Source organism: Flavobacterium sp. 1355 (assembly GCF_017833415.1).
In the GTDB taxonomy this organism is placed as follows: Bacteria; Bacteroidota; Bacteroidia; order Flavobacteriales; family Flavobacteriaceae; genus Flavobacterium.
The window spans coordinates 1-106,765 of the sequence record NZ_JAFICC010000019.1 but is presented as its reverse complement, the minus strand read 5'-3'; the positions used below and the strand labels follow the sequence as shown (position 1 = coordinate 106,765).

Here is a 106,765-nt window from a genome sequence, read left to right as displayed (position 1 = left end):
TGAGAAGGTCAATAAAAGAATCCTGCATTTCTATGTGTTTTTAAAATACAAATATCTAGATTTTAATATTTCCCCACAACAATATGTATTGATCCGAATTTACTTTGAAAATAGAGAGGAAGGAACAATTCCAAACTTCTTTTTGAAAGAAAAAGAAAAATGAGATAAATCTTCAAAACCGACACTTAAATAAACTTCTGACGGTGCTTTCCCTTTTTCTTTAATAAGATAATAAGCTTCCTGAAGCCTTTTGTTTAAAAGCCAATGTCCGGGTGTTTCCTGAAATACCTTCTGGAAATCTCTTTTAAAAGTGGCTAAACTTCTTCCTGTCAGGTAGGCAAAACGGGTTAAGTGTACATTAAAGTGAAAATTCTTATTCATAAAAGCTTCAAGGTCAATTTTTCCAGGCTCATTAAAATCAAACAAAACATCTTTAAGTTCGGGATTTACTTTTAATAAAAGATGAACAGCTTCCTTGATTTTTAAATTAAATAAAACCTCATTATTTTCCTGTTCGACTTCTAAATAAGAAATCAGTGAAGTCATGAAAGATTGGTATAAAGGGTGAGGGTTTAACTGAATTATAATTCCGTCCTGAGGTTTTTTGTCAATTGTCAATTTGTATTCCTGATAAATTTCACGTAGAATTTCCTGATCCAAAAACAAAGATATAACTTTAAATTCACCTCCCTCTGGTGGAATTTTTACAAATTTGGCCAAATGATTTCTTCTGCTAATGCGGAAATCACCGGGCTTTGAATGATAATTTTTTTTCCAGTCAGAAGCAATCATTTCACCCGAAATCTGATAGCTAAACACGTGTTCTGGTATAAAGTGTTCCCCTTCGCGGCTGCGCGTATAATAACAAGAATATACTATTTTTGGTTTTGCGTCTGTTTTGATCATTGTCATAATGTAAAATTACGAAAAAAAATAGAGGAAGCTTTTGATCTCAAACTTCCTCTATTTTTAAAATTTATTTATCTAATTAGGGTTCTTGGTTCAAGATAAGCTTCAAGACCTATTGTTCCAAATTCTCTTCCGATTCCTGATTGTTTAAATCCTCCAAACGGCGCCATCGGATCATGCCCAATTTTATTTATCTGAACGCGCCCTGCCTGTAGTTGTGACGCAACTTTGTATGCTCGGTCTTTATTTGAAGAACTTACATAGGCTTGTAATCCGTAAGTTGTGTCATTGGCGATTTCAACAGCTTCTACTTCAGTTTTGTAAGTAATAATAGACAGAACTGGTCCGAAAATTTCTTCTCGTGCAATTCGCATTTGATTGTTTACATTTACAAATACAGTAGGTTTTACAAAGTTTCCGTCTTCTAATCCTTCGGGTTTTCCTAAACCACCAATGAGAATTTCTGCACCTTCGTTAATTCCGGTTTGAATATAATTTTGTACTCGCTCATATTGCTTTTTACTTACCATTGGGCCAACAGCTGTTATTTGATTTTTAGGATCACCAACGATAGTTTTTGATACTATCTCTGAAACCAAAGTTTTTACTTCTTCCAATTTGTTTTCAGGAACCAAAAGACGCGTCCCTGCAATGCAGGCTTGTCCGCTGTTCATGAAGGCGGCTGCAATTGCCATCGGAATAGCTTTTGATAAATTGGCATCATCAAGGATAACATTTGGTGATTTTCCTCCAAGCTCCAATGTTACACGTTTCATAGTATCAACGGCTTGTTTTGCAATCATCTTTCCGACCATTGTTGATCCTGTAAATGAAATTTTTGAAATATCCGGATTTCGACTGATTTCTGCTCCAACCACTTCGCCTAATCCATTTACTACGTTGTAAACTCCTTTTGGTAATCCTGCTTCATGAAAGCATTCTAAAATTAACTGAGTTTGCTGTGCGCTCATTTCGCTGGGTTTAATTACAACAGTGCATCCTGCAGCAATAGCGGTTGCTAATTTTCCGCAAATAAACCCATTGCTTGAGTTCCACGGAATAATAATTCCCACTACTCCAATTGGTTCCATTTGAACTTCTGATTCGCCCATTATTTTTTTAAAAGAATAAGTATTTAATAGTGTTATGGCTGAGTTGAAACTACCTATCATGTAATCGAAACTGACTGATGCAAATTGAAAGGTTCCGCCATATTCCTCAACCATTACATTAACAAAATCCTGTTTTCTATTCTCGATAGAGGCTTTTAATTTTTGTAAATATTCAATTCGTTCTTCAATTGTTGTTTTTGAGAAAGTTTTAAATGCTTTTTTAGCCACGGCAATTGCGTCGATTGCATCTTCTTTATTTCCTAAAATTACCTCGCCTAATTTTTTATTTGTAGTAGGACTGATAAGTTCAAAACGTTCATTTCCTCTTGGGCTCACAAACGCTCCATTAATATAAATTTTGTCAATTGTTTTCATGTTGTTTTATTAATGATTTATTTGACAAAGTTCAGGAAGAATATTAATTTCTACTTTGTTCAAAAGCTCAAGTTGACTTTGTTTAAAAGCTCAGTTTTTTTACGCTTTTTATAAATAAAAAAGCTTCCCGTCTGAGAAGCTTTTAATTTTGTAAAGTGTAATTTTTCAACATAAATTAAATTTTAAACATAATAACAGGTTTTATAGCATGATTTACAAGTCCTTCACTTATACTTCCGTTAAAAAAGTGAGCAAAACCAGTTCTGCCATGGGTACACATTCCTATGATGTCTGCATTAATTGCATTTGAAAAATTTAGAATACCTTTTTCAATATTGGTATCGTTGTAAATGTGAGTCGAATAATTTGTAAGATCAAATTCAGCAATAAACTCATTCATAGCTTTTTCGATTACATGGGTCGGTTTAAAGCTGTTTGGTGTGCAAATTGTAACCAAGTGTAATTTTGAGTCAAAAACTTTTATAAATTTCAAAAGTTTTTCAAACGGTTTTTTGCTTTCGTAAGTAAAATCTGAGGCAAATACAATATTAGCAGGATTGAAATTTGAAATATCTTTTTTGATGACCAAAACCGGGATATCAGATTTTCTGACAACTTTTTCAGTAGTAGAACCTATTAATAATTCGTCAACTCCTGAGGTTCCATGTGATCCCATTACAATTAAATCAATTTCATAATCTTTGCTTACTTGTGTAATACCATGAATAGGTTTGTCCATTTTTACAATTTCAGTTACGGTAATTCCATCGAGAAAAGGTCTTGTAGAAACTTCGTCAAGCATTTCGTTGGCTTTTCTCATAAAGAGCATGGTTTCCGGTATGCTTGCGCTTCCTGTAATGGCGTCATTCATGTCGTGAGGCAGCTCGAGCATATGTAGGACAATGATTTCAGAATCGTTTTTTTTAGCGATTTGTGCTGCAGCTTTCAAAGCATCTTCCGCATGTTTTGAGAAGTCAGTAGGTACTAGAATTCGTTTCATATCTTTAGGTGTTAAATAATGTGAAAATTCTTTTCTTTTTATGCTACTATAAAGATAAGAAATATTTTAGGGTAATCTATTTATTTTGATTTATAAAAAAATCACTATATTTGCACCGTTATTTATTAAAATCTAAATAATGAGGGGACTAAGTGTCCCCTCTTTTTATAAAATTATGACATTTAAAGAAAAAGTAAACACATTAATCTCAGAAGCACTTCTGGAAAAACCGTCAGTCTTTTTGATTGACCTTTCTATTTCGGATTCTTTTAAAATTAGTGTCGGTTTAGACGGAGATAACGGAGTGGCGCTGCAGGATTGTATCGATATAAGCCGTGCAATCGAGAATAACCTGGATCGTGAAGAACAGGATTTTTCTCTCGAAGTAGCATCAGTTGGAGTAGGATCGCCTTTGAAATTAATAAGACAATACAAGAAAAATATTGGTAGAACGTTGATTGTTACTACAAATACTGAAAAAATTGAAGCAGAATTAGTGGAAGCTAACGATGTTTTTATAATTTTGTCTTGGGAAGCAAGAGAACCGAAAAAAGTAGGAAAAGGAAAAGAAACAGTTCAAAAAGAGCAACAAATACCTTATACAGAAATTAAAGAGGCAATTGTTACAGTAACATTTTAATTAAAGAATTCGCATGGAAAATTTAGCATTAATCGATTCATTCTCAGAGTTTAAAGATAATAAACTTATTGATCGTGTAACGCTTATGGCAATTTTAGAGGACGTGTTTAGAAATGCATTGAAGAAAAAATACGGTTCTGATGACAACTTCGATATTATCATTAATCCTGACAAAGGAGATATGGAGATTTGGAGAAGAAGAGTAATTGTTGCTGACGAAGATCTTGATTTTGAAAATGAAGAAATTACTTTGACTGAAGCAAGAATGATCGAAGCCGATTTTGAAATTGGTGAAGAAGTTTCTGAAGAAGTAAAATTGATTGATTTAGGAAGAAGAGCTATTTTGGCTTTGCGTCAAAATTTAATATCAAAAATACACGAACACGATAATACTAATCTTTATAAGCAATTTAAAGATATTATTGGCGATATTTACACCGCAGAAGTACATCATGTGCGTCCAAGAGTTGTAATTTTGGTTGATGATGAAGGAAATGAAATTGTACTGCCAAAAGAAAAACAAATTCCATCTGACTTTTTCCGTAAAGGAGATAATGTTCGCGGAATTATTGAAAGCGTTGAATTAAAAGGAAATAAACCTCAAATTATTATGTCCAGAACTTCTGAGAAGTTTTTGGAAAAATTATTTGAACAAGAAATTCCGGAAGTTTTCGACGGTTTGATTACGGTTAAAAACGTAGTTCGTATTCCTGGTGAAAAAGCAAAAGTTGCGGTAGATTCTTATGATGACAGAATTGATCCGGTTGGAGCTTGTGTAGGAATGAAAGGATCTCGTATTCATGGAATTGTTCGTGAATTAGGAAATGAAAATATTGATGTAATTAACTATACAAATAATATTCAGTTGTTTATTACAAGAGCACTAAGTCCTGCAAAAGTTTCTTCAATTAAAATTGATGAAGAAAATAAAAGAGCTGAAGTTTTCTTGAAATTAGAAGAAGTTTCTAAAGCAATTGGTAGAGGAGGTCATAACATTAAATTAGCAGGTCAGTTAACCGGTTATGAATTAGATGTAATTCGTGAAGGGGATGTTGCGGGTGCAACTGCAGACGAAGATGATGTTGAATTAACAGAGTTTTCAGATGAAATCGAAGGCTGGGTAATAGAAGAGTTTGCTAAAATAGGTTTAGATACTGCAAAAAGTATTTTAAAACAAGAAGTAGAAGATTTAGTAAGAAGAACAGATTTAGAAGAGGAAACAATTCTTGATGTTATGAAGATACTAAAAGAAGAGTTTGATAGTTAGTAAATAACTAAGGTCTGCTCTAACAACACAAGAAAAAAGGTAATAATAAAAAGGTTATATGTCTGAAGAGAGAGTAATAAGAATAAACAAGGTTTTAAGGGAATTAAATATTTCGTTAGAAAGAGCTGTTGATTATCTAAAAGATAAGGGAATTGCCATTGATGCAAATCCAAATGCAAAAATTTCTGATAGCGAATTTAATATCCTACAAAGCCAATTTGCGGGCGATAAGGGGAATAAGGAAGCTTCTAAAGAGGTTGGAGAAGAGAAAAGAAAAGAAAAAGAAGCGCTGCGTGTAGAACGTGAGAAAGAAATTGAAGACAAACGCAGACAAGATGAGGAGCGCCAAAAACAACAGGAAGTTATAAAAGCAAGAGCTGTTGTAACAGGGCCTGTTCAGGTTGGTAAAATTGATTTAAATCCAAAGAAACCTGCTGCTGTTTCTACACCAGAAGAGCCTGCTAAAGTTGAAGAACCAAAAGCTGTCGTTACTCCTCCTGTTCAAACAGAAAAACCAGTTCAGAAAGAAATTGTGCAGCCAGCAGACTCAGTTGTTGCTCCTGTAGTTTCTGAAGAAAAAAAGGTAGAAAAACCTATTATTACTGAGAAAAAAGAGGTGAAAGCTGAAAATACTAAAGTAGCTCAGGAGCCGGTTGTTTCAACTGATCCTGCAACTGCCGAAGAGACAATCACGACACAATATCAAAAGTTATCAGGAACTACTCTTACGGGTCAGACAATTGATTTATCTCAATTTAATAAACCTAAGAAAAAGAAAGAAGATCCAAAAATAACTCCAAATAAGCCGGGAGCTCCGGGAGCCGGAAACAACGCTAATAAAAATAAGCGTAAAAGAATTGCTCCTAAGCCAGGTACTCCGGGTGCTCCAAAACCTGCAACAGGTAACGCACCAGGAACTCCAAATCCTAATAAAATTACACCAAATACTGGTGGCGGAGGCTTTAATGCTAACAGAAGTGCAAGACCTGGTTTTGTAAAAGGAAACCGTCCTGCAATTGTGGCAAAAGTTGAGCCTACAGAAGAGGAAGTAAAAAACCAAATTAGAGAAACCCTTGAAAAACTTCAGGGTAAAGGAGGAAAATCTAAAGCGGCTAAATACAGAAGAGATAAAAGAGAAACACACCGTCAGAAATCTGATGATGAGCAAAGAGCACTTGACGAAGGAAGTAAAACTATTAAAGTTACAGAATTTGTTACAGTTGGTGAAATTGCAATCATGATGGATGTGCCAATTACCAAAGTGATTGGAACTTGTATGTCTCTTGGAATCATGGTTACCATGAACCAGCGTTTAGATGCTGAAACTTTAACTATTGTAGCCGATGAATTTGGTTACGAAGTTGAATTTATCACAGTTGATATCGAAGAAGCTATTGAAGTAGTTGAAGATAGAGAAGAAGATTTAGTAGTTAGAGCACCTATTGTTACTGTAATGGGTCACGTCGATCACGGTAAGACATCTTTGCTGGATTATATCCGTAAAGAAAATGTTATTGCAGGTGAATCAGGAGGTATTACACAGCACATCGGAGCTTATGGAGTAACATTAGATAATGGTCAGAAAATTGCATTTCTGGATACACCAGGTCACGAGGCGTTTACCGCGATGCGTGCACGTGGAGCTCAGGTTACCGATATCGCTATTATTGTAGTAGCTGCAGATGATGATATCATGCCACAAACAAAAGAAGCAATATCTCACGCACAAGCTGCAGGAGTGCCAATTATATTTGCAATCAATAAGATTGATAAGCCAAATGCCAATGTTGAAAAAATTAAAGAGCGTTTAGCTGGTATGAATTTACTTGTAGAAGATTGGGGTGGAAAAATTCAGTCACATGATATTTCTGCAAAAGTCGGAACAGGAGTTAAGGAATTATTAGAAAAAGTTTTATTAGAAGCAGAGATATTAGATTTAAAATCAAATCCAAATAAAGCTGCTCAGGGAACAGTAGTTGAAGCTTTCTTAGATAAAGGAAAAGGATATGTTTCTACAATTTTAGTTCAGCATGGAACTTTAAAGATTGGAGATTATATGTTGGCAGGAAAGCATCATGGAAAAATTAAAGCAATGCATGATGAAAGAGGACACGCTGTATTACAAGCAGGTCCTTCGACTCCAGTTTCTGTTTTAGGTTTGGACGGAGCTGCTACTGCAGGTGATAAGTTTAATGTATTTGAAGATGAAAAAGAAGCAAAACAAATTGCATCTAAACGTTCTCAATTAATGCGTGAACAATCTGTACGTACACAAAGACATATTACACTTGATGAAATTGGACGTCGTATTGCTCTTGGCCAGTTTAAAGAATTAAACGTTATCCTTAAAGGAGACGTTGATGGATCTGTTGAAGCATTATCAGATTCGTTCTCTAAATTGTCTACTGAGGAAGTTCAAATTAATATCATTCATAAAGGTGTTGGTGCGATTACTGAAACTGACGTTAATTTAGCTTCTGCATCAGATGCTATTATTATCGGATTTAACGTTCGTCCAGCAGGTAATGCCAGACAACTTGCAGATAAAGAAGAAATCGATATCCGTTATTATTCTATTATCTATGCTGCTATCGACGACTTGAAAGATGCGATGGAAGGAATGTTAGCGCCAGAGATGAAAGAAGAAATTTTAGGAACTGCTGAAATCCGTGAGATTTTCAAAATCTCTAAAGTTGGTTCTATTGCAGGATGTATGGTTACAGATGGTAAGATTTTAAGAACTTCTAAAATAAGAGTAATCAGGGATGGAGTAGTAGTGCATACGGGTGAGCTTGTTGCCTTGAAACGTTTCAAAGATGATGTTAAAGAAGTGACTAAAGGATATGATTGTGGTATTCAAATAAAAGGATTCAATGATATCGAAGAAAGAGATGTTATTGAAGCATACCATGAAGTTGCTATTAAAAAGAAATTAAAATAATATTTAATATTTAGAAAAATCCTCAATGAAAATTGAGGATTTTTTTTGGACTAGTTTGGTTGTAAATGGCTATTATTTAATCTTAATATTTGATGTGTGTTTTATTTTTAATGAGGCTTGTAATTGAAAATGCGAACGCCCCTAATTTGAAATAAAAACATTGATTGATAGGTAAAGGCAGTTAAAATAGAATAAAAAAACCACTTAAAAAGTGGTTTTAAAAACGTGTTCATGTTGTCTTATCTGCCTGGTTTTATTAAAAAGACACTTTTGTATCTTTTTTTAATTTCGACCAAATTTCGCTCCGCTTCAATTCTTGTTTTAAAATTTCCAACCATCACTTTATAATTAGGTGTGTTGAAAATTATGGTGCCATCAATGTTGGTGTACTCTCTTCTAAAATCAGTCAATGTTTTTTTGGCCTCTTCGCTTTTCCCGCTAAAAATTTGAATTCTATAGGTGTCGTTTGTACTTATTGATGTGTTAATTTTACGTTTGTCATTAAGCAATTGTTCAAATTTAGGGTCTTGATTGAGTGTTAAATTTTGATCCTGAGCATGAATATTATATGCTAAAACTAGCATAGGGAATGTTAAGAAAACTCTTTTGGACGGGGTTAAAATTCTCATAATGTGATGGTTTTTATGCAAAAATAGTATTTAAAGTTTATATTGAAAATTTCAATATTATTTAGAATTGATATAAATTGATATTTAAGAGTATTTTAAGGTTTTGAGAATAGTTCATAAGTCGTATTTTTGTGCAAGTTTTAAAAGAAGGTGTCGATTTTTTATTGTTTTTAGTACAGAAAAAATCATACCAAAAATTAGTAGATAATTTTATACTATATGAAAAAGGTGGGTAACCATAATTCGATCTCAAGAAAATTGATGCTTAGCTTGTCGCTAACGCTGATTTTCTCCCTAACTTCATTTGCTCAAGATCCTGCTGCTGCTGCTCCGGCCGCTACAGAAGCTGCTGCTGCTCCGGCTGCAACTGCTGGAGGTGATCCAGTAAAAGGGAAAGAACTTTTTAATGCAAATTGCGCTGCATGTCACAAATTAGATGCTAAGTCAACTGGTCCTGCTCTACGAGGAGTAGCTGCTAAGCATGATAAAGAGTGGCTTTATAAATGGGTGCACAACAGCTCTGATATGATTAAATCAGGCGATGCTGTTGCAGTTAAACTTTTTGAAGAAAACAATAAGGCTGTAATGACCTCTTTTCCTCAATTATCAGAAGGTGATATTGATAATATTATCGCTTACACATCTGAAGTAAAAGCTGAACCGGCTGCTGGTGCGTCGGGAACTGATAAGCTGCCTACAGGTGGTTCTCAGGAGGGAAGCGGAATTTCTAATAATATTATTTTAGGAGCTCTTGCTCTTGTGATGGCTATTTTAGTTGTTATGTTGTTTATGGTAAACAAAGTATTAACTAAAGTTGCTAGTAATAATGGTATTGTAGTTGCTCCTAGAGAAGCAAGAACGCCAATCTGGAAAGCTTTTGCTAAAAATCAATTTTTAGTACTGGTTACTTCTATATTTTTGCTTTTAGCAAGTGGTTATTTTGTTTATGGATACTTAATGCAAGTTGGTGTAGATCAAAATTACGAGCCAATTCAGCCAATACACTATTCTCATAAAATTCACGCAGGAGACAACGAGATCAATTGTAAATATTGTCACTCTGCTTCACGTGTGAGTAAAACTGCAGGTATTCCATCTTTGAATGTTTGTATGAACTGTCATAAAAATATTTCTGAAGTTGCTGAAACTACAGCTACAGCTGAGTATAGCAAAGCATTTTATGATGGAGAAATTCAAAAGTTATATGATGCAGTTGGATGGGATAAAACTAAACAAGCTTATACAGGGAAAACTAAGCCTGTAAAATGGGTTCGCATTCATAATTTACCTGATTTCGTATATTTCAATCACTCACAGCACGTTTCTGTTGCTGGAATTGAATGTCAGACTTGTCATGGGCCAGTTCAGGAATTTGAGATCATGAAGCAATATTCTAAATTAACAATGGGATGGTGTGTAGATTGCCATAGAAAAACTGATGTTAAAATGGAAGGAAATGCATATTATGATAAAATTCATGCTGAACTTTCTAAAAAATACGGTGTAGAAAAATTGACTGCAGCGCAAATGGGAGGTTTAGAATGCGGTAAATGCCACTATTAATCGAATTATTAAGATTTTAATATTTATATACAATGTCATCAAACAAAAAATACTGGAAAAGTGTTGAAGAACTAGAAAATGGTTCTATTGTTGAGGCGCTTAGAAATAACGAATTTGTTGAAGAAATTCCTACTGATGAATTCTTAGGAAATGCAGATGCTTTAGCAACATCTGGAACTTCACGTCGTGACTTTTTAAAGTACGTAGGGTTTAGTACTGCAGCGGTAACGCTTGCTGCCTGCGAAGGTCCTGTTCACAAGTCTATCCCTTATGTGTTACAACCAGAACAAATCATTCCTGGAGTTGCAGATTACTACGCAACAACTGTTTTTGATGGTTTTGATTTTGCAAACCTTTTAGTGAAAACTCGTGAAGGTCGTCCAATTAAAATTGAAAACAATACTATCGCCGGGGCTAAGTTTTCGGCTAATGCAAGAATTCATGCGTCTATTTTGTCATTGTATGACAGTATGCGTCTGAAAGAGCCTAAAGATGCCGGTAAAAATACTAGCTGGTCTGCTGTAGATTTAAAAATTAAATCTAGTATAGCGGAGGCAAAAGCAAAAGGTAGTCAGGTGGTTTTGCTAACAAATACTTTGGCGAGCCCATCTACTGAAAAATTAATTGCTGAATTTATTGCTAAAAACCCAAATGCTAAGCATGTTGTATATGATGCAGTTTCATCATCTGAGGCATTAGATGCATTTCAAACGGTTTACGGTGAAAGAGCTTTAGTTGATTATGATTTTTCAAAAGCTTCATTAATTGTTTCTGTTGGTGCAGATTTCTTAGGAGACTGGCAAGGTGGTGGATACGATTCTGGATATGCAAAAGGGCGTATTCCTCAAAACGGAAAAATGTCTCGTCATTTCCAATTCGAATCAAACATGACATTATCTGGAGCTGCTGCTGATAAGCGTATTCCAATGAGTACAGCTGATCAAAAACAAGCTTTAGTTCAAATATATAATATAGTTGCAGGTGCTTCTGTTCCAGTTTCATTAGAAGCTAAATTTAAAACAGAAGTTGTTAAGGCTGCTCAGCAATTAAAAGCTGCTGGTTCAAAAGGAGTTTTAGTATCTGGAATTGAAGATAAAAATGCTCAACTGTTAGTTTTGGCTATCAATCAGGCATTAGCCAGCGAATCTTTTAGTACTGCTGGTGCAAGACAAATTAGAAAAGGTTCTAATGCTGCTATTGCTCAATTGATAAAAGATATGAATGCAGGAAGCGTTCATACTTTAATTATGAGTGGTGTTAACCCTGTTTATACATTAGCTGATTCTGCTGCTTTTGAAGCAGGATTGAAAAAAGTAAAAACATCAGTTGCTTTTTCTTTAAAAGAAGACGAAACTGCATCTGTTAGTACTATTGCTGCTCCAGTTACTCACTACTTAGAAGCATGGGGTGATGTTGAAATAACAAAAGGAACTTATAGTTTGACTCAGCCAACTATTCGTCCTATTTTTAATACAAAACAATTTCAAGACGTTTTATTATCACTAAACGGAATTCCTGGAACTTTCTACGATTATATTAAAGCTAATTCAGTTAGTATTATTGTTGGTTCTTCTTGGAATAAAGTTTTGCATGATGGTGTTTTTGTAGTTGGTTCTGCTGCCTTATCCGGAGGTGCTGTTGATTATGCAGCTGCTGCAAATGCAGTTTCAAAATCAAAACCAGCCGGAGAATTTGAGTTAGTATTATATACTAAAACAGGAATGGGTGACGGACAACAGGCTAATAACCCTTGGTTACAAGAGTTCCCGGATCCAATCACAAGAGTTTCCTGGGATAACTATGTTACAGTTTCAAATGCAGATGCAAAAAAGCTTGGTTTAACAAATGAAATTGTTGCTAACGGTGGTTTGAATGGTAGCTATGCTACAATTACAACAGCTGATGGCGTTAAGTTAGAAAACGTTCCGGTAATTGTTCAACCAGGTCAGGCTGTTGGTACAGTTGGTATGGCTGTAGGTTACGGACGTAAAGCAGCTTTGAAAGAAGAAATGCAAGTAGGTTTAAATGCTTACGCTTTATATAAAAACTTTAATAGTGTTCAGGCTATTTCAATTGCGAAAGCAAATGGAGAACATGAGTTTGCTTGTGTTCAGGGTCAGAAAACATTAATGGGTAGAGGTGATATTATTAAAGAAACTACCCTTGAAATATTTAACTCTAAAGATGCAGAACATTGGAACGAACAACCAATGGTATCTTTAGATCACCAGGAAGTTGAAGCTACAACTGTAGATTTGTGGGAGTCATTTGATCGTTCGACAGGACATCACTTTAATCTTTCAATCGACTTAAATGCTTGTACAGGATGTGGAGCATGTGTTATTGCTTGTCACGCTGAAAACAATGTACCTGTTGTAGGTAAGGCAGAAGTTAGAAGAAGTCGTGATATGCACTGGTTGCGTATTGACAGATACTATTCTTCTGAAAGTACTTTTGAAGGTGATAATGAAAGAAAAGAGAATATTGCTGGTTTATCAAGTTCATTGTCTACATTTAATGAAATGGAAAAAGCTGGGGATAACCCGCAAGTTGCTTTCCAGCCAGTTATGTGTCAACACTGTAATCACGCACCTTGTGAAACAGTTTGTCCGGTAGCTGCAACATCTCATGGACGTCAAGGTCAAAACCATATGGCATATAACAGATGTGTAGGAACTCGTTACTGTGCAAACAACTGTCCATATAAAGTTCGTCGTTTTAACTGGTTCTTGTATAACAAAAACAGTGAATTCGATTATCATATGAATGATGATTTAGGTCGTATGGTATTGAATCCAGACGTAAACGTTCGTTCTCGTGGAGTTATGGAAAAATGTTCTTTCTGTATTCAAAGTACTCAGGCTGTTATTCTTCAGGCAAAACGTGAAGGCAGAGTAGTAGCTAAAGATGAATTTAATAATGCTTGTGCATGTTCAGCTGCTTGTTCTTCCGGAGCAATGGTATTTGGAGATGTTAATGATAAAGAAAGTGAAGTTGCTAAACTTGCTGAAAGTGAAAGAATGTATCACTTATTAGAGCATGTTGGTACAAAACCAAACGTTTTCTATCATGTTAAAGTTAGAAACGTTTAGTAAAAATAATTATTAATTAGAAACAATATAAAGGATTATGTCGTCTCATTACGAAGCACCCATTAGAAAACCTTTAGTTATAGGTGATAAATCTTATCACGACGTAACAGTAGATGTAGCTGCTCCTGTAGAAGGACCTGCAAATAAGCAATGGTGGATTGTATTTTCTATCGCATTAATAGCCTTCCTTTGGGGTCTAGGCTGTATTATTTACACTGTATCTACCGGTATCGGAACATGGGGATTAAATAAAACAGTTGGCTGGGCTTGGGATATTACCAATTTCGTTTGGTGGGTAGGTATCGGTCACGCAGGAACCTTGATTTCTGCAGTATTATTACTTTTCCGTCAGCGTTGGAGAATGGCAATTAACCGTTCTGCAGAGGCAATGACTATTTTCTCAGTAGTTCAGGCAGGTTTATTTCCAATTATCCACATGGGTCGTCCATGGTTGGCATACTGGGTTTTACCTATTCCAAATCAATTTGGATCTTTATGGGTAAACTTTAACTCGCCATTACTTTGGGACGTATTTGCAATTTCAACGTATCTTTCGGTATCATTAGTTTTCTGGTGGACTGGTTTATTACCTGATTTCGCAATGCTACGTGATAGAGCCATAACACCTTTCAATAGAAGAGTATATTCTATCTTAAGTTTTGGATGGAGTGGAAGAGCTAAAGACTGGCAGCGTTTTGAAGAAGTATCCTTAGTATTAGCTGGTTTAGCTACTCCTCTTGTACTTTCTGTACACACGATTGTATCTATGGACTTTGCTACTTCTGTAATTCCGGGATGGCATACTACAATTTTCCCTCCATACTTCGTTGCTGGAGCGGTATTCTCAGGATTTGCAATGGTAAATACATTGTTGATCGTTATGAGAAAAGTTTCTAACCTTGAAGCGTACATTACATTACAACATATTGAATTAATGAATATCATTATTATGATCACTGGTTCTATTGTTGGTGTTGCTTACATCACTGAGTTATTTGTAGCTTGGTATTCAGGTGTAGAATATGAACAATATGCTTTCTTAAACAGAGCTACCGGACCTTACTGGTGGGCATATTGGTCAATGATGACTTGTAACGTTTTCTCTCCGCAGTTCATGTGGTTCAAAAAATTAAGAACAAGTATCATGTTTTCATTTATTATTTCGATTGTGGTAAACATCGGAATGTGGTTTGAAAGATTTGTAATTATTGTTACTTCTTTACATAGAGATTACCTTCCATCTTCTTGGACAATGTTCTCACCAACATTTGTTGATATTGGAATTTTCATTGGAACAATTGGTTTCTTCTTTGTATTGTTTTTATTATACTCTAGAACATTCCCTGTAATTGCTCAGGCGGAGGTAAAAACAATTTTGAAAGGAACAGGAGATAATTACATTAGAGAAAGAGCAAATAAAGATTCACATCATGAGTAATAAAGTAATATACGCCATTTATAATGACGATGATATTTTGATGGATGCAGTAAAGAAAACCAGAGCTGCTCATCATCATATTGAAGAGGTTTTTACTCCATTCCCAGTTCACGGATTGGATAAGGCTATGGGTTTAGCACCAACAAGATTAGCAATTTGTGCTTTCCTTTATGGATGTGTTGGTATTTCTGTTGCAACAACAATGATGAGTTATATCATGATTCATGACTGGCCACAGGATATCGGTGGAAAACCAAGTTTTAGTTTCATTCAAAATATGCCTTCTTTTGTGCCAATTATGTTTGAAATGACTGTGTTTTTTGCAGCACACTTAATGGTAATCACTTTTTACATGAGAAGTAGATTATGGCCATTTAAGCAAGCTGAAAATCCTGATGTAAGAACAACAGATGACCATTTTTTAATGGAAGTTGCTGTAAATGATAACGAAGCAGAACTTGTTTCTTTTTTCGAAGGTACAGGAGCTGTTGAAGTTAAAGTAATAGATAAGAATTAATTGTAGCTATGAAAAGGATATATAAAATAACACTTTTAGTTGGTATAACTATTTTAGTTTCATCTTGCCACAATAATTCGGCACCAAACTATCAGTATTTCCCAAACATGTATGAGTCTGTTGCTTACGAGCCTTACACAGAAGCAAATATATTTAAGGGAGGAAAAGAAGGACAGCTTCCTGTTGCAGGAACTATTAATAGAGGTTTTGAGCCTTATGAATATGAAAACTCAACTGCTGGTTACGAATTAGCTAAGGCTAATTTGAAATCTCCTTTGAGTGAAGAAGACAGAAATTCTGGAAAAGGAAAAGAACTTTTCGAAATTTATTGTATCAGTTGCCATGGTGCAACTGGAAACGGTAAAGGTAAATTGGTGGAGAGAGAGAAATTTCTTGGAGTGCCTAGCTATAAAGACAGAGTAATTACTGAAGGAAGTATCTTTCACGTTGAGACTTATGGTTTAAACGCAATGGGTTCACATGCAAATCAATTAAGTGCCCACGAACGTTGGTTAGTTGCTGACTATGTTCTAAAACTAAAAAGCCAATTATAATTGTTGAACAAACTGATCGTAATAGATATGTATACATTTTCAAGTAAATTAAAAACTTTTTCTATCATCCTAATGGCCCTTGGTATATTAGGAATTGGATATGGTTTTTTAACTGCTCCCAAAAACATTCAAGAGGTAGAAACTCTTCTAGCAAAAGAAGCATCAGAGCATGGTGGACATGGCGAAGCTGCTGCGGCACATCATGAGGAAAAAGCTGAAGCAGCAACAAACCACGCGGAAAAAATTGAAGCAGTTCATCATGAAGAAGCAAAAGAAGTGACTGCTACAGACACTGTAAGTAAAGATTCAGTTGTTGCAAATGGAGAAGTTACTCATGAAGTAAAATCTGAAGAAGCACATGAAACTGAAACTTCGGTTGCACATGATGTTAAAGAGAATAAACATGCTGAAGTTTCACATGAACATGACCCTAAAGAACATGCAGAACACGTTTTACATCAATTGCAAAACAAACCATGGTCTGCATTATATGTTGCTTGTATTTTCTTTTTACTTCTTTCTATGGGTGTTTTAGCATTTTATGCTATTCAACAAGTTGCTCAGGCAGGTTGGTCTCCGGTTTTGTTTAGAGTTATGCAGGGAATTACAGCTTATTTACCAGCTGGTTCGATAATCTTTTTTATTATTTTAGTTTTATGCGGACTTCATTTTAATCATATTTTTGTATGGTTAGGTGAAGGAGTAACTGATCCTAAAAGCCCTAATTATGATGCAATAATTGCAGGGAAATCAGGTTATTTGAATTTTCCTTTCTGGATTATTAGAGCAGCTGTGTTTTTAATAGGATGGAATTTATACCGTCATTTTTCAAGAAAAAATTGTTTGGCTCAAGATGAAGCTAATGATGATTTCTATTACAAAAAGAACTTTAAATTATCTGCAGGATTCTTAGTATTCTTCATTGTATCTGAATCTATTATGTCTTGGGATTGGATTATGTCATTTGATCCGCACTGGTTCAGTACTTTATTCGGATGGTATGTGTTTGCTTCGTTCTTCGTAAGTGGAATTACTGCAATTGCATTAGTAACAATTTATCTAAAATCTAAAGGATATTTAGAATATGTTAATACTAGCCACATTCACGATTTAGCTAAATTTATGTTTGGTATTAGTGTTTTCTGGACATATTTATGGTTTTCTCAATTCATGTTGATTTGGTATGCTAACATTCCAGAAGAGGTAACTTATTTTGTAACAAGAATTCAATTATATAATCTGCCTTTCTTTGGAGCTGTTGTTATGAACTTTGTTTTCCCATTGTTGATATTAATCAATACAGATTTCAAACGTCTTAGCTGGGTTATCGTTATGGCTGGTACTGTTATCTTATTAGGTCACTATGTTGATTTCTTTAATATGATTATGCCTGGAACAGTTGGAGATAAATGGTTTATTGGAGTTCCTGAAATTGCATCTATTCTTTTCTTCTTAGGTTTATTTATTTTTATTGTATTTACTGCATTAACTAAATCTCCTTTGCTTGCAAAAAGAAATCCTTTCATTGAAGAAAGTAAACATTTTCATTATTAATATTTAAAGAAGTAAACAGATGACAAGTTTGTTGGTAATTATAGTTTTAGTTTTATTAGCAGTTGCATTATGGCAATTGACCAGGATATTTGATCTTACTCAAGTAGGATCTTCTTCGGACGATTCTCAAATTGCATCAGATAATGATAATAATATCCAAGGATATATTATGTTTGGCTTCTTGGCTTTCATTTATATATTTACAATTTACGGTCTACTAAAATGGGGTAATTTAGCACTTCATACTCCTGCTTCTGAGCATGGAATTTTAGTAGATAGTTTAATGAATATTACCTGGGTTTTAATTTTTACAGTTCAGGTTATTACTCAAGGTTTACTATATTGGTTTTCTTTTAAAAATAGAGGACATAAAGATAGAAAAGCTTTATTCTTTGCAGATAGTAATAAATTAGAAGCAATCTGGAGTATTATTCCTTCTGTAGTTTTAGCTTGTTTAATTCTTTATGGATTATATGCTTGGAACAACATTATGTTTGTTGATAAAGATGAAGATGTTATTGAAATAGAGTTATATGCTCAACAATTTAAATGGACTGCAAGATATGCAGGAAATGATAATACTTTAGGAAAAGCAAACGTACGTTTAATCGAAGGTGTTAATACTTTAGGAGTTGATATGTCAGATAAAAACTCTGAGGATGATATCGTAGTAAGCGAATTGCATATTCCTAAAGGGAAAAAAGTACATTTTAAAATGCGTTCTCAAGACGTATTACACTCTGCTTATATGCCTCACTTTAGAGCGCAAATGAACTGTGTTCCGGGAATGGTAACTGAATTTGCCTTTGTACCTACATATACAACTGCTGAGTACAGAGAATTACCTTTTATGGTAGAAAAAGTAGCACACATTAATAAACTTAGGGCAGAGAAAAGTGCTGAGCTAGTTGCTAAAGGTGGTACTGCTTTGGATCCTTATACATTTGATTATTTATTATTATGTAATAAAATCTGTGGAGCTTCACATTACAACATGCAAATGAAAGTAGTTGTTGATACACCGGAAGATTATAAAAAATGGTTAAGCGAAAAAACTACTTTAGCTCAGGATATTAAAGCGGCTGCCGCGGCAGAGAAACCAGCTGCAGTTGAAGGAGCTAAAACATCTACAGACAGCACTGTTAAGGATACTGTTAAAGCAGTTATTGATACTGTTAAAGCTGCTGTAGCTAAAGTTGCTATGAAATAATATTATTAAGAAAATTTAAAGTACACATATATGTCAGCAGAAGCGCACGATCACGATCACGGACACGATCACGAGCACGAACATCATCATAAAGAAACGTTCATTACTAAATACATATTTAGTATTGATCACAAAATGATTGCAAAGCAATATTTGATTACCGGTATTATTATGGGTGTCATTGGTGTTGCAATGTCCTTGCTTTTCAGAATGCAGTTAGCATGGCCAGAAGAGTCTTTCAAAATATTTAATGTTTTATTAGGAGATAAATTTGCACCAGACGGTGTAATGGCTAATGATATTTATCTGGCTTTAGTAACAATCCATGGTACCATAATGGTATTCTTTGTACTGACAGCTGGTTTAAGTGGAACTTTTAGCAATTTACTTATTCCACTTCAGATTGGAGCAAGAGATATGGCTTCTGGATTTATGAACATGATTTCATACTGGTTGTTCTTCTTATCTGCTGTAATTATGTTGTCTTCTTTATTCGTTGAAGCTGGACCAGCTTCTGCAGGTTGGACAATTTATCCGCCATTAAGTGCTTTACCACAAGCAATTCCAGGATCTGGAACAGGTATGACTTTATGGTTAGTTTCGATGGCTATCTTTATTGCATCTTCATTAATGGGATCTTTAAATTATATCGTAACTGTTATCAATTTAAGAACAAAAGGAATGTCTATGACCAGACTTCCACTTACTATCTGGACATTTTTCGTAACAGCTATTATTGGTGTAATATCATTCCCGGTATTATTATCAGCTGCATTATTATTAATTTTTGATAGAAGTTTTGGTACTTCATTCTTCTTATCGGATATTTATATTGCTGGTGAAGTTTTACATTATCAAGGAGGATCTCCAGTATTGTTTGAACACTTATTTTGGTTCTTAGGACACCCGGAGGTTTATATTGTAATTTTACCTGCAATGGGTCTTGTTTCTGAAATTATGGCTACGAATTCTCGTAAACCAATTTTCGGATACAGAGCGATGATTATGTCAGTTCTTGCAATTGCATTCTTATCTACTATTGTATGGGGACACCATATGTTTATTTCAGGTATGAATCCTTTCTTAGGATCTGTATTTACTTTTACTACTTTATTGATTGCAATTCCATCTGCTGTAAAAGCGTTTAACTGGATTACAACTTTATGGAAAGGTAACTTACAATTCAACCCTGCAATGTTGTTCTCTATCGGAATGGTTTCAACTTTCATTACCGGAGGTTTAACAGGAATCATTTTAGGAGATAGTACCTTAGATATTAACGTTCACGATACTTACTTTGTAATTGCTCACTTTCACTTAGTAATGGGTATTTCTGCACTTTACGGAATGTTTGCTGGTATTTACCACTGGTTCCCTAAAATGTACGGAAGAATGTTGAATAAGAACTTAGGTTACATTCACTTTTGGGTAACAGCGGTTTGTGCTTACGGAGTATTCTTCCCGATGCACTTTATTGGATTAGCTGGTTTACCAAGACGTTATTATACAAACACCAACTTTCCGTTATTTGATGATTTACAAAATGTGAATGTTTTAATTACAACATTTGCTCTTGTGGGAGGTGCTTTCCAGTTAGTATTCTTATACAATTTCTTTAGTAGTATTTTCTACGGTAAGAAAGCAGTTCAGAATCCATGGAAATCTACAACATTAGAGTGGACAACTCCGGTTGAACATATCCACGGTAACTGGCCGGGTGAAATTCCTCACGTTTATCGTTGGCCGTATGACTACAGTAACCCAAATCATGATGTAGATTTTGTTCCTCAAAATGTACCAATGAAAGAAGGTGAAGAAGTTTTACACCATTAAAATATTAAAAGGCTATCCATTTGGATAGCCTTTTTTGCATTCGTTAAAAATTAATCTCTCTGTTAATACTGTTTTTCAAACTGATTAGTTTGCATATCTTTGTAAAATGAATGAAAACTTAGATCCTACTACAAAAGGATACAACTCAGAAGAATTAGATCTTGAAAAAAGACTGCGTCCTCTGTCATTTGATGATTTTGCCGGTCAGGACCAGGTCTTAGAAAACTTAAAAGTCTTTGTCGCAGCAGCTAATCAGCGTGGCGAGGCACTTGATCATACACTTTTTCATGGACCTCCCGGATTGGGTAAAACAACTTTGGCGAATATTTTGGCGAATGAACTTGAAGTAGGAATCAAAATCACTTCAGGACCAGTTCTGGATAAGCCCGGAGATTTAGCCGGACTACTAACCAATTTGGATGAAAGAGATGTTTTGTTCATTGATGAAATTCATCGTTTAAGCCCTATTGTAGAAGAATATTTATATTCAGCAATGGAAGATTTCAAAATTGATATTATGATTGAATCCGGACCTAATGCCAGAACGGTTCAAATCAATTTAAATCCTTTTACATTAATTGGTGCAACAACCCGTTCAGGTTTGTTAACAGCTCCTATGCGTGCACGTTTTGGGATTTCATCAAGATTACAATATTACACAACTGAACTTTTGACAACTATTGTTGAAAGAAGTTCATCAATATTAAAAATGCCTATTGATATTGCTGCCGCAATAGAAATTGCCGGTCGAAGCCGCGGCACACCTCGTATTGCAAATGCTTTATTACGCAGGGTTCGCGATTTTGCACAAATAAAAGGAAATGGCACTATTGATATTGAAATAGCTAAGTATGCATTAAATGCTCTTAATGTTGATGCACATGGACTTGATGAGATGGATAATAAAATTTTATTAACGATCATTAATAAGTTTAAAGGTGGACCGGTTGGTCTTTCTACTTTAGCGACAGCTGTTTCTGAAAGCAGTGAAACTATTGAAGAAGTTTATGAGCCTTTCTTGATTCAGGAAGGTTTTATCATGCGTACACCTCGCGGTCGTGAAGTTACTGATAAGGCTTACAAACATTTGGGCAAGATAAATATTAATATTCAAGGTGGATTATTTTAAAATATACTATGAAGTATTTCATTTTATTTTTACTGTTTACTTGCTTCAGTTCTTTTGGCAAACAAAGTATTTTGCCTCATCTTGCTTATGGAAGTCATCTCAATAGGCAGATACTGAAATTCAGAATATAAAAGATATTAGAATGGGATCCATACAGCATAATAAATAAATTAGATTAATAAGAAAAAATAAACACCATAGTATGGGTGGATTGTTTTAATTCTATTCAAAATGTCTGAAAATAGAAAATATAATTATCCAAAAAGGCTTTCAATATTGAGATTTTTTCTGGATGCTGAAGGTATTCGTAGAAACCCAATTCCGTTTCATAAAAGATATTTTGATGAGTTTGGTGATTCTTTCTCCATTAAAATTGGAAAATCAAGAAACATCATCTTATCGAGAGATAATGACATTGCACAATACATACTACAGAAGCATCATAAAAATTATCATAAATCTAAGTTTCAATCTGTCTATCTGTCAAAATATTTAGGTAAAGGACTTTTAACTGTTGATGGCGAATTTTGGTTAAAACAAAGAAGACTTATTCAGCCAGCTTTTCATAAACAAAAAATGAATCAGTTAGTTGAAAATATGAGGGAGATTATTATCTATGAGTTAGAAGATTTAGCAGAAGATAAGCAGGTTGATCTTTTTCCGATTATGAGTGAATTAGCATTTAATGTTGTGGCTAAATCATTGTTTCAGTTTTCGATTTCTGATCAAAAATTAAATCGGATTAAATTTATTATCGAAGAAGTTCAAAACTTTCTGATAAAAGAAATTCGACTTCCGCATAAAGCTTGGTGGTTTTCAATAAGTGGGCAGGTAAAAAAGCATCTTGCACTGGCAGAGGAAAATAATAAGATTATTAAGCAGATTATTGAAGAAAGATCTTCTTCTGAAAATGAAGTTAACGATCTGCTTAATATGCTTCTTGAAACGCGATATGAAGACAGTGGAGAAGGGATGACAATAAATCAATTAATAGATGAAATTAAAATTTTGTTTATTGCCGGGCACGAAACAACAGCAAATGCATTGACTTTTACCCTTTTCCTTTTGGGTAACAATCCAGCAGTACAACAGCAGGTATTTGATGAAGTTACCAAAATCCAGTCAGAAACTGAAGATGTTGTCGAACAACTTCAAAAAATGGTTTATACTAATGCTGTCCTAAATGAGTCTATGCGCTTGTATCCGCCTGCCTGGATTACGGACCGACAAAATGTAGAAGATGATACTTTAGGTCAATTTAATATAAAAAAAGGAACTTTAATTGGGGTTTCTTTTTATGAATTGCATCGAAATCCCAAATATTGGAATAATCCGGATGAGTTCAATCCGGAACGTTTTCTTGGTGATCAAAAGAAACATTCCATGCAATATTTTTACCCTTTTGGTGCTGGTCCCAGAATGTGTATTGGAGCAGGATTTGCTATTTATGAGATGTGTTTGACGATATCTCACATTGTTAAAAATTACAGCATTATTTCAGTAAAAAATACTGTAGATTTTAATCCATTAATTACATTAAAACCAGTTGATGTAAAAGTTGTTTTTTCAAATAGAAATGATTAATTCTAAAGAAACATATTCAAAGTTTATAAAAGCTGAGGCAAAAAGACTTGGCTTTATGTCTTGTGGAATATCTAAAGCAGGCTTTCTGGAAGAAGAAGCCCCAAGGCTGGAAAATTGGCTAAATAAAAATCATAATGGACAAATGGCATATATGGCAAACCATTTTGATAAACGTCTGGATCCAACTTTATTGGTTGACGATGCCAAAAGCGTAGTCTCACTTTTACTTAATTATTATCCGGACTCCTCTCAAAACAGCGAAAGTTTTAAGATTTCCAAGTATGCTTATGGGCAGGATTATCATTTGGTCATTAAAGAAAAATTAAAGGAATTTCTGCATTCTATACAAGAAAATATTGGCGAAGTGTCAGGGCGCGCTTTTGTAGATTCGGCTCCTGTTTTAGACAAAGCATGGGCGGCAAAAAGTGGTTTGGGATGGATTGGTAAAAATAGCAATTTGTTAACGCAAAAAATTGGCTCTTTTTATTTTATTGCTGAGCTTATTTTAGATTTAGATTTAGAATATGACCATGCCACAACCGATCATTGTGGTTCTTGTACTGCATGTATTGATGCGTGCCCGACTCAGGCAATTGTTGCGCCATATGTGGTAGATGGCAGTAAATGCATTTCTTATTATACAATAGAGTTAAAAGAAAATATTCCTTTTGAAATGAAAGGAAAATTTGATGAGTGGATGTTTGGCTGTGATACATGTCAGGATGTTTGTCCTTGGAACCGATTTTCTAAACCTCATTCGGAACCATTATTTAATCCGAATCCTGATTTACTTTCTTTTTCAAAAAAAGACTGGATCGAAATTACTGAAGAAACTTTCAGTATTGTCTTTAAAGATTCACCAATTAAAAGAACAAAATTTAGTGGCTTAAAGCGTAATATTAATTTTTTGGAATAATATTTTTTTCTTCTGATTTTTTTATAAGGTTCTTTTTTGGGTTTGTATAAAAATGTTATTTTTTTATTTCTGTAAGAAGATTTTGTAAAATTTATAAATTTTTCATAAAAAAATATCCAAAATGTATCTTTCCTTTACGGGATAATTCTTAAAACTTAAATTATGTTGTATTATGTTTAAAATGAATGTGTTATGTTCCTAAAAAATAATATTGCTTGCTGTTTATGTTCATTTTTTTTTAACTTTATAGGAATAAAATTTTTCAGATATGACTGTAGCACAAATACTTAACGCAAAAGGAAAAAATGTTTACTCAGTGCTTTCTACAACCACCGTTTACGAAGCACTAAAAGTAATGGGAGAGAAAAACATAGGAGCAATTCTGGTTATAGATGATTCCGATTTAAAAGGAATATTGTCTGAAAGGGATTATGCCAGAAAAATTATTCTGAAAGACAGATCCTCAAAAGAAACTTTTGTACATGAAATCATGGAAAGTAATATTTTTTCGGTACAGCTTTCAAATAACATTGAAGATTGCATGGAGCTTATGAGCAGTAAACGTATCAGACATTTACCTGTAATAGAAGATGGTATTGTAGTCGGAATAATTTCTATCAGTGATGTTGTAAAGGCAATTATAGAGATTCAGAAAGATACAATTCAACATTTAAATTCTTATATTTCGCAGTAATTACAATCTAAAAAAGATACTTAAAAAAATAGTCCGGATATTGTCGGACTATTTTTTTTTGACCCCCATAATTGTTATTTTAACAAAAGAAAGCTACAAAAACATGCCATTTTAATCGAAGACTTATATCTTTGTAAGCTAGAATAAAAGCTAAAACAATGAGTAAAGACAATAAAAGAGAAGAGGCATTATTATATCATTCTAAGCCAACTCCAGGGAAAATTCAGGTAGTACCAACAAAAAAATATGCAACTCAGAGAGATTTGTCTCTTGCATATTCACCAGGTGTTGCAGAGCCATGTTTAGAAATTGAAAAAAATATTGAGGACGTATATAAATATACAGCAAAAGGAAACTTAGTAGCTGTAATCTCAAACGGAACAGCTGTTCTGGGGCTTGGAGATATTGGTCCGGAAGCTTCTAAGCCTGTTATGGAAGGAAAAGGTTTGTTGTTTAAAATATTTTCTGATATTGATGTCTTTGATATTGAAATTGGAACAAAAGATATTGAAGAATTTATTCAGACTGTAAAAAATATTGCTCCAACTTTTGGAGGAATTAACCTGGAAGATATTAAAGCTCCCGAATCTTTTGAAATTGAAAGAAGACTGGTTGCAGAATTGGACATCCCGGTAATGCACGACGATCAGCATGGTACGGCAATTATTTCTTCTGCAGCTTTAATTAATGCACTTGAAATAGCGGGAAAAAAAGCAGAAGACGTAAAAATGGTAGTTTCAGGAGCAGGTTCTGCCGCGATAGCCTGTACTGATCTATATGTCTTATTAGGAGTAAAAGTTGAAAATATTTTAATGTTCAATAGCAAAGGACTTCTAACAAAAGATAATCCTTCATTATCAGAATTACAATTAAAATATGCCATAAACGGACCTTCAGTAGATTTAGCAGAAGCCATAAAAGGTGCCGATGTTTTCATAGGATTATCTTCAGGAAATATTTTGTCTCCGGAAATGTTGCTGTCAATGGCAGCCAATCCAATTGTTTTTGCAATGGCCAATCCAAATCCGGAAATCGATTATAATTTAGCTGTTGAGACAAGAAAAGATGTTATTATGGCCACAGGTCGTTCTGATTTTCCTAATCAGGTAAATAACGTTCTTGGTTTTCCATATATTTTTAGAGGAGCACTTGATGTAAGAGCTACAAAAATTAATGAGGCAATGAAAATGGCTGCTGTAAAAGCTTTAGCTATTTTAGCAAAAGAGCCAGTACCGGAGCAGGTAAACGTAGCTTACGGAGCAACAAAATTAGGATTTGGCCAGGAATATATTATTCCGAAACCATTTGACCCAAGATTGATTACAATTGTAGCACCTGCAGTTGCAAGAGCAGCTATGGAATCAGGAGTTGCAAAAAATCCTATTACAGACTGGGCAGCTTATGAAGATACACTTCGTGAGCGTATGGGCAATGATAACAAAATGGTTCGTTTGATGACTAACCGTGCCAAATTAGATCCTAAAAGAGTTGTTTTTGCTGAAGCAGATCAGTTGAATGTTCTAAAAGCAGCACAAATTGTTCATGAAGACGGAATTGGTTTTCCAATTTTATTAGGCGATAAGGGAACCATTTTAGAACTAAAAAAAGAACTAGGTTTTGATGCCGAAGTAAAAATTATAGATCCTAAAACGACAGAAGAAGAGGCAAGACGAAATAAATTTGCCAATTCTTTTTGGTCAACAAGAGAAAGAAGAGGTGTTTCTTTACTTGACGCACAAAAATTCATGCGCGAAAGAAACTATTTTGCAGCCATGATGGTTAACGAAGGCGAAGCAGATGCTTTAGTAACAGGATACTCAAGAAGTTACCCAAGTGTTGTAAAACCAATGCTGCAATTAATTGAGAAAGCACATGGTGCTTCTCTGGTTGCTACAGCCAATATGATGCTTACTTCTCGCGGACCAATGTTTTTGTCAGATACGGCAATAAATATTAATCCAACCTCTGAAGACTTAGTAAATATTGCGGTCATGACTGCAAAAACTGCAAAAATGTTTGGAGTTGAGCCTGTTATAGCAATGGTTTCATTTTCAAACTTTGGATCATCAACAAGTCCTGGTGCATCAAAAGTAAGAGATGCTGTAGCTTATTTGCACAAAAACCATCCGGACATGATTGTTGACGGAGAAATTCAGGCCGATTTTGCGTTGAATCCGGAGATGCTGCAGGAAAAATTCCCGTTCTCAAAATTAGCAGGAAAAAAAGTAAACACATTGATTTTTCCTAACTTAGAATCAGCCAATATTACTTACAAATTACTAAAAGAATTATATAAAGTAAATTCTATCGGGCCAATTATGATGGGTATGGGTAAACCAGTCCATATTTTCCAATTGGGTGCAAGTGTTGAGGAGATGGTGAATATGGCAGCTATAGCTGTTATTGACGCACAGGAAAAAGAAAACAAAAAAAATAAATTAGCTAAATAGTATTAAAATTAAGATCGGATAAATTGTCTTATTTTTATTATATTTGATTCAATAAATTATACTATGATAGCACATTTGCAGGGGAAATTAGTAGAAAAAAATCCCACAGAAGTTGTGATTGATTGTGGCGGAGTAGGATATCATGTTAATATCTCTTTACACACATTTTCTCTTCTTCCCAATGCTGATTTTATAAAATTGTATACGCATCTTCTGATAAAAGAAGATGCGCATACTTTATTCGGGTTTGTAGAAAAGTCAGAGAGAGAAATATTTAGAATGTTATTGTCTGTTTCAGGAATTGGCGCTAACATAGCCAGAACCATGTTGTCTTCAATAGAACCCAGACAAATTATTAATGCCATTGCCTCTGGAGATGTCGGTGTAATACAATCAATAAAAGGGATTGGAAACAAAACGGCGCAGAGAGTTATACTTGATTTGAAGGAAAAAGTGTTAAAATTGTACGATTTGGATGAAGTTTCGGTAGTCCAGAACAATACAAATAGAGATGAAGCGTTATCTGCTTTGGAAGTTTTAGGTTTTATCCGTAAAACATCTGAAAAAGTAGTCGAAAAGATCGTTAAAGAAGATCCGGAAGCAACGGCAGAAACGATCATTAAAAAAGCATTAAAAAGCTTATAAACTCATTTTATATAAACGAATTGTATGCGTAAAATTGGTATTTTTTTACTGGTTTTATTTTGCGGTAATGTTTTGCGTTCGCAAGTAAATCCAGCAGTTCAAGATACAACAAAAACTCAGTTCTCTGTTGGGAAATTTGAGTTAGAAAATCCTCCGAGCATACTTTCGGCTTATAAATACGACCCTATTACAGACAGGTATATCTACACAAGTACCGTTGATGGTTTTTCCATTGATTATCCAATTGTTCTGACTCCGAAAGAGTATGAAGATTTAGTTCTGAAAGAATCCAGAAGAGAATATTTCAGAAAAAAAATGGATGCAATTGATGGTAAAAAAGAAGGAAGCGAAGCTGCTAAAAAAGATTTACTTCCAAGATATTATATTAATTCAAGCCTTTTCGAAAGTGTTTTTGGCAGCAATACAATTGATGTAAAGCCCACAGGATCAGTAGAAATGGACTTGGGAATACGTTATACAAAACAAGACAACCCTTCTTTTTCTCCAAGAAACCGATCAAGTCTCACTTTTGATTTTGATCAGAGAATCAGCATGAGCTTAATGGGGAAAGTTGGTACGAGGTTAGAAGTAAATGCCAACTATGATACCCAATCAACATTTGCATTTCAAAATTTATTTAAGCTTGCTTACACACCTTCAGAGGATGATATTGTTCAAAAAGTAGAAGTCGGTAACGTTAGCATGCCGCTGAACAGTACCCTGATTCGGGGTGCACAAAGTTTGTTTGGAGTAAAAGCACAGCTGCAATTTGGTAAGACAACAGTAACCGGAGTTTTTTCAGAACAAAAGTCTCAGACAAAAAGTATAGTTGCAGAAGGTGGCGGTACAGTACAGAACTTTGATTTATATGCTTTAGACTACGATAATGACAGGCACTTCTTCTTATCGCAATATTTTAGAAACAGATACGATGCTTCTCTAAAGAAATATCCTTTTATAGATAGCCGTGTTCAGATCACAAGACTCGAAGTTTGGGTTACAAACAAACAAAACCGAGTAAGCACCACCAATAATAACCTAAGAAATGTTATTGCACTTCAGGATTTAGGAGAAGCGCAAATACCTGGTATTCCCGATAATGAAGTTGTAGTAATTGGTTCTACAGCTGGTTTTTTTAATCCGGCTAAACCCATTGGGTCACCAACAGACAATGAAAATAATATGTATGACCCGAAATCGATTGGTAGACCAGGGTACTTTTTAAATCAGAATATTAGAGAAATTGTTACCGCAAAATCGGGATTCAATAATCCAAATACAAGTGAAGGAACAGATTATTCTGTACTGGAAAATGCAAGAAAGTTAACCACAAACGAATATACTTTTAATGCGCAATTAGGGTACATCTCTTTACAACAGCGTTTAGCAAATGACGAAATTCTGGCAGTTGCTTTTGAATACACTGTTGGTGGTGAGGTATATCAGGTTGGTGAATTTGGTAGTGATGGAGTTGATGGTACAGTGGTTACCGGAGACAACAGTTCTAACCAGACCATTATTACTCAAAGTTTGATTTTAAAAATGCTGAAAAGCAGTTTGACAAACGTAAACAATCCTGTTTGGGATTTGATGATGAAAAACGTTTACCAGATTCCTCAGGCTTATCAAATTAAACAAGACGATTTTAGATTAAACATTCTTTATACAGATCCATCACCTATAAATTATATTTCACCTGTTTCAGGAAGTAGTTTCCCAGCTAATCCTGCTCCGGAAGATAAGGTAGAGCAAACCCCATTATTAAATGTTTTTAACGTAGATCAGTTAAATTATAATAATGATCCTCAAACAGGGGGAGATGGTTTCTTTGATTATATCCCGGGTATTACGGTAGATGCTCAAAACGGTCGAATAATTTTTACCACAAAAGAGCCTTTCGGAGAGCTTTTATTCAGAAAATTGCAAACTACACCGGGAGAAGATTATAATAACACAACCACTTATAACGTAAACCAGCAGAAATATGTGTACAGGAAGATGTATAAAAGTACACAATCTGATGCTTTGCAGGAAAGCGATAAAAACAAATTTTTATTACGCGGTAAATATAAATCATCAGGAAGTAATGGTATTCCAATCGGAGCATTTAATGTTCCGCAAGGGTCGGTTGTGGTTACAGCGGCCGGAAGAGTTTTGGTAGAAGGTGTCGATTATAGTGTCGATTATCAATTAGGAAGAGTTCAGATTTTAGATCCATCACTTCAGGCATCGAATACACCAATTGAAGTTTCTTTAGAAAACAATTCAATTTTCGGACAGCAGACCCGAAGATTTGTAGGGTTCAATATCGAACATAAAATTTCTGATAATTTTGTTGTTGGAGGTACTTTCTTAAAAATGACAGAAAGACCATTTACCCAAAAATCAAGTTATGGACAAGAATCTGTAAATAATACAATTTATGGAGTTAATGGAAACTTTTCAACAGAAGTCCCTTTCTTTACCAGATTAGTAAACAAACTTCCGAATATTGACACAGATGTTCCTTCAAATCTTTCGATTCGTGGAGAAGTTGCTTTTTTAAAGCCTGATGCACCAAAAGCAAGTGATTTTGAAGGAGAGGCAACGATTTATATAGATGACTTCGAAGGTTCACAATCAACAATCGATATGCGTTCAGCATATGCATGGAGTTTAGCTTCAACTCCATTTATAACCAAGGAAGGCGATCCTACTTTTAATGCAAATTTTGATGATTTAAAATATGGTTATAAAAGATCAAAATTAGCGTGGTATACTATAGATCCAGTTTTTTATTCGTCTAAGCCATCCGGAATTTCAAACGATGATTTATCATTAAATACAACAAGGAGAGTTTATAGTAAAGAATTATATCCAAATACAGATATTGCCCAGGGACAAATTCAGGTTATTAATACGCTCGACTTAACTTATTATCCATCAGAAAGAGGACCATATAATAACAGCCCGACTTTCAGTTCAGATCCCGTAACGTCTAATTATGGAGGGATTATGCGAGCCTTAAATTCAACCAATTTTGAACAGGGGAATGTAGAATATGTTCAGTTTTGGGTACTTGATCCATATGTTGGAAACGGACAGGCACAGCCTACTAATACGGGAAAAATCTATTTTAACTTAGGTGAAATCTCTGAAGATGTATTAAAAGATAATAGAAAACAATACGAAAACGGCTTAGGCCCTGATCAGGTAATGGTAAAACCGCAGCCATTGTGGGGTGATGTTCCTGCGTCTCAGTCTTTGATTTATGCTTTTGATACTAATGCAGATAATCGTAAAAATCAGGACGTTGGTTTAGATGGTTTGCCCGATGCCAGAGAAGCTTCGATTTATACTAATTACGCTTCTGAGCCCGATCCTGCAGGAGATAATTACAAATACTATCTAAATACAGATGGGGGCGTTCAGGATCGTTATAAAAATTATAATGGTATTGAGGGCAACTCTCCTGTAAGTATAGATGATCCCAATCGTGGATCTACAACCCTGCCTGATGTGGAAGATATTAATCGTGACAATACAATGAACACGATCAATGCTTATTATGAATATAGTATTGAAATGAGGCCTAATATGCAAGTAGGAGAAAACTACATTACAGATATTCGTGAGCCTGAGACAGTAGGTGATGTCGAATTGCCAAACGGTACAACAACAAAAGCGAGATGGATTCAGTTTAAAATTCCTGTTTCTCAGCCTCAAAATACTATAGGGAACATTACAGATTTTAGATCTATCCGATTCATGCGTATGTTTATGACCGGTTTCAACGATCAGATGACAATGCGTTTTGGAGCTCTCGATTTAGTAAGAGGAGAGTGGAGAAGATATACAGGAACATTGGATGCAAACGATGTAACTCCTGATGATGATGGTACTGACTTTGATGTTCAGGCAGTGAATGTGCAGGAGAATGATACAAAATGTCCTGTAAACTATGTTATACCTCCAGGAGTACAAAGAGAGCAATTATATAACAATAATACAGTTATCAATCAAAACGAACAATCATTAGCGTTACGTATTTCTGGTGGAGGATTACAATATAAGGATTCAAGAGCAGTTTTTAAAAATGTTAGTGTTGATATGCGTCAGTATAAAAAACTTAAAATGTTTTTACACGCAGAATCTTTACCAAGTCAGGAAGAATTAGCTGATGACGAAATGGTCGGATTTCTTCGTTTTGGAAATGATTTTACACAAAATTACTATCAGGTAGAAATCCCTCTAAAAGTAACAAGACCGGCAGGATCTTGTGCTGTAAGTGCAGACCAGGTCTGGATGGAACAAAATGATATTGATCTGGCCCTGGAATTACTGACCAGAATGAAAATCAAGGGAATGAAAATTGATATTAATTCTGCCAAAAGAGATATCAACGGTGTTTATTACCCTGATGATGATGTCGACTTAATTGAAGAAGGTGGTGACGGCGATAGCAAACTGAAATTAGGAATCAAAGGAAATCCTAACTTTGGTTTGGTAAGAAACTTAATGGTCGGAGTAAAAAGTACAGCAGAGCATAAGAACCTACAAGGAGAAGTATGGTTTAATGAACTTCGTATGTCGGATCTGGAGAATAAGGGCGGAATGGCGGCAATATTGAGTGTAGATACTAACATGGCAGATTTTGCTACTCTTTCTGCAACCGGCCGTAAAAGTACAATCGGTTTTGGAGCACTTGAAGAAGGAGCTAATGAAAGAGATCGTGAAGATGTTCAGCAATATAATATTGTAACGAATCTAAACTTAGGACAATTATTGCCACATAAGTGGGGAATCAATTTGCCTTTTAATTATGCTATTGGTGAAGAAGTCATTACGCCGGAATATGATCCTTTTAATCAGGATATTAAACTAGATCAGTTGCTAAGAGAAACGACTGACGCAGCCGAAAGAGATAACATCAGAACCCGTGCGGTTGATTATACAAAAAGAAAAAGCATCAACTTTATAGGAGTAAGAAAAGACAGAGCTCCTGAGCAAAAGCCACATATTTATGATGTTGAGAATTTTACGTTCTCACAATCTTACAATCAGGTAGAGCGTCACGATTATGAAGTAGAAGATTATGAGGATGAGCAGTCAAATACAGCTGTAAATTATGCTTATACTTTTCAGCCAAAAGAGATAGTTCCTTTTAAGAAGACACAGTTCATGAAAAAAAGTGATTACTGGAAATTGTTAAGTGATTTTAATTTTAATTATTTGCCATCAAACATTACTTTCAATACTAATATTTTAAGACAAAGTAACCGTCAGCAATACAGAGAAGTTGAAGTTGAAGGAATTGGGCTTGATCCGCTTTACAGAAGAAATTTTGCATTTAATTATCAATATGGTTTTGGTTATAACTTAACAAAATCATTAAAATTAAATTATACGGCCGCATCTAATAATATAGTTCGGAACTTCTTAAATGATGATAATTCACCTAAAGAAGATTTTAATATCTGGGATGACTATTGGGATATTGGAACGCCAAATCAGCATTTGCAGCAATTAGTATTAAATTATGAAATTCCGATAAACAAAATTCCGGTTTTCAGCTTTATAAAAGCGAGTTATTCTTATACTGCCGATTACAGCTGGCAACGATCATCGACTGCTTTTTCTCAATATGAAGAAGAAAATCCAGATGGTACAACAACGATGTACGATTTAGGAAATACGATTCAGAACGCCAACTCAAATACTTTGACAGCAACATTTAACATGAATATGTTGTATAAATATTTGGGTCTGACTCCAGGTGGAAAAAAACCTGCTAAACCTAAAACTGCTGCGCCGCCAAAACCAGGTGAGAAAATTGTAAATACAGCAAAACCGGCGACAAGCAGCAATCCATTTTATGATGGTTTGATTGGTGTCCTGACAAGTGTAAAAAATATTCAGGTTAATTATACTAAAAACAGTGGAACTGTTTTGCCGGGTTATACACCTGGTGTTGGTTTCTTCGGAACTTCAAAACCTTCGTTGGGATTTGTTTTTGGAAGTCAGGATGATGTACGATACGAAGCAGCTAAAAATGGATGGTTAACAGATTACCAGGATTTCAATCAGAATTTTACACAGGTAACAAACAAAACTTTGAAAGTTACTACAAACATTGATTTATTTCCTGATTTAAAAATTGATCTGACAATGGACAGATCCTATTCTGAAAATAATTCTGAGCAATATTCTGTTAGGGAATCAGACAATCTGTATATGCCTTTGTCACGTTATACTTATGGTATGTTTTCAATATCAACAGTGTTAATTAAAACATCTTTTTCTACGAGCAATGAATTTGAATCCGCAGCATTTGATGATTTTAGAAACAATCGTTTGATTATTGCTAATCGTTTAGCAGAAGGTTATTACGGAGCAGGAAACCCAATACCGAGATATGATGTTAATCAAATTCCTGCACCGCCAACAAATCCTAACGATGAGGATCCGTTTAAGAAGCAAAGAGAAATATATGCGGCCAATCAAGGGTATCCAATAGGGTATGGAAAAGGTAATCAGGCTGTATTATTGCCTGCTTTCTTAGCTGCCTATTCGGGAGGTGATGCAGAAAAGTCATCAACAGGAATTTTTAGAAATTTCCCGATTCCAAACTGGAGTATAAAATACAATGGGTTAATGCGTTATAAATTCTTTAAAGATAAGTTTAAGCGTTTCTCATTGCAGCATAATTATAGAGCATCTTATACAATTAATCAGTTCAGATCTAATTTTGATTATGAGAAAGCGATATCAAATCCTGCCGAGAATCCAATGCTGGATCCGAATACTTACAATTTCTACAACAAGACAATCATGTCAAATGTGAATTTGGTAGAACAGTTTAGCCCGCTTATGAGAGTAGATTTTGAATTGAAAAGTTCATTAAGAGTGCTTACCGAAATTAAAAAAGACAGAGCTTTGTCAATGAGTTTTGATAATAACTTACTTACTGAGGTAAAAGGAATTGAATATGTTGTAGGACTAGGATATCGTTTTAAAGATGTTATCTTCTCGTCTAGACTTGCTGACAGTCCAACGGGAATTATTAAAAGTGACATCAATATAAAGGCAGATTTCTCTTTAAGAAAGAATGAAACATTAGTACGTTATCTGGATTACGAAAATAATCAACTGGCTGCCGGACAAAACATCTGGTCATTAAAGCTTACGGCAGATTATTCGTTTAGTAAAAATCTAACGGCTATATTTTATTACGATCACTCGTTCTCAAAAGCAGTAATTTCGACATCATTTCCATTAACTAATATTAGATCAGGCTTTACACTTCGTTATAATTTCGGAAATTAATTTTTGAATTTCTAAAGTAGATTTCATTAGAAGATTATTACATTTGTGGCTTAAATATTCAATTATCAATTTTCAAACATAACTATTATGAGCATACCAGCAAATTTAAAGTACACAAAAGATCACGAATGGGTTAGCATCGAAGGAGATGTTGCAACAGTAGGAATTACTCATTTTGCTCAAAAAGAGTTAGGTGATATCGTGTATGTTGAAGTAGAAACTTTAGATCAGACACTTGATAAAGATGAGGTTTTTGGAACCGTTGAAGCTGTAAAAACAGTTTCTGATTTGTTCTTGCCTTTAACAGGAGAAATAATTGCTTTTAATGACAGTTTAGAAAGTGCTCCGGAAACAGTAAATTCTGATCCTTACGGAGCTGGATGGATGATTAAAATAAAAATTTCTGATGCATCAGAAATAGATTCTTTATTATCTGACGCAGCTTATAAAGAACTTATCGGTGCCTAAACAATTATTACTTTGTTGGGCAATTATTTGTTCAGGAATTATATCCTATTTCTGTTTAACAGATTCAAGTAATATTCCTTCGGTAAATTTTCCGAGCATTGACAAAATTGTTCACTTTTGTTTTCATTTTGGATTTACAATTTCCTGGATTTTGTTTTTCAAAAAAGAGCTCAAAGGAAAAGGTGCTGACGATTACAAAGCATATCTTATTTCGTTTATATTTTCTGTTTTTTTTGGTATAACAATCGAAATTCTGCAAGGTGTATTTACGATGACAAGAGCAGCTGATGTAACAGATATTTTGGCCAATACGATTGGGGGCACAACCGGAATTTTTACCGCTATAGCTTTTAAAAAAACAATCGATAGAATATAAAATATAATTCCCACTTCGGTGGGTTTTTTTATTGCCAAAAAATCAAGGCAGCAAAGAGTATTTTTTTTCAGAATTTTAAATGTATTTTTGTCACCATTTCTGAGTAATCTCAAAATCATGAACATAAAGCAATATCTAGACTCTACCTATTTAAAATCTGCCTCGCAAGCCGGACTTTCTGAAGCAGATAATCTTATTGTTGTCAAAAATGCGATTACAGAAGCTATTGAAGAAGGTTTTAAGCTGATTATGATTCGGCCTGAACATGTTTCAATTGCAAAAGAAATGATTTTAAAAGCAAATTCGCCCTTACTTGTTGGAACCGTTATTGATTTTCCCGAAGGTAAATCAGATATCGAAACAAAATTGAAAGAAGCAAATGCAGCAATCGAAAATGGAGCTGATGATTTTTAATTTTGTTTGCAATTATGAGGCTTTTAAAAATGGAAATCCTGCTTTAGTAAAACAAGAAATTCTTATTGGGACACAAATCGGTTTGGCAAACAACAAAACAGTAAAATGGATTATTGAGGTTGCTGCCTTGACTGATAAAGATATTATTCAGCTCTCGGCCCTGATAAAAAATGTTGTGATCTCCAACTTCAAAGAAGAAAACTATAATTCTGTTTTTGTAAAATCATCGACAGGTTTTTTTAAAACTGAAAATGATTTTCCAAACGGAGCCACAATTCCAACAATTATAATGATGTTAGAAAACGCATCCCCTCTGCCGGTTAAAGCAGCAGGAGGTGTTCGTTCATATGATGAAGCAATAGAGATGATTCGTTTAGGAGTTAAACGTATCGGAACTTCGGCGGCAAAAATAATTGCCAACGGAGAAAATACCACAAATCAATATTAAATGAAAACCCAAACCTACGCAAGAAAGATTTTTTTATCTTTTGTTTTTACATTATCAGCCTTCTCAGGTTATTCTCAGGAAAACAATAACTCATCCATTACCCCTGGTTTTATATCAGAACAATTTCCTGTTTTTACAAATTGCGAAAACCTGCAGTCAAAAGAACTTGAAAACTGTTTTTATAAAGAAGTTCAGGATTTTGTATTTCATAATTTTGAGGTGCCTCAAAAACTAAAAGAATCAAATTATAAAGGAGAGGTAAAAGTTCTTTTTGAAGTTGATGAAAAAGGCGAGTTTAAAGTGATTTATGTAAATGCAGCAAATGATGAATTAGTGCAGGAATCAAAACGCGTTTTTGGTGCATTTCATAAAATAAAACCATCAACTTATAATGGAAAACCAACTTATTCAAAATATACAATTACAATAAATATTCCGTTAAAAAGCGCTAATCAGATTGCAGAAGAAGCTCTTGCGGCATCTCAAATTCTAAAGCCAAAAGAAAAGCCAATGACAGAATTGGATAGTATTGTCTATAAAAAATACAATAATCCAGAATTTGACAGTCATTTAAATATACCGTTTTCTCATAGTTACTATGCACAATTTGATGATGCAATGAACAAAGTTGGAAGTAATAATCATACCGCTTCTAAACCATACACGTATGCTGAGGTTTCAAAATATTATAATTTGAAAGCAGTAAACCAGTCATTGCAAAAAAATACCTCGTCATGGTTGGGAAGAAAATTGTGGAACGAAAATATGGTGCAGATCCAGGGAGAAGATTATTGGCTGGCATTGAACCCTATTGTTGATTTGCAAATGGGAAAAGCCTCAGATATTGATGCATCATATACTTATGTAAATACACGCGCATTAAATTTTAGAGGAGGTTTAGGAAAGCAGATAAATTTTACCACTACTTTTTTTGAAAGTCAGGGACGATTTGCAGGTTATTTTAATAATTATGCAGAATCCATAAAACCATCGGGAGGTAATCCTGCTATTATTCCCGGAATTGGAATTGCAAAAAGGTTTAAAAGTGATGCTTATGATTTTCCATTAGCAGAAGCAAATATTACATTTGCGCCAAGCAAAATTTTTGATTTTCAATTGGGTTATGGAAGGAATTTTATAGGAGATGGATATCGTTCTTTGCTGGAGGGAGATGGAGCAAGCCCGTATCCGTATTTTAAAATTAATACAACATTCTGGAAAATAAAATATACGAACACCTATATGTGGCTTAAAGATGTTCGTCCGGAAGTGACAGAAGAAAAAACATATGCTTCAAAATTTATGGCGAACCATTATTTAAGCTGGAACGTCTCTAATAAATTAAACTTAGGATTCTTTGAATCTGTAGTTTGGACAGATAGTAATAACAGGGGTTTTGATATTAATTTTGTGAATCCGATTATATTCTACCGTGCTGTAGAATTTGGTTCTTCTTCTAAAAGCGGTAATGCATTGTTGGGACTTACAGGAAAGTATAAATGGAATAATAATATCAATTTATACGGGCAATTCTTAATCGATGAATTTTCTGTATCTGATGTAAAAGCTGCAGATAAGAGTTGGAAAAACAAATTCGGGTTTCAGGTTGGAGCTAAATACTTTAATGCTTTTAATATAAAAGATTTATTGTTCCAGTTAGAATATAATCACGTTCGTCCTTATGTATATTCGCATAGTGCTGTAATTACAAACTACGGACACAATAACCAAAGTGTCGGGCATCAATGGGGAGGAAACTTTAAAGAGTTAGTGGCAATAGCACGTTACCATAAAGGGCGTTATTATACCGATGCAAAATTTACAGTTGGTACAAGAGGCTTGGATTTTGATACTCCTGAAGATAGTTTTAATTATGGAGGAAATATTTATAAAAGCTACGATGAAGACAGGCCTTATAATACCGGAGTAAAGGTAGGGCAGGGTAACAAAACCAATATTTTTATTGCAGACATACAAGCAGGTTATTTGGTTAACCCAATTACAAATCTTAAATTTTTTGGAAGTTTTATTTATAGAAATTTTGATCCGACACAAGAAACAGCAGCAACTTTTAAACAAAGTACAACCTGGTTTACTATCGGATTACGTTCTGATATTTTCAATTGGTATTTTGATTACTAGAATATTTAATAAGATTTTTCAAAATAATTGTGTTAAAAATCTGCAAGTCCTTATTTTGTAAAGGTTTTATTTAAAAAAATATAATTTTATCGGTCTTGATTCTATAATCAATTTGTACATTTGCACCACTCAAAAAAAATATTCAAACAATCATAGAATTGAGCACTACTAAAAATACAATTTCATTAAAATCAATATTCCTGGATTTCAAAGAAATCACTAAAGCCGGTTTGGCAATTAGTGTTTTGTTTTCATCTATTGCAGGATACTTGCTTGGTGTAAACGATGAGCATCCCTTTAAATGGAGCGTTTTGTTGATTTTATCCATTGGGGGATATTGTATGGTTGGAGCTTCAAATGCTTTTAATCAGGTGATTGAGAAAGATATAGACTCTTTGATGGACCGAACTAAAAACCGCCCGGTTCCATCAGGCCGCATGTCACCAAAAATGGCTTTGTTTGTAGCAAGTCTGCTTACTATTATTGGTATAGCTTTATTGTATACGATCAATGCAAAGTCGGCGATGTTTGCAGCAATATCTATTTTTCTTTATACCAGCATTTATACACCATTAAAAACCGTGACTTCGTTATCTGTTTTTGTAGGTGCTTTTCCGGGAGCAATTCCCTTTATGTTAGGATGGGTTGCTGCAACCGGAGAATTTGGTATAGAAGCCGGTACATTATTTTTGATTCAGTTTTTTTGGCAATTTCCTCATTTTTGGGCAATTGGGTGGTTTTTATACGAAGATTATGAAAAAGCAGGTATCTTTATGCTTCCTACAGGGAAAAAAGATAAAGGAACTGCTTTGCAGATTATGTTATATACAATTTGGTTGATAATAGCTTCTCTATTGCCGGTTTTAGGTTATACAGGACAATTGTTTATTTCGCCAATTGCCGCAGTCCTGGTTTTTTTATTAGGATTATGGATGTTGTTTTATGCTGTTCGTTTGTATCAGTTGAGAACCGCAAAAGCAGCCAGAACTTTAATGCTGGTTAGTGTTTCGTATATATCATTATTGCAAATTGTATATATTGTAGATAAATTTTTAAGATAGTTATGGAAATGACAATGAAAATAAGTGAAGAACAAGCAAGGAAATCAAAATCGGCAAAGTTGATTTTATTGTTTGCAATGGTAAGTATGACAATGATGTTTGCCGGACTAACAAGTGCTTTTGTAGTAAGTAAATCAAGAGCAGACTGGTTGAAGAATTTTGAATTGCCATCGGCATTTTATTATAGTACAGCAGTAATCATTGCGTGCAGTGTTACTTTTTATCTGGCAAAAAAAGCAATTCAGAAAGACAACAGAGCTGCGACTACCGGATTGCTTTTGGGAACATTGGCTTTGGGAATTTTATTTGTGGTTTTGCAATTTGAAGGTTTTGGACAAATAGTTCAGAGCGGTTATTATTTTACAGGAGCAGGTAGTTCAATTACTACAACTTTTCTATATGTGGTAACGGTTACCCACTTATTGCACCTTGCAGGGGGATTAATTTCACTTTTAATTATAATTTATAATCATTTTAAACAAAAATACAATTCGACCCAAACTCTTGGAATAGAACTAGGTGCGATGTATTGGCACTTTTTGGATTTATTATGGGTGTATTTATTTTTATTTTTATATTTCTTTAAATAAGAAAAAAACGTAAATTTGGGAACTTTTTAACGAATAACTTTTATGGGAGCGACAGTTACAACTGCAAACAACGACGAAAAAACTTGGGGAGGCGGTCATGAAATCCAGCCATTAGGAGCAAGTTATGGTAAAATGATGATGTGGTTTTTTATCGTATCAGATGCCTTAACATTCTCAGGATTTCTTGGGGCTTATGGTTTTTCCAGATTTAAATTTATAGAAACTTGGCCATTGGCTGATGAAGTGTTTACTCACTTTCCTTTTATGCATGGCGTTTCGGCTCCAATGTATTATGTAGCCTTAATGACTTTTATTTTGATTTTCTCATCTGTAACTATGGTTTTGGCAGTTGATGCAGGACATCAATTGAAAAAAACAAAAGTGGCAATCTATATGTTCTTAACCATTATTGGAGGTTTTATTTTCGTTGGTTCACAGGCCTGGGAATGGAAAAATTTCATTAAAGGTGAATATGGAGCAGTAGAAACTAAAGGCGGAAGTTTATTGCAGTTTGTGGATAAAGAGGGTAATAGAGTTGCTCTGGAAAAGTTTGCTGCAAAATTACCGGAACAAAGAGAAGCTTTGACAAGAAGTAAAACGTCATGGTTTTTGGAAGATGCAGAAAGTTTACCAACTTATTCAGTTGCTGAAGTTCAGGCTGGATTTAAAGCACATCCTGAATTATTAATCAGAACTGAAAAGCTTACAGCTGAAAAAAAGAAAACAGTTTTGTCAAGAGCAGAATCTGAGGCTCATTTAGCGCAGGCTAAATATGTTGTAGAAGGAGCAAACTTAACAAGAAACGAATACGGTAGTAAGTTATTTGCAGATTTCTTTTTCTTTATTACAGGATTCCACGGATTCCACGTATTTTCAGGAGTAATCATTAATATCATTATTTTCTTTAATGTGTTATTAGGAACTTACGAAAAAAGAAGAAGCTACGAAATGGTAGAGAAAGTTGGTTTATACTGGCACTTTGTCGACTTAGTTTGGGTATTTGTATTTACAGTTTTCTACTTAGTTTAATTTTAGATCTTAATTATTATGTCACACGATCACGTATCAAATACAAAAAGAATCTGGTTTGTTTTTGGATTACTTTCATTAGTAACTACAGTAGAAGTTATTCTTGGTATTTTAAAACCAGCATCATTAGAATTTAATCATTTTATCGGTTTGAATTTATTGAACTGGATATTCTATATCTTAACAATATTCAAAGCATATTATATTGTATGGGCATTCATGCACATGGAAGGTGAAAAAAGCAGCCTTAGATGGTCTGTTGTATCACCAGTTATTTTCCTGGTATTATATTTATTGTTTATTCTTTTGACAGAAGGACATTATATTTATGGGGTTTTTAAAGATTCTACTATTAAATGGAATTTTTAACATGATATTAATTCGAAAAGAAGCTCCGTTTTGCGGAGCTTTTTTTATTTTTGTACCTCAATAACTTCCGCTGTAATAATGAAAAAAAATATAGTTCTCTTTGTACTTTTTGTTTTGCCAATTGTAGCCTATCTGTTTTTTGCTTCTGGCGTAAATAGTTTTACCAAACTTCCTGTTATAACACCAAAAATTGCAGATTTCGGAAATTGGAAATCCTTAGACGGCAAAAAAGTTTCTCTTGATAAAAAAATAACAGTTTTGGGTTTCTCCGGCTCTCAGATTTTAAATAACCGTGGGAATTATTTCAATTTAAATGAAAAAATTTATAAACGTTATAATGGCTTTGAAGATCTTCAGTTTGTGGTTGTTTGCCCATTAGGAACAGAAAATGAAGCTCAAAAAGTTTTAGATGCCCTCAGGCCTTTTACCGATGTCAAAGGCTGGAATTTTATTTTTGCTTCACCTGAAGAAATCAAAACATTTTACAGCCAACTAAAATTAAAAGGAAAACTGGATGAAAATTTAGGAACTTCGAGTGTTTATATAGTTGATAAAGAAAGAAATTTAAGAGGCAGAAAAGATGAAAAAGAATATAAAGAGGGCTACGATACTTTTCATCCATCTGAGTTAAGTAATGAGATGCTGGACGATTTTAAAATTATTTTATATGAATATCGAGCCGCTCTTAAAAAGAATCATAATGCCACGAAACAACTTTAAATTTCAATCATAATGTTTAAAAATAAATCATATATCGGAATTTCGTTTATCATTTTAATCTTTGGAATTTATGCTGTCCCAAAAATTGTAGACAGAATAAAAAACGGAGATGTTGTTAAGGGAAATCGTTTGGATAATGTTGGTCTGAAAAATTCAAAATCAGATGCCAAATTGCTAACAATCGGGCCTGCACCAAAATTTGAATTGACAAATCAGGACAATGTAAAAATTTCAAGCGAAAGTTATAAAGGCAAAGTGTATGTACTGGAATTTTTCTTTACTACTTGTCCTTCTATTTGTCCAAAAATGAATTTGAGTATGCTTGAAATCGAAAAAACATTTTTTGGCAACCCTAATTTTGGTATTGTTTCCATAACAATTGATCCAGCTCATGATACGCCTCAGATATTAAAAGATCATGCAAAGTTATTAGGAGTAAAATCATCAAACTGGAATTTTCTAACTGGTGATAAAGCTACTATTATGGATTTATCAAATAAAGGCTTTAATCTCTATGCGGGTGAAAACGCAAAAGTAAATGGCGGTTTTGAACACTCTGGTTTATTTGCATTAATTGATAAAAACGGTAATATACGTTGTCGTAAGGATGATTTCGGAAATCCGATTTTATACTATGACGGATTGGATAAAAAAGGGGTTAGAGATATTCAGGAAGACATCAAAATACTATTAGAAGAATAAAATGGAAGATCATTCATTAGAAAAAAAGTTCAGTAAATTTATTATTGCAGTTTCAATTATAATTCCGGTAGTGGTTGCTATTCTGTTCGGAATAAAATTAAAAGATTTCGGAATCAATGTAGAGCCTCTTTCATTTTTGCCTCCAATTTATGCAACAACAAATGGTATTACAGCTGTTGTTTTGGTTTTAGCTGTATTTGCTATTAAAAACGGAAAACAAAAGCTTCACGAACAATTAATGACTTTTGCTATAGCACTATCCGTTGCATTTTTAGTTATGTATGTAGCCTATCATATGACTTCTGATTCTACTAAATTTGGTGGAGAAGGTGCAATTCGTTATGTGTATTTCTTTATTTTAATCACACATATTTTGCTGTCAATTGCTATTATTCCATTAGTATTAATTACTTATGTGAGAGCTTTGGCTCAGCGTTTTGACAGACACAGAAAAATAGCTAAAATTACTTTTCCGCTTTGGTTATATGTTGCTGTGACGGGCGTAGTAGTTTACTTAATGATATCTCCTTATTATGTACATTAAAAATATAAACACCTCAGGATCAAAATTTCAAAAAGTGTTTTTTGGAATTTGTCTATTTCTTTTTGCAATCTCTTCAAACGCGCAATGCGCAATGTGTCGTGCGGCATTAGCAGGTGATTCTAACATTAAGAAGGCAGAAGCAGTAAATGATGGAATTGTTTATTTAATGGTAATTCCGTATTTGCTTGTAGGTATAATAGGCTATCTGATTTACAGAATGTATCAGTCTAAAATAAAAAAAGCAGAATAATTAATTCTGCTTTTTTTTATTATTTTAATCCGTCTACAGAGACGTTTACCGTACCATTTATTTTAATAAAAGCGATAATCGCCTGATTGGTAAGCTGAATTTTATCAAACTGAATATCTTCCATTTTGCCATTTACAAAAACACCGGGCATAGGTGAATAATTTTTTAAATACGCAGCCATACTCTTTTTGCCTTCTTCTAAATTTGGCTGAATAGAATAGCGACAGCTTTCCTCCATTTTTCTTAGAATTAAACCCTGAGCCAGCCAGCTTGCTGTACGCATTAATTTGCTCTTTGTGTCTAAAACATAATCTAATTTATCAAAGTATATTTCTTTGGTTTGAGGATTGTATTGAGGGAATCCCGTTAGATAAATTGTTCCGTTAACAGATCCTAAGACATCAAGAGCAATTACCATTTTGTCATTTTTATGCCAAATCGCTACATTTTTTACAGTAACTTTTTTGCTCCCGGAACCGAATTCCTGATTAGCAAAATTTTGCGTCATGATCTTAGAAGCATCGGCATAGGTTGAAATAGCAGCAATATTGGCAGCAATCTGATTTGGGATTTTGGTTACCGGTTTCAATACAATTTTATTTGCATTAAATTTAGATTCGGGTTGTTTGCCTACAATAGTTTCCATGTTGCATTTCATCCCCATCTCTAATAAAAACTGATCATTTTTTAGTTTTGCTGTTGTAGAATAAACTTCAACAGGAACAATTTGCAGCCAGCTTTCGTAAGTATCGCTCATTTGAAAAGGAGTACAGATTTTTTCTAAAGCGGATAAAACATTTGGTTTAAAATCCATAGATTTTTCGATAGCATCATCTATGCTTTTTTCAATTTTAGATTTAAAAATTGATATTGCAGGATTTACCAGATAAGTGATGGGCATGTTTTTTCCAAAAACCATCATCGTTGGGCTTTCTTTCCAGTCAAGAGATTTAAATTCTGTTTTTGTGTTTAATTTCCAATTAGTAAGCGCTGCTTCACTGGATAAAGTGATGACTCCATTTAGATTAAATTCACGCACATCATAAAGTTCTACGCCCAGTTTTTTTGTGCCTATTCGATATTTAACAGTAGCTTTTAGAGGCAAAACTGTTTTAATTTTTTTATCAGGACTTGAAGGATCATTCTGAATTTTGACAGGGGCCTGCTTCCAGATTTTCATTTCGATATCATCATCTTCTATATTATTGTCTTCATAAATCAAACCATTTAAAATGGAATTTGTCTGATTTTCAATATCATGAAGCTTAACTGAAATTGGTAAGTTGATAAAAGACGGATTACTTTCGTAAACTAGCGGGCTTGCATCATCCGGTTCTGGTTTTAAAGTTTCTAATTTTTGAGCTGTAGAACAACTTACAAGTACATTAAGTACGGTGAACAAAGAAAGTGCTGAAAAAAACTTCATTAGTAATGATTTTTTGAATGATGCAAAATTAAGAAAACAATTATATTATCTTAAAAAAGTGTAACATTTGATAAGGAAAAGAGTCTTATTGAAATAGTAAAGTGAAATTATTAACTTTTTGTTACCATAATTGACTTGATAAAAATGTTATCATTGTCTTAAAATTTAACAATACCATGATCGAAATCAAAGATTTACACAAGTCCTACAAAATGGGCAGTTCACAATTGCATGTGTTAAAAGGAATTAATTTTAATATCGCAGAAGGAGAATTGGTTGCTATCATGGGATCTTCCGGGTCTGGCAAATCTACACTCCTTAATATTTTAGGAATTCTTGATGAAGCAGATTCAGGTAGTTATATTTTGGATAAAACTCCGATAAAAAAGCTAAACGAAACATTAGCTTCAAAATATCGAAATAAATTTTTAGGATTCGTTTTTCAATCTTTCAATTTAATTAATTATAAATCTGCGTTGGATAATGTTGCTATGCCTTTGTATTATCAAGGAGTAAAAAGAAAGGAACGTTATGAAATCGCAATGAAATATTTAGAGAAAGTTGGTCTTGGATCGCATTCACACCATTTACCTAATGAGCTTTCGGGAGGTCAGAAACAACGTGTAGCCATTGCCCGTGCATTGGCTTCGAACCCAAAAGTTTTGTTGGCCGATGAACCTACAGGAGCTTTGGATACCAAAACTTCTTATGAGGTTATGGAACTTATTCAGGGAATTAACGATGAAGGAAAAACCATTCTGATCGTTACACACGAGCCGGATATTGCCGCAATGTGCAAAAGAAATGTTGTCCTGAAAGATGGATTAATTATAGATGACAAAATGGTAGAACAAGTTAGAGCCACATCTTATGTTTAATATTGAACGTTGGCAGGAAATATTTGAAGCAATCTCTAAAAACAGATTAAGAACATTTCTGACAGGAATTTCCGTGGCTTCGGGAATTTTTATTTTGGTGATTTTGCTAGGCGCAGGTAAAGGACTGCAAAACGGAATTGAAAAACAGTTTGAGCGTGATGCCGCAGGGATTATTGAAGTATGGTCCGGTACCACCACAAAAGAATACAAGGGTTTGAATCCGGGAAGGCCAATTCAGTTTAGGAATAGTGATTATTCACAATCTGTTCAGAAATTTGAAGACAAATTAGATTTAAGAGCTTCAACATATAATTTTTGGGGAGCACCATTTGCCTACGGAAAAGAATCAGGAAGTTATCAATACAGAGGAGTTGATCCCGATTATGGCGGAATAGAAAATCTAACCATTGTTCAGGGGCGATATGTAAATAGTAAAGACCTGGATAATAATGAAAAAGTAGCTACTATTGGAATGAAGATAAAAACTGATTTGTTTAAAGACAAAGAAGCTCTTGGAGAAGAAATTTTAATCAATAATATTAGCTTTAAGGTAATTGGCGTTTTTACCGATCCGGGTGGAGAACGTGAAGAAGCAAGAGCTTATCTGCCAAAAACAACCGTGCAAAAAACTTTTGGAGGAGGAGATAAAATCAGCAATTTGTTTTTTACACTTAAAAAAACAAACAATTATGATGAAGCCCTGGCGCAATCTGAAAAATTTACTCAGGATTTAAAAGATTTGCTAAAAAGCAAAAATGTCGTAGCGCCAGAAGATGATGGAGGAGTGGGTGTCTATAATTCTGTTAAAGATGCCAAACAATTTTATGATTTAAATCTTTATATCAGATTGTTTTTCTGGTGGGTAGGAATTTGTACTATCGTTGCGGGAGTTGTTGGTGTGAGTAATATTATGTTGATTGTTGTAAAAGAAAGAACAAAAGAAATTGGTATTAGAAAAGCATTGGGGGCATCACCATTATCGATCATTACAATGATACTTCACGAATCTATTTTTATTACGACAATAGCAGGTTTTGCAGGTTTGCTCGCTAGTTTGCTGTTGTTGGAATTTGTTGGGCCAATGGTTCAGAGTGAATATTTTAGAAATCCTCAGGTTGATTTTACTGTGGCCCTGACCACATTGGTATTGCTTGTTTTTGCCGGTGCACTGGCAGGATTTTTTCCGGCTTACAGAGCAGCAAAAATTAAACCTATTGTAGCACTTAGAGACGAATAGTTATGTTTAAAAAAGATAATTGGGACGAAATTTTGCAGGCTTTGACGGCGAATGTTTTTAGAACTATTCTGACAGCATTTGGGGTGTTTTGGGGGATATTTATTCTTGTCATATTACTGGCAGCCGGAAAAGGGTTGGAAAATGGGATAAAAAAAGGATTTGACGGGATTGCTACAAATACCATGTTTATGTGGAGCCAGACTACATCAAAAGCATATAAAGGTTTGCCAAAAACACGTCGTTATGATTTTAGGAATAGTGATGTAATGGCTTTAAAACAAGCCTTTCCGGATTTGTTGTACGTTTCGCCAAGAAATCAGTTAGGTGATTTTAATGGTACAAACAATGTTGTTCGTGGTACAAAAACATCTTCTTTTACTGTTTATGGCGATTATCCTGAACTAATCAAGCAACAGCCGATGGATATTATAAAAGGTCGTTTTATAAACCAACAGGATATCTCCGAGAGAAGAAAAATAGCCATCATTGGCAAAGGTGTTATATCTGAGCTATATGGTAAAGAAGAAGAGGCTATAGGAACTTACATTAAAATAAACGGAATCAATTTTATGGTAATTGGCGTTTATAATTCTAAGCAGCAGGGAGGAAATGCAGAACAGGAGCAGAAGAATATTTTTATTCCGTTTACCACATTTCAACAAGCTTTTAATTATGGCGATAAAGTAGGCTGGATGGCACTTACGGCAAAAGATGAAACCTCGATTACTTCTCTGAAACCGAAAATTTTAGATTTAATAAAATCGCTTCATTCCATAAATCCTGCAGATGACAGGGCCGTAGGGAATTTTGATTTGTATGAACAATTTAATAAAGTCCAAAGTTTATTTGATATTCTAAAATTCATTGCCTATTTTGTAGGAACATTAGTATTGATTTCGGGTGTAATTGGTATTTCCAATATTATGCTCATTGTAGTCAAGGAACGTACTAAAGAAATAGGAATTCGCAGGGCTTTGGGAGCAACGCCGGCAGCAATACGAGGTCAAATTCTGTCTGAATCTATATTCCTGACTATTATTTCGGGAATGCTGGGAATTGCCGTTGCGACCGGAATCATCGCATTGCTGAACATGGCTCTTGATTCAATGCCGCCAGGAGGTGATACCATGTTTGCCAACCCGAGTGTAGATTTAGGAGTTGTATTTGTTGCCTTATTAATATTAGTAGGATCTGGTTTGCTGGCAGGATTTATTCCGGCGCAGACCGCAATCAATGTGAAGCCGGTAGATGCTTTACGAACAGAATAAATTATCAATCAAAAAATAATCGATTAAACCAAAAACAAAATGAAAAAAGGAGTAACTGTCACCATTTTAATTTTTATCGCTATAGTTTTCTTTGGTGCATTATATTATTTATATGCTAAGAATCAGGAGTCACCTATTGTCTTTAAAACAGAAAAAGCAGAAATTAAAACGATCGTAAAAAATACAATCGCTACAGGTAATATTCAGCCAGATGAAGAGGTCTTAATCAAACCAAACATTTCAGGGATTATTGAGCAAGTGTATATTAAAGCCGGAGAAAAAATAAAAGCAGGCGATATGATTGCTAAAATCAGGGTTGTTGCAAATGTATCAAATGTGAGCAGTACACAAAATCAAGTACAGACTGCCAAAATTGCCTTAGATAATCAGGAAAAAATCTTTAAGAGACAAAAAACGCTGTATGATAAAGACGTAATTTCAGCAAATGATTTTGATGCAGCTCAATTGGCTTACACACAAGCAAAACAAGACTATCAGGCAGCAAAACAAAGTCTGGATATCGTAAAAACAGGAACAACTTCATCATTAGGAAGTTATGCTAATACGTTAATTCGTTCAACTGTAAACGGAATGGTTTTGGACGTTCCGGTAAAAGTTGGAAACCAGGTTATTGAAAGCAACAACTTTAATGAAGGAACTACAATTGCCAGTGTAGCTGATGTTGGAAGAATGATTTTTGTTGGAAAAATCGATGAATCTGAAGTTGGAAAAATAAAAGAGAAAATGGCTATCGAAATTACAGTGGGAGCTATTGAAAACAAAAAATTTGAAGCTATTTTAACGTATATCGCACCAAAAGGAGTTACTGAGAATGGAGCAATTCAGTTTGAGATTAAAGCTTCTTTACAAAACAGAGATGCTACATTTATCAGAGCCGGCCTGAGTGCAAATGCTTCTATTATATTGGAAAAAGCAGATAAAGTTTTGGCAATCAAAGAATCCTTAGTGCAATTTGACAAAAAAACACAAAAGCCTTATGTAGAAATCGAAACGGCTCCACAAAAATTTCAAAGAAAAGATTTAGTTTTGGGAGTTAGTGACGGAATTTATGTTCAGGTTAAAAGCGGAATCAAAAAAACAGATAAAATAAAAATCTGGAATCAGGGTTTAATTACCGAAGGAGAAAAAAAATAATTTGATTCTTTAAAAGTTTTTGGTTTTAAAAAATGTTAAATTTGCGTAGTTTCGATACTGCGCCTTCATTCAAAATATATGAAAATAAATAAATATAATAGTATTGTCTTTGCATTGTTATTCGGTTTTGGATTATCAAGTCAGGCACAAACAAAACAATGGACTTTAGAGGAGTGCGTTAGATATGCATTAGAAAATAATATCACAATAAAGCTTACAGAATTAGATGTCCAAAATGCTGTAATTGATAAAAAAGGTGCCTTGGGAAGCTATTTGCCTACAGTAAACGGGAGTGCCTCACACTCATGGAATATTGGTTTAAATCAGGATGTTACAACAGGTCTGTTGCGTAATCAGACAACTCAATATTCATCCGTAGGTATAAATGCCGGAGTTGATATTTACAAAGGACTTCAAAATCAAAATACATACAGAAGAGCAAAACTTTCTATCATAGCATCTCAATACCAACTGGTTAAGATGCAGGAAGATATTTCTTTAAATGTAGCGAGTGCATTTCTGCAAATTTTATCCAATAAGGAAGATTTAAAAGTTAAAAAAGAGCAGTTAGCAATTGATGAAAAGCGTTATGCCCGTTCTGAAGAAATGGTAAATGCCGGAACAATTCCACGCGGAGATTTATTTGATCTAAAAGCAACGGTTGCGACTGACAAGCAAAACATCACTGTTTCTGAAAACAATCTGTTGATTTCAAAATTAAGTTTAGCACAGCTTTTACAATTAAAAGAATTTGCAGACTTTGACGTAGCAGATGATACTGAAGTGAAAGATGAAAATAATATCATGGCACAAACTCCAATTGATATTTACAACAAAGCAAAAGAGACGAGAACTGAATTGAAATTGGCACAGACCAATCTAGAAATTGCTGAAAAAAATGTTGCCATTGCAAGAGGTGCTTATCAGCCAACTTTGTCTGGTTTTTACTCTTTTACAACCAGAGCAAGTTATTCTGATGTTGTCACTGGTGTAACTCCAAATCTAACTAATCCAACAAGTCAAATTGGTTTTGTTGAAGGAACAAATCAGGCAGTGTTAGAGAATAACTTTACACCAGTTTTGGGTGCGCCTCAACCTATTTTTGATCAGTTTAGTGATAACAAAGGACATTCGTTTGGATTACAACTTAGCGTTCCAATTTTCAATGGATTCTCAGTTAAAAACAATGTAGAAAGAAGCAAAGTAAATTTAGAAAAATCTAAAATAGATTTAGAGCAAAAAAGTTTAGATTTGCAACGTAACGTTTATACGGCTTTTACAGATGCAAAAGGAGCTTTAAATACTTATGAGTCTTCTACTATAACTTTAGAAGCGAGACAACAGGCTTATAATTATGCTAAAGAAAAATATGATGTGGGTTTAATGAATTCTTTCGATTTTACTCAGGCTCAAACTTTGCTGACCAATGCTCAGTCAGACGTTATCAGAACAAAATACGATTACATGTTCAAAATAAAAATACTTGAGTTCTATTTCGGAATTCCAATTGTTCCAATTATTACAAAATAATTTATTATGTCAAAAAAAACAATTTACTTCTTGCTTGGTGGAGCTGTAATCCTTATTGTAGTATTGATTGGTCTTAGAAAAACAGGAGCAATAGGAAATAAGGATGAAGGAAAAGAAGTAGAAATTTCAAAAGTAATGGCTTCAACTGTTGTAGAGACAGTTTCGGCAACGGGTAAAATTCAGCCGGAAATTGAAGTTAAGATTTCTCCGGAAGTTTCGGGAGAAATTATTTTATTGAATGTAAAAGAAGGTCAGGTAGTTAAAAAAGGAGATTTATTAGTAAAAATAAATCCCGATTTGTATACCTCAAGTTACAATCGTTCCATTTCAAATTTATCAGGAACAAAAGCGGGATTAACACAATCTGAAGCCAGTTTCAAAGAAGCGAAGGCCAACTATGAACGCAATAAAACCTTGTTTGAAAAAGGTGTTATTTCAAAATCAGACTGGGATAAGGCAATTGCTTCTTTTGAGGTAGCCAAAGCAACAAAACAAAATGCATATTACACTGTTCAGAGTGCCTCGGCATCTGTAAATGAAGCCAAAGATAATTTAGGCCGCACAACAATTTATGCTCCGGCAGATGGTACGATTTCTGTATTGAATGTAGAATTAGGAGAACGCGTACTTGGAACTCAGCAAATGGCAGGAACTGAACTATTGAGAGTTGCCAACCTAAACAACATGGAAGTTGAAGTTGATGTAAATGAAAATGATATTGTAAAAATAAAAATTGGTGACGAAGCAAATGTTGAAGTTGATGCTTATTTGAAAAAGAAATTCAAAGGAGTTGTTACCAGTATTTCAAACTCGGCAAGTACAACATTAACATCGGATCAGGTAACAAATTTTAAGGTTAAAGTCAGAATTTTAAAAGAATCATATCAGGATTTATTAGAAGGTAAACCAAATACGTATTCACCTTTCAGACCGGGAATGACAGCTACTGTCGATATTATAACACAAACCAAAACAAACGTTTTGGCGGTTCCGATTAGCTCTGTTGTGGTAAAATCAGATACGGCTGCTGTAAAAGACTTTACTGCAGAAGGTCCGATAGAAGATAAAAAAGCAGCTCCAAAAAGCGATAAAAAATTCGAATGCGTTTTTGTAAAAGTAGGTGATAAAGCCAAAATCAGAATCATTAAGACAGGTATTCAGGACGATACCAATATTGAGGTAATGTCTGGATTAAAACCGGGTGATGTGGTCATTACCGGTCCTTATACAACTGTTTCCAAAGAACTAAATTCCGGAGATAAAGTAAAGGCCAAAAGCAATTCCCCGAAGAAATAATTATAAGTAACAATTTTAAAATAAATACTTTGTCTTTTATTCTAAATATCGAAACAGCAACTAAAAATTGCTCTGTAGCCATCTCAAAAAATGGCGAAACAATTTTATGTAAAGAAATCGCAGAAGAAGGATATTCGCATGCCGAGAAATTGCATGTTTTTATAGAAGAAGCCATTGCAGAGGCAAAAATATCGGTTCAGGATTTAGTTGCTGTTGCAGTAAGCCAGGGACCAGGTTCTTATACAGGTCTGAGAATTGGGGTTTCGGCAGCAAAGGGATTGTGTTTTGCCTTGAATTTACCATTAATTGCTGTAGATACTTTGCAGACTTTGGCATCGCAGGCAAAAGTTTCTGATGGAAAGATTATTCCGATGCTGGATGCCAGAAGAATGGAAGTTTATAGCGAAATTTTTAATGCTAAACTAGAGACAGAAAGACCAATTCTGGCAGAAGTAATTGATGAAAATTCTTTTCAGGATATAAATGAAACAGTTTATTTTGTTGGAGATTGTGCCGAAAAATGCAAAACAGTTTTAACCAAAGAAAATTTCATATTTTTAGAAGATATCAAATACCCTTCGGCAGCAGCCATGAGTAAAATCAGTTTTGATAAATATCAAATAAGCGACACTGTAGATGTCGCTTATTTTGAACCGTATTATTTGAAAGATTTTATGATGACCACGCCATCAAAAAAAGTATAATTTATTTTTGAATCGTAAAAGGCTGCACAGAAACTCCTGCTGCATCTAAAGCTGCTTTGCAATTCTCAAGAGTCTCTGAAAAAACAGCTCCGTAATTTTCATTTTTTGCCCACGGGCGCACTGCAAAATCTACAGAACTTGCCGATAAGTTTTTTACAAAAACTTCGGGTGCGGGCGTCTTTAGTACTTTTGGATTTTTGTTTAAAATATCCAAAAGAATATCTTTTGCTTTCTTAATATCAGAATCATACGAAATTGCAAATGTCAAATCGGCTCTTCTTTCCCCCTGCATAGAATAATTAATAATCGTTCCGTTTGATAAAGCACCATTTGGTACAAAAACAGTTTGGTTATTCCCTGTAAGCATTTTGGTTACAAAAATCTGAATTTCTAAAACGGTGGCAATTACACCCTGTGCTTCGATAGTATCGCCAACTTTAAAAGGTTTAAAAACGATAATAAGCATTCCGCCTGCAAAATTAGAAAGTGAACCTTGCAGCGATAAACCAACAGCAAGTCCCATTGCTCCTAAGATAGCAACAAACGACGAAGTCTCAATTCCAAGCTTCGAAATAAAAGTTACAAATAATAAAATTCGTAAAGCCCACAGCAAAATATCAGCGAGAAATTTGGTCAGAGTCGGGTCAAGATTTCTCTTTACCATTATTTTTCTAATGATTCTGTTAATTAGTCTTATAGCATAAAGACCAACAAATAAAATTAGAAAAGCTGAAATTAATTTTGGAGAATAATCAAGTAATACTTCTATGTACCTGGCAGCATAATTGCTAAATTGTTCTGAATTGATGTCCATTGTATTTAAATAAAAAAACCTTCCCAATAGAGAAGGTGGTATTAGTTTGCAAATATAAAAATATTATTTACGCATTTATAGCTTCAACTTTAATTTGTTCATCGTTTAGCATGCTTTTCAACATGTTTTCGATACCGCTTTTAAGTGTAAAAGTTGATGACGGACACCCGCTGCAGGCTCCCTGTAAAATCACCTTTACCGTTTTGTCATTCTCATTATAAGAATCAAAAGCAATGTTTCCTCCATCAGCAGCTACTGCCGGTTTCACATATTCTTCAAGAATATTGATGATCTGTTGAGAGGTTACATCCAATTTGTCAAATGCTTCATCTTTTGTGATATCATTTTTGGTAGTAACTTCAATTAGGTTTTCATCTAAAACTGTTCCGCCGTTTTCAATAAATTGTTTGATAAAAGTTCTTATTTCAAGTGTAATTTCATCCCAGTTATTGATGTCATATTTAGTTACAGAAATATAATTTTCATCAATAAAAACTTCTTTTACAAACGGGAATTTAAATAATTCTTTTGCCAATGGAGAAGAAGCTGTCTGGTCAATATTTTTATACTCCACCGCATTTCTGGTCAGCATTCTGCTTACTACAAATTTTAGTGCAGAAGGATTTGGTGTTGTCTCCCCATAAACAGTGATTGGCTGTTTTTTGGCTTTGTTTTCGTCAATTTTAATAATCACTCCGCCATTGTCTACAAATGCGGCAATTTGTTCGGCAACAGCATCTTTTACATCATCCCATTCTACAATACTATATCTTTCAATAGCAATAAAATTTCCTGAAATATAAACTGTTTTTACAAACGGAAGATAAAATAATTGCTGCGCCAATGGTGAAGATTGCGCTTCATCAATATTTTTAAATTCAAAATTCTGATTTTGTGTAATGAATTCCTCAAATTCAAACTTTAGGATGGTTGGATTTTGAGTTTCCTTTATAGTGATTTTTGTCATGAGTAGTATTTTTTTGCAAATTTAGTAAAGTTATTTTCTACTAATACCTATATTTGATTTTTTAATAAAATAATTAAGACTCTTCGCAAATTAATCGTACTAAATTGCATTGTCTTAAAATATATTCAAACAAATTACCTATATGAGATTTAGGATCAGGGTTTTCTTTATTTTTTTGATAACATCATTTTATTCCTATTCTCAAGAAGGAATTCCAGTTTATTCAGATTATTTATCAGATAATTATTACTTAATACATCCGTCGATGGCGGGGGCTTCCAATTGTGCAAAAATAAGACTGACGGCCAGAAAACAATGGTTTGGGCAGGATGAAGCACCTTCTTTGCAAACGTTGAGTTTTAACGGAAGGTTAGGAGAGAGATCCGGTGCCGGAATTATTGTTTTTAATGATAAAAACGGATATCATTCTCAAAAAGGAGTAAAGGTTACCTACGCACACCATATTATGTTTTCCCGCGATGAAGTTGATTTGAACCAGCTTTCATTTGGTATCAGTGGTGGCGTTATTCAAAACCAGTTAGACGAGACCCAATTTGGCGGAACTTTTGATCCTATTGTTTTTGGGTCTATCCAAAAAGATTCTTATTTCAATGTCGATTTTGGAGCTTCTTACAATTACCTTGATTTTTATGCACACGCAACTGTGCAGGGTGTTTTAGAAACCAGAAGAGAGCTATATACAGATTATGAAAATGATAATTTGAGAAAATTTCTTTTTAGTGCCGGATATGTTTTTGGTAAAAGTGAAAATATCACATGGGAACCCTCTGTTTTATTTCAATTATTTGATCAGACAAAAGAAAAATCAATTGATATAAATATGAAAGCCTACAAAAATCTTGATTTTGGAAGTTTATGGGCAGCTCTGTCCTACAGAAGAAGTTTTGATGGTGCACAATACAGTACCGGAAGTGGAGTATCATCTCAAAAATTACAATATATAACACCTATTGTGGGTATAAATTACAATAATTTTATGTTTGCGTATACTTACTCACAAGTCATGGGCGATGTAAAATTTGACACAGGCGGTTATCATCAGTTAACTTTAGGAATCAATTTGTTCTGTAAAAAAGAGCGTTACGATTGTAATTGCCCGGCTATTAATTAAATCTTTATTTTATGCTAATTAAATCTGTAAACGGAAAATCACCTGCAATTCCTGAGGATTGTTATGTGGCAGAAAATGCAACTATTGTTGGGGATGTAACTTTTGGAGATTCCTGCAGTGTTTGGTTCAACGCGGTTATTCGCGGTGATGTTCACTTCATTAAAATCGGAAGTAAAGTTAATATTCAGGATGGTGCGATTATTCACTGCACTTATCAAAAACATCCGACAATTATTGGTAATAACGTTTCTATTGGCCATAATGCCATTGTTCATGGATGTACTGTGCATGACAATGTCTTAATTGGTATGGGCGCAATTGTTATGGATAACTGTGTGATAGAAAGTAACTCTATTGTGGCAGCAGGAGCAGTTCTAACGCAGAATACGAGGGTAGAATCAGGAAGTATTTATGCCGGAGTTCCGGCAAAAAAAGTAAAAGATATTGATCAGTCTGATTTTGCGGGAGAGATCGAACGTATTTCTAATAACTATGTTATGTATTCCGGCTGGTTTAAGGAATAAATTTTCAAATTCTTAATGTAGAAATTCCAAATTCTGGAATTGGATAACATTTAGAGTTTGGAATTTTTATTTTGGGATTTAATAAATTATAAATTTATTTTTTCGAAGAAAGCACTTTTGTAGCTTTCGCTAATCGGGATTCTTTTGTCACTAATCATCACCTTATTTTTTTGTATTGATTTTACATGTTTTATATTGATGATATAAGATCTGTGAATTCTTGAAAACCCTTTATTAGACAGCAAGTTTTCCAGTTTTATTAAACTGATTAAGGTAAGCGTAAATTTATTATCGGTTGTGTATATTTTTACATAATCCTTCAACCCTTCAATAAATAAAATATCCGAAAAATTCATTTTGACATTTTCGTACTCAGCTCGTACAAACATAAAATCCTGTTCAGATTCCGGAGTTGCAGGGCTTTCTGTTACAGGCTGGATTACGGCAGCAGGATTTGAAATTTGCTGTGCTCTTACTACTGATTTTAGAAAACGATGAAAAGGTATAGGTTTTACCAGATAATCAACAGCACCAAGATTAAAACCTTCTACGGCATAGTCTGAGTAAGCAGTTGTAAAAATAATCAGCGGTTTTTTATCAATGGTATTCAAAAATTCAATTCCGGAAAAATGTGGCATTTGAATATCCAAAAAGATCAGATCAACATTATTCTGATTAATGAATGAAACAGCGTCTATAGCATTGTTGAAAGTGTGTAATAATTCAAGTGTATCTATCTTTTTGACAAAATCTTCTAATAATTCAACCGCTAACGGTTCATCGTCTATAATTACGCATTTCATCTGTTGGAGATTATATTCTTAAATTGTTTTTGGTGCTCAAAAGTAATTTGAAACCAGTAAATTAAGTTTTAAAATTATCATAAATTACCAGTTTAGTTAAAATTATTCGTTTTCAATAAACCGCTGGGGCTACGTATATCGCTCCTTCTGTATCAGCAGGATAAAATTTTGAAGCTGTTGCTAATGGTACAATTCCGGAAAATACCTTTTCGGATGATTTTTTCTATCCATAACTATCAGGTTAATTTATTGCTGTTTGAATACTGTCTAAATTTAATTTTAAATGTACCTGATAGAGTTTACTGTCTTGTGTTATAGTAAGTTGGTGTGCATTCGGATAAAGTAAATCAAGTCTGTTTTGAATATTTACCAATCCAATTCCTGAATTTTCAGGATCTTTTACATAATTCTCAATTGTATTTTCTATCCAGAAATCAAGTGTGTTTTCGAAAATAGTAATCTTAATTTTTATATGTGCCGCTCCCTTATAATCGGTCCCATATTTAAAAGCATTTTCAACAAAAGAAATGAGCAATAAAGGTTCAATAAATTTATTTTTGGTATCGCCATGAACATTAATATAAATATCTTCTATGTTATTGAGCCTTAGCTTCTGTAATTCAATATAATTCTGAATATAATTGATTTCTTTTTCTAAAGCCACCGTTTTATTATCTGTTTCATACAGCATGTAGCGCATTAATTCTGATAATGTTACGATGGCATCAGGGACCAAATCAGATTTCTTGTGAGCCAGAGAGTAAATACTGTTTAAGGAATTAAATAAAAAATGCGGATTGGTTTGTTTTCGCAAATAAATTAATTCCGTATTTGTTCTGTGTGTTTCCGCGATTAATTTGTTTTGTTGGTTGTTATAAAATTCAGTTAGTGTTCTAATAATAGCACTAATTGTAATAATAAGGATGTAAAAAAGCGAAGGCCCAATTTTAAAAAATAAAGGTTGTCGCGCCATAACAGCCCTGACACGGTGACCTTTCAAAATAAATTTCATATCCTCACGGGGAGGCATCATATTGATATGTCTGACAGGCTTAAATTCCGGCATAAAATAGGTCATCCTTATAACCATAAAAAGAATAATAAGCGCCAGTACAAAAGCAAAATAAAGCCAGTATTTTTTTTCTAAAAGCAGGGTAGGAACCAAATAAAAATAATTCAGATAAAATAAAATAATACCTGTAAACCACTGTACATAAAAATCATTATTTATTGTAAACGGACTTTCGTAAAACTGTATTAGTGAAGTCAAAATAAAGAATACCCATATAATGACATGAAACAGAATTTTATTTGAGCTTGTATTTTTTATGGCGCCTATATTCATTTATAATTTTATTTTTAATAAAATTAATTCATTTTTATTTACCGTTGGCGATATGTTATGCCGGAGTTTTTTTACAACCAGTGCAGCCAGTTTTTGGGCATCTTCTTTTGTAGCAAAACTTTTAGAATCATTAATTACCGGGATAACCGATTGTTTGATAATAATTTGTCCTTTATAGGCAATTGTATAACCCCATCCTGATGTTGTTCTGAATGTTTGCGTCTTAAATGTTTGATTGTTGGAACAAGCTGCAAATTGTAAAATCAGAATAACAAGTAATAAATTCTTCCGGATTGTACCCCGGAAGAATCGTTTAATATTAATTATCATCATCATTTTGTTCCTCGGTTGGTTTAAATTCCCATGCATCATCAAAATATGTTGTACCTATTCTTCCCAACATATAAAAACCACGGTTATTAATAGCAAAACCTACAGCATCAGTTCTTGTTGCACCTTCCATCGGAGTTCTTTCAACCCAAATGTCTGTTGACGGATTGTATTCCCATACTGTTTTTACACTTTCCCCACCTACCACATAACCTAATCCATTCATGGTAAAACTCGATGCATTAGAACGAACAATGGCATAATCATCATTGTAAGAGTCATCATCATCTTCATCCTTATCAATATCTCTTTTTCGTGTCCAGGCATCAGTAGAAGGATTAAATTCCCAGAAATCTTCCTGATAAACCCCATTATTTACACCAGTTGCCAGATAGGCCTTATTGTCAATAACAAAAACAGTAGCGTTACGTCTTTTATTTCCACTAAAACCGTTTACCAGTGTCCAGGTATTTGCCTGATCATCATACTGATAAAAATCTTTTAAATAATTTCCGTCATAACCGGTTCCAAAATAAGCCTTTCCACCAGCCTGAAAACCAACAGCAGCATATCTTGCCGTACCGGTAAAATCTGTTTTTTGTGTCCAGTTGTTGCTAACAGGATCATATTGATAAAAATCTTTAAGTTTATTTGTACCGTCATACCCCAGTCCAACATAACCCTTATTATTTAGGGCAAAACTAGACGCAGAACTTCTCCCTATTCCTGTAAAATCTGCCTTTTGCTCCCAGTAATCCCCGTTTGAATTATAAGCCCATAAATCTTTTAGATATACGTCTCCGGTATACCCGGTTGCTATATAAGCATAATCTCCAATAACAAAACTAGTCGCGCTAGATCTTGCCGGTCCGTCAAATGCTGATTTTTTTACCCAGTTTCCAATTAACTCATCATCTTCATCATCGTTGCTGCAGCCTGAAAAAAACAAACCCGAAAACAGTGCCGCGAATAATATTCCTTTTTTAAAATTATTCATAATATTAAATTTATTTATTGTTTGTATTTGATCCCAATTCCTAGAATGTAGCCGTCGCTTATATTAAAGTCATAAACCTTATGATTGTTATCGTCGGTCAGAATGTATTTTTTATTGAAATCATATCCTGCTTTAAAATTTATAAACCAGTTTTTGTCCATATTTCTTTCATATTCAAAAGCAGAAGTCATTTGTGATACAATTACTTTTGAGGTATCATAATCCAGATTTTGAGAATCTAAATGATAAAAATTACCATTAAAACTATTCGTCAGGCTAAACTTGTTCCTGACATTGTTGGAATACGATATTTTTGAATCCGGAAATCCGATAACAATATTGCTTTGCTCATTTAATTTATAGCCTAAAGATAAAACCGGTAAAAATTTGGGATAACCAAAAACACTTGTTCTTGCTGCACCGATATTAATTGTTGTTTTTGGCCCCAATTGCCGGCTAAACTCAAAGTTTCCTAAAATGGTAAAGTCAGAAGCGTTTAAGTTTTGCTGAAAATTAGCAGTTGGTGTGACAGACAATTTCAATTTTGTCTTATCAGAAACGGTATAAGAAAAATCAAATTTATTCTGAATCTGATTCAACTGATTTAGATTTTCAAAAACCTCAAAACTTCCTGATTCATAATTTACCTTCACATTCGAATAGGTTAATGTATTCGTTATTGTACTGTTTGAGTTTATTTTTTTATGAAATAAAAACCCAATATTGGTTTCATTAAAATTAATTTTCTCAGTAGGTTCCGTTTTTATATTTACCTCTGCAGAAATTTTTTCCTGAGCTTTCATTCCGAAAAAAGAAACAGATAAAACCGAACAAATTAAAAATCGTTTTTTCATTACTTAATTATTGGCTCAAAAGTAGTAGGCTGATGGTTTTAAAAAAAAGAAGATATATGTATGGTAGTTTTTGATAGACTAAACCGCGTTTTTTGAAGTCGAATGAAGTATTCAAGGCTATAATTAAGTTATAGATGATTTTCTACTATTCACAGTTCAAAAAAGCGCGACTGTATATGTTATTATGTAGTGCAAAAAAGCACAGTCTATATTTGTTCAAAAATGGATTATGAATAAGTTTATATTGATGTTGTTTTTTGCTTTTGCAATATTCTCATGTGGGACAGACACTGACGCAGGCGAATTTGTTGTTGGTTCTGATTATCTCGCTGTAAATAATAAGGTAATCCTGATTGATACGGTGACTGTAGATATGGCTACAATAAATTTTGATTCACTTGTTACTTCATCTCAAAGCAGGATTCTGATAGGTAATTACGAAGATCCTATTTTTGGTAAAGTAAAATCAGACAGTTATTTTCAATTAGGCGCAAAATCTTATTCCTTATTAAGTGGAGGGTCAGACACAGAAGCTGTTAATTATGTATTTGATTCAATCTCGATGATTTTAAAATATGATAACTATTATTATGGAGATACTACGCAGGTACAGAAGATTGATATTTATAGAGTTCTCCAGAAAATAAAACCAAATACAGATGACGATAGTTTTTATAACAACTCTGTTCTAAGCTATAGTCCCGAAAGTTTAGGCTCCATTTCTTATAAGCCAAGACCTACTGAAAAAGATTCAATTAATATAAAAATGGACCCGGTTTTTGGAGCAGAAATTTTTCAGAAAATCAAGAAAAGAGAAATTACAGATTTTACCAGTTTTACAGAATATTTTAAAGGAATCGTTCTGGTTCCATCAACAACAAATTCCTCAAGTGTCATTGGTTTTCATACCAGCACAAGTGTCATCAGGATGTATTACTCAAAATATCAAAGTCAGGAAGAGAAGTCTTATTATATAGATTTTGTAATTAGTGAGCCCTCAAAACAGTTTAATTCTATTTCATCAGACAAAACAGGAACACTGCTTCAGAATCTTCCGGTTTCAAATAGTAAATTATCCAGTATGTTAACCGACCGGCAAGGATTTATTCAGTCAGGAACAGGTGTCGCCTGTCGAATTGATTTTCCTAACATAAAACAGTTAAAATACATTTCAGATAAAGGGGCAATTGTAGATGCACAATTGATTTTGAAACCTGTAAATAATTCTTATTCAGAAAAATATCCTTTAGCCGATTCAATACAAGTGTATGTTGCTGATAATTTAAACAGAATCAGCAGCTCATTAGTAAATTCTGCAGGAGTAAATGTATACGGAATATTAAATAAAAAAAGCGATGAATTTAATGAAAACATAGGCTACACATTTTCTGTAGGTAACTTTTTGCAAAAGGAAATGCTTAAAACGGCCGATGCAAAATCTTCATTGGTTCTGACATTGCCGGGAATTTCTAAAACGGTAAATCGTATAGTTTTAGGAGATCAAAAACATGTAAACAATAAAATTCAACTAAAAATTTATTATATATCATATTAATGAAAAACAAAATAATCTATTTGAGTTTCTTCATTCTGATGTCACTCACTTCATTTTCCCAAAGTATTTCAAGCTCACCTTATTCTTTGTACGGTTTAGGAAGTATATACGATGCAGATTTTGGTTCACTTCCGGCAATTGGCTCATCAGGAATTGCATTGCCATCCTATAGTTTTATTAATAATCTAAATCCCGCTTCGTTAGCATATTTGCCACTTAACCATTTTATGTTTGATCTTGGAGGAAAAGCGATTTCAACCACGTATCAAAATAATTCAAGATCAGAAAAGCGTAATAATTTTCAGTTTTCACATCTTGCTTTTGCTTTTCCCGTGACCAAAAATTCCGGATTTAGTGTGGCTTTAAGGCCTTATTCAAGTGCTGCTTTTAAAATTTCTAACTTAAAACTTCCAATTGCAGATAGTCAGGAATATTATTACTTAACAGCTGAGGGTTCAGGCGGATTAAATAATTTTGATTTTTCATACGGATATCGATTTGGAAAAAAATTATCTGTAGGGGTTTCGGCTATGCTGCTGTTCGGAAATACCACAGATGACAGAAGTTATTTAATTTCAAATTCGATTACCGCAATTAATAAAAAAACGGATTATAACGGACTACGTGCAACTCTGGGATCGCAATATAAAATTGATTCTACTTTTACAATTGCGGCAACTTTCAAAATGCCTGCCAGAGTCAAAGCATCAAAAGTACAAAGCGTGCAAACCCTCACAAATGGTGTAGAAACTTCTATTGAATCTGATGTGGCTTCTGATACAGACGATTATTATATGCCTTTAGAAATGGGATTTGGGATTAGCAAGCGTTTCAAAAATAATCTGAATATGACTTTAGACTATGAAAAAAGTCTTTGGAAAAATACCAATCAATCAGATTTATATGGTGATTTTGTAAATCAGGACCGTTTTGCACTCGGTTTTACTTTTAGCACCAAAAGGAATATCCGAAGTTATTGGGACAGGATTCAATATGCTGCAGGAGCAAACTTTGACACGGGCTACCTTGAAGTCGATGGAAAAAGAGTAAACAATACTGCAATTTCTTTTGGACTTTCCCTGCCTATAGAAAATACGTTATCGGCGTTGCATGTTTCTTATTCCTATGGGCAAAAAGGTAAAATCGCTGATAATCTTATAAAAGAAAATTACCATAAAATAGCTCTCAATTTATCTTTGGACGGAATTTGGTTCGTCAAGCGAAAAATTGAATAGATTAAAAATCCTTTTGTATAACAGGATATTTATTATCTAAAATTGATTCTAATACAGAAGGATTTGAGTTCACATAAAATACAGGTTCACCACTTTGAGTATCAGTAAAGCCAACTTGTTCGCGCAGAACATTTTGAGTCTGACGTGCAACAGCTTCTCCTGAATCTATAATTTTTATATGTTCAGGAAGAATCTTTTTGATCTGGGGTATAAGGTAGGGATAATGACTGCAGCCCAAAACCAGATAGTCAATATTGGCTTCTATCATAGGTTGCAAATACGTTTCAAGCAGTTCGGTCATCTTTGGCGAATTAAGGTTACCGTCTTCAATAAGCTGTACCAGGCCATGTCCAACCTGCTCAATTATAGTAGTGTTTTGGAACATCTCAGCCGTTTTATTAAACAGTTCGCTGTTCAGTGTTCCTTTTGTGGCCAAGATTCCAATAACTTGAGTTTTAGAATTATTTGCAGCTGGTTTTATAGCAGGTTCAATTCCTATAAATGGAATATCATATTCTTCACGCAGTTCTCTAATTGCATTTGTAGTCGCTGTATTGCAGGCAACAACGATGAGCTTGCAATTATTTGCAATCAAAAAATCAACATTTTTTTTACTCAAAGCAACAATCTCTTCCTTGGTTCTCTGACCATAAGGAGCATTTTTGCTGTCTGCCAGATAAATTGTTTTTTCGTTCGGAAGTAGTTCATGAATGGCGCTCCAAATGGAAGTTCCTCCAATACCAGAGTCAAAAACGCCTATAGGATTGTTGTTTGTCATAGGACAAAGTTACATATTTCTAAGATTTTGTACAATTAGGTTTTTAAATAAAATATTACTTAATTGTAAATAAAATACTATATTTGTTTATAACCTAAACAATTTATACTATGAAGATTATCGAAAAGTTGTCTGCAGAAAAATTATCAAGGGAAGAGCTGAAAAAAATTAATGGAGGGACTCCTCCGGTATGTCATACTGGTAAGGTCTGTTATCGTGGAGAAGATGAAAATGGTAACATCCTTTGGGATTGTGTACCATTGACAACAAAATGTCCTGATCTATAATACTATCAAAAAGAGGAGTTTTTAACTCCTCTTTTTATTTAAATCTGTTCACATAACTTTAAATGAAGTTTTAAAATTTGAAAGTCTTAAAACGTAAAAACAGAAAGAAGAACAAAATACAGTTCATAAAAAAACGGCTTAACTGAATAGTTAAGCCGTTTTTTATAGTTTAGTTTTTATTAGAAACCTAAATCTTTTTTAACATCAGCAGTAATGTTTGGACCGTCAGCTAATAAAAGAGTAGAACCGTCTAATACATATTGGAAACCTTTAGCTTTTCCAACTTTTTGGATAGAAGCTCTAACTTTTTCCATTAAAGGTTTTACGATGTCATTTTCTTTTTGTTGTAGTTCTTTTTGTGCATTGTCTCTGTAATCAACAATTCTTTTTTGCATATCCTGAACTTCTTTAGAACGTTCACCGTTTACAGCTTCAGTTACAGTAGCAGCTTCAGCTTCGTACTTTTTAATTTTTACTTGATATTCGTCAACCATTTTTTTGTACTCAGTATCGTATGTACCACTTAATTTTTGTAGTTGATTTTGAGCGTCAAGCATTGCAGGCATTTTCGACATAATCTCGCTAACATCAACATGAGCTACCTTAGCTTGTGCGTTCATTGTGTTACTCGCTCCTAAAACTAACATAGCAGCAATTAGTAAAGTTTTGATTTGTTTCATCATTTTTAAAATATTAATTAATTATTGGTCGTATTTGTTTTTTGTGTTTCGGCTTCTTTTGCTTTTTTAGCAGCCTCTCTTTCTTCTAAAATTTTCTTTTTTCTCTCTTCTAATTCTTTTTTACGCTGTTCGTAAAGTTTTTGTCTTTCCTCTGCTTTATTTTCCGTTGGAGTTACAGGCTCAGTTGTGCTTGCCTTTGGTTCCGTTGTTGTAGCAGGTTTTGACGTATTGTCTGTTTTTGTTGATTCTGTTTTTGCTGGTTCAGAAACCGTGCCATTTTTTTTAGCTTCTCTTTCTTCCTGTAAAGCTTTTCTTCTGTCTTCGTATTCTTTCTTCTTAGCTTCTTGTTCGGCTTTTCTGTCCTGAATCAATTTTTCTCTCGCAGCTTTTCTGTCATCCAAAACTTTTTGTCTGTCTTTCATCGCCGGATTTTCATCAATGGCATTTTCAAGACTTTCTTTAGCTTCCTGTTCTTTTAATTGTTTTTTAGTAAGCTGTTCACGTTTTTCTGTTCTGTTAAGAACTCGTATAACCTGATCACTAATATCAAATCTTTTGTTGCTGAAAAGCATTGTCAAATCTGATGATTTATCAAAAATAAAGTCATAATTTTTTGCTTCTGCAATATCCTGAACAGCTGTAAAAACCTGATCCTGGATTGGTTTTGCCAAAGCAGCCTTATGTCGCATTAAATTCCCGTCGGCACCAAACTGCTTTTGCTGATAATCTAACATTTCAGTTTCCTGAAATTTAATTTCAGTTTCCCTTTCGTCAATGAGCTCTTTGGTAAGTAAAGCTTTTTCGGTAGTAAGACTTTCTTTGAGTTTATTTATTTCTATTTTTTTAGACTCAATTTCCTGTTTCCATTTTTGCGCCTTTAACTCAAGCTGTGCTTTTGCTTCTTTATAATCGGAAACGTTTTCCAGAATATACTCCATGTCAATGTAGCCAATCCTTGTCGTTCTAGTCTGAGCCTGACTTGTATTTGCTACAATCAAGGCTAAAAATATAAATAAATATAGTTTTCTCATAACATAACTTTATTTGATGATTTTTAACCAAACGTAATTTCTCTAAAATTGTTGTCCAATAATGAAGTGAGTTTCCCAACCATTTGCTTTATTAGTAACAGATCCTGGTAACGCATCAAATCCATAACCAAAATCAATACCTAATAATCCGAAGGCAGGCATAAATACACGTAAACCAACACCAGCAGAACGACTCAAATCAAACGGGTTGTATTCTTTGAATGTCGGATATGATGAACCTGCTTCCAAAAACGTTAAGGCATAAATAGATGCTGATGCTTTTAATGTAATTGGGTAACGTAATTCCATAGAGAATTTGTTATAAATCGTTGCTCCAATTTGCTCCCCATTAGAATTTACCGGTGTTAATGAATTGTTTGGATAACCTCTTAACTGGATAGTTTCTCTACCATCCATTGAGTAGTTGGCCATTCCGTCTCCTCCTAAATAAAAACGCTCAAATGGTACAACACCACGTGCCTGATCATAAGCTCCTAAGAAACCAAATTCTGTTAACGTTCTTAAAACTAGTTTTCCGTAAACTTTTGTATACCAGTCAGCTTTAAATTTTACTTTATAATATTCTAACCAATTGTATTTTTTCTGATCAACTTTACCCTGATCTGTATCTGCACTTGAATAATCAGAGCCTACACTATTATATAAAGTTTGACCAGATGAATTTGCTCCAACTGCCTTAATATAATCACCGTTGTTTAGTGGCTGTCCATCAGCTCCAGATGTGTTATTACCTGTATATTGTAATTTATACTCTTTTTGATTTTGTAAATCACCATAATCAACACCATTAAGCAATGAATATGGAGGCGTAACTTTTGCAGAAATACTAAATTCCGATCCGTATGTAGGGAAAATTGGATTTACCCCTTTATTACTTCTTGAAATCCCTATAGTATATGCTAAGTTTCTTGAAGCTCCGTTACCAAAGGTAAACAAACCTGTGTTATAATTATTTAAATCATAATGTTGGTAACTTACGGATTGTGAAAGAACAAAATAATCATCGGGCACAGTTAGTCTTTTTGCTAAACCAACTTGTACTGTAAAAATATTAAAACTTTTGCTTTTATCAACATCTCTTGTTATATAATTGTTTAAGAACTGTTTACTGTACGAAATAGAAGAACTGAATTGTACAGGTTTTTTTCCTCCAAACCAAGGTTCTGAAAACGATACACTATACGTTTGGAAATAAGTACTTCCTTGTAAACGCAGCGAAACTTTTTGTCCATCTCCCATTGGCAATGGCTTATAAGAATCTTTGTTGAATATATTTCTGGCTGAGAAATTGTTAAAAGATAATCCCAGAGTTCCAATAAATCCGCCTCCGCCATAACCTCCCTGAAGTTCTACCTGGCTAGATCCTTTTTCAACAACATTGTACTCAATATCAACAGTTCCTGCCGCAGCATCAACGTTTTTAAATTTAGGGTCAATTGCTTCAGGATCAAAAAATCCTAACTGTCCAATCTCACGTATAGTTCTTACTAATTGTTCTTTACTGTATTTCTCACCTGGTTTGGTTCTTAATTCACGATAAATAACACGGTCATTTGTTTTGTCATTACCAACAACTGAAATTTTATTAAAATAAGCAATAGGACCTTCTGTAACCCTAATCTCAAAATCGATTGTATCATTAACCGTTTTTACCTCTACAGCATTTATATTTGAAAACAAATAACCATTATTTTGGTATAAGTTTGTAATATCTTCCGCATCTGGTTTTGTCTTGTCTGCAATTCTTTTTTCAAGTAAAACCCCGTTGTAAGTTTCTCCTTTTTTGATTCCTAAATAGCGGTTTAATAATTGATCAGAATAAACAGTATTTCCTAAGAACTTAATATTTCCGAAGTAGTATTTGTTTCCTTCCTCCAAATTAATTTTGATGGCAAGCATATTTTTTTTCTTGTCGTAAGTAACGGAGTCATAGATAATACGAGCATCACGATATCCTTTTTCTTTATAGGTCGCAATTACTTTCTCTAAGTCGGTTTTATACTTTTCAGGAATAAACTTTGAAGCCTTAAAAACACGTAATAAATTTTTTTGTTTCGTGTCTTTCATTGCGGCTCTAAGCTTAGTATCACTAAGCTGCGTATTTCCTATAAAGTCTATACTGCTAATTTTTACTTTATCACCCTTATCAACCCTTACAAGCATATTTACCTGGTTTCCGGCAGTGGAGTCAGGCGTGTTTGTAATGGTAACTTTGGTGTTATAAAAACCATCTTTTTTATATTTATTTTCAATATAATTCTTAGTGGTAGTAATAAGGTTTTCATTTACAATTTTGTTTTTAGTCAAATTGTTATCCTTGATTAATCCTTCTACTTTACTCTTTTTGACACCAACAAATTTAACTTCGTTTAGTTTAGGAAGTTCAACAATGTTTAAGTCTAAATAAATACTATCGTTATCAATTTTATTTACATAGAAAGCAATTTCGTCAAAAAGACCAAGTTTGCCTAATTTTTTAATAGCACCACTGATTTCTTCTCCCGGAACCGTTATTTCCTGTCCTTTTTGAAGACCAGAGAATGTAACTACCGTTTGTTCATTGAAGCTTATTTTACCAACAACAGAAACTTTAGCAAGAATATATTTTTTTCCTTGATCAAAAGGAACTCTTTCCTGTGCTTTTATTTGTGAAAAACTACCCAAAAGAAGTAGGGTAAAGACTATTTGTATTCTTTTTTGTAACACTAAAAAATTATTTAATTTGTTCACTGGTTTTTCCAAATCTACGTTCTCTTTTTTGATAACTAATAATAGCCTCATATAAATCCTGGTCTTTAAAGTCTGGCCACAAGACATTAGTAAAATATAATTCTGCATAGGCAATCTGCCACAACAAAAAGTTACTTATTCTATGTTCTCCACTTGTTCGTATTAATAAATCTACATCAGGTAAATTTTGCGTGTAAAGATGCTCATTTATAATTGAATCGTCAATAGTGTCTAATGAAATTATATTATTTTTAACTTTATCACTGATGATTCTCACGGCATTTACTAATTCTTCACGTGATCCGTAACTTAATGCCAGAGTTAAGGTTAAACGAGTGTTGGTTTTTGTTTTTTCTATAACATCCAAAAGTTCTTTTTGCGCTGTTTTTGGTAATTTTTCAAGATTTCCAATAGCATTAAGTCTGATGTTATTTTCCTGTAAGGTTACAAGCTCTTTTTTTAATGAATTAATTAATATTTTCATTAAAGTTTCTACTTCTAATTTTGGGCGGTTCCAGTTTTCTGTAGAAAAGGCATATAGAGTTAAATACTCAATTCCAAGTCGAGCACAAGTTGTAATAGCTTGTTTTACAGATTTTGTTCCGTTTTCATGACCAAAAGCCCTTAAAAAGCCTTGTTGTTTGGCCCAACGGCCATTCCCGTCCATAATAATGGCCAGGTGTTTGGGTAAATTGGTTTGATCTATTGAGTCTAGTAAATTCATTTTATTATTCTGCACAATAGCAAGGTTTTTTTCCAAAAGTATACGTTAAAGTAAGACCAGAGAAAACATACCAATCATTGTTGTTTAAATTTCCAAAGCGTAATGGGGCAAAATTTCCATTGCTGGGATTGCTTCCATCAATATCGTCAGTAAAAGTATAGCGGGCTCCAACTTCGGCCGCTAAAATTAGACGAGGTGTTACATTCGATTTTATACCTAATATAATAGGTATAGCAAATGAACTTGAATTCTTATCTTTTCTTGTTTCTCCTCCGGATATATATAATTCATCATAGTTGAAATAACTTAGACCTGAATATATATAAGGTGTAATTTTTGGATGATAATCATGAAGATTGAAATCAAAAAAGTTAAACTCTAAACCCGCAGATAGTTCTTTTAGATTATTTTTAAACTTATAGCCTCTTTTGCTTCTTCCTGTTTCCTTAGTATCCAAATCATTTCCGACAATGTTAGATTGTGTAAAAGAGAAGCGGTAGGAGTGGCGTGGACTTCTGTTCCATTTGTACAAAATACCAAAGGCTGGTTTTTCCGGTGCAATATAAGTTGTGCTTCCAACGTCACCTACAAAGTTGCTTCCACCCAAAAACACACCAATCTCATTGATTTGAGCGTTTAGTGTAATGAAGGGGAAAAAACATAACAATAAATTAAAAAATTTTTTCATTTAATTCAAAATTGCGTGCAAATATAATAATTCTCGATACGAATCAGCGTTTGTTTAGTTAAATGTGCTTTTTTTTCAATTTACAATATGATATTGAGACATTTACTAATGATTCGATACATGCAAAACGGTAAAAAGTACTATAATCGTATAGTATAGAATCAGAAAAGAGATTAATTTCTCTTGTCTTCTCCCCAAAGTAATTTATTTCTTAGCGTTTTTAAGAAAGTTTCGCCTGGAATCTCAACCATCTTTATTTTGAAATCTGTTTTTTTTATTGTTAAAACTGACTCGTTTTTTACAGAAGAAATCCTGGAATCTAATGAAACCAAATATTGATCTTCTCTTCCCGAAACACGAAGTTTTATTTCTGTATCGTCAGGAATAACGAGAGGTCTGGCTGTTAAGTTATGAGGCGCAATGGGAGTAATTACTAAACTTTTTACATCCGGAGTCAATAATGGTCCGCCACAACTCAAAGAATATCCTGTAGATCCTGTTGGTGTAGATATAATTAATCCGTCTGCCCAGTAAGAATTAAGATATTCATTGTTCAGATAGGTTTCAACAGTAATCATCGAGGTAGTATCTTTTCGGCTTACTGTTACTTCATTCATGGCAAAATTTAATTTTGCAATACTTTCAATTTCCGGCTCACAAGTTAAGCTTAGTAAAGTTCTCTCAGAAGTAGTATAATTTTTTTCAATCACAAACTGTAAAAAACTGCCAATATTTTCTTTTTGAACTGTCGCTAAAAAACCAAGTCTTCCTGCATTAATTCCTAAAATTGGAACGCCCGAATCACGAACAAGCGTAGCCGCTCTTAAAAGGGTACCATCACCGCCAATACTAATTAACATTTCAAAACTATCATCTAATGAAGTGCTTGGTGAAAAAGTATTGTACTCTTTTTTAATAAGTTCTTTTTCATAAAGCATTTTAAGAAAGTTTTCTTCAATAACCATTTCGACATTATTTGATTTGAAAAACAAAAAAATATCCTTGATAATTGGTTCGGTACTATTTTGATAATATTGCCCGTAAATAGCTACTTTCATTCCTTTTAATTAGATTGTATCATTAGATAATGTGGTAATTAGATCATGATAGTGCAGTTTTCTTAGAAATTATCTAATTGACTCATTATCTAATTCTCTAATTTTTATATATTCAGGTATTTGTCTAAATAATCAGAACGTTCCTTTAAGCTGTTTATATAAGTGTCTTCCTGGTGTTCAGATATGATTTCGTAATTATATCTTCTGAAAGTCTGTATGATTTCGTTCATCGCTCCCAATCCAATTTTTATTGTCACCTGAACATTTTCAAGATCAGCTTCAGAAATAAAACAGCCTAGAATTTTTCCGTTATTACTTTCTACAATCTGAGTAATCTGACTCATAGAATAATCTGTAATTCCTTTTTGAACGATAATTATTCCGCCTTGTTCTTTTAAAAATGTAGTTTCCTTGAAGAATTTCATAATGTCTTCCATTTCATAATATCCTATATAGATATTATTTTCATCAAGAACAGGGATTATATTGGTGTGATTTTTAGCAAAAAGCTCTAAAACATCCAGCCATATCATCGACTTTCTGGTAAAAAAACGTTCTAATGTATATTTATAATCAATGGCTTTTTTGTCCATGTCAAAAGTTTCAACGTCATCAGCAGCAATACTTCCAATGTAAATGCCATTTTCCAAAATAGGAAAATGAGAAAAATTTAAGTCGGCAAAAAAGTCCTGAACCGACGCTATCGTTTCCTGGCTGTCGATTGCTCTAAAATCGTTTGTGATATAGTTGGTAATTTCTGTCATAAATCAATTGTAGATATTTGTTGCAAAATAATCAAAAAATAGCAAAAACTGCTACGTTTTACTTTGTATTTTTGTCGTAACAAATATAATGTTACCAGAATTAATTATCTATTTATATGACAAAGTTAAGTGTAAATATCAATAAAATTGCAACCCTGAGAAATGCGCGTGGCGGAAATGTTCCTGATTTACTAAAAGTAGCAGCAGATATTCAGAATTTCGGAGGGCAGGGGATTACCATTCACCCCCGTCCGGATGAGCGCCATATTCGTTATCAGGATGCACGGGATTTAAAAGCCATTGTGCATACTGAATATAATATTGAAGGAAATCCGCAGCATAATTTTATTGATTTGGTTTTAGAATGTAAGCCTGATCAGGTAACGTTGGTACCTGATGCAATAGGAGCCATTACTTCTTCTGCCGGTTGGGATACAATAAAAAATCAATCGTATCTTAACGAAGTTATTCAGGAATTTCAGAGAAACGGAATCAGAACTTCTATTTTTGTAGATCCGGTTCTGGAAATGATAGAAGCAGCAAAAAAAACAGGAACTGACAGAATAGAATTATACACAGAAGCTTTTGCTCATGAATATACTTTAGGAAATAAAAACGGAATAGATCCTTATGTAAAAGCAGCAGAATTGGCAAACCAATTAGGTTTGGGAATTAATGCCGGTCACGATTTAAGTTTAGATAATATTCAGTTTTTCAAACAAAATATTCCTGGATTATTAGAGGTTTCCATTGGTCATGCCTTGATTGCAGAAGCGCTGTATCTTGGTTTGGATAATGTAGTGAATATGTATTTGAATAAGTTGAAGTAAATTAATAGCTATAAACCTACATAATTGTATTGCAATTGTGTATTTTCGCACTTTTATTAATATTAAGGTGCTAAAATCAATAATTTTTTTCTTTTTACTCTGCTTTTCAAATGGATTTGCGCAAACAAAAGCCATAATTTACGGAAACATAAAATCTGCTGAATGTGAGAATCTGATTGGTTCAGATATTTTTATTCAATTCCATGATCAAAATTTTTATACGGTATCTGATTCCCTCGGTAATTTTTTCAAAAAAATTGATTCTGGAGCAATTAGTATTAGTATTCACCAATTAGGATATTTGGAGAAAAAAATCAATTTTACGCTTAAAAGTGATACTTTAATATCGATAGTTTTAGAAAAAGACACCTCTATTTTAGATGAAGTTATTATTTCTAATACTAAAAAAAGTGCGATATCAAATCTTGCAGGAGGTAAATTGACCTTTAATCTAAAAGAATTATCGTCTGTACCAACCGTTTCAGGAACTACTGATATTATAAAGCTTTTGCAGTTAACACCAGGAGTGCAGAATTCGGGAGATGGCAACGGCTATTTATATGTAAGAGGAGGTGATCCGGGCCATAATGCAATTTTATACAACGAAACGCCTGTTTATGGAATGTCACATTTGCTAGGTATTTTCCCTTTTTATAATGCAGATCATATTAAAGAAGTAGAATTTGATAAGTCTAGTTCTAATGCAAAATATGGTGGACGATTAAGCTCCACAACACTTCTGATTCCAAATAAAAAAATCCCTTCCGGGTTTGCAGTTCAGGGAAATGTTGGGATTTTAGCTTCGCAATTGAATTTTTCAATTCCTTTAACTAATAAAACCGGAATTTATATTTCAGGAAGAAAAACCTATATTGATGAAATTATCGCACCATTATTGAAGCCAAAGCCAAAAAGTAATGATGTTCAGGATATGAAATATGGTTTTTCAGATGGTAATTTTACATTGGTATCACAAATTTCAAAAAGCAATATTTTTTCAATAGATGCTTTTATGAGCGGAGATGAACTTCAAATTAACGATTCGAATCTTGCGTTAAAAGCGAGATTAAAGTGGGGTAATTTTACCGTATCCCCATCTTTAATCACAACAATTTCTTCTAAATTAACGATGTCAAATTCGTTTTATTTTAGCCAATATTCCAATAATTTAAGTATGGAACAAGCTACAATTAAATTTGGTGTTTCGTCTTACGTGAAAGATTTTGGTTTTACGAACAGTGTTCGTTATTGCGTTAAAAACATTCCTTTCGAGTCAGGTTTACAATATACATATCATCAATTACAGCCTCAAAAAGTAAATATCGAAAACTTAACAACTGATACGGACACTTCTCAAAATAGTTTGATTAATGCTAATGAAACTGCAGTTTTTACGACCGCAAAGCCAAGATTATCTGAAAATCTAGCAGCAGAATTTGGACTTCGAATTAATTATTATAGTTCTGGAGCCAATGATTCTTATTTGCATTTTCAACCAAGGGTTTTATTAAATTATTATCCAGGTGAGCGGTATTCATTTTATGTTTCTTATAACAAACAATACCAATATCTGAGCTTGATTACGACTTCAAGTGTTGGGATTCCAACAGATTTTTGGATAGCCAGTTCAAACGGAATAAAACCACAATCTTCTGATGAGTTTTCAATAGGTTCAAATCAAAATATTTCTAAAAATGTTTCTGGTTCTTTTGGAGGGTTTTACCGATTAATGAAAGATTTACTCGAATATCCTTATGGAATAACCCAGTTTAATGAAACTACAACATTAAAAAATGATTTACTAGTCGGGAAAGGAAAAGCATATGGTTTGGAGATGATGTTACGCAAGAATAATGGAAAGTTTATGGGCTGGTTAAGCTACACACTAAGTTGGTCTGATCGTGATTTTGACGAACTTAATAACGGAAAAACTTATTTTGCTAAATACGATAGAAGACATAATTTTTCTATAGTCGGGATGTACGATTTGAATCAAAAGTGGAACTTTGGAGTAACTCAGGTATTGAGTTCAGGAAATCGTTTTACGATGCCAACTTCATGGTATTTCATTAATAACAACCCTGTTAAAGAATATTCAGGATATAATAATGCACAAATGCCAAATTATATTAGAACAGATTTGTCGGTTAATTACTTTTTTCTTAAAACAAATAAAAAAGAAAGCTCTTTGAATTTTTCGATCTACAATACTTTTAATATTGGTAATCCCATTTATGCATTTTTAAATGTTCAGGTCAATGAAGATAGAAATAATGTACTTATAAAACAGGAGAAAAAAGTCTTGTACCGGATATTGCCCTCTATAAGCTGGAAATTTAAATTTTAATATCATGAAGAAATACATCTTCCTTTTTGTCTTAATTGCTATAAGTTGTTCTAAAGATGATTTTAGCGAACAGAGCAATGAATCTAAAATTGTTGTAGAAGGTTGGATTGAAGAAGGCGATTATGCTCAGGTTTTGTTATCAAGCAGCATTCCGGTTGCTGATGCAATTGATTCTACTAATGTTTTAAATCATGTAATAAGATCTGCAAAAATCACCATTTCAGATGGCTTGAATTCTGAGGTTTTGAGAGTAAAAAATGATAAAAGCCGAATACCGCCATTTGTTTATTTCGGCACAACTTTAAAAGGCGTAGCAGGAAAAGAATATTTTTTAAAAATAGAATATTTAAACAGAGTCGTTGAGGCAGTCACATCCATTCCTAAATCTGTTCAGTTAAAAAGTGCTGAATATATAAAAAAGACTGCTGCCGATACTGTGGGTTATGTTTTTATAAAATTTGATGATCCAGTAAATGAGAAAAATTATTATCAAATCACTACAAAAGTCGATAAAGAAGAATCTGGTTTTACGCCTGCATTTTATGGGAATTTAGATGATATAAACTTTAAAGCTCCATCAATTTCAATGCAAATAAACAGAGGGATTTTGCTTTTCTCTAAAACGAAATTTACGCCGTATTTTACAGACGGTGATTTAATTCATGTAAAATTAAGAACACAAAATAAAGATGCTTTAGATTTCTGGAACAGCTGGCAAAACGAAATTGTAAACAGTAAGAGTCCAATATATCCATCTAATACAAGTTTAAAATCTAATATAAGAGGTGGAATTGGTATTTGGGCAGGATATGGACAAAGCACTATAATTGTCAAAACACCTCCAAAAATTTAAAGCCGATTTGAAATTTTCAAATCGGCTTTAATATGATTTTAAAAGCTATTCTTATTTATTGAAAAGCGCGATGAAGTCTTCAAATTTTGCTTCAAACGTATTAAATTCCTCAGAGAAATAAACACTCATTTCTACTTCTGTATTATCGTTGAATTTTAAGTAATATACTTCTTCAAAATCTGATTGGCTAATCAATTCGCCTTCTCCATTAGTTGTCCAGTAACCTCCGGTCTTGCTCCATTCGTTAGCTACCCAAACAGGCAGATTAAGAGTGTACTCACTTTCTTTTTGTGAATGCTTAACAACAGTAGCGATTTTAGTTCCATCCTTTTTAGAAACTAAGACCAAGTTCATGTTTTTATTAAAATTAGCAGCTAAACCTTGTGATATTTTCAACTTGCGAGAATTGCGAGAATTGTAAAAGGTTTTGAAATTGCTATTAGGGTCTTGGTAATCAGGGTAATAAGTATAAGGGTTGTTTTTGTATAGTGCTTCTTTATCAGATGCTTCTCCAGCTAAATCCATATCAGCAACAATAATAAAATTATCCATTAAATTGATCAAACCATTTGCTTTTCCTTTGTATTGAACAAGTTCATTATTGTCAAGTAATTTGTCAACTTCAGTAGTGCTTCCACCGACAAAATCAACTAGATTTTTTCCATTGTAAGTAAGAGATCCTTTTGCATTGTTTTGTGCTGCTTTTGCACCACTTGCCTCCCAAGTGTAACCGTCGTTTAGCACCATTTTACATGCAAATTCATCTGGAACTTGTTTTCCATTAGAATATTTTGCAATTTGTGTGAATGTAGCTGCTTGTGCATTATCGATTGTCAGAATTGCGTCTGATGAAGTTGGTAGGAAGAAATAATCATTTACATAACCTTCTAATATCCAGTTGTTTGTTTTGGTGTTGTATGACCAAGTTCCTTCAGTGTCTGTATATTTTACCTTGACATTAGAAGAAACACTTTTTGCAGAAAAAACAGCATTATTTGCCGTTTGAGAAGCTTTAGCAGGGAAAACAAATTTTAATTCTGTAGTCGATGCAGTTTTAGCCCAAACTTTCGCTGTGTTATTCCAGGTATAAATACCATAAACACCTGAAACATTTAGAATATCTTCAACCTGATTACCATTTTTGCCGTTCAAAATATCAACAGAACCTACGTCTAATAATCTGTTTAGATTGGCGATAGCTTCAGTTGCACTTGAACTTTTAATTTTGTCAAATTGATTCAGCATTTCATTTGATTCGGCTTCTAGCTTTACTTTTTGTTGCGCTGGAGTTAAATCAGAGTATGGTTGTTTTAATAACGCAGCGATTTGTTCTTCGATACTTTGTTGAGGTTCTGGCGTAGTTTCATCATTGTCATGCGAACACGAAATCATTAGTTGAGAAGCAACCAATGATAATAAAAGAAATTTTTTAATCATAATTTTAAATTTTAATTATTTTATAAAGTTTTTCTTACTTTATTTTCAACGCAAGATACATTTAAGTTTGAAATTACTTTATGCTAAATTATAAAAATGTAAACTTTTTTTTGTTAAAATTAACATTGCGACGAAATGCCCTCTTTTAGAGATGAATAAGTTTTTTTACATTTGTAGAATATTAAAAACCAAAACAAATGTTATACTCAAAAATAGAAGGCGAAGGAAAACCATTTGTCATTATGCATGGATTTCTTGGAATGTCTGATAATTGGAAAACCCTGGCAGGACAATATGTAGAAGCCGGTTTTCAGGTTCATATTTTAGATTTAAGAAATCATGGGCGCAGTTTTCATTCTAATGAATGGAGTTATGAAGCTATGGTAAAAGATGTGTTGGAATATTGTCAGGCAAATCAATTAACAAAAATTGACCTTTTAGGACATTCTATGGGAGGGAAAGTAGCAATGCTTTTTGCTACAACACATCCGGAAATCGTAGATAAATTAATTGTAGCAGATATCGGCCCGAAATTTTACAAGCAGCACCATCAGGATATTCTGGCTGGGTTAAATGCAGTTGATTTTTCTGTAAAACCAAGCCGAAATGACGTAGAAGGAATTGTAGCACAATATGTGTCTGATTTTGGGACTCGCCAGTTTCTTCTGAAAAACTTATACTGGAAAGAGCCAGGTCAACTGGCCTTTAGGTTTAATCTCGAAGTTTTTAATAATAATCTGGATGCAATTGGAAAACCTTTGGCAGAAGGATTGATTTTTGAGAAGCCTACATTATTTATCCGTGGAGGAAATTCAGGGTATATAGCAGATGAAGATATCGATCAGATACGTCAGCATTTTCCGGATTTAAAACTGGAAACTATTCCAAATGCCGGTCATTGGCTTCATGCCGAAAATCCGAAAATGTTTTTTGAATTAACAGCTGCATTTTTAAAAGAGTAATAATTTGATGAAAAATTCATTACTTTTAATTTAAACTTTAAATCCATAAAAATGAAAATAATACTTAGACTCCTTGTTACAGCAGCACTGGTTTTGTTAATTGCTAATATCTTGTCGGGAGTTCATGTGGCAAGTTTTGGTACAGCTGTAATTGTTGCAGTCGTTTTAGGATTGCTTAATCTTTTTATAAAACCAATATTAGTTATCCTGACATTACCGGTTACTGTTATCACTTTGGGCTTGTTTTTATTAGTGATTAATGCGGTCATTATTTTGCTATGCACAAATATTGTGGGAGGTTTTGCGGTAGATTCATTCTGGACGGCCTTAATATTTAGTGTGATATTATCTGTTCTTCAGTCTATTACTTACAAAATATTGAGAGACGATAAATAAAATAAAACAGAAGAGAAGTTAAAAACTCCTTTAAATACAATAGGTTAAAAACTTGGTTGGGTTGCAAAAATTTTATAATTTTGCAACCCAATTTTATTATGTAAATTAAAGAAGAAGATGGATATTAAAAGAGTAGCAATAGACGCTGTGAATGAAACAATTGTAATGACAGTTGTTCACATGGATTATAAAGGTCAAGTAGCAAAAAGAATAAACGAAAAAATGCCTTTGGCTACCGTTAAAGGTTTTAGAAAAGGACAAGTTCCTAAAGACCTTGTTGAAAAACAATACGGAAAAGCTATAAAGCAGGAAGAAGTTAAAAAAGTAGTTGATTTGGCTTTGGAGCGTTTTGTTCAATCTGAAAGATTAAATCTTTTGGGAACTCCTCTTCCTAAAGTAAATGAAAATTTTGATTGGGATGCTGAAGAACTAACTTTCGAATACGAAATTGGTTTGGTTCCTAACTTTGAAATTGATCTTGAAGCAAAAAATAATATCGTAAAATATATCGTTACTGCCGATGATAAATTAATCGACGGACAAGTAGAACGTATTCAAAAACAATTCGGAAAAGCAATTCCTCAGGATAAAGTTGAAGCTGATTCTGATTTAACAGGAACTTTTACAAACGAAGAAAAAGGGATTAACAATACTACTACAATTTCTGTATCTACTTTCAACAAAAAAGCCGGAGATAAATTTATCGGTAAAAAAGTTGGAGATGTTGTTACAGTAAGCACAAAAGGTTTGTTCGAAGACGATCACCAATTAATGGATTACCTAAAAGTAAGCCATGATGACGTTCACGGTTTAGATATCGAAGTAAACTTTACTATCGAAGCAATCAACGGAGCAGAATTGGCAGAATTGAACCAGGAATTGTTTGATAAACTTTTTGGTGAAGGAAAAGTAGCTTCTCTTGAAGATTTGAAAGCTAAAATTAAAGAAGATGCTGAAGCGCAATTTGCACAACAAGCAGATCAAAAATTATTGATGGACGTTCAGGATTTCCTTATCGAAAACACAAAATTTGATTTACCGGCTGAATTCCTTAAAAAATGGTTGCAAACTGTTGGAGAGAAAAAACTTTCTGCAGAAGAAGCTGAAGTTGAATATGCAAGATCTGAAAAAGGATTACGTTTTCAATTAATTGAAGGAAAAGCAATGGCTCAAAGTAATATCCAGATTACATTTGAAGATTTGAAAGAGTTTACAACAAACGCAATCAAACAACAAATGGCTCAATTTGGACAAGCAAATCCAACTGACGAAGAAGTTCAGGGAATTGTTGCCAGAGTTTTATCTAATCAGGAAGAAGTGAAAAGACTTTCTGAGCAGGTTGTAGCAGCAAAATTGTTAGATTTGTTTAAAGAAAAAGCAAACCCGACAACTAAAGAAGTAACTTACGAAGAATTTATCGCTGCGTCTTACGGAGAATAATTTCTAAAAAATAAGTATATTTGAGCGTCAAGAGAAAATTTCTTTTGACGCTTATTTTTTTGTTTCAGGTTTTTGAACTTCAATAAACCTGAAACCTGAAACAACTTTTCAAAATAAGACAAATTGACATCCTTTATAAATAGGTACAACCTTTGATGAAGGATATATAAATAATGTAAAACTTAGAACACTTAAAATATGAACTACGGTAAAGAATTCAAAAAATTTGCTACAAAGCACCAAGGAGTAAACGCAATGTACTATGACAAAATCGTAGCAGCGATGAACCCAACAAACATGACTCCATACATTATCGAAGAACGCCAGTTGAACGTTTCGCAACTAGATGTTTTCTCAAGATTAATGATGGATAGAATTATCTTTTTAGGAACAGGTATTGACGATCAAATCGCAAATATTGTTCAGGCACAATTATTATTTTTAGAAAGTGCAGATGCCTCAAAAGACATTCAAATTTATCTAAATTCTCCTGGAGGAAGCGTTTATGCAGGTTTAGGAATTTACGACACCATGCAATACATCAAACCGGATGTAGCTACAATCTGCACTGGAATGGCAGCTTCTATGGGAGCAGTTTTATTATGTGCAGGAGCAGCAGGAAAACGTTCGGCTTTGCCACATTCAAGAGTAATGATTCACCAGCCATCTGGAGGAGCTCAGGGAGTTGCTACAGATATGGAAATCAACTTACGTGAAATGCTGAAACTGAAAGATGAATTATACAACATCATTTCTCAACATTCAGGACAGTCTTTTGAAAGAGTTCATAAAGACAGTGAGCGCGATTACTGGATGAAAGCTGACGAAGCTAAAGAATACGGAATGATTGATGAAGTATTGAGAAGAGGATAATTTTCCAGTTAAAAATTTGTTTCAAGTTTCAGGTTTCAGGTTAACAAAGCAAACTTGAAACCTGAAACTTTAAACCTTTTTTAAAAACTTGAAACAAAATAAAAGTTAATTGTTGCTAAGTTTTTGAGGTTTTAGTGAAAAATCTCAGAAACTTAGTAACTTTGCAGCTTAGTAATAAAAAAAGAATGGCTAAAGTAGTATTAGAATGTTCGTTTTGTGGAAGAAAAAAGCCAGAAACCAATTTATTGATTGCAGGTATTAATGCGCATATTTGTGATAAGTGTATTGAACAGGCACACGGAATTGTATTAGAAGAATTAAAATCAAGCGGAAGTGCAAAACTTGTTGGTGATTTAATTTTAAAGAAACCAAAAGAAATCAGAGCTTTTCTGGATCAATATGTTATTGGTCAGGATCAGACTAAAAAAGTAATGTCGGTTGCGGTTTACAATCACTACAAACGTTTAATGCAACAGCAATTAGACGACGAAGTAGAGATTGAAAAAAGTAACATCATTATGGTAGGTCAAACCGGAACAGGTAAAACACTGGTTGCAAAAACTATTGCAAAAATGTTAGACGTTCCATTGGCTATCGTAGATGCAACTGTACTTACAGAAGCAGGTTATGTAGGTGAAGATGTTGAAAGTATTTTGACACGTTTACTGCAAGCTGCAGATTATGATGTAACCAAAGCAGAAAGAGGAATCGTATTTATTGATGAAATTGATAAAATCGCCCGTAAGAGCGATAATCCGTCAATAACACGTGATGTTTCTGGTGAAGGTGTTCAGCAGGCTTTACTGAAATTATTAGAAGGAACAGTTGTAAACGTACCGCCAAAAGGAGGACGTAAACATCCGGACCAGAAATTTGTTGAGGTAAATACTCAAAACATCCTGTTTATTGCAGGAGGTGCTTTTGATGGAATAGAACGTATTATTTCGAAACGTTTAAACCGTCAGGCAGTTGGATATTCAACATCTAAAAACGTAGACAATATCGACAAAGACAATTTGTTACAATATATCATTCCAAAAGACATTAAAGATTTTGGATTAATTCCGGAAATTATTGGTCGTCTTCCGGTTTTAACGCACATGGATCCTTTAGATAAGGAAACACTTCGTGCAATTTTGACACAGCCTAAAAATGCATTGGTAAAACAATATCAGAAATTATTTTTAATGGATGAAGTTGAGTTTAACATTACCGATGAAGCTTTAGATTTTATTGTAGACAAAGCTTTAGAATACAAACTGGGAGCTCGTGGTTTGCGCTCGCTTTGCGAAGCAATCTTAACAGATGCCATGTACGAACTGCCAAGTTCTGATGATAAAGTTTTATCAATCGATAAAGATTATGCCGAACATACGTTAAGTAAAAATTTATTGAAGAGAATGGAAATTGCTTCGTAAATTCTAATACAGCTTTGTCAAAGTTTTAAACTTTGACAAAGATTAAAAACCAACCTGTTCATTTATTTGAGCAGGTTTTTTTTTAAATTATGAAAAACAAATTTCTAATTTAGCCCTGATCGAAATGATATCCTTTTGCTGTGGGGTTCACAGCAAAAGATATAATGTAGAGCAGGACAAGTAGTGTTCTGAAAAACAAGATTTCTGCTCCTGAAATAAATTACTGAACCCTAAACTTCTCACGGTATTCAATAGGTTTCATCCCGACCATTTTATAAAATACTTTTCTAAATGCTTTAGGATCATTATAACCTGTTTTTTCGATAATTTCGGAAATCGAAAGCTGGGTCTGTTCTAAATATTTCTTCGAGCTTTCTACTCGTATACTTTGCAGGTATTCAATTGGCGGAATTCCGGTCACTTGCTTAAAACGGCGTGTCATATTTCGTGCACTTGTCGGAATATCTTTGGTGATTTCTTCCAGTTTTTCTATTGTGCTGTAATGATTTTCTATTTTCTGTTGCAGCATAGCGACCAAAGTATCATTATGTAGATGATTTGGCCTAAAAGTGCTGAAATAACTCTGCTTATACCGGTTTAGATCAATCGAGAAAATCTTGGCAATCTGAACTGCAATTTCATTTCCGCAATATTTCTGAACCAAAAGAATCAGTAAATGAAAAGTTGAGGTTGAACCTCCGCTTGTATATAAACTGCCATCTGCTGTTAAAGTTTCTTCTGATTTTAGCTTTACTAACGGAAAAGCTTTTGTAAATGCGCTGCAGGCGTCAACATGCGTTGTGGCCAGTTTTTCATTTAATAAGCCCGAAGCTGCAAATAAAAAAGCGCCTGTGCAAAAACTCGCCAATTCGGCTCCTGATTCATGATGTTTTTGTAACCACGGAATAAATTTTTTATTCTTCTTAATCATCTCACTCATATTATCTGTTGTAAAAGCCGGAATCAAAATCAAATCTAAATTTTCTTCAGATTTTTCTATTGATTGAACTTCATATCCAAATAAGTTTTTTTCATTAATCTGTTCCGAAGATTGAAAAACCATGATTTCAAAAGGTTTTTCTCCTCCCTTATGTAATTTGTTAGCTGTTTCAAAAACTTCTAAAATAGCTGCGATACTCAATAATTTATAATCATGCGGTACAATTAAGGCTGTCTTTTTGCTCATCGTTTTGGTTTTTGGAAAAATTAACTTCTTACAAAAATAGATAATTTGTCTTAAATGACCCTAAAAATGACTTTTATTGTAGTATTATCAATTGTTTAAAATTTTACATTTGTTTTAAATAATTTGTAATTTTATAAATATGAAAACAAAAATTTTCTTAAATCTTGCCGTAAAAGATTTAAAACGATCAATTGCTTTTTTTACTGAATTGGGTTTTTCATTCAATCAAAAGTTTACTAATGATAAAGGAACTTGTTTAATAATTGGCGAAGATATTAACGTAATGCTTTTGGTTGAAGAATTTTACCAAACATTTACAGATAAGAAAATTTGCGATACCGCTACAACCAGCGAAGTCCTTATTTCTATTTCTGTAGAAACACGCCAGCAAGTAGATGAAATGATCGAAAAAGCTGTTAAGGCAGGCGGAGCCAATTACAGAGAAGCACAAGATTATGGATGGATGTACCAAAGAACCTTTCTTGATCCAGACGGACATCACTGGGAAATCTTTTGTATGGATGAAAGCCAGATACCAAGTATGTAATGATGATTTCGGTACAAACTATAATTAACGCATCAATTGATAAAGTCTGGGAATTATGGACATCTCCGGAGCATATTGTAAAGTGGAATGCTCCTGATGAAAACTGGCATACGTCACATGCAGAAAATGATCTAAAAGTTGAAGGCAAATTTAAATTTGTAATGATTTCAAAAGAGCAAAATTCAGGTTTTGACTTTGAAGGAATATATACTAAAATTCAAAAAAATAAAGTTATAGAATATAAGTTAGAAGATAAAAGAACAGCAAGCGTTCATTTTGAAGCATACGGTAATACAGTAGAAATCACCGAAACCTTTGAACCTCAGAAAGAAGATTCAGAAAGTATGCAGAAAGCATGGTGCCAGGCTGTTATAGATAACTTTAAACAGTACGCCGAACATTTTTAGAAATAAGATAAATAGAAAAATCAATTTTTAACCGATAAAATAATGATAACAGTACAAACTACAATCAATGCATCAATAAACAAAGTTTGGGAATCTTGGAACAAACCTGAGCATATCAAAAATTGGGCTTTTGCATCGCCGGACTGGCATGCTCCTAATGCTGAAAATGATTTAAGAACAGGCGGGAAATTCTCTACAACTATGGCTGCAAAAGATGGCAGTATGAGTTTTGATTTTTGGGGCGAATATACGTTGGTAAAAGAAAATGAAGCTATAAATTATGTAATGGGCGACGGAAGAAATGCAGAAATTACTTTTAAGGAAACTCCAGACGGCGTAGAAATTACAGAAAGCTTTGACCCCGAAACACAAAATCCGGAAGAGATGCAGCGTGGTGGGTGGCAGGCTATTTTGGACAATTTTAAAAAATATGTAGAAAGTATAACTTAATATAAGAAACTATGACAAAACAAATTTGGTTGAATTTGCCTGTAAAAAATGTAGCAAAAGCAAAAGACTTTTTCTGGAAAATTGGTTTTTCTTTTAATCAACAACACGACACACCAACTTCTACTTGTATGTTGGTTGGTGAGGGGCACTTTGTGGTAATGCTGTTTGAAGAAACTTTGTTTGAAAGTTTCTCTCAAAATAAAATTACAGATACACAATCAAGTTCAGAAATTCTGATTTCGATTGATGCTGAAAGCAGAGAAGAAGTTGATGAATTAATAGAAAAAGTAAAAGCTGCCGGTGGAAATGTTTTTGCTCCTCCTGCCGAAAGTCAGGGCTGGATGTATGGAGCTGCTTTTGCCGATCTTGACGGGCATCGCTGGAATGTTTTGTACATGGATCTTAGCAAAATCCCTCAATAATATGGAAACACTAGAATTTAAAATCAGGATTAAGGCTCCGGTAGAAAAAGTATGGTCTGTTTTATGGAATGATGATACTTATAAAACATGGACAGGAGTTTTTTGTGAAGGTTCGTATGCAGTCAGTGACTGGAACGAAGGAGATAAAATACATTTTATGTCTCCTGGCGGAGAAGGAATGAACAGTGTAATTGAAACTAAAATTCCTAATGAATATATGGCATTTAAGCACATAGGTGAAATGAAAGATTTCAAAGAAGTACCTCTTAATGAAGAAACCAAAAAGTGGAGCGGTGCTATGGAAACATACCGTTTAACCGCCGATGACGAATTTACTGATTTGGTTGTACAAGTTGATGTAATAGAAAAACACCTCGATTATTTTAAAGAGGTTTTCCCAAAAGCACTGGAAAGTATAAAAGAACTATCAGAAAAATAAAAATAAAATATATGGCAACAGTAAACCCTTATTTAATGTTTAACGGAAATTGTGAAGAAGCATTTCTGTTTTATAAATCAGTTTTTGGCGGAGAATTTCCGTACATCGGAAAATTTAAAGAGGCGCCCGCAGAAGAAGGTGGTGAAGAACTTTCTGAAGAAGATGCAAACAGAATTATGCACGTTTCACTGCCAATTGGAAATACCATTTTGATGGGAAGCGATAGTCATCCGAAATATGGAGATGTGGTTTTTGGCAGTAATTTTCAGATTTCTATAAACGTTGAAAGTACCGAAGAAGCAGATAGGATTTTTAACGAACTTTCGGCAGAAGGAAAAATTTTTATGCCAATGGATAAAACATTTTGGGGATCTTACTTTGGGATGTTTCAGGATAAATTTGGCATAAGCTGGATGGTTAATTTTGATGAAAATCCGGCTAAATAATTTTTTATCATAAATTCACAAATTTTAAATCAATAACTCGTGAATCTATAGTATTAGAAAAACAAAAGTTATGTTATTCTAATACTGAAACATAATTGTTAAATTATTTTAAAAAGCACATTCTTATGTGCTTTTTGCATTTAAAAAAACAAAGATTATTCTTTTTTATCATCAATAGATTGCCGATTTTTGTCGCTTCTTAATCAATAAAGAAAAAATGGCAACAGAAGATAAAGAGATTATTTTATTAAAAGTTTCAGGTCACGATAAACCCGGAGTTACAGCAGGTTTAACAGCAGTTTTGGCAACCTATGATGCCGATATTTTAGATATAGGCCAGGCCGATATTCACGATACGCTCTCTTTAGGTATTTTATTTGAAATCAAAGCAGGCTCATCTTCCGCACCAGTGTTAAAAGATTTATTGTTTAAAGCTTATGAACTCGAAGTAAAAGTTAAGTTTACTCCCGTTTCTGTTGATGATTATGAAACATGGGTTAAATCACAATCCAAACAACGATATATTATTAATATTCTGGGCGAAAAACTGGCAGCTTCACAATTGGCTGCAGTAACTAAAATATTATCTGATCAGAATCTCAATATCGACTCAATAATAAGACTGACAGGAAGAACTTCTATTATAGAAAAAGAAGATAATCCGCGCTCTTGCATACAATTATCAGTAACCGGAGAAATCGTAAACAAGATTGTCATGACAGCTAGTTTTATGCAGATTTCACGAACTCTTGATGTAGATATTTCTTTTCAGGAAGACAACATTTACAGAAGAAACCGACGTCTGGTATGCTTTGACATGGATTCGACATTAATTCAGGCAGAGGTAATAGACGAATTAGCTGAGCTGAATGGAGTAGGTGATCAGGTAAGAGCAATAACAGAATTGGCCATGAATGGTGAAATTGATTTCAACGAAAGTTTCAAACAGCGTATGGCTTTGTTAGAAGGTCTTAGTGAAGAAGTTTTAAGATCAGTTGCCGAGAAATTGCCAATTACAAAAGGAGCACATCGTCTGATGAAAGCCTTAAAATACTATGGATATAAAACTGCAATTCTTTCAGGAGGATTTACCTATTTTGGAGAATACCTGCAAAAAGAGCTGGGCATAGATTATGTTCATGCCAATGAACTAGAAATAAAAGACGGAAGATTGACCGGTAAATATATAGGCGATATTGTTAACGGACAGAAGAAAGCAGAACACTTAAAAGCCATTGCAGAAAAAGAAGGTATCCACATCAATCAGACCATCGCCGTTGGTGACGGGGCAAATGATTTGCCGATGCTAAATTTAGCCGGGCTTGGAATTGCTTTTCATGCCAAACAAACAGTAAAAGAAAGTGCCTCGACTTCAATTTCAAGTTTAGGTCTTGACGGTGTTTTATATTTATTAGGATATCACGACAGATATATTGATATGATGTAAGCCTACAATCGAAATAAAAAGCAAAAACCTTAGCTCTTCAATAAAGACTAAGGTTTTTTTATGGGCATGTCCCTCCGGGCCGGGCTATCCGTTTCAATCTTTTTGCCCGCCGCGGCGGACAAAAAGGATTTTCACTTCTATCCCTCATGCGATTTAGTGGAATTAGCGTTTTTAATTTCATTTAGCAACAAATAAATTCATGAAATTAGTGTTTAAGCACACACATCTCCTTCAATTGCTCCAAATAATCTCTCTCATTCGAAAGTCTCGGAATCTTATGCTGCCCGCCAAGTTTATCTCTTTCTTTAAGCCAATCGTAGAATAAATTTTCACGAGCAACATTAATCACCAAAGGATTTAATGTCATATTATTGTAGCGTTTGGCTTCATAATCAGAATTTAAAGACTGAAGCGTTTCATCCAGAATTTTTTGAAAAAGTCCAACATCAGCAGGATGTTTCTTAAATTCAATCATCCATTCGTGTGCACCTTTTTCCTTGTCTTGCATAAAAATGGGAGCAACGGTATAATCTATAACTTCGGTTTGAGTAAGCTGACATGCTTTTGCAATTGCCTGATCGGTATTTTCGACCATTAATTCTTCGCCAAAAACATTGATATGATGCTTAGTTCGGCCTGTAACACGAATTCTGTATGGATTCAAACAAGTAAAACGAACAGTATCACCAATTAGATAACGCCATAAACCAGAATTGGTTGTAATTACAATTGCATAATTTTTATTCAATTCAACATCGGCAAGAGGAATTGCTTTTTGATTTAAGGTTCCAAAAGTATCCATCGGAATAAACTCATAAAAAATTCCGTAATCCAGCATCAGTAATAAATCACTTGAATTATTTAAGTCCTGAATAGCAAAAAAGCCTTCAGAAGCATTGTATATTTCGTAGTATTTAAAATCGCTGCTTGGTAAAATTTTCTTGTATTGTTCTTTATAAGGAGAAAAACTTACACCTCCGTGAAAATAAACTTCAAGGTTTGGCCAGATTTCCAATAAATTTTGTTTTCCCGTATCTTCAAGAACTTTATTCATTAAAACCAGCATCCATGAAGGAACTCCTGCAAAACTGGTTACATTTTCGTTTTTCGTTTCATTGATAATCGCAGCGATTTTGGTTTCCCATTCGCTCATTAAAGATGTTTTGCTGCTTGGTGTACTGCTGAATTCTGCCCAGATCGGCATATTTTCAATCAAAATTGCAGAAAGGTCACCAAAGAAAGTATTGTTGTTTTCGTAAATTTGAGAACTTCCGCCTAAGCGAAGACTTTTCCCCAAAAACAATTCAGAATCTTCATTATTGTTCAGGTACAAACAAAGTAAATCCTTACTTCCTTTATAATGACAGTCTTCCAGAGCTTCATTACTTACCGGAATAAATTTACTTTTAGCATTCGTCGTTCCGCTCGATTTGGCAAACCATTTAATTGGAGTTTCCCAAAAAACATTCTGCTCTCCCTGACGCGTACGCTCTATTAAAGGCTGCAGTTCTTCATAAGTTGCAATAGGCACCCTTTTAGCAAAAGTCTGATAAGAGTTTATCGACGAAAATTCATATTTTTTTCCAATTATTGTATTTTCAGAAGCTGTCAATAAGTTATGCAACAATTCTTCCTGAACTTCATTCGGATATTTTAGAAAGAGCTCTATTTGGTGAATCCTTTGTTTAAGAACCCAGGATGCAAACGAGTTTATTATTGATAGGGGCATGGAAATTTTTGGATTTAGATTTTAGATTTTGCAAAAAAGGCAAAAATTTAAAATTTGAATATCGATATACAAATACTAACTTTGTCGTTATATCAAAAATAGTGTTTTTTTGTAAAATACAATTTATTTACGGAAAAGATTACATTTCAAAATTTCAACTTCGATAAAAATTCTGACATTTAGTTATCAATCTAAAGTCTAAAAATAACAACCAAATTATCAAATGCAATATCAAGGCGTACTTACAAAAATGCAAACAGAGATCGGAAACCCAATTCAGTATTATTTGGTTTTTGAAGACAGTTTTCTTAATATGAATCAATTATTGAATAAAGATATTGAGATTAATTTTGCAGGTTATCAATGCCTGAATTGTAGTAAAAAGAAAAAAATTTTCAGACAAGGTTTTTGTTATGATTGCTTCTATTCGAGTCCTGCAGTCGGTGATTGGATTATGAGACCCGAGTTAAGTACGGCACATTTAGGAATTGCAGACCGTGATTTAGAATACGAACAAAAAGTACAACTACAGCCACACGTGGTTTATTTGGCTGTAGCCAGTGAAATAAAAGTGGGTGTTACCCGTAAAACGCAGGTGCCAACACGTTGGATTGATCAGGGGGCCAGTCAGGCAATTGCTGTTGTTGAGGTTCCGAACCGTTATTTGGCAGGAGTTGCAGAAGTTGCTTTAAAAAGTCATTATACGGATAAAACCAATTGGAGAAAAATGCTTCAAAGCGATTCACAAACTTTTGATTTAATTCAGGAAAAAGCCAAAATTGAAGCCCTGATTCCAGAAGAGGTTCGTGAACATTTTTATAGCGAGAAAAATGATGTTTACGAACTAAAGTATCCTGTTTTAAGTTTTCCCGCAAAAGTAGCAAGCCTTAATTTAGATAAAACTCCGTCTTATAATGGAAAACTAACCGGAATTAAAGGCCAATACCTGATATTTGAAGACGGAACTGTTTTTAATGTTAGAGGATCTGAAGGCTATTTGGTCACTATTGATGTGTAATTGTACACTAATTTGCGTTCATTTTATTAACTTTTAAGCTTACCAATTGTATCAGAGGTGTGAATAATGAAAAATCTGATTACAATTTTATAATAATTGCTTATTGATAAGAATATAATTTTAGAAAATTAAACTGCTTAATTTGAGTGTGTTAAGAATAGCAGTAGTTTTTCAAATAAATTATATTATTTTATAGATGAGCATTTTAAACAAAATTAACGTCTTTAGGCGGGGCTTAATGCGTAACCTTACTAAGAATATCGGTAAACCAAAAACCGATACGGGTATTTTTTTGGTAGACAAAAATGATATCAAAAGAGTTCTAATTTGCAGACCCAATGCACGGCTTGGTAATCTTTTGCTCATTACGCCTCTTGTTCAGGAAGTTGCCGAAACATTTCCAAATTGTAAAATCGATTTGTTTGTAAAAGGGCCACTGGCGCCAATTATTTTCGAAAACTACGATCAGGTTTATAAAACCATTCATCTTCCCAAAAAACCTTTTAAAAATTTACTCGAATATATAAAGGTTTGGGTTTCTATAAGACAACAGCCTTACGACATGGCCATCAACGTCGATCAGAATTCTTCATCAGGACGATTAGCTGTTCGTTTTTCTAAAGCAAAATATAAATTTTACGGTGATTTAAGCGATCCGTCCCTTCAGACAAAAAGTGACTATGATCATATTGCAAAATATCCAATTTACAACTTCAGGAATTATTTGACTAAACTGGGTGTTGCAAAAAGTAATAAAATAATTGCTCCGTTAGATCTTAAATTATCTCCATACGAACTATCCGACGGAAAAAAGAAACTGGAAAGATTGATCGGTGATAATTCAAAAAGAACAATTTGCTTATTTACTTATGCCACAGGAACAAAATGTTTGTCAGAATTATGGTGGGAAGATTTTCATGATGCAATAAAAAAACAATATCAAAACTATAACATAATTGAAGTCTTACCAATAGAAAATGTGTCGCAAATTGCTTTTCAGGTACCCACATTTTATAGTAAAGATATTCGGGAAATAGGATCATTAATAGCACATACAGATGTGTTTATTGGCGCCGACAGCGGAATGATGCATTTGGCCAGTTCTGTTCAGACCCCAACTGTAGGTTTGTTTTCTGTTTCAGATCAAAAAAAATACGAGCCTTATGATAACTGCAGTATTGGGGTTAATATCATTGAAAGTTCTAAGAATGATTATTTTAAAATACTGGATAATATTTTAAATAACGGAAAGCTGAAGATGTACTCAGATGCTGGTTAAAAAAGTTGTTAAGCAAAAAAGGTCAATCTCTCGATTGACCTTTTTTTTCTACTATTTATTTGTAAGTACTTATTTTTTCTTTTTAAACAAACCATTCAACAAGTCACTTGCTTTTTTTGTAGCTTCCTGAGTTTTTTGTTCTTTTTCAGTAGCAGCAGCTTTTGTTGTATCTTTTGCTTTTGTGTTTTTGTTAATCAGATCAGTTAGGGCAGATGCTCCTTTTTGAGTTAACTTCTCTTTTTGCTGATTAACCAATTGTGTTGTCAGGCTGCTTACGGCACTTTTCATATCAGTAGATATTTTCGGATTAGAAAAATTACCTGTAATCATTGCATTTACCGGAATATTGTCCAGTTTTGCAGCATCAGCAGGAGACATTTTAGCAATTAATGCGTTCGCTTCTGTTCCTAAGTATTTAGCCGGTACATCTAATTTTAAGTTGTAATTCATTGATTGATCAAAACCGTGAGTTCCGCCAACAGTAACTTTGATATCCTGATATTTAATATCAAATGGTTTTACATTTACTTTTCCGTTATCAAAAGACAATGCCATTTTTAAGTCATTTAAGTTCAGTTTGCTCGGATCAAGGAATTTAATGTTTGAAGTAAGCGAATTCAATACAGTAGAATTTTTAGCGTTTACTGTAGTCGAAAGTAATTGTCCCAGTAAATCCCCCGAAATTGATTTTAAATCCGGCGTTAATTCATTTGCATCAAGATTTCCATTCAGTTTAATAGTCGAATTTAATTTTCCGTTGATGATTCCTGCCAATGGAGCAATTTTTTTCATCATGTCCAATTGAGTGAAAGTCTGTGCAATATCAACCTGATTGAATCCTAAATTCATATTAAATGTAGGCACTTTTTCTTTTGTAGAAACCGTTCCGTTTAAGCCGATTGATCCTCCAAAAATAGAAGTTTTAAAATTTTCTAAAGTTGCTTTTTCATCTTTGATAATTAGTCTTCCGGCAACATCTTTTAGTTTTAAGTTGTCGTATAAAACAGTATTGGCTTTTGCATTTAAAGTACAATTTAAAAATGCTGGTATTTTCATAGCTTCAGCTGGTTTAGCCGGAGTTTTTGTCTCTGTTTTCGCAGGCTCGCCCGAAGTCATAAAATCATCTACAGCCAATTGGTTTGAACTCATGTTGAAATTTCCTTTAAGTTCCTGTTTTTTGAACATGAAACCGTAGAAATTCTCCAAAACTCCATTAATGCTGATATCACTTTTTCCTGTAGTAGCATCAAATTGTTTAAGGTTGATTCTGCTTGGATTAAATTCAACCAAAGCAGTGCTTATGTTCATTGACTTATTGTTTTCATCAGTATATTTAAATCCTGATAAACTCATTGTTCCGGCATTTTTGATGTTTTGATACTGGCTCTTTTCTACAGATGCCATATCAAAATTTGTAGTTACATCTGCTTTTAAAATACCAGCCAAAGGTTTGTCAAGCTTAATAGGATATGCTTTTGAAAGGTTCGCCAGGTTAATAGTTCCTTTTAGGGCAGCGTCAACAATTGGGTTTACGGTAATATTTTTCACATTTGCCTTAGCACTGAAAACATCCTGGTCAATTCTAAACGACAATTTGTCCAAATTAACATAGGTATCGTTTAAGATACCGGTTTCATTAATGATTTTAGTATCAATTACAATATTCTGAACTGATTTTGGTAAGTTTGGATATTGAAAAGAAGCATTGTTCGAAGCAATTGCAATATTGAATTTTGGTACCGTTTTATCCGTTAATTCTCCTTTGGCAAAACCAGCTACAGTAAAATCCCCGGTCGTTTTTACACCTTCCAGACCAGAAGAATAAGCCGAAGGAATCAAACCTAAGAAATTGGTAAACGATGAAGTTGGCGTTTTAAATTTCAAGTCATAAATCTGACCGGCTTCAACCATCTGAATAAATCCGTCAAATTCTAAAGGCAATTGGTTAATCAAAGCCTTATTTTCTTTAAAAGTATATTTACTTTTTTCTAAATCAATTCCAAGAACAGCATCTAAAGTTAATTTTATATTTTTCATATAATTAACCTTGTCCATGTCTAATGAAACGTTAGCCGTAGTTTTTGTGTTTAAATCAAGTTTAGAATTAGTAAAATCCCCAGTTCCTTCATGATTAAGGCTGTCAATAACCATTTTAATCTTAGAACCCTGATCGATATATCTAAAAGTAAAGTTTTCAATTTTGTAGTTCTGAATTTTTAAGGCCAGTGGTTTGCCGGCTTCTTCTTTTTCTGTCTTTTCCTTGTCTTTTAGTGCAATGTCAAAGTTTCCCACACCATCTTTATTAAAGATGATATTAATCAGACCATTTTCAGAGCTGATGCCTTCAATGTTTAAAGGCTCGTCTTTTCCTTTAAAAAGTTCTTTAATGCTCATTTTTAAATCTAACTTTCCTAACGAAACCAAAGTATCGCCTTCAAATGGTGCTTTGTTGATAATTACTAATTTATCAATTCCGACAGAAGCATTTGGAAAGTTTTTGAACAAACTTAAGTCAGCATCTGCAAAACTCACTTTTGCATCTACACTTTCATTAATAGCTTCTGAGATTTTCGCCTTTATCTGATCCTTAAAAAAATAAGGGATAGCGAATAACGCTGCAATAAATACAACAAAAACAATTGCTGTAATTTTTAGAATTTTTTTTAACATAATTAATTTATAGATTTGAGATTTTAAGGTTTTTTAATTTTTTTTTTGGGTGTATTATTCTTGCAAAAATATGCTTTTATAATTCAGTTTATTTCAAATTTTTCATAAAAAAACAATAGCCTGCCATATATCGAATTTCGATTAAGGCAAGCTATCAAAAAAAAATAAATTAATTTTATATATTTTTAAAACTTTATGAAAAGTATGGTTTTGATTTTTATTAAGGCGCTGTAATTTTCTGCTAAAATAGAAAACACAACACGTTAATGATGTTAAGTAGAAATTAACTTTGGGTTAATAAAAACAAAAAAATCCGTTTGAGAATACCCAAACGGACCTGATTATGTTTTTCAGTTGTTTTTATCTAATATTTATACCAAAAGGTAACATCGCCTGCACACCTTTTTGTTTCTGAAGCCTTTTTACCTGTTCAATAATAAGGTAATTTTCTTCTCCGATTTCTTCTTTTATAAAAGCTTCCTTAGATTTTGCAAAAGGTAAACCAGACAATAATTCATTAAAAGATTTTTCGTATTCAGGATAATTTTGTGTGCTGTATGATTTTATTTTAGCAATTCTGGCTGCTTCTGCTATTGCATCATCCAAACCGCCAATTTTATCCACAAGGCCAATTTTTACAGCTTCAGACCCAGACCAGACTCTTCCTTGTGCAATAGCGTCAACTTGTGCAAAAGTCATTTTTCTGCCTTCAGCAACATGTGTTACAAAAGTTTTGTAAATGTTTTCTACACTTTCTAAAGTAAAAGCTTTGAATTTTTCATCAATAGGTACAAAAGGGCTATAATTTGCCGAATTTTCGTGTGTTTCAACTTGTTCGGTATTTATTCCTAGTTTATTTGCTAATGGAGTAAAGTTTGGTAAAATCCCAAAAACCCCAATTGAGCCTGTTATCGTATTACTTTCTGCAAAAATTTTGTCTGCATTGCAAGCGATATAATAACCGCCCGAAGCAGCATAATTTCCCATAGAAACCACAACCGGTTTAACTTTTTTGGTAACTTCTATTTCTCTCCAGATCAGGTCAGATGTCAGAGCGTTTCCACCCGGACTGTCAATTCTGAGAACAATAGCTTTTACATCTTCATTTTTTCTGGCTTCTTGCAGAGAGCGACGCATCGCACCTTCGCCAATTACTGTTACATCGCCTTCGCCACTCTCAATTTCGCCTTGAGCGTAAATAATCGCAATCTGGTCACTTGATGAGTTTGTCAGGGCAGTAGTGATATTGTTTTGCGTATAGTCTGAAATCGAAATTTTATTATAATCTTCATCATCAGCAACTTTTAATTCTTTTTTGATAGCGTTGTGATAAACATCTTCATAAGCAACAAAGTCAACCAAACGCTGTGCTTTTGCCATTTCGGGAGTTCTCGCCAGTAAGCCATTTGCAATTTCATTTATTTTTGCGACAGGAATATTTCGGCTTTTTGAAATGTCATTAGAAACAGTAGCCCAAATAGAATTTAAAAGTGCAGTAATTTGTTCTCTGTTGGCATCACTCATTTTATTTTCTAAAAATGGTTCAACGGCACTTTTATATTTTCCATGACGAATCACTTCCATATGAATGCCGGATTTGTCCTGAAAATCCTTAAAGAACATGATTTCAGACGAAAGTCCCTTAAAGTCTAAATCTCCTGCAGGATTTAGATAAATTTTATTAGCAACAGAATTTAAATAATATTCTTTTTGAGAATAAGCATTGGCGTATGCCCAGACAAATTTTCCGGATTTCTTGAATTCTTCAAGGGCATTTCTCAAGTCTTTATATTGCGCAAGGCCTAATGATGACTCATCGTTTAAGATTGAGATCCCTTTGATTTTATCGTCTTTTTCTGCGGCCTTAATTGCGTTGATTACATCGGTTAAACCAACTCCATTTGCTTCTGAAAAAGTCGTCACCCATGGATCTTTGTATTTTCCTGCATAGTCATTTTTGATTTTCTTTAAATCTAATTCTATAACAGAATCGGTTTTGACCGAAACAATATCTTCACCACCAAAAATAGTTCCGATAAGAATTACCCCAAAAAAGAACAACATAATAAATACAAAAATACCAATCACTGTGGCAACTACATTTCCTAGAAATTTCATAAATACATTTTTTATATAAGTAGCAAAAAGGACTAAAACGTTACAATTTTAATAAACAAGTTACGGATTAATCCAGATCTCCTTTCACAAATATATTGTTAATTCTAAAATAGTTTTAGTTAATTTGCATTTATTATGAAATCACAGCATCAGGTCGTTTTATCTATAGGCAGTAACGAAGGAGATCGGTTAAGAAACATCCAAAGTTGTATCGGGCTGATACATCAGGAAGTAGGAACCGTAATACAAGTTTCCAGGCTTTATGAAACTCCTGCATGGGGTTTTGAAAGTGATGCTTTTTATAATTGCGCGCTAACTCTTCACACTTCACTTTCTGCTCAAAAAATCCTGAACCAGGTTTTGAAAATAGAAAAACATTTAGGGCGGATCCGTACAAGTCAGCAAGGATATCAATCCCGAATCATAGATATAGATTTGATAATTTTTAATGATGAGATTATCAAATCAGACAAACTACAGATCCCGCATCCGTTAATGCAAGACAGAAAATTTGTTTTGTTGCCTGTACAGGATTTAAATCTGGACTGGAAACATCCTGTTTTTCAAAAGACAATAGCCGAATTAATAGCAATTACACCAGATGAGAGTATTTGTACTGTTGTTCAGGATTTGAAAAATCCGTTGCAGGAAATACCATTACAAAAGTTTAATTACATAGCTATTGAAGGAAATATCGGAGCTGGAAAAACGACACTGGCACATAAAATTGCAGACGATTTTAATGCTAAAACTGTTTTAGAACGCTTTGCAGACAATCCTTTTTTGCCGAAATTTTATAAAGACCAAAACAGATATGCTTTTCCCTTAGAAATGTCATTTTTGGCAGACCGTTATCAGCAATTGTCAGATGATCTCGCTCAGTTTGATTTGTTTAAAGATTTTATCGTAGCGGATTACCATATTTTTAAATCATTGATTTTTGCCAAAATCACACTGGCAGAAGATGAATATCGTTTGTACAGAAATTTATTTGATATCATTTATAAAGAAATGCAAAAGCCGGATTTGTATGTCTATTTATATCAAAATACAGAAAGACTACTAGAAAATATCAAACGACGCGGACGCACTTATGAGCAAAATATTTCGGCCGAATACCTTGATAAAATAAATAATGGTTATTTAGAATTCATAAAATCTCAAACAGATTTAAATGTTTTGATTATTGATGTTTCAGACCGCGACTTTGTAAAAAAACAGGAAGACTATCTTTTTATCTTAAATCAGATTCAGAAGAAAATTTAGGAATTGGATAATTAGAGAATGAGTCAATTAGATAATTGGCGTGATCATCATCTATAAAAATTATCTAATTGACTCATTATCTAAATTGACACATTATCTAATTTAAAAATTATCTCTTCAATGTAAAATGTCCTCTGAAGACTGGCATTGTATTGTCAATTTCCAATGCGTACCAATAATCAGAAGCGGGCAGAGGAAGCTTGTCAAAAGTGCCATCCCAACTCATTTTTCCAGAATTTAGTTGTGTCAGAAGTTTTCCGTACCGATCAAAAATTGTGACTTTTGCCTGTGGGTAATTCTCCATTCCCGTTACTTCCCAGACATCATTAAAGGTGTCATTATTAGGAGTGAAAAATGCCGGAAATACCAAAACAACAAAGTCTTGTGCAATTGTCCCACATCCACTTTTATCTCTCACATAAGCAGTTTGTAGCCCTCCCGGGACATCATAAAACACATTAGAATCCTGAAAATTAAAACCGTCAACAGAATATTCAAAATAATCGAGTTCGTTAGTGAGGTAAATGGTCACTTTTGTTCCGTTTACATTAATATTCTTTATTTGAGGTAATACATGTTCATTTACGATTATTGTTTTTTTGCTGGAACAACTTTCAGGATCCGGGCTCGTGACTTCTACAGTATAAGTTCCACCGCTGTTTACCTCTGTTGTCTGCGTCGTATCACCGTTAGACCACACATAACTCATGCCTGCAATTCCTGCGTCGAGTACAATTTTTTGCGACGGACATAAAATAACTGTTTCATCGGTAACCACAGGAGGCGTATAGATGATAACATCTATCGGGATTCGATTTGAATTCACACAGCTATTATTAGAGGCTTCTGCATAATAAGTAGTATTCGCTGTAATTGCAGGTGTAGAAAAACCAGTTCCCGTAAACAGACTTGTACCTCCAGTAGAAGCTGAGTACCAGTTTATAACCCCAATATTTGAGTTGGCTTCTAGGGTTACACTGCCTTCTCCACATCTTGATACGGTAGAAGCTACTGCTACAGGATCATTTGGTGTTATATTTACATTTGCAGTAATGGCTTTTCTTTTGCTCTCGCAGCCAGGATCTGCGTAATAAATAGTTGTGGCATTTAATGTGGGGGTAGTAAAACTGTTTCCGGTTGCCAGAGGAGCCCCGCCAGTAGATACATCATACCAGCTTATAGTTGTTCCGGGTGTTGAAGTAGCTGTGAGGATAAAACTGCCCGAATCACAAACCGGATTTGGTGTCTGCAGACTAATTTCCGGAATTGTTATTTTGGTACTGGCAGCAATTTGCAAAGGAACTTCTCCCGGCATCCCTCCATATTCTACAACAAAACCTTTTGGCTGATAATTATCTCCGGGTGTTAATGAACCGGTGTTGGATAAATCATTCCATGATCCTCTTATGCCGACACCTGGCTGCGTGATATGTGCATAATCTTCTTCTCCCAGGTTATTAGGCTCAGCGGAGTTCCAGAAAGTAAAATTCATAACGTTTCCTGCTTCAGGACCTGTAACCCATTTCCACAAGCCTTCTGTTTCGGCGTCACTTCCTCCGATCCATCCCGTTCCGGATGCCTGTTCGCCAATTAATTTGGCCTCATCAGCAGATAAAACAGTGGCCAGATAGCCTTTAAGTCCGTAATAGGTAGTTGCCTCAGCAGCAGTTTTGGCATTTGCCCAGGTAATACCTATACTTGGGACAAATAAATAAAAGTGCTGTGTTGAAGGTAAATAATTGGCTTGGCCAATTGTTATAGAAAAAGTTCTTGTTCCGAAAGCATTTACTGAAGAATTCGTAAATACAAGATTTTTTACTGCGGCCTCTATGTCTGAATATAATAAATCAATACCGGTCAGACTTGTCAAAGTCAGTTTTCCTGATGTGGTGTCCCAGCTTTCTTTTACATTTGGATGTAAGGCTGGATTTAAAAGTTTTAGTCTGTCAAAGCCAGAAGAATAGCCAGATGATATTTGGATATATGCTGCCTGTGTTCCTGTTTCGCCCGGGTCGTGTGATATAGAAAAAGCAGTAACAATATGAATGTTTTCTGTTGGACAATAGAATTGGTCTCCTGTAGCACTTATAACCGGCGGAAGTGTTGTACCCGCATTACATTTATTAGCATATACAGCAGAAGCATCTTTAAAAGTGGACCAGTTCGCATCTGCATAGGATTTACTATCAACCTCTATACATTTAAGATCCGGATTGAATTGCAAATCTAAAACTAACATATAATTCGTGATGCCGTTTTTTAAATTTAGAGAGGTTAACTTGTTATTGTTGCATTGAAATTTACTTAAGCTGGTGTTTTTGGAGATATCTAAACTTGTTAATAGATTTTCACCGCAAAGAAACATATTTAGTTTTAGATTGTTAGAAACATCCAAACTTGTTAATCGGTTATTGTAGCAAACAAATAATTCTAAATCAGGATTAAATGAAGTGTCTATAGTACCGATATTATTAAAGGTGCAGTAAAATGATTTTAAAAGAGGATTTTTAGTAACATCTATAGTGGTTAATGCATTGTAGCTGCATCCTAAATTTTTCAAAGATATATTATTTGAAATGTCTAAAGCATTTAAATTGTTAGTACTGCAATTTAAATCTTCAAGAGAGAAATTCTTTGAAATATTCAGACTATTTAGTTTGTTATCACTGCAATTAATGTATGTTAATTTTGAGTTATTAGAAAAATCTAATTTTTGTAAATTATTATTATTGCATATAATGAGTTCTAAGTCGGAGAAATCTTCAATTCCGGTTAAATCTGAAATGTTTGCATAACGAATTTCTAAACTTCTAATTGTAATTATGTCCGAAGTAAGAACCTGACCATCAATGACGCCGCTGTCAATATTCAAATCGATTAAAGCTTTTTCAAAATTTGGATCAGGAATAGAGGTATATTGAGCAAATCCGACAAAAGGAAAAAGCAGTAGAAAAAATAAATATTGTGGTTTTAGGAAATTGATAGTTTTCATTTTATAAAAGTATCAATTTCTTAATAATAAAAAAATATATTTATATTTCTAATATTTAAAAGCTTAAAATGATTTAAAAGCTATATTTTTTTGGTAAAAAATAGTATTAATTATTAGTTTGGCCAGTTTAATTTTTTAAACAAATCCCAAACAACAATTCCGGCACTTACAGAAATGTTTAGGGAATGTTTTGTCCCTAATTGCGGAATTTCAATGCATCCGTCACAAATTGCAACAGCATTCTGGGCAACACCATATACTTCGTTTCCGAAAATTAGTGCATATTTTTGATTTTTCTCTACTTTAAAATCCTGTAGAAAAACCGCACTTTCGACTTGTTCTATGGCAAGGGTTAATACATTGTCCTTTTTAAGATTTTCGATAACTTCCAATACATTTTCATGATGTTCCCAGGCAACAGTTTCAGTAGCGCCAAGTGCCGTTTTATGAATTTCCTTGTTGGGTGGAGTAGCTGTAATACCGCATAAAATTATTTTCTCAATCAAAAAAGCATCTGCGGTTCTAAATACAGAACCTATATTGTGCAAACTGCGAATATCGTCTAATACTAAAATCAGAGGCGTTTTTGCAGATTCCTTAAAATCCTCAATAGATTTTCTGTCTAATTCACTATTTTCAAGTTTTCTCATTTGGTCAAATTCAGGTCATAAAAAAAGCTTCCAAAGATAAGGAAGCCTTTTTAATTATTTTTTAGATCTTTTCAGATTAGCTTTTTACAGGATCTGGTAAAACAGTACCTTTTATTGTAAGTACTTTTGTTGGCTGTCCTTCAGCATTAGAAGTAACAGTTACAGTTTTAGTAAAAGCACCAACTCTGTCAGTAGCATATTTTACACCGATAATACCTTTGGCACCCGGAGCAATTGGCTCTTTTGGAGTTGTTGGCACAGTACAGCCACAAGATCCTTGTGTGTTAGTAATAATAAGCGGTTTAGTTCCATTGTTTACAAAAACAAACTCACGTTTTCCATCTGCATTATGAGCAATTGTTCCGTAATCAATTGTTTCAGTTTCAAAAGCCATTCCAGCTCCTTCAATTTTAGCAACTTTGGCAGCTTTAACAGTTTTAGCTTTTTTAGTGCTTTGAGCATTAGAAGCTGTAATTCCAACTACAGCTAACATAGCGAATAAAATTATTTTTTTCATCTTTATGAGTCTTTTTTAATAATGGACAAATCTATGTAAAATTCTTATATCTGAACTTAAAAATTTCTTAAAATATTTTAATTTTTGAAGCCTTCAATATTCCTTCAAAAAATCCTAAATTCGCTGTCATAAAATTTCATTTAAAATATAATAATTTGGCAGCGAAAGATAAAGTGGTAAAAGAAACACCCTTAATGAAACAGTACAACGAAATCAAGAGGAAATATCCTGATGCATGTCTGCTTTTCAGAGTAGGTGATTTTTATGAAACCTTTGGAGAAGATGCTATCAGGGCTTCTAAAATTCTTGGTATCACATTAACAAAAAGAGGGGCAGGTTCTGAAACCGAAACAGCCCTTGCCGGTTTTCCACATCATTCTGTTAATACCTATTTGCCAAAATTAGTTAAGGCCGGACTTCGTGTTGCTATCTGTGATCAGCTCGAAGATCCTAAAATGACCAAAACAATCGTAAAACGTGGTGTAACAGAATTGGTAACACCTGGAGTTTCTTTAAACGATGAAGTCCTGCAGTCAAAAACAAATAACTTTTTGGCATCTGTTTATTTTGCTAATAAAAATATAGGGGTTTCTTTTCTGGATGTTTCTACAGGAGAATTTTTAACCGCTCAGGGAAATGCAGAATACATTGATAAATTACTTCAGAATTTTAATCCAAGCGAGATTTTAGTTCCAAAGAATAATAAAAATGATTTTAAGGATGCTTTTGGAGAAGATTTTCATAGTTTTTATCTGGAAGACTGGATTTATAAGGAAGACTACGCATTAGAAACGCTGACAAAACATTTTCAAACCTCTTCCCTAAAAGGTTTTGGTATTGAAGAATTAAAGGAAGGTATTATTGCGTCAGGAGCGATTTTGTATTACTTATCAGAAACACAGCATAATCGTGTGCAGCACATTACGGCGATTCAGCGCATTGCAGAAGACGCTTACGTATGGATGGATCGTTTTACAATTCGAAATCTGGAGTTATACCACAGCTATAATCCAAATGCAGTAACGCTTTTAGATGTTATCGACAGGACGCTTTCGCCAATGGGCGGACGTTTACTCAAACGATGGCTGGCACTTCCTTTAAAAGATAGTAATAAGATAAAAGGCCGTCATGATGTCGTTTCATATCTAAAATCAAATGCTGAAGTTTTACAGAACATTCAATATCAAATCAAACAAATTTCTGATTTAGAACGTTTAATTTCCAAAATAGCAGCAGGAAAAGTTTCTCCTCGTGAAATTATTTATCTAAAAGAATCTCTGGATGCAATTATTCCGATTAAGACGCTGGCGCTGGAGAGCCCGCAGGAAGCTGTAAAAGTTATAGGAGATAGTTTGCATGCCTGTGATTTATTAAGAGAAAAAATCAAGGCCACCTTAAATCAGGATGCACCTGTTGCAATTTCAAAAGGAAATGCGATTGCAAAAGGAGTGAATGAAGAGCTGGATGATTTGCGTGCCATTTCTACTTCAGGAAAAGAATTTTTAGAAGGAATTGAAAAAAGAGAATCAGAAAGAACAGGAATCTCATCTTTAAAAATATCATTTAATAATGTATTCGGATATTATATAGAAGTCAGAAATACCCATAAGGATAAAGTTCCCGAAGAATGGATCCGAAAACAAACTTTAGTTAATGCAGAGCGTTATATAACAGAAGAATTAAAAGAATACGAGACCAAGATTTTAGGAGCAGAAGAGAAAATTTATAAAATTGAATCTGAGCTTTTTGAACAATTAGTGGCCTGGATTTCGACTTATATCAAGCCGGTTCAAATGAATGCTTATCTGATTGCACAATTAGACTGTTTGTGTTCATTTACTCAATTGGCAATCGAAAATCAATATGTGTGTCCTGAAATTGATAGTACTTTTGAACTTGAAATTAAAAACGGAAGGCATCCTGTAATTGAAAAACAATTGCCGGTCGGAACTCCTTATATCGCCAACGACGTTTTCTTAGACAGGGAAACGCAGCAAATCATTATGATTACAGGGCCAAACATGTCTGGTAAATCTGCTATTTTGAGACAAACAGCCTTAATTGTTTTATTGGCTCAAATGGGAAGTTTTGTTCCTGCGGACAGTGTTAGGATGGGAATTGTTGATAAGATTTTTACAAGAGTAGGAGCTTCGGATAATATTTCGATGGGAGAATCGACTTTTATGGTTGAGATGAATGAAACAGCTTCAATTTTGAATAATATCTCTGACAGAAGTTTAGTGCTGCTGGACGAAATTGGGAGAGGAACCAGTACATATGACGGAATCTCTATTGCATGGGCAATTGCCGAATTTCTGCACGAACATCCTTCAAAACCAAAAACGCTTTTTGCAACACATTATCATGAATTAAATGAAATGACTGAATTGCTTCCGAGAATTCAGAATTTTAATGTCGCAGTAAAAGAATTAAAAGATACTGTTTTGTTTGTTAGAAAACTTGTAAAAGGAGGAAGTGCACACAGTTTTGGAATTCATGTTGCTAAAATGGCCGGAATGCCGCAGCTTGTTATTTCAAAAGCACAAAAACTTTTGAAGAAACTGGAAAAAAACCATTCCAGCGATGCATTAAACGGAATTAAGTCTGCAAATGAAGAGATGCAAATGAGTTTCTTTAATCTTGACGATCCTTTATTAGAAGAAATAAAAGAAGAGATTTTAAGCCTGGATATTAATGCAATAACACCTGTTGAAGCTTTAATGAAGCTTAATGAAATTAAAAGAATGTTGGTAAAGAAATAATTTTAAAAATTTTGATATTTAAAGTTTGGGTTATCAGAATGTTATAAAATAAGTAAAATTTTTTTTCAAAAAAGGCTTGTGTAATTGAATAAATGTCCTAAATTTGCACTCGCAATACGGAACAAATCAGGTATTGTAGTTCTTTACAGAATTTGAAACGCGAAAATAGCTCAGTTGGTAGAGCGCGACCTTGCCAAGGTCGAGGTCGCGGGTTCGAGCCCCGTTTTTCGCTCAAAACCATATAATGCTCGGATGGTGTTGTGTTTAGTTAATTTTTTATAAAAATTAGCTAAAAAAACATTAAAAAGCTTAATTGCTCGGATGGTGAAATTGGTAGACACGCTGGACTTAAAATCCAGTGAACAGCAATGTTCGTGCGGGTTCAAGTCCCGCTCTGAGTACTAAAGCCTCTTCTTTTGAAGAGGCTTTTTTTATGGTGTAAGCTTAAAGTTTGAAAAGATAAATTTACGTAGTAAATTTATCTAAGAATCTAAGAATCTAAGAATCTAAGAATCTAAGAATCTAAGAATCTAAGAATCTAAGAATCTAAGAATCTAAGAATCTAAGAATCTAAGAATCTAAG

90 protein-coding genes and 2 tRNA genes are annotated in these 106,765 nt (G+C 33.8%); 64 read left to right on the top strand and 28 right to left on the bottom strand.

All coding sequences use genetic code 11. The annotated features are described in order from the left end of the window. Positions 1-99: 99 nt before the first annotated feature. From JOD96_RS20750 to JOD96_RS20740, 3 genes are all read right to left on the bottom strand, one after another. A complete protein-coding gene (locus tag JOD96_RS20750; RefSeq protein WP_245188466.1) occupies positions 100-912 on the bottom strand; it encodes a helix-turn-helix domain-containing protein in 813 nt (270 codons plus the stop codon). A 68-nt stretch (positions 913-980) separates the two neighbouring features. Further along, positions 981-2,396 carry an aldehyde dehydrogenase family protein gene (locus JOD96_RS20745; RefSeq protein ID WP_209566143.1) on the bottom strand — a complete coding sequence of 472 codons (1,416 nt, stop codon included), beginning with the start codon at positions 2,394-2,396 and terminating at the stop codon, positions 981-983. 175 nt (positions 2,397-2,571) lie between these two features. Next, the gene (locus tag JOD96_RS20740; RefSeq protein WP_209566142.1) at positions 2,572-3,396 is read right to left on the bottom strand and encodes a universal stress protein; all 825 of its coding nucleotides are present in this window, start codon (positions 3,394-3,396) and stop codon (positions 2,572-2,574) included. Positions 3,397-3,571: 175 nt separating this feature from the next. Between JOD96_RS20740 and rimP the strand changes: the two genes are divergently transcribed. Genes rimP through infB form a run of 3 tightly spaced genes read left to right on the top strand, consistent with a single transcriptional unit; the run spans position 3,572 to position 8,244 of the window. Beyond that, positions 3,572-4,036: a ribosome assembly cofactor RimP gene (gene rimP, locus JOD96_RS20735; RefSeq protein WP_209566141.1), complete on the top strand. Its 465-nt coding sequence runs from the start codon at positions 3,572-3,574 to the stop codon at positions 4,034-4,036. A gap of 13 nt (positions 4,037-4,049) precedes the next feature. Continuing rightward, complete coding sequence (gene nusA, locus JOD96_RS20730) at positions 4,050-5,303, top strand: transcription termination factor NusA (RefSeq protein ID WP_017498147.1); 1,254 nt, start codon at positions 4,050-4,052, stop codon at positions 5,301-5,303. Between the two features lie 58 nt (positions 5,304-5,361). After that, complete coding sequence (infB, locus tag JOD96_RS20725) at positions 5,362-8,244, top strand: translation initiation factor IF-2 (protein ID WP_209566140.1); 2,883 nt, start codon at positions 5,362-5,364, stop codon at positions 8,242-8,244. A 239-nt stretch (positions 8,245-8,483) separates the two neighbouring features. On the opposite strand, the gene JOD96_RS20720 is transcribed toward infB, so the two are convergent. Beyond that, positions 8,484-8,873, bottom strand: a complete 390-nt coding sequence (locus tag JOD96_RS20720; RefSeq protein WP_209566139.1) for an SPOR domain-containing protein — start codon at positions 8,871-8,873, stop codon at positions 8,484-8,486. 219 nt (positions 8,874-9,092) lie between these two features. Here JOD96_RS20720 and JOD96_RS20715 point away from each other — a divergent pair, with 219 nt between their 5' ends. From JOD96_RS20715 to JOD96_RS20585, 28 genes are all read left to right on the top strand, one after another. Then, positions 9,093-10,436, top strand: a complete 1,344-nt coding sequence (locus JOD96_RS20715) for a c-type cytochrome (protein WP_209566138.1) — start codon at positions 9,093-9,095, stop codon at positions 10,434-10,436. A 32-nt stretch (positions 10,437-10,468) separates the two neighbouring features. After that, positions 10,469-13,528, top strand: coding sequence for a TAT-variant-translocated molybdopterin oxidoreductase (locus JOD96_RS20710; RefSeq protein ID WP_209566137.1), 3,060 nt, complete (start codon positions 10,469-10,471; stop codon positions 13,526-13,528). 37 nt (positions 13,529-13,565) lie between these two features. Beyond that, positions 13,566-14,966 (top strand): NrfD/PsrC family molybdoenzyme membrane anchor subunit, encoded by a 1,401-nt coding sequence (nrfD, locus tag JOD96_RS20705; protein ID WP_209566136.1) that lies wholly within the window; start codon positions 13,566-13,568, stop codon positions 14,964-14,966. Then, entirely contained in the window at positions 14,959-15,483 is a 525-nt protein-coding gene (locus JOD96_RS20700) for a DUF3341 domain-containing protein (RefSeq protein ID WP_209566135.1), read from the top strand. Before nrfD ends, JOD96_RS20700 begins: the two co-directional genes overlap by 8 nt. Before the next feature lie 8 nt (positions 15,484-15,491). Further along, a complete protein-coding gene (locus JOD96_RS20695) occupies positions 15,492-16,037 on the top strand; it encodes a c-type cytochrome (protein ID WP_209566134.1) in 546 nt (181 codons plus the stop codon). 27 nt (positions 16,038-16,064) lie between these two features. After that, complete coding sequence (locus JOD96_RS20690; RefSeq protein ID WP_209566133.1) at positions 16,065-17,591, top strand: quinol:cytochrome C oxidoreductase; 1,527 nt, start codon at positions 16,065-16,067, stop codon at positions 17,589-17,591. 19 nt (positions 17,592-17,610) lie between these two features. After that, positions 17,611-18,801: a cytochrome c oxidase subunit II gene (locus tag JOD96_RS20685; RefSeq protein WP_209566132.1), complete on the top strand. Its 1,191-nt coding sequence runs from the start codon at positions 17,611-17,613 to the stop codon at positions 18,799-18,801. A 30-nt stretch (positions 18,802-18,831) separates the two neighbouring features. Then, positions 18,832-20,634, top strand: coding sequence for a cbb3-type cytochrome c oxidase subunit I (locus tag JOD96_RS20680; RefSeq protein ID WP_209566131.1), 1,803 nt, complete (start codon positions 18,832-18,834; stop codon positions 20,632-20,634). A gap of 106 nt (positions 20,635-20,740) precedes the next feature. Then, entirely contained in the window at positions 20,741-21,763 is a 1,023-nt protein-coding gene (ruvB, locus tag JOD96_RS20675) for a Holliday junction branch migration DNA helicase RuvB (protein ID WP_209566130.1), read from the top strand. A gap of 231 nt (positions 21,764-21,994) precedes the next feature. Next, positions 21,995-23,347, top strand: a complete 1,353-nt coding sequence (locus JOD96_RS20670) for a cytochrome P450 (RefSeq protein ID WP_209566129.1) — start codon at positions 21,995-21,997, stop codon at positions 23,345-23,347. Beyond that, positions 23,340-24,263: a tRNA epoxyqueuosine(34) reductase QueG gene (gene queG, locus JOD96_RS20665; protein WP_209566128.1), complete on the top strand. Its 924-nt coding sequence runs from the start codon at positions 23,340-23,342 to the stop codon at positions 24,261-24,263. The genes JOD96_RS20670 and queG overlap by 8 nt, the downstream gene beginning before the upstream one ends. A 268-nt stretch (positions 24,264-24,531) precedes the next feature. Then, the gene (locus JOD96_RS20660) at positions 24,532-24,957 is read left to right on the top strand and encodes a CBS domain-containing protein (RefSeq protein ID WP_209566127.1); all 426 of its coding nucleotides are present in this window, start codon (positions 24,532-24,534) and stop codon (positions 24,955-24,957) included. A gap of 158 nt (positions 24,958-25,115) precedes the next feature. Further along, a complete protein-coding gene (locus tag JOD96_RS20655; RefSeq protein ID WP_209566126.1) occupies positions 25,116-27,407 on the top strand; it encodes an NADP-dependent malic enzyme in 2,292 nt (763 codons plus the stop codon). Between the two features lie 63 nt (positions 27,408-27,470). Then, positions 27,471-28,052: a Holliday junction branch migration protein RuvA gene (ruvA, locus tag JOD96_RS20650; RefSeq protein WP_209566125.1), complete on the top strand. Its 582-nt coding sequence runs from the start codon at positions 27,471-27,473 to the stop codon at positions 28,050-28,052. 24 nt (positions 28,053-28,076) lie between these two features. After that, positions 28,077-35,357, top strand: a complete 7,281-nt coding sequence (sprA, locus tag JOD96_RS20645; RefSeq protein WP_209566124.1) for a cell surface protein SprA — start codon at positions 28,077-28,079, stop codon at positions 35,355-35,357. 87 nt (positions 35,358-35,444) lie between these two features. Then, a complete protein-coding gene (gene gcvH / locus JOD96_RS20640; protein ID WP_209566123.1) occupies positions 35,445-35,825 on the top strand; it encodes a glycine cleavage system protein GcvH in 381 nt (126 codons plus the stop codon). After that, on the top strand, positions 35,818-36,201 hold the full coding sequence (locus JOD96_RS20635) for a VanZ family protein (RefSeq protein WP_209566122.1): 384 nt from the start codon (positions 35,818-35,820) through the stop codon (positions 36,199-36,201). The genes gcvH and JOD96_RS20635 overlap by 8 nt, the downstream gene beginning before the upstream one ends. Before the next feature lie 117 nt (positions 36,202-36,318). Then, on the top strand, positions 36,319-36,615 hold the full coding sequence (locus JOD96_RS22630; protein WP_410744293.1) for a hypothetical protein: 297 nt from the start codon (positions 36,319-36,321) through the stop codon (positions 36,613-36,615). Beyond that, positions 36,605-37,063, top strand: a complete 459-nt coding sequence (locus tag JOD96_RS22625) for a hypothetical protein (RefSeq protein ID WP_410744292.1) — start codon at positions 36,605-36,607, stop codon at positions 37,061-37,063. The genes JOD96_RS22630 and JOD96_RS22625 overlap by 11 nt, the downstream gene beginning before the upstream one ends. Continuing rightward, positions 37,064-39,205, top strand: coding sequence for an energy transducer TonB (locus JOD96_RS20625; RefSeq protein WP_209566121.1), 2,142 nt, complete (start codon positions 37,064-37,066; stop codon positions 39,203-39,205). It abuts the gene before it with no gap. 158 nt (positions 39,206-39,363) lie between these two features. Then, the gene (cyoE, locus tag JOD96_RS20620) at positions 39,364-40,266 is read left to right on the top strand and encodes a heme o synthase (RefSeq protein ID WP_209566120.1); all 903 of its coding nucleotides are present in this window, start codon (positions 39,364-39,366) and stop codon (positions 40,264-40,266) included. Positions 40,267-40,268: 2 nt separating this feature from the next. Next, a complete protein-coding gene (locus tag JOD96_RS20615) occupies positions 40,269-40,856 on the top strand; it encodes a heme-copper oxidase subunit III (RefSeq protein ID WP_209566119.1) in 588 nt (195 codons plus the stop codon). Positions 40,857-40,898: 42 nt separating this feature from the next. After that, entirely contained in the window at positions 40,899-41,885 is a 987-nt protein-coding gene (locus JOD96_RS20610) for a cytochrome c oxidase subunit 3 (RefSeq protein WP_209566118.1), read from the top strand. Positions 41,886-41,903: 18 nt separating this feature from the next. Beyond that, positions 41,904-42,254: a cytochrome C oxidase subunit IV family protein gene (locus tag JOD96_RS20605; protein ID WP_209566117.1), complete on the top strand. Its 351-nt coding sequence runs from the start codon at positions 41,904-41,906 to the stop codon at positions 42,252-42,254. Positions 42,255-42,332: 78 nt separating this feature from the next. After that, positions 42,333-42,974 (top strand): hypothetical protein, encoded by a 642-nt coding sequence (locus JOD96_RS20600; protein WP_209566116.1) that lies wholly within the window; start codon positions 42,333-42,335, stop codon positions 42,972-42,974. 12 nt (positions 42,975-42,986) lie between these two features. Further along, the gene (locus JOD96_RS20595; protein WP_209566115.1) at positions 42,987-43,676 is read left to right on the top strand and encodes an SCO family protein; all 690 of its coding nucleotides are present in this window, start codon (positions 42,987-42,989) and stop codon (positions 43,674-43,676) included. Between the two features lies 1 nt (position 43,677). Continuing rightward, positions 43,678-44,220, top strand: coding sequence for a DUF420 domain-containing protein (locus JOD96_RS20590; RefSeq protein WP_209566114.1), 543 nt, complete (start codon positions 43,678-43,680; stop codon positions 44,218-44,220). Beyond that, positions 44,210-44,470, top strand: coding sequence for a hypothetical protein (locus tag JOD96_RS20585; RefSeq protein ID WP_209566113.1), 261 nt, complete (start codon positions 44,210-44,212; stop codon positions 44,468-44,470). The genes JOD96_RS20590 and JOD96_RS20585 overlap by 11 nt, the downstream gene beginning before the upstream one ends. 19 nt (positions 44,471-44,489) lie before the next feature. Here the strand turns inward: JOD96_RS20585 and JOD96_RS20580 are convergent, their stop codons facing one another. After that, positions 44,490-45,896 carry a DUF4403 family protein gene (locus JOD96_RS20580; protein ID WP_209566112.1) on the bottom strand — a complete coding sequence of 469 codons (1,407 nt, stop codon included), beginning with the start codon at positions 45,894-45,896 and terminating at the stop codon, positions 44,490-44,492. Between the two features lie 176 nt (positions 45,897-46,072). On the opposite strand from JOD96_RS20580, the gene JOD96_RS20575 reads away from it, so the two are divergent. The 7 genes from JOD96_RS20575 (at position 46,073) to tsaB (ending at position 53,964) form a co-directional block, all read left to right on the top strand. Further along, the gene (locus JOD96_RS20575) at positions 46,073-46,774 is read left to right on the top strand and encodes an ABC transporter ATP-binding protein (protein WP_116751640.1); all 702 of its coding nucleotides are present in this window, start codon (positions 46,073-46,075) and stop codon (positions 46,772-46,774) included. After that, the gene (locus tag JOD96_RS20570; protein WP_209566111.1) at positions 46,767-48,011 is read left to right on the top strand and encodes an ABC transporter permease; all 1,245 of its coding nucleotides are present in this window, start codon (positions 46,767-46,769) and stop codon (positions 48,009-48,011) included. Before JOD96_RS20575 ends, JOD96_RS20570 begins: the two co-directional genes overlap by 8 nt. A 2-nt stretch (positions 48,012-48,013) precedes the next feature. Beyond that, complete coding sequence (locus JOD96_RS20565) at positions 48,014-49,279, top strand: ABC transporter permease (RefSeq protein ID WP_209566110.1); 1,266 nt, start codon at positions 48,014-48,016, stop codon at positions 49,277-49,279. A 39-nt stretch (positions 49,280-49,318) separates the two neighbouring features. Next, positions 49,319-50,434: an efflux RND transporter periplasmic adaptor subunit gene (locus tag JOD96_RS20560; RefSeq protein WP_209566109.1), complete on the top strand. Its 1,116-nt coding sequence runs from the start codon at positions 49,319-49,321 to the stop codon at positions 50,432-50,434. Between the two features lie 78 nt (positions 50,435-50,512). After that, on the top strand, positions 50,513-51,964 hold the full coding sequence (locus tag JOD96_RS20555; RefSeq protein ID WP_209566108.1) for a TolC family protein: 1,452 nt from the start codon (positions 50,513-50,515) through the stop codon (positions 51,962-51,964). A 6-nt stretch (positions 51,965-51,970) separates the two neighbouring features. Continuing rightward, a complete protein-coding gene (locus JOD96_RS20550) occupies positions 51,971-53,260 on the top strand; it encodes an efflux RND transporter periplasmic adaptor subunit (RefSeq protein WP_209566107.1) in 1,290 nt (429 codons plus the stop codon). A 29-nt stretch (positions 53,261-53,289) separates the two neighbouring features. Then, positions 53,290-53,964 carry a tRNA (adenosine(37)-N6)-threonylcarbamoyltransferase complex dimerization subunit type 1 TsaB gene (gene tsaB, locus JOD96_RS20545; RefSeq protein WP_209566106.1) on the top strand — a complete coding sequence of 225 codons (675 nt, stop codon included), beginning with the start codon at positions 53,290-53,292 and terminating at the stop codon, positions 53,962-53,964. 1 nt (position 53,965) lies between these two features. Here the strand turns inward: tsaB and JOD96_RS20540 are convergent, their stop codons facing one another. Together JOD96_RS20540 and JOD96_RS20535 are read right to left on the bottom strand one after the other, a co-directional pair. Next, on the bottom strand, positions 53,966-54,778 hold the full coding sequence (locus JOD96_RS20540; protein ID WP_209566104.1) for a mechanosensitive ion channel family protein: 813 nt from the start codon (positions 54,776-54,778) through the stop codon (positions 53,966-53,968). 67 nt (positions 54,779-54,845) lie between these two features. Beyond that, the gene (locus JOD96_RS20535; RefSeq protein ID WP_209566102.1) at positions 54,846-55,745 is read right to left on the bottom strand and encodes a NifU family protein; all 900 of its coding nucleotides are present in this window, start codon (positions 55,743-55,745) and stop codon (positions 54,846-54,848) included. 142 nt (positions 55,746-55,887) lie between these two features. Between JOD96_RS20535 and JOD96_RS20530 the strand changes: the two genes are divergently transcribed. Both JOD96_RS20530 and JOD96_RS20525 read left to right on the top strand, forming a co-directional pair. Beyond that, positions 55,888-56,877, top strand: coding sequence for a type IX secretion system membrane protein PorP/SprF (locus JOD96_RS20530; protein ID WP_209566100.1), 990 nt, complete (start codon positions 55,888-55,890; stop codon positions 56,875-56,877). A gap of 11 nt (positions 56,878-56,888) precedes the next feature. Next, positions 56,889-57,401 (top strand): gamma carbonic anhydrase family protein, encoded by a 513-nt coding sequence (locus JOD96_RS20525; protein ID WP_209566098.1) that lies wholly within the window; start codon positions 56,889-56,891, stop codon positions 57,399-57,401. Between the two features lie 86 nt (positions 57,402-57,487). Here the strand turns inward: JOD96_RS20525 and JOD96_RS20520 are convergent, their stop codons facing one another. The 5 genes from JOD96_RS20520 to JOD96_RS20500 form a co-directional block, all read right to left on the bottom strand. Beyond that, complete coding sequence (locus JOD96_RS20520; protein ID WP_209566096.1) at positions 57,488-58,204, bottom strand: LytR/AlgR family response regulator transcription factor; 717 nt, start codon at positions 58,202-58,204, stop codon at positions 57,488-57,490. Between the two features lie 241 nt (positions 58,205-58,445). Beyond that, positions 58,446-59,549, bottom strand: a complete 1,104-nt coding sequence (locus JOD96_RS20515; RefSeq protein ID WP_209566094.1) for a sensor histidine kinase — start codon at positions 59,547-59,549, stop codon at positions 58,446-58,448. After that, positions 59,550-59,885: a DUF4907 domain-containing protein gene (locus tag JOD96_RS20510; protein WP_245188465.1), complete on the bottom strand. Its 336-nt coding sequence runs from the start codon at positions 59,883-59,885 to the stop codon at positions 59,550-59,552. Next, entirely contained in the window at positions 59,869-60,876 is a 1,008-nt protein-coding gene (locus tag JOD96_RS20505) for a Kelch repeat-containing protein (protein ID WP_209566092.1), read from the bottom strand. Before JOD96_RS20505 ends, JOD96_RS20510 begins: the two co-directional genes overlap by 17 nt. Before the next feature lie 14 nt (positions 60,877-60,890). Further along, positions 60,891-61,730 carry a DUF6268 family outer membrane beta-barrel protein gene (locus JOD96_RS20500; protein WP_209566090.1) on the bottom strand — a complete coding sequence of 280 codons (840 nt, stop codon included), beginning with the start codon at positions 61,728-61,730 and terminating at the stop codon, positions 60,891-60,893. A 229-nt stretch (positions 61,731-61,959) separates the two neighbouring features. On the opposite strand from JOD96_RS20500, the gene JOD96_RS20495 reads away from it, so the two are divergent. Beyond that, positions 61,960-63,285 carry a DUF4270 family protein gene (locus JOD96_RS20495; RefSeq protein ID WP_209566088.1) on the top strand — a complete coding sequence of 442 codons (1,326 nt, stop codon included), beginning with the start codon at positions 61,960-61,962 and terminating at the stop codon, positions 63,283-63,285. Further along, positions 63,285-64,520, top strand: a complete 1,236-nt coding sequence (locus JOD96_RS20490; RefSeq protein WP_209566087.1) for an aromatic hydrocarbon degradation protein — start codon at positions 63,285-63,287, stop codon at positions 64,518-64,520. The genes JOD96_RS20495 and JOD96_RS20490 overlap by 1 nt, the downstream gene beginning before the upstream one ends. A 1-nt stretch (position 64,521) precedes the next feature. Here the strand turns inward: JOD96_RS20490 and murI are convergent, their stop codons facing one another. Then, positions 64,522-65,298: a glutamate racemase gene (gene murI / locus JOD96_RS20485; protein WP_209566086.1), complete on the bottom strand. Its 777-nt coding sequence runs from the start codon at positions 65,296-65,298 to the stop codon at positions 64,522-64,524. Between the two features lie 110 nt (positions 65,299-65,408). Between murI and JOD96_RS20480 the strand changes: the two genes are divergently transcribed. After that, the gene (locus tag JOD96_RS20480; protein ID WP_209566085.1) at positions 65,409-65,585 is read left to right on the top strand and encodes a bacteriocin-like protein; all 177 of its coding nucleotides are present in this window, start codon (positions 65,409-65,411) and stop codon (positions 65,583-65,585) included. A 179-nt stretch (positions 65,586-65,764) separates the two neighbouring features. Here JOD96_RS20480 and JOD96_RS20475 read toward each other — a convergent pair whose 3' ends face one another. The 7 genes from JOD96_RS20475 to JOD96_RS20445 form a co-directional block, all read right to left on the bottom strand. Then, complete coding sequence (locus JOD96_RS20475; protein WP_207784950.1) at positions 65,765-66,268, bottom strand: OmpH family outer membrane protein; 504 nt, start codon at positions 66,266-66,268, stop codon at positions 65,765-65,767. A 14-nt stretch (positions 66,269-66,282) separates the two neighbouring features. Next, complete coding sequence (locus JOD96_RS20470) at positions 66,283-67,296, bottom strand: OmpH family outer membrane protein (RefSeq protein ID WP_209566084.1); 1,014 nt, start codon at positions 67,294-67,296, stop codon at positions 66,283-66,285. Between the two features lie 42 nt (positions 67,297-67,338). Then, positions 67,339-70,098, bottom strand: coding sequence for an outer membrane protein assembly factor (locus JOD96_RS20465; protein WP_209566083.1), 2,760 nt, complete (start codon positions 70,096-70,098; stop codon positions 67,339-67,341). Continuing rightward, the gene (locus JOD96_RS20460; RefSeq protein WP_209566146.1) at positions 70,031-70,771 is read right to left on the bottom strand and encodes an isoprenyl transferase; all 741 of its coding nucleotides are present in this window, start codon (positions 70,769-70,771) and stop codon (positions 70,031-70,033) included. The genes JOD96_RS20465 and JOD96_RS20460 overlap by 68 nt, the downstream gene beginning before the upstream one ends. A 4-nt stretch (positions 70,772-70,775) precedes the next feature. Then, positions 70,776-71,459 carry a DUF6089 family protein gene (locus tag JOD96_RS20455; RefSeq protein WP_209566081.1) on the bottom strand — a complete coding sequence of 228 codons (684 nt, stop codon included), beginning with the start codon at positions 71,457-71,459 and terminating at the stop codon, positions 70,776-70,778. A 173-nt stretch (positions 71,460-71,632) separates the two neighbouring features. Further along, entirely contained in the window at positions 71,633-72,517 is an 885-nt protein-coding gene (locus JOD96_RS20450) for an NAD kinase (protein WP_209566079.1), read from the bottom strand. Between the two features lie 104 nt (positions 72,518-72,621). Continuing rightward, the gene (locus JOD96_RS20445) at positions 72,622-73,281 is read right to left on the bottom strand and encodes a CBS domain-containing protein (RefSeq protein ID WP_209566078.1); all 660 of its coding nucleotides are present in this window, start codon (positions 73,279-73,281) and stop codon (positions 72,622-72,624) included. 116 nt (positions 73,282-73,397) lie between these two features. Between JOD96_RS20445 and JOD96_RS20440 the strand changes: the two genes are divergently transcribed. From JOD96_RS20440 to JOD96_RS20430, 3 genes are all read left to right on the top strand, one after another. Then, a complete protein-coding gene (locus tag JOD96_RS20440; RefSeq protein ID WP_209566076.1) occupies positions 73,398-74,111 on the top strand; it encodes a pyridoxine 5'-phosphate synthase in 714 nt (237 codons plus the stop codon). 301 nt (positions 74,112-74,412) lie between these two features. Beyond that, positions 74,413-76,458, top strand: coding sequence for a TonB-dependent receptor plug domain-containing protein (locus JOD96_RS20435; RefSeq protein WP_245188464.1), 2,046 nt, complete (start codon positions 74,413-74,415; stop codon positions 76,456-76,458). 4 nt (positions 76,459-76,462) lie between these two features. Continuing rightward, complete coding sequence (locus JOD96_RS20430; RefSeq protein ID WP_209566074.1) at positions 76,463-77,311, top strand: DUF4249 domain-containing protein; 849 nt, start codon at positions 76,463-76,465, stop codon at positions 77,309-77,311. A 51-nt stretch (positions 77,312-77,362) separates the two neighbouring features. On the opposite strand, the gene JOD96_RS20425 is transcribed toward JOD96_RS20430, so the two are convergent. After that, entirely contained in the window at positions 77,363-78,748 is a 1,386-nt protein-coding gene (locus JOD96_RS20425; protein ID WP_209566073.1) for a hypothetical protein, read from the bottom strand. A 197-nt stretch (positions 78,749-78,945) separates the two neighbouring features. On the opposite strand from JOD96_RS20425, the gene JOD96_RS20420 reads away from it, so the two are divergent. The 5 genes from JOD96_RS20420 to clpX all read left to right on the top strand — a co-directional run bounded on the left by JOD96_RS20420 (position 78,946) and on the right by clpX (position 83,837). Continuing rightward, the gene (locus JOD96_RS20420) at positions 78,946-79,710 is read left to right on the top strand and encodes an alpha/beta fold hydrolase (RefSeq protein ID WP_209566072.1); all 765 of its coding nucleotides are present in this window, start codon (positions 78,946-78,948) and stop codon (positions 79,708-79,710) included. A gap of 51 nt (positions 79,711-79,761) precedes the next feature. Next, positions 79,762-80,106, top strand: a complete 345-nt coding sequence (locus JOD96_RS20415; RefSeq protein WP_209566071.1) for a phage holin family protein — start codon at positions 79,762-79,764, stop codon at positions 80,104-80,106. A 117-nt stretch (positions 80,107-80,223) separates the two neighbouring features. Next, the gene (locus JOD96_RS20410; RefSeq protein ID WP_209566070.1) at positions 80,224-81,546 is read left to right on the top strand and encodes a trigger factor; all 1,323 of its coding nucleotides are present in this window, start codon (positions 80,224-80,226) and stop codon (positions 81,544-81,546) included. Between the two features lie 198 nt (positions 81,547-81,744). Next, entirely contained in the window at positions 81,745-82,419 is a 675-nt protein-coding gene (gene clpP, locus JOD96_RS20405) for an ATP-dependent Clp endopeptidase proteolytic subunit ClpP (protein ID WP_065452078.1), read from the top strand. Positions 82,420-82,604: 185 nt separating this feature from the next. Then, positions 82,605-83,837 (top strand): ATP-dependent Clp protease ATP-binding subunit ClpX, encoded by a 1,233-nt coding sequence (gene clpX / locus JOD96_RS20400; RefSeq protein ID WP_209566068.1) that lies wholly within the window; start codon positions 82,605-82,607, stop codon positions 83,835-83,837. A gap of 220 nt (positions 83,838-84,057) precedes the next feature. Here clpX and JOD96_RS20395 read toward each other — a convergent pair whose 3' ends face one another. Next, complete coding sequence (locus JOD96_RS20395) at positions 84,058-85,023, bottom strand: GlxA family transcriptional regulator (protein ID WP_209566066.1); 966 nt, start codon at positions 85,021-85,023, stop codon at positions 84,058-84,060. Between the two features lie 139 nt (positions 85,024-85,162). Here JOD96_RS20395 and JOD96_RS20390 point away from each other — a divergent pair, with 139 nt between their 5' ends. The 7 genes from JOD96_RS20390 (at position 85,163) to serB (ending at position 89,181) form a co-directional block, all read left to right on the top strand. Then, on the top strand, positions 85,163-85,570 hold the full coding sequence (locus JOD96_RS20390; RefSeq protein ID WP_209566064.1) for a VOC family protein: 408 nt from the start codon (positions 85,163-85,165) through the stop codon (positions 85,568-85,570). Further along, positions 85,570-85,977 (top strand): SRPBCC domain-containing protein, encoded by a 408-nt coding sequence (locus JOD96_RS20385; RefSeq protein WP_245188463.1) that lies wholly within the window; start codon positions 85,570-85,572, stop codon positions 85,975-85,977. Before JOD96_RS20390 ends, JOD96_RS20385 begins: the two co-directional genes overlap by 1 nt. Before the next feature lie 42 nt (positions 85,978-86,019). Further along, positions 86,020-86,427: an SRPBCC family protein gene (locus JOD96_RS20380; protein WP_209566062.1), complete on the top strand. Its 408-nt coding sequence runs from the start codon at positions 86,020-86,022 to the stop codon at positions 86,425-86,427. Between the two features lie 11 nt (positions 86,428-86,438). Continuing rightward, positions 86,439-86,849: a VOC family protein gene (locus JOD96_RS20375; protein WP_209566060.1), complete on the top strand. Its 411-nt coding sequence runs from the start codon at positions 86,439-86,441 to the stop codon at positions 86,847-86,849. Between the two features lies 1 nt (position 86,850). Beyond that, entirely contained in the window at positions 86,851-87,288 is a 438-nt protein-coding gene (locus tag JOD96_RS20370) for an SRPBCC domain-containing protein (protein WP_209566059.1), read from the top strand. A gap of 11 nt (positions 87,289-87,299) precedes the next feature. Next, on the top strand, positions 87,300-87,734 hold the full coding sequence (locus JOD96_RS20365) for a VOC family protein (protein ID WP_209566058.1): 435 nt from the start codon (positions 87,300-87,302) through the stop codon (positions 87,732-87,734). A gap of 217 nt (positions 87,735-87,951) precedes the next feature. Continuing rightward, positions 87,952-89,181, top strand: a complete 1,230-nt coding sequence (gene serB, locus JOD96_RS20360; RefSeq protein ID WP_209566056.1) for a phosphoserine phosphatase SerB — start codon at positions 87,952-87,954, stop codon at positions 89,179-89,181. A gap of 205 nt (positions 89,182-89,386) precedes the next feature. Here the strand turns inward: serB and JOD96_RS20355 are convergent, their stop codons facing one another. Further along, a complete protein-coding gene (locus JOD96_RS20355) occupies positions 89,387-90,910 on the bottom strand; it encodes a GH3 auxin-responsive promoter family protein (RefSeq protein ID WP_209566055.1) in 1,524 nt (507 codons plus the stop codon). Positions 90,911-91,133: 223 nt separating this feature from the next. Here JOD96_RS20355 and JOD96_RS20350 point away from each other — a divergent pair, with 223 nt between their 5' ends. Together JOD96_RS20350 and JOD96_RS20345 are read left to right on the top strand one after the other, a co-directional pair. Next, a complete protein-coding gene (locus JOD96_RS20350) occupies positions 91,134-91,928 on the top strand; it encodes a DUF2797 domain-containing protein (protein WP_209566054.1) in 795 nt (264 codons plus the stop codon). Positions 91,929-92,166: 238 nt separating this feature from the next. Next, complete coding sequence (locus JOD96_RS20345) at positions 92,167-93,207, top strand: glycosyltransferase family 9 protein (RefSeq protein WP_245188462.1); 1,041 nt, start codon at positions 92,167-92,169, stop codon at positions 93,205-93,207. Between the two features lie 69 nt (positions 93,208-93,276). On the opposite strand, the gene JOD96_RS20340 is transcribed toward JOD96_RS20345, so the two are convergent. Together JOD96_RS20340 and sppA are read right to left on the bottom strand one after the other, a co-directional pair. Then, positions 93,277-95,877: an AsmA-like C-terminal region-containing protein gene (locus JOD96_RS20340; RefSeq protein WP_209566052.1), complete on the bottom strand. Its 2,601-nt coding sequence runs from the start codon at positions 95,875-95,877 to the stop codon at positions 93,277-93,279. 360 nt (positions 95,878-96,237) lie between these two features. Further along, on the bottom strand, positions 96,238-97,995 hold the full coding sequence (gene sppA, locus JOD96_RS20335) for a signal peptide peptidase SppA (RefSeq protein ID WP_209566051.1): 1,758 nt from the start codon (positions 97,993-97,995) through the stop codon (positions 96,238-96,240). Positions 97,996-98,130: 135 nt separating this feature from the next. On the opposite strand from sppA, the gene folK reads away from it, so the two are divergent. Then, complete coding sequence (folK, locus tag JOD96_RS20330; protein ID WP_209566050.1) at positions 98,131-99,261, top strand: 2-amino-4-hydroxy-6-hydroxymethyldihydropteridine diphosphokinase; 1,131 nt, start codon at positions 98,131-98,133, stop codon at positions 99,259-99,261. A gap of 109 nt (positions 99,262-99,370) precedes the next feature. Here the strand turns inward: folK and JOD96_RS20325 are convergent, their stop codons facing one another. From JOD96_RS20325 to JOD96_RS20315, 3 genes are all read right to left on the bottom strand, one after another. Then, the gene (locus tag JOD96_RS20325; RefSeq protein WP_245188461.1) at positions 99,371-102,253 is read right to left on the bottom strand and encodes a T9SS type B sorting domain-containing protein; all 2,883 of its coding nucleotides are present in this window, start codon (positions 102,251-102,253) and stop codon (positions 99,371-99,373) included. Between the two features lie 113 nt (positions 102,254-102,366). Then, positions 102,367-102,903, bottom strand: coding sequence for an RNA methyltransferase (locus JOD96_RS20320; RefSeq protein ID WP_209566049.1), 537 nt, complete (start codon positions 102,901-102,903; stop codon positions 102,367-102,369). A 76-nt stretch (positions 102,904-102,979) separates the two neighbouring features. Next, positions 102,980-103,420 carry a DUF1573 domain-containing protein gene (locus JOD96_RS20315; RefSeq protein ID WP_209566048.1) on the bottom strand — a complete coding sequence of 147 codons (441 nt, stop codon included), beginning with the start codon at positions 103,418-103,420 and terminating at the stop codon, positions 102,980-102,982. A gap of 155 nt (positions 103,421-103,575) precedes the next feature. Between JOD96_RS20315 and mutS the strand changes: the two genes are divergently transcribed. The 3 genes from mutS to JOD96_RS20300 all read left to right on the top strand — a co-directional run bounded on the left by mutS (position 103,576) and on the right by JOD96_RS20300 (position 106,583). Beyond that, positions 103,576-106,182: a DNA mismatch repair protein MutS gene (gene mutS, locus JOD96_RS20310; protein WP_209566047.1), complete on the top strand. Its 2,607-nt coding sequence runs from the start codon at positions 103,576-103,578 to the stop codon at positions 106,180-106,182. 159 nt (positions 106,183-106,341) lie between these two features. Continuing rightward, a tRNA-Gly gene (locus tag JOD96_RS20305) sits at positions 106,342-106,414 on the top strand. An 83-nt stretch (positions 106,415-106,497) separates the two neighbouring features. Next, positions 106,498-106,583, top strand: a tRNA-Leu gene (locus JOD96_RS20300). Positions 106,584-106,765: the final 182 nt, after the last annotated feature.

Excerpts from the sequence above, each read along its gene's own strand:
- JOD96_RS20750 (WP_245188466.1), bottom strand. The coding sequence starts at position 912 with ATGACAATGATCAAAACAGACGCAAAACCAAAAATAGTATATTCTTGT.
- JOD96_RS20745 (WP_209566143.1), bottom strand. The coding sequence starts at position 2,396 with ATGAAAACAATTGACAAAATTTATATTAATGGAGCGTTTGTGAGCCCA.
- JOD96_RS20740 (WP_209566142.1), bottom strand. The coding sequence starts at position 3,396 with ATGAAACGAATTCTAGTACCTACTGACTTCTCAAAACATGCGGAAGAT.
- rimP (WP_209566141.1), top strand. The coding sequence starts at position 3,572 with ATGACATTTAAAGAAAAAGTAAACACATTAATCTCAGAAGCACTTCTG.
- nusA (WP_017498147.1), top strand. The coding sequence starts at position 4,050 with ATGGAAAATTTAGCATTAATCGATTCATTCTCAGAGTTTAAAGATAAT.
- infB (WP_209566140.1), top strand. The coding sequence starts at position 5,362 with ATGTCTGAAGAGAGAGTAATAAGAATAAACAAGGTTTTAAGGGAATTA.
- JOD96_RS20720 (WP_209566139.1), bottom strand. The coding sequence starts at position 8,873 with ATGAGAATTTTAACCCCGTCCAAAAGAGTTTTCTTAACATTCCCTATG.
- JOD96_RS20715 (WP_209566138.1), top strand. The coding sequence starts at position 9,093 with ATGAAAAAGGTGGGTAACCATAATTCGATCTCAAGAAAATTGATGCTT.
- JOD96_RS20710 (WP_209566137.1), top strand. The coding sequence starts at position 10,469 with ATGTCATCAAACAAAAAATACTGGAAAAGTGTTGAAGAACTAGAAAAT.
- nrfD (WP_209566136.1), top strand. The coding sequence starts at position 13,566 with ATGTCGTCTCATTACGAAGCACCCATTAGAAAACCTTTAGTTATAGGT.
- JOD96_RS20700 (WP_209566135.1), top strand. The coding sequence starts at position 14,959 with ATGAGTAATAAAGTAATATACGCCATTTATAATGACGATGATATTTTG.
- JOD96_RS20695 (WP_209566134.1), top strand. The coding sequence starts at position 15,492 with ATGAAAAGGATATATAAAATAACACTTTTAGTTGGTATAACTATTTTA.
- JOD96_RS20690 (WP_209566133.1), top strand. The coding sequence starts at position 16,065 with ATGTATACATTTTCAAGTAAATTAAAAACTTTTTCTATCATCCTAATG.
- JOD96_RS20685 (WP_209566132.1), top strand. The coding sequence starts at position 17,611 with ATGACAAGTTTGTTGGTAATTATAGTTTTAGTTTTATTAGCAGTTGCA.
- JOD96_RS20680 (WP_209566131.1), top strand. The coding sequence starts at position 18,832 with ATGTCAGCAGAAGCGCACGATCACGATCACGGACACGATCACGAGCAC.
- ruvB (WP_209566130.1), top strand. The coding sequence starts at position 20,741 with ATGAATGAAAACTTAGATCCTACTACAAAAGGATACAACTCAGAAGAA.
- JOD96_RS20670 (WP_209566129.1), top strand. The coding sequence starts at position 21,995 with ATGTCTGAAAATAGAAAATATAATTATCCAAAAAGGCTTTCAATATTG.
- queG (WP_209566128.1), top strand. The coding sequence starts at position 23,340 with ATGATTAATTCTAAAGAAACATATTCAAAGTTTATAAAAGCTGAGGCA.
- JOD96_RS20660 (WP_209566127.1), top strand. The coding sequence starts at position 24,532 with ATGACTGTAGCACAAATACTTAACGCAAAAGGAAAAAATGTTTACTCA.
- JOD96_RS20655 (WP_209566126.1), top strand. The coding sequence starts at position 25,116 with ATGAGTAAAGACAATAAAAGAGAAGAGGCATTATTATATCATTCTAAG.
- ruvA (WP_209566125.1), top strand. The coding sequence starts at position 27,471 with ATGATAGCACATTTGCAGGGGAAATTAGTAGAAAAAAATCCCACAGAA.
- sprA (WP_209566124.1), top strand. The coding sequence starts at position 28,077 with ATGCGTAAAATTGGTATTTTTTTACTGGTTTTATTTTGCGGTAATGTT.
- gcvH (WP_209566123.1), top strand. The coding sequence starts at position 35,445 with ATGAGCATACCAGCAAATTTAAAGTACACAAAAGATCACGAATGGGTT.
- JOD96_RS22630 (WP_410744293.1), top strand. The coding sequence starts at position 36,319 with ATGAACATAAAGCAATATCTAGACTCTACCTATTTAAAATCTGCCTCG.
- JOD96_RS22625 (WP_410744292.1), top strand. The coding sequence starts at position 36,605 with ATGATTTTTAATTTTGTTTGCAATTATGAGGCTTTTAAAAATGGAAAT.
- JOD96_RS20625 (WP_209566121.1), top strand. The coding sequence starts at position 37,064 with ATGAAAACCCAAACCTACGCAAGAAAGATTTTTTTATCTTTTGTTTTT.
- JOD96_RS20615 (WP_209566119.1), top strand. The coding sequence starts at position 40,269 with ATGGAAATGACAATGAAAATAAGTGAAGAACAAGCAAGGAAATCAAAA.
- JOD96_RS20610 (WP_209566118.1), top strand. The coding sequence starts at position 40,899 with ATGGGAGCGACAGTTACAACTGCAAACAACGACGAAAAAACTTGGGGA.
- JOD96_RS20605 (WP_209566117.1), top strand. The coding sequence starts at position 41,904 with ATGTCACACGATCACGTATCAAATACAAAAAGAATCTGGTTTGTTTTT.
- JOD96_RS20600 (WP_209566116.1), top strand. The coding sequence starts at position 42,333 with ATGAAAAAAAATATAGTTCTCTTTGTACTTTTTGTTTTGCCAATTGTA.
- JOD96_RS20595 (WP_209566115.1), top strand. The coding sequence starts at position 42,987 with ATGTTTAAAAATAAATCATATATCGGAATTTCGTTTATCATTTTAATC.
- JOD96_RS20590 (WP_209566114.1), top strand. The coding sequence starts at position 43,678 with ATGGAAGATCATTCATTAGAAAAAAAGTTCAGTAAATTTATTATTGCA.
- JOD96_RS20585 (WP_209566113.1), top strand. The coding sequence starts at position 44,210 with ATGTACATTAAAAATATAAACACCTCAGGATCAAAATTTCAAAAAGTG.
- JOD96_RS20580 (WP_209566112.1), bottom strand. The coding sequence starts at position 45,896 with ATGAAGTTTTTTTCAGCACTTTCTTTGTTCACCGTACTTAATGTACTT.
- JOD96_RS20575 (WP_116751640.1), top strand. The coding sequence starts at position 46,073 with ATGATCGAAATCAAAGATTTACACAAGTCCTACAAAATGGGCAGTTCA.
- JOD96_RS20570 (WP_209566111.1), top strand. The coding sequence starts at position 46,767 with ATGTTTAATATTGAACGTTGGCAGGAAATATTTGAAGCAATCTCTAAA.
- JOD96_RS20565 (WP_209566110.1), top strand. The coding sequence starts at position 48,014 with ATGTTTAAAAAAGATAATTGGGACGAAATTTTGCAGGCTTTGACGGCG.
- JOD96_RS20560 (WP_209566109.1), top strand. The coding sequence starts at position 49,319 with ATGAAAAAAGGAGTAACTGTCACCATTTTAATTTTTATCGCTATAGTT.
- JOD96_RS20555 (WP_209566108.1), top strand. The coding sequence starts at position 50,513 with ATGAAAATAAATAAATATAATAGTATTGTCTTTGCATTGTTATTCGGT.
- JOD96_RS20550 (WP_209566107.1), top strand. The coding sequence starts at position 51,971 with ATGTCAAAAAAAACAATTTACTTCTTGCTTGGTGGAGCTGTAATCCTT.
- JOD96_RS20540 (WP_209566104.1), bottom strand. The coding sequence starts at position 54,778 with ATGGACATCAATTCAGAACAATTTAGCAATTATGCTGCCAGGTACATA.
- JOD96_RS20535 (WP_209566102.1), bottom strand. The coding sequence starts at position 55,745 with ATGACAAAAATCACTATAAAGGAAACTCAAAATCCAACCATCCTAAAG.
- JOD96_RS20530 (WP_209566100.1), top strand. The coding sequence starts at position 55,888 with ATGAGATTTAGGATCAGGGTTTTCTTTATTTTTTTGATAACATCATTT.
- JOD96_RS20525 (WP_209566098.1), top strand. The coding sequence starts at position 56,889 with ATGCTAATTAAATCTGTAAACGGAAAATCACCTGCAATTCCTGAGGAT.
- JOD96_RS20520 (WP_209566096.1), bottom strand. The coding sequence starts at position 58,204 with ATGAAATGCGTAATTATAGACGATGAACCGTTAGCGGTTGAATTATTA.
- JOD96_RS20515 (WP_209566094.1), bottom strand. The coding sequence starts at position 59,549 with ATGAATATAGGCGCCATAAAAAATACAAGCTCAAATAAAATTCTGTTT.
- JOD96_RS20510 (WP_245188465.1), bottom strand. The coding sequence starts at position 59,885 with ATGATGATGATAATTAATATTAAACGATTCTTCCGGGGTACAATCCGG.
- JOD96_RS20505 (WP_209566092.1), bottom strand. The coding sequence starts at position 60,876 with ATGAATAATTTTAAAAAAGGAATATTATTCGCGGCACTGTTTTCGGGT.
- JOD96_RS20500 (WP_209566090.1), bottom strand. The coding sequence starts at position 61,730 with ATGAAAAAACGATTTTTAATTTGTTCGGTTTTATCTGTTTCTTTTTTC.
- JOD96_RS20495 (WP_209566088.1), top strand. The coding sequence starts at position 61,960 with ATGAATAAGTTTATATTGATGTTGTTTTTTGCTTTTGCAATATTCTCA.
- JOD96_RS20490 (WP_209566087.1), top strand. The coding sequence starts at position 63,285 with ATGAAAAACAAAATAATCTATTTGAGTTTCTTCATTCTGATGTCACTC.
- murI (WP_209566086.1), bottom strand. The coding sequence starts at position 65,298 with ATGACAAACAACAATCCTATAGGCGTTTTTGACTCTGGTATTGGAGGA.
- JOD96_RS20480 (WP_209566085.1), top strand. The coding sequence starts at position 65,409 with ATGAAGATTATCGAAAAGTTGTCTGCAGAAAAATTATCAAGGGAAGAG.
- JOD96_RS20475 (WP_207784950.1), bottom strand. The coding sequence starts at position 66,268 with ATGATGAAACAAATCAAAACTTTACTAATTGCTGCTATGTTAGTTTTA.
- JOD96_RS20470 (WP_209566084.1), bottom strand. The coding sequence starts at position 67,296 with ATGAGAAAACTATATTTATTTATATTTTTAGCCTTGATTGTAGCAAAT.
- JOD96_RS20465 (WP_209566083.1), bottom strand. The coding sequence starts at position 70,098 with ATGAGGCTATTATTAGTTATCAAAAAAGAGAACGTAGATTTGGAAAAA.
- JOD96_RS20460 (WP_209566146.1), bottom strand. The coding sequence starts at position 70,771 with ATGAATTTACTAGACTCAATAGATCAAACCAATTTACCCAAACACCTG.
- JOD96_RS20455 (WP_209566081.1), bottom strand. The coding sequence starts at position 71,459 with ATGAAAAAATTTTTTAATTTATTGTTATGTTTTTTCCCCTTCATTACA.
- JOD96_RS20450 (WP_209566079.1), bottom strand. The coding sequence starts at position 72,517 with ATGAAAGTAGCTATTTACGGGCAATATTATCAAAATAGTACCGAACCA.
- JOD96_RS20445 (WP_209566078.1), bottom strand. The coding sequence starts at position 73,281 with ATGACAGAAATTACCAACTATATCACAAACGATTTTAGAGCAATCGAC.
- JOD96_RS20440 (WP_209566076.1), top strand. The coding sequence starts at position 73,398 with ATGACAAAGTTAAGTGTAAATATCAATAAAATTGCAACCCTGAGAAAT.
- JOD96_RS20430 (WP_209566074.1), top strand. The coding sequence starts at position 76,463 with ATGAAGAAATACATCTTCCTTTTTGTCTTAATTGCTATAAGTTGTTCT.
- JOD96_RS20425 (WP_209566073.1), bottom strand. The coding sequence starts at position 78,748 with ATGATTAAAAAATTTCTTTTATTATCATTGGTTGCTTCTCAACTAATG.
- JOD96_RS20420 (WP_209566072.1), top strand. The coding sequence starts at position 78,946 with ATGTTATACTCAAAAATAGAAGGCGAAGGAAAACCATTTGTCATTATG.
- JOD96_RS20415 (WP_209566071.1), top strand. The coding sequence starts at position 79,762 with ATGAAAATAATACTTAGACTCCTTGTTACAGCAGCACTGGTTTTGTTA.
- JOD96_RS20410 (WP_209566070.1), top strand. The coding sequence starts at position 80,224 with ATGGATATTAAAAGAGTAGCAATAGACGCTGTGAATGAAACAATTGTA.
- clpP (WP_065452078.1), top strand. The coding sequence starts at position 81,745 with ATGAACTACGGTAAAGAATTCAAAAAATTTGCTACAAAGCACCAAGGA.
- clpX (WP_209566068.1), top strand. The coding sequence starts at position 82,605 with ATGGCTAAAGTAGTATTAGAATGTTCGTTTTGTGGAAGAAAAAAGCCA.
- JOD96_RS20395 (WP_209566066.1), bottom strand. The coding sequence starts at position 85,023 with ATGAGCAAAAAGACAGCCTTAATTGTACCGCATGATTATAAATTATTG.
- JOD96_RS20390 (WP_209566064.1), top strand. The coding sequence starts at position 85,163 with ATGAAAACAAAAATTTTCTTAAATCTTGCCGTAAAAGATTTAAAACGA.
- JOD96_RS20385 (WP_245188463.1), top strand. The coding sequence starts at position 85,570 with ATGATGATTTCGGTACAAACTATAATTAACGCATCAATTGATAAAGTC.
- JOD96_RS20380 (WP_209566062.1), top strand. The coding sequence starts at position 86,020 with ATGATAACAGTACAAACTACAATCAATGCATCAATAAACAAAGTTTGG.
- JOD96_RS20375 (WP_209566060.1), top strand. The coding sequence starts at position 86,439 with ATGACAAAACAAATTTGGTTGAATTTGCCTGTAAAAAATGTAGCAAAA.
- JOD96_RS20370 (WP_209566059.1), top strand. The coding sequence starts at position 86,851 with ATGGAAACACTAGAATTTAAAATCAGGATTAAGGCTCCGGTAGAAAAA.
- JOD96_RS20365 (WP_209566058.1), top strand. The coding sequence starts at position 87,300 with ATGGCAACAGTAAACCCTTATTTAATGTTTAACGGAAATTGTGAAGAA.
- serB (WP_209566056.1), top strand. The coding sequence starts at position 87,952 with ATGGCAACAGAAGATAAAGAGATTATTTTATTAAAAGTTTCAGGTCAC.
- JOD96_RS20355 (WP_209566055.1), bottom strand. The coding sequence starts at position 90,910 with ATGCCCCTATCAATAATAAACTCGTTTGCATCCTGGGTTCTTAAACAA.
- JOD96_RS20350 (WP_209566054.1), top strand. The coding sequence starts at position 91,134 with ATGCAATATCAAGGCGTACTTACAAAAATGCAAACAGAGATCGGAAAC.
- JOD96_RS20345 (WP_245188462.1), top strand. The coding sequence starts at position 92,167 with ATGCGTAACCTTACTAAGAATATCGGTAAACCAAAAACCGATACGGGT.
- JOD96_RS20340 (WP_209566052.1), bottom strand. The coding sequence starts at position 95,877 with ATGTTAAAAAAAATTCTAAAAATTACAGCAATTGTTTTTGTTGTATTT.
- sppA (WP_209566051.1), bottom strand. The coding sequence starts at position 97,995 with ATGAAATTTCTAGGAAATGTAGTTGCCACAGTGATTGGTATTTTTGTA.
- folK (WP_209566050.1), top strand. The coding sequence starts at position 98,131 with ATGAAATCACAGCATCAGGTCGTTTTATCTATAGGCAGTAACGAAGGA.
- JOD96_RS20325 (WP_245188461.1), bottom strand. The coding sequence starts at position 102,253 with ATGAAAACTATCAATTTCCTAAAACCACAATATTTATTTTTTCTACTG.
- JOD96_RS20320 (WP_209566049.1), bottom strand. The coding sequence starts at position 102,903 with ATGAGAAAACTTGAAAATAGTGAATTAGACAGAAAATCTATTGAGGAT.
- JOD96_RS20315 (WP_209566048.1), bottom strand. The coding sequence starts at position 103,420 with ATGAAAAAAATAATTTTATTCGCTATGTTAGCTGTAGTTGGAATTACA.